Raw genomic sequence first — 115,343 nt, 5'->3', positions numbered from 1 at the left:
CGACGGAGGTGCTCCCGGCGCTCGGCCTGCTGCTGCACAGCGTGCGGGTGGCCCCGGCCGAGGGCCCGGCCCTGATCGACACCCCAGGGGCCGACGTCATACTGATCGACGGCCGCCGCGACCTGCCGCAGGTGCGGTCGCTGTGCCAGCTGCTGCGGTCCACCGGACCGGGCTGTCCGCTGGTCCTGGTGGTCACCGAGGGCGGGCTGGCCGCCGTCACCGCCGACTGGGGCGTCGACGACGTCCTGCTGGACACGGCGGGCCCCGCCGAGGTCGAGGCCCGGCTGCGGCTGGCCATGGGCCGCCAGCAGATCACCACCGACGACAGCCCGATGGAGATCCGTAACGGCGATCTGTCGGTGGACGAGGCGACCTACAGCGCGAAGCTGAAGGGCCGGGTCCTGGACCTGACGTTCAAGGAATTCGAGCTGCTGAAGTACCTCGCCCAGCACCCGGGCCGGGTCTTCACCCGCGCCCAGCTCCTCCAGGAGGTGTGGGGCTACGACTACTTCGGCGGCACCCGGACGGTCGATGTGCACGTCCGGCGGCTGCGCGCCAAGCTCGGCCCCGAGCACGAGTCGCTGATCGGCACGGTCCGTAACGTCGGCTACCGCTTCGTGACGCCGGAGAAGGTCGAGCGCGCCGCGGCCGAGGCGAAGGCGAAGGACGACGCCGCGAAGGCGGCGCAGGCGGCGAACGCGGCGAAGCTCGCCGCGGACGCCTCCCGTACCGGTGAGAAGCCCGGCAGGGGCAGCTCCGTGACCCCCGGAGCGGCGCCCTCACGGCCTGTCCGGCGATGAAGGGCGGGTGCCGGTAGTTCTCGTGGGAGAGCGGGGCCCGGTGCGCACATCTGCGGCGTTGTCGTCCTGCAGCTGAGCGCACCAGGCCCCGCTCCCTGATCCGCGCAGAACTGCCGGGCCCCCCCGAAACCACCCGCGTAGACTGCCGCGCGTGGCCAAAGTGACGCGGGATGATGTGGCAAGACTGGCGGGTACGTCGACCGCTGTCGTCAGTTACGTCATCAACAACGGTCCCAGGCCGGTCGCCCCGGCCACGCGCGAGCGGGTGCTCGCCGCCATCAAGGAGCTCGGCTACCGGCCGGACCGCGTCGCCCAGGCGATGGCGTCCCGCCGCACCGACCTCATAGGCCTGATCGTGCCGGACACCCGGCAGCCGTTCTTCGCGGAGATGGCGCACGCCGTCGAGCAGGCCGCCGCCGAGCGCGGGAAAATGGTGCTCGTCGGCAACGCCAACTACCTCGACGAGCGCGAGGTGCACTACCTCCGCGCGTTCCTCGGGATGCGGGTCTCCGGGCTGATCCTGATCAGCCAGGGCCCCAGCGAGCACGCCGCCGCCGAGATCGACGCCTGGGACGCCCGGGTGGTGCTGCTGCACCGCCGGCCGGACGCCATCGACGACGTCGCGGTCATGACGGACGACGTCTGGGGCGCGCAGCTGGCCACCCGGCATCTTCTGGAGCACGGCCACCCGTACGTCGCGTTCCTCGGCGGCACCGAGGAGACCCCGAAGTCCGGCGACCCGGTCACCGATCACGTCGAGGGCTGGCGGCGGGCCATGCAGGAGTCCGGTAAGCCGGTGGAGGGGCGCTACTTCCAGGCCCCGTACAACCGCTACGACTCCTACCAGGTCGCCCTGAAGCTGCTGGCCGGCCCGGACCGGCCGCCGGCCATCATGTGCGCGACCGACGACCAGGCCATCGGCGTGCTGCGGGCCGCCCGCGAGCTGCGCATCGACGTGCCGGAAGGGCTCGCGGTCGCCGGCTTCGACGACGTGAAGGAAGCGGGGCTGACCGATCCGCCGCTGACCACGGTCGCCTCGGACCGTACGGCGATGGCGCGGGCCGCGGTGGATCTGGTGCTGGACGACGGCCTGCGGGTGGTGGGCTCGCGCCGCGAGCGGCTGCGGCAGTTCCCGTCCCGGCTGGTCGTCCGCCGGTCCTGCGGCTGCCGGGAATAGCCGCTGCCGTGCGGATCAGGCCGGGCCCGCGGGTCTGATCCGAACGGAAAGGCCCTGAGCCCCCGCCGCCGGTTCGCGGGGGCGTGAGCCGTCCTTATACCGGGCATACCCACTTCTGTGGGGTCTCTCAGGACGTTCTCAGACCATTCTCATGGTGCGGTCGCACAGTCATAGACATGACCGACACCTACCGCCGAAGCGGCGATGAGATGCCTCAGGACCGGCCGTACGGATACGGCTACGACGCCTCACGGGGCGGCCAGGGCGCCCCGGACGGCGGTGCGGCGCGGGCCTTCCCGCCGCCGCCTCCCTACGCCCCGGTGCCGGGCGGCGGCGCGGGTCACGGTGGCGGACACGGCGAGGGCGGCGCGTACACGGGGTTCGGCGAGGCCGGTCCGCAGGCTCCCGGGCCGCACGAGCCGCGGCGTACGGTGCGCCGGCCGATCGCGCTGATCGCGGCGGTGGCGCTGGCCTCCGGCCTCATCGGCGGCGGGGGTGCGGCGCTGATCGCGGGCGCCACCCAGACCCCGCAGAGCAGCGCCGGCACCCCGCTCGTCAACGCCGGGCAGAACAGCGGCAGCGGTGTCTCGGCGGTGGCCAAGGCGGTGAGCCCGGCGATAGTGGAGATCAAGGCGCGGACGTCCGGCGGTGAATCCACCGGCTCGGGTGTGGTCATCTCCAAGAGCGGCGAGATCGTCACCAACAACCACGTGGTGTCCGGGGCGGACACCGTCACCGTCACCTTCAGCGACGGCAGCAGGAAGACCGCGAAGGTCAGCGGGACCGACCCCGACAAGGACCTGGCGCTGATCAAGGTCCAGGGTGCCAAGGACCTGACCGCTGCCTCGCTCGGCGACTCCAGCAAGATCACGGTCGGCGACCAGGTCGTGGCGATCGGCTCGCCCGAGGGCCTCACGGGCTCGGTGACCAGCGGTATCGTCTCGGCCCTCGACCGGGACGTCACCGTCCCGAAGGAGGACCAGGGGCCGCAGGGCCAGGGCGGCCAGGACGGCCAAGACGGCCGGGGACAGGGCGGCGGCGGGTGGCCGTTCGAGTTCGGCGGCAACCAGTACAACGGCGACACCGGCTCCTCGAAGACCTCGTACAAGGCCATCCAGACCGACGCCTCGCTCAACCCCGGCAACTCCGGCGGCGCCCTGATCAATATGCAGGGCCAGATCGTCGGCATCAACTCCGCGATGTACTCGCCCAGTTCGGCGACCAGCAGCACGGCCGGCAGCGTCGGCCTGGGCTTCGCCATCCCGATCAACACCGTCAAGGCCGACCTCGACGCGCTGCGCGACGGCGGCAGCGGCGGCGACAGCAACGGCGTCTGACGCCCACGCCGGCCGTGACCGAACCCGTCCCCAGGAGGCCCTTCATGACCCTCAAGCACCACCGGAGTCACCGGCGCCACCCTCACCGGAGCCACCGGATCACCGTGCCGGTGCACCGCGCGCGGCGGGCGCTCGCCACCGCCATCTGCGGGGCAGGGCCCGGGGCGCGCCGTACGCCGGGTACCGCGCAGGGGGCCCCGCCCGACGCGGGGTCGTGCAAGGCTGAACGGCACTGACGGCGGACCCCGCCGTCAGCGGTCAGCCGTTCGTCCTTCCACCCCGAGGTAGTCAGCCAGATGAGTCCCGCCGAGCACGGTGATCAGCCCGCCCGCATCCTGATCGTCGACGACGAGCCCGCGGTCCGGGAGGCCCTGCAGCGCTCGCTGTCCTTCGAGGGCTACGGCAGCGAGCAGGCCGTCGACGGTCTGGACGCGGTCGAGAAGGTCGCCGCATACGACCCCGAACTGATCGTGCTGGACGTGCTGATGCCCCGGATGGACGGGCTGACGGCGGCCCGCCGGCTGCGGGCGAGCGGGGTGACCGTACCGATCCTGATGCTGACCGCCCGCGACACCGTCGGCGACCGGGTCACCGGACTCGACGCCGGGGCCGACGACTACCTCGTCAAACCCTTCGAGCTGGACGAACTCCTGGCCCGCATCCGCGCGCTGCTGCGCCGCAGCTCGTACGCGGCGGCGGCCGGCGCCCCGCCCGAGGAGGGCGAAGCGCTGACCTTCGCCGATCTGCGGATGGACCTGGCGACCCGGGAGGTGACCCGGGGCAGCCGGCAGGTCGAGCTGACCCGTACGGAATTCACCCTGCTGGAGATGTTCCTGGCCCATCCGCGGCAGGTGCTCACCCGTGAGCAGATCCTGAAGGCCGTCTGGGGCTTCGACTTCGAACCGACCTCCAACTCCCTCGATGTGTACGTGATGTACCTGCGCCGCAAGACGGAGGCGCGCGGTGAGCCGCGCCTGGTGCACACGGTGCGGGGGGTCGGCTACGTCCTGCGGGCGGACGGCGGCGCGGAATGAGCGCCCCGTACACCCCGCCCGCCCCGGGCTCCCCCGAGGACCCGCACACCACGGGCTCCCCGCACGCACCGGGCACCGGCCTCGGCGCGCGGGCCGCCCGGCGCTACCACCAACTCCCGCTCCGCTCCCGGCTGGCGGTGCTCACCGCCGTCGCGGTCGCCATCGCCGTGGCCGCCTCGGCCGCCGCCTGCTGGCTGATCACGCGCGACCGGCTCACCGAACAGCTCGATACGACCCTGCGGTCCGTCGAGGTCGACGCCAGCTACGCACAGGCGCTCACCGCCAGCTGCTCCAGCACCAACCCGGACCGCTTCCGCTTCCCGCCCACGCCCTACACGGTGCAGCTGGTGTCGGTCTCCGGCGACGTCTGCACCTCGCCGGGCAAGGCGAGGATTCCCGCGCAGCGCACGGACGTCCTGGTCGCCGAGGGGCGGCTGACCGACTCCGTGCACACCACCAAGGCCGCCAACGGGGCCGAGATGCGGGTGTCCACGGAGCCCGCGCGGGGCCCGATGACCGACGCGCAGGGCAACCGCCTGGCGATCTCCGTGGCCGCGCCCCTGGACCAGGTCACCGAGCCCCTCAACCAGCTCGCCCTGGTGCTGCTGATCGTCGCCGGGGTCGGGGTGCTGGGTGCGGCGACCGCCGGTCTCTGGGTCGCCCGCGCGGGCCTGAAGCCCGTCGACCGCCTCACCGAGGCCGTCGAACAGGTCGCCCGCACCGAGGACCTGACGATCCGCATCCCCGCGGAGGGCGAGGACGAGATCGCCCGCCTCTCCCGCTCCTTCAACTCCATGACCGCCGCGCTGGCCGCCTCCCGCGACCTCCAGCAGCAGCTGATCGCGGACGCCGGGCATGAGCTGCGGACGCCGCTGACGTCGCTGCGTACGAACATCGATCTGCTGGTGCGCAGCGAGCGCTCCGGCCGGCAGATCCCGGCCGCCGACAAGGAAGCGCTGCTGACGTCGGTGAAGGCGCAGATGGGGGAGTTGGCGGCACTGATCGGCGACCTCCAGGAACTGTCCCGGACCCCGGAGGGCCCGGGGAGCGCCGCCGCCGTACGCGTCGTGGCGCTGCACGACATCGTCGGCACGGCCCTGGAGCGGGCCCGGCTGCGTGGCCCGACGCTGACCGTCAAGGCGGCCCTGGAGCCGTGGTACGTACGCGCCGAGCCGGCCGCGCTGGAGCGCGCGGTGGTCAACCTCCTCGACAACGCCGTGAAGTTCAGCCCCGCCGGCGGCTCCGTCACGGTCCGGCTGAACGCCGGGGAACTGCGGGTCCGTGACTTCGGCCCCGGCATCCCGCAGGACGAACTGCCGCACGTCTTCGAGCGGTTCTGGCGCTCACCGTCCGCCCGCAGCCTGCCGGGCAGCGGCCTGGGCCTGTCCATCGTGGCCCGCACGGCGGAGCAGGCGGGCGGTGGCATCCGCCTCCACTCGGCGGAGGGCGGCGGCACCGAAGCGGTCCTGACCCTCCCGGGAGCCGCGACACCCCCACCGGACCTGCCGACCCCACCGGACCGCACCACCCCACCGGCCCCGGAAGGCCCGGCCGCGGAGGGCCCCTAGGGGGCGGAGGCGGCCTCGGAAGCTGTGGGCGGAGGGGGTGGGTGCGCTGACTCCCCACCCCCTGCTGCTTCTTCCGTCCGCTGCCTACTTCTTCTTCGCGGTGTCGCCGAACGGCAGGTCGGCGCCCGTCAGGTCGGCGCGGATCCCGTCCCGTTCGACGGAGATGTTGCGCAGCCGGATGTCGCCGGGCGTCTTGGGCAGGTGGAAGGACAGCGACAGCTGGTCGGCGAGCTGAGGCTTGGTCAGGCCGGTCAGGGCGCCCAGGACCTTCGGGTCGATGCCGACCTTCTCCAGCAGCCACGGGTGGTCGACGACCACGTCGACGAGGTTGACCTTCATCAGCTTCTGGATGAAGCGCGGCGAGCCGGTCAGCTCGTGCAGCTTGTCCTCGCTGTGCAGCGCCTGCTGGATGTACGGCTTGGGGATGCCGATCCGGTCCGCGATCGCCGGAATGCCGAGCATCGCCTTGACCTTGGCGGCCTGCGCGCTGACCTGGGCCGCGGCCTTGCGGGTCAGCCGCAGGCCCTCTTCCTTGCCGGTGCCGGGGCGGTAGACGGCGACATCTCCGATATCCAGCCGCATACGGCTGATCTCGGTGGAGATGCCGCGGTCGCCCGCACGCTGAATACGCGCCTCTGCCCGGACGCGCAATTCGTGTCCGGCGATCGGCAGCCGGCCGTCCGCGCGGACCGCGTCGGGGCCCATTTCGCTGAATTTCACCTGCGAGGCGCCCAGCTCGCGATTCATGTCGTCAAAGGCGAGCAGCACACTGCCGTTCATCGTGCCGACCATGCCGCCCTTGATGGACGTGGGCAGGTCACCGTCGATACGGACATCCTTCGCGGTCGCCTCGAATTTCGCCAGCGAAACGCGGTCGGCGGCCACGTCGGGGATGGCGACCTTCACCTGGTCGAGGCGCTTGCCGGCGAGCTGGGTGAGGAACGGAAAGCCCTGGATGTCGACTTCCGGAGCGGCCGTCAGATGCAGTGCGTCCTTGAGCTTTTCCTCGGCCTTGTTCTGCGCGTAGAGCACGGCGAAGCGGTCGCCGAGGGTGAGGAACGCGGTGCACACCAGTACCGCGACCAGCACCTTCAGGGTGATCGGAACGGCGGCGAAGCGGCTGATCCCGCGTTTGTTGCGGCGGTGGTTGGGCGGCGTCCAGCCCTTGTCGTCCGACTCCTCGTCGTCCGAACGCAGCCCCAGGCCCAGCGGATCGTCGCTGTCGTCACGCTCGTTGAGGTAGGTACGGCGGGTGGCGGAGCCGGCCGGCCCGTATTCCGCGTCGTGGCCGTGCTCGGGCTCCGGCTCGGGGTCGGCGAGGGCCGCGAGGTCCGCGTAGGGGTTGACCGGGTCGAGCTCTCTGGTGTCTTCGTGCGAGGCGCCCTGCGCGCCCGGTGCGGGGAAATCCGTTGTGTGGTGAACGGGATTTACCGGACCGGGTGAGGGTATGCGTATGGGGGTTCGCATCCGCACATCTCACCATGGGCGAGACCCTTGAACGCAAGTCCTACCGGTGGTATGTGACGTACACGAAACTTGTCCTGTCGGGATGGCAAAATTTCGCCGTCTTGAAGAGTGTTCTGCGATAACGCCATATGCCCTCTTTTGGCGCTCCGTAAGTCCGCGCCGCGCGCTCAGAAGTCGACGCGGGCCCGGTCGTCGACGCGGGCGACGGATTCCTGGGCGAAGCGCCGGTTGTATACCGCGCGGATGTGCTCGATCTCGGAGTCATGAGGGCGGGCCCGGGACGTGGGATAGAGCAGGGTCAGCTCGTAGGAGCGTTCGCGTTCGATGGTTCCGTGGGCGTCCCGGTACTGGCCGTAGGTCTCCTTCACGGACAGCCCCGCCGGGAACGCGGGGGTGACGATCTCGTCGACGAATGCGTGGAACTGCCGGTCGGTGACGGCCGGGCCGCCGTCGGGCCGGGCGGTCCCGAAGTAGAGGCTGGTCTCGATGTACGGGCTGCCGTGGACGGGGTGCGGCGGCTGGGTGGCGGGTGCGGCGGCGGGTGCGGCCGGGGCGGCGGGGGCGGCGACGCCGAGCAGCGCGGTCGACACGGCCAGGACGGCGAGGCGCAGCCGGGGCGGGGGCATCGAGAGCAACGGTCTTCCCTTCGTGGTGAGGTCACCGGATAACGAGGGGAAGGGGGAAAGGGGGGCGCCGCACGGGCGCGGCCGCCGCCGTCCGGGTGACGACGGCGGCCGTGGGCTCCGGGCCCGGTCGTTACTTGACGACCGTGATGCGGTCGGCCTTCGGCGGGGTGAGGGGCTTGTCCGCCGACGAGTGGGCCGTCAGATACGCGGTGAAGGTGTCCAGGTCGGACGGGCCGACGTACTTGTTCGTGCCGTCCTTGAAGGCGGCGAAGCCGTCCCCGCCGCCGGCCAGGAACTCGTTCATGGCGACGCGGTAGGTCGCGGCCGGATCGATCGCCTTGCCGTCGAGTTCGACGGAGTTCTTGACGATCCGGTCGGCGCCGGACTTGGTCATGTCGAGGGTGTAGGTGAGGCCCTGGGAGACCTGGAGGATCTTCGGGGAGGCCTCGTTCGGGCCGCTGACCTGCTGCTGGAGTCCGGCGAGCAGCTGGGCGCCGGTGAGGTCGACGACGTTCATCATGTTGGTGAACGGCTGGACGGTGAACGCCTCGCCGTAGGTCACCACCCCGTCGCCCTCCTTGCCCGACGCCTTGAAGGCGAGGTCGGAGCGGATGCCGCCGGGGTTCATCAGGGCGAGCTGGGCGCCGCCCTTGTCGGCCGCCTTGGTGCCCTCCAGCTGGGCGTCGGAGATGACATCGCCGAGCGGCGATTCGGGCGCGTTCGCGCCGCGGCCCGCGATGTCGGCGGAGACATGACCGACGGTGCGGCCGGCGACGGGCGCGGCGAGCTTGTTCCAGCGGGCGATCAGCGACGTCATGTCCGCGGCCTTGGGCTGGGTGCGGTTCACGACGTGGTTGACCGCGCCGGGCGCCTTGACGCTGGTGCGCACGATGTCCTTGGTGCGCCGGTCGTACGTCAGCGTGGTGTCCGTGTAGAGCTTGCCGAAAGACGCGGCGGAGGTGACCGTGCGCGGGGTGCCGGACGGGTCGGGGATGGTGCAGGCGTACGCCTGGTGGGTGTGGCCGGTGACCAGCGCGTCGACCTTGGGCGTGACCTTCTTGGCGATCTCGGTGATCGGCCCGGAGATCCCGTCGCCGGGGCCGGGGCTGTCGCATGTGTAGTTGTAGGAGGTCGAGGCGGGCAGGCCGCCCTCGTGGATGAGCGCGACGATCGACTTCACGCCCTGCTTGTTGAGCTCCTTGGCGTACTTGTCGATGGTCTCGACCTCGTCGTGGAACGTCAGGCCCTTGACGCCGTTGGCGCTGACGATGTCCGGTGTGCCCTCCAGCGTCACCCCGATGAAGCCGATCTTGACGCCCTTGTGCTTCCAGACGGTGTACGGCTTGAGCAGGGTCCTGCCGGTCTTCTCGTCCGTGACGTTGGCGGTGAGGTAGGGGAAGTCGGCGCCGCGGAACGTCTTGCCGTCCTCGAAGCAGCCGTCCTTCGGGTGGCAGCCGCCCTTCTGCAGGCGCGTCAACTCCGCCCGGCCCTCGTCGAATTCATGGTTGCCGACGGAGGTGACGTCGAGGCCGAGCTTGTTCATCGCCTCGATCGTCGGCTCGTCGTGGAAGAGCCCGGACAGCAGCGGGCTGGCGCCGACCATGTCGCCGGCGGCCGCGGTCACGGAGTAGGGGTGCCCCTTGCGGGCGGTGCGCAGCGACTGGGCGAGGTATTCGACGCCGCCCGCCTCGACGGTCTTCTTGCTGCCGTCGGGCTGCGCTTCCTCGACCGTCCCGGAGGAGCCCTGCGGCGGTTCGAGATTGCCGTGGAAGTCGTTGAAGGAGAGCAGCTGCACCTCGACCGTCCGGCCGGGGCGGTGGCGGGCCGTGCCGCTGTCCGCGCCGGCCGGAACGGCGAGGGCGGTGACCCCGGCCGCGGCGGCCAGTACGGCGGCTCCGGCCGTCAATCTGCGCGCGGTGCGGCGCCGTTGAGGTGTCGCTGGCATGTGATCCCCTTCGTGGACCGGACGGACGACCGTGGTGTGTCCGAGCGGTCGGCAGCTTATTGTCGACGCGCGTAGCGCAACAGGGGTGCAGGGTGACGAGCTGGTTGCCGGGAAGGGGCGGGAGCCGGTGCGCGGCGCCCCGGGCCGGTAGTCGGCCCACGGGCCCGGCAGCGCCGTACGCTTCAGGTATGACTGACGCTGCACAGGAGATGGGCCGGACCGGCCGCAGGATTCAGGTGCTCGACGAGCTCGCGCCGGAAGGGGTCGCGGCCGTCCTCGAACTGATCGAGCGGGCCGCGCGCACGGACGGGCAGCCCGCCGTGTCCGAGCAGGGGCGGCTGCAGTTGCGCGGTGGGGGCGGGCGCCGGGAGGGCGTACGGCACTTGCTGGTGTACGCGCCGGTGGACGATGCGGAGGAACTGGTCGGCTACGCGCAGCTGGAGGACACCGACCCGGTGGAGGCGCCGGCCGCCGAGCTGGTGGTGCACCCCGGTCACCGCGGTCGCGGGCACGGCCGGGCGCTGGGCGCCGGGCTGCTCGAACAGTCCGGACGGCGGCTGCGGGTGTGGGCGCACGGCGGGCATCCGGCCGCCCGGCACCTCGCGCAGACCCTGGGGCTGACGATGTTCCGTGAGCTGCGGCAGATGCGCCGCTCGCTGACGGACCTGGAACTGGCGGAGCCGCAGCTCCCCGAGGGGGTGTCCGTACGGACCTTCCAGCCGGGCACCGATGACGCGGCCTGGCTGGAGGTGAACGCCGAGGCGTTCGCGCACCATCCGGAGCAGGGTTCGCTGACCCAGCGGGATCTGGACGACCGCAAGGCGGAGGCGTGGTTCGACCCCAAGGGGTTCTTCCTCGCGGAGAAGGACGGCCGGCTGGCCGGTTTCCACTGGACCAAGGTGCATGCCGACGAGGGGCTCGGCGAGGTCTATGTGCTCGGGGTGCGCCCCGGCGGGCAGGGCGGCGGCCTGGGCAAGGCGCTGACCGCGATCGGGCTGCGGCATCTGGCGGCTCAGGGGCTGCCGACCGCGATGCTGTACGTCGACGCGGACAACGTGCCGGCGGTCAGCGTCTACGAGCGGCTGGGTTTCGTCACCCACGAGACGGATCTGATGTACCGCTCGGAGACGTGAGCGCGGGTGCGGGGCGGTGGCGGGCGGCGCGGCCCGTCCGCCACCGCGCCGGCCGCCCGGCTTCTCATCGGGTCGCCCGCTCGGCTTCCCGGGCGCGCCATTCGCGCGCCAGCATCGCGTAGATGACCTCGTCGGACCATTCGCCGTCGAGGAATTCGTTCTCCCGCAGGTGGCCCTCGCGGCGCATCCCCAGCCGCTCCAGGACCCGTGCCGATGCGGTGTTGCGTCCGTCCAACTCCGCCTGGACGCGGTGCAGTCGCAGTTCCTCGAAGCCGATCCGCAGCAGTTCCCGGCTTGCTTCGGTGGCGTAGCCGAGGCCCGCGTGATCCGGGTGGAAGACGTAGCCGATTCCGCCCTTGCGGTGTGCGCGGCTGACCAGGAAGAAGGTGACGTCGCCCACCAGTACGCCCGTCTCGCGGACGACGACGGCGAGTTGGAGGACGTCACCGTCCTCGCGCAGCGTCGTCCGGGTCGTCTTGGTGGCGACGGAGGCGCGGGATCCCGCCTCGTCCAACGGGCCCCAGTACAGGTAGCGGCAGACGTCGGGGAGCCGTTGATAGGCGTGGATCGCGGCGAAGTCGTCGGTGCGGACGGGGCGTAGTTCCAACCGCTCGGTGTGTATCGGGCGGTCTGCGGTGTACGTCGGCGGGGGCGGCGCGGCGGGGCCGGTGGGTGGGGGCACGGCGCCAGAGTACGCAGCGGAGGTTGACAGGTGCAGCCCACTTCCCCCACCCTTTCACTACTTAATTAGTGGAATGACTGGGGGAGGGGTGACGCGGTCGATGAGCCACCTGACCGGCCGGGCCTCGGGGCGTACCGCGATCGAGGCCGTCGGCCTCGGCAAGCGCTACCGCCGCCGCTGGGTCCTGCGCGACTGCACCTTCCGGCTGCCGGCCGGCCGTATCTGCGCGCTCGCCGGACCGAACGGCGCGGGCAAGACCACGCTGCTGTCCCTCGCATCCGGGCTGCTCAGGCCGGACGCGGGGCAGGTGCGGGTCGGCGGCGCGGGCCCCGACACGGCCGCCGGACGGGCCCGCGTCGCCCATGTCACCCAGGGCAAGCCCCTCTACCCCCGGCTGACCGTCGCCGAGACCCTGCGGCTGGGCCGTGAACTCAACCCCGGTCACTGGAACCAGGCGCGGGCGGAACAGCTCATGCGGGAGGGCCGGGTGCCGCTGGACGCCCGCGTCGGCAGCCTCTCCGGCGGGCGGCGCACCCGCGTCGCCCTCGCGCTCGCCCTCGCCGCCCAGCCCGAGATCCTGCTGCTGGACGAGGCTCCCCCCTGCCCCGAACGGGCGGCGAACGGCCCCGCGTCCGACGTCGATCCGCTCCTGCGGCACGAGGTCGCCCGGCTGCTGCTGGCCGAGGCCGCCGAACGCGGCACCACCATCGTGATGTCCTCGTACGCCCTCGCCGAGCTGGACGGGGTCTGCGACTACCTGCTGGTCCTGGGCGGCGGCCGGGTGCGGCTGGCGGGCGAGGTGGACGACGTCATCGGCGCGCACGCACTGCTGGTGGGCACGCACCGGGGTGCCGGACCGCCCCCGCGGACCGGCGCGCACACCCTCGTCGACGCGACGGTGACGGGGCGTCAATTCACCGCGCTGGTACGGCGCCAGGGACCCCTCCGCGGCCCCTGGGAGGCCGTGGAACCCTCCCTGGAGGAGGTCCTGCTCGGCTACCTGCGCGCACCCGACGCACCCGAACTGATCGCGCCCAGCGCCGAACCGCTCTCGCCGCGGCTGCGCCGCACCCCCGGCAACAAGCCCGGCATCCCCGGCATGCCGCGCAACGGCCCCGGCGGCCGGCACTGCCCACCGGGCGGCGCGGAACGGGTCCGGCACCACCACGACAGCGGCGGAGTCCACGCCGGGCCGCAGGACATCGACCCGCCCATCGACGCGCAGGACATCGACCCGCAGGACATCGACCTGCACCACAGCGACAGGCATCACAGCACCAAGGGAGCAGCGGCATGAGCACCACGGCACAGCGCGGGACGGACCGGCGCGCACACCTCGCGGACCAGGGATCCGGCAGACGGACCGCCCCGCTGCGCGGCCTCGCGTGGCTCGTCGGGCGCCAGCACCGGGCGGCCTTCGCCCTCCTCCTGGCGGCGGCGATCGGCGGCGTCGTCTACTGCGCCGTGCTGCGCGCCCGGATGGCCTCCTACATCGACGCGCACCACATCGCGGGCTGCTCCGAGATGTCGCAGATCGCCCGCTGCGCCGACGTCCAGGAGGCGGTCACCGCGTTCCGCGCCGCCTACACGGCGCCCTTCCAACTCGCCGAGTGGGGAATGCTGGCGCTGCCCGCCCTGATCGGCCTGTTCATCGGCGCCCCGCTGCTGGCCCGCGAATGGGAGGCCGGCACCCACCAGCTCGTCCTGACCCAGTCGGTCGGCCCGCTGCGCTGGCTCGCCGCGAAGACCGCGCTGCCCGCGCTCGCCGTCGTCGCCACCACCACCGCACTCTCCGCCGCCTTCGGCTGGATGTGGCAGGTCGGCGGCAACGAGGTGACCGGCGCGTACTGGTACGAGCCCAGCGGCTTCCACGCGCTCGGACCGATTCCCGTCGTCCACTCCCTGCTGATGCTGGCGATCGGCATGCTGGCGGGCCTGCTGCTGCGCCGCACGGTGGCGTCGATGGGCGTCACGCTGGGCGCCACGCTTGCCGTCCAGTTTGCGTTCGGGCTGCTCCGGCCGCATCTTCTGTCGCCCGTGACGTCGAAATCCGGGTCCGGCGAGCCCGCCGCCCCGCTGGCGGACAGGGCCTGGCGGCTGGCCGAGGGGAGCTACACCCGCTCCGGCGCGAAGCTGCCGGAGGACGCATGCGACGGCTACGGCAAGGCGTACGAGGCCTGCCTGCGCCGACACGACGTGGTCGGTCACTTCGTCGAGCAGCACCCCGCGTCGCACCAGTGGCCGCTGGTGTGGACCGAGGCAGGCATCGTGCTGGCGCTGACGGCGCTCCTCACCGTGATCGCGTTCTGGGCGATGCGGCGCCGCCACGGCTGATCCGGGGCCCCGGGCGGGCGGGGGCGTGCCGCAGGGCCCACGAGCCCGCCCGGAGACGGGGGCGCCCCCCGCAAAAGCCGGGGAATCCCGCAAAACCCCCGGGGAGTAGCGCCCCGCTTGCCTGTGCGCCACATCCGCGTTACCGGCGATTCAATGTCGCTTGCGAGCATCACTGAATGCAGCCCGCTGTGCCGAACGTCCCGAACCCGAGGCTCCGTGTAGCTCCGCCTCCTCCTGACGCGCCTGGAATGCCCCGGGCGCGGAAGAATGAGGTCATGAACCAGCAGCCCAGCGCTCAGGCCCAGGCCCAGCCCGAGAAGCCGGCCCCGAAGCCGGCCCAGGCGCCGCCGGCGAGCGCCGGCCCCGCGATCCAGCCGTCGGTCGGCTCCATCGCCGCGCACCGGCCGCAGACGGTTCGCGGCACGGTGCCCGAGCTGGAGCCCGACCTGGACGCCGACCTGGACGGGTACGAGGACGAGGGCGTCCCCGGCGCGAACGGCGAGGAGCTGCCCAGCGGCCGCTTCCTGGACCGCGAGCGCAGCTGGCTGGCGTTCAACGAACGGGTGCTGGAGCTGGCCGAGGATCCGGCCACCCCGCTCCTCGAACGGGCCAACTTCCTGGCGATTTTCGCCAGCAACCTCGACGAGTTCTTCATGGTGCGGGTCGCCGGCCTCAAGCGCCGGATAGCCACCGGGGTCGCGACCCGCTCCGCGTCCGGCTTCCAGCCCCGCGAGGTGCTGGACCTGATCTGGACCCGCTCGCGCGAACTCATGGCGCGGCACGCCGCCTGCTTCCAGCAGGACATCGCCCCCGAGCTCGCCGACCAGGGCATTCACGTCATCCGCTGGCCCGAGCTGACCGAGAAGGAACAGGCCCGCCTGTTCACCCTCTTCCGCCAGCAGATCTTCCCGGTCCTCACCCCGCTGGCCGTGGACCCCGCCCACCCCTTCCCGTACATCTCCGGCCTGTCGCTGAACCTCGCCGTCGTCGTACGCAACCCCGTCAGCGGCCACGACCACTTCGCGCGGGTCAAGGTGCCGCCGCTGCTCTCCCGCCTCCTGGAGGCCTCCCCGCAGCGCTACGTCCCCATCGAGGACGTCATCGCCGCCCACCTGGAAGAGCTGTTCCCGGGGATGGAGGTACGCGCCCATCACATGTTCCGGGTCACCCGCAACGAAGACCTGGAGGTCGAGGAGGACGACGCGGAGAACCTCCTCAAGGCGCTGGAGAAGGAGCTGATGCGGCGGCGCTTCGGCCCGCCCGTCCGCCTGGAGGTCGAGGAGTCCATCGACCCGTCCGTCCTGGACCTGCTCGTCCAGGAACTCAAGATCTCCGAGGCCGAGGTCTACCCGCTGCCCGGACCGCTCGACCTGACCGGACTCTTCGGCATCGGCGCGCTGGACCGCCCCGAGCTCAAGTACCCGAAGTTCGTCGCCGGCACCCACCGCGACCTGGCAGAGGTCGAATCGGCGTCCGCCCCCGACATCTTCGCCGCGCTGCGCGCCCGCGACGTCCTGCTCCACCACCCCTACGACTCGTTCTCCACCTCCGTGCAGGCATTCCTGGAACAGGCCGCCGCCGACCCGGACGTGCTCGCCATCAAACAGACGCTCTACCGCACCTCCGGTGACTCGCCGATCGTGGACGCCCTGATAGACGCCGCCGAATCCGGCAAGCAGGTCCTCGTCCTCGTCGAGATCAAGGCCCGCTTCGACGAACAGGCCAACATCAAGTGGGCCCGGAAGCTGGAGGAGTCCGGCTGCCATGTCGTCTACGGCCTGGTGGGCCTCAAGACCCACTGCAAGCTGTCGCTCGTCGTCCGTCAGGAAGGCGAGATGCTGCGCCGCTACTCGCACGTGGGCACCGGCAACTACCACCCCAAGACGGCCCGGCTCTACGAAGACCTGGGGCTGCTGACCGCGGACCCGCAGGTCGGCGCCGACCTCTCCGACCTCTTCAACCGCCTCAGCGGCTACTCCCGGCGGGAGACCTACCGCCGGCTGCTGGTCGCCCCCAAGTCCCTGCGCGACGGCCTGCTCCAGCGCATCACCAACGAGATCGCGCACCACCGGGCGGGCCACCCCGCCTACGTCCGCATCAAGGTCAACTCCATGGTCGACGAGGCCGTCATCGACGCGCTCTACCGCGCCTCGCAGGCCGGCGTGCCGGTCGACATCTGGGTACGCGGTATCTGCGCGCTGCGGCCGGGAGTCGTCGGCCTCAGCGAGAACATCCGGGTCCGCAGCATCCTCGGCCGCTTCCTGGAGCACTCCCGGGTCTTCGCCTTCGGCAACGGCGGCGAGCCCGAGGTATGGCTGGGCAGCGCCGACATGATGCACCGGAACCTGGACCGGCGGATCGAGGCACTGGTGCGGGTCGCCGACCCGGCACACCGCGCCGCCCTCAACAGGATGCTGGAGACCGGGACATCGGACACCACGTCCTCCTGGCACCTCGGCCCGGACGGCGATTGGACCCGGCAGGCGGTGGACGCGGACGGCGCGCCGCTGCGGAACGTACAGGAAATGCTCATTGACGCCCGGAGGCGCCGGCGTGGCCCAGCGACATGACCAGCCGGCCGGGGGGCCGTCCGGTCTCATCGGCATCGGAACCGGATACGAGCTCGGCGGCGCGCCCGGAGGCCGCGCCACGGTGGTGGACGGCCCCTACGGGCCGCTCGGCCCGCACGGCCGGGCGGGCGCCTACGGGCACTACGGCCCGTACGGCCCCGACGGGTCGGAGGGGCCCACCGGATCCGGCGGCCCGCCCGGGGGAGCCGCCGGATCCGCGGGACCGGGGGGACCGGGGGGACCGGGAGGCGCGGGATCCGCCCGCCCCCTCCCCTCCGGTGCGGCCATCGACCCGGTGCTCGCCACGTACTCCGCGGCCGACGTGCTCGCCGGATATCTGCACCGGCAGTCCGCCGACTTCCTGCGCAGCCTGCGCCGGCACCGCGAGAGCGGCTCGGACGCCGAGGGCGCGGGCGAGGCCGCCCGCCAGTTGCGCTTCGCCGCCCGCCGGATCAGTGCCACCCTCTACACCTTCCGGGCGTTGACCGAGGAATCCTGGGCCGATCAACTCCGCGCGGAGTTGGGCTGGTTGTCCGGCACCCTGGCCCGCGAACAGGCCTGCGCGGCCCGCCGCGACCGGCTGATGACGGCCCTGCAACGCCTGACGGGCCGCGGCGAGCGCACCGAGCGGCCGTCCCGGGGAGACCGCCGCGACCGCGGGACCACCACGGCCGGCACGCTCCGCACGGCCACCGCGCCGCCCGCCGCACAGGCCGCCGAGCCGGACGCGGAGAGCGCCCTGTCGGCCGGGGCGGCGCGCGCCGGGGCACTCCTGGACCGCCAGCTCACCCTCGCCCGCAGCCGCGCACACTCCACCGCGCTGCAGGCGCTGGGTTCCTCCCGTTTCCACGCCGTCGCCGACTCCGTGGCCGTCCTCGCCTCCGAGGTGCCGCCGGCCCGTACGGCCGCCGAGGTGCCCGCCGCCGAGGCCCTGCCACCGCTCGTCGAACAGGCGCACCGGCAGCTGGCGGAGGCCGTCGCCGCACTCCCGCTGTCCCGCGCCGGGCACCCGTACAACGCCGACGCACTGGCCGCCGACCACCGCCAGGACGCCCCCTGGCACCAGGTGCGGCTGCTGGTCCGGCTCAGCCGCTACGCCCAGGAGACGATCGCGCCCGACCACCCCGACGCCCGGCTGGCGGAGGCCGGCCGCGCCCTGGAACGCCACCGGGACGCCGCCGAGGCCGCCGCCGCAGCAGCAGCCGCGGCCCGCACCCCGCGGATCGCGCCGGCCACCGCCTACGCGCTGGGGGTGCTGCACGCCGACCAGCGCCACGAGGTGGAGGCCGCCCGCTTCGCCTTCGGCCGCGCCTGGCTGCCGGCCCCCGCGAACGGAGCAGCGGGATGACGGTGCCAGGGTGGGGGAGGGACGAGCGCGTGACGCCGGACGACGGCGAGAGCGCGGGTGAGGAGCTGACGGTGGGACGGGAAGCGACACCGGGGCCTGCGGGGTCCGCGGGGTCTTCGGGTGGGCCCATGCGGTCATCGGAACCGATCCGGGCGGCGGGGTGCGTGCTGTGGCGCCGCGCGGCGTCCGAGGACGGGCTGCAGATCGCGTTGGTGCACCGGCCCAAGTACGACGACTGGTCGCACCCCAAGGGCAAGCTGAAGCGCGGCGAGAGCGCGCTGGCCGCTGCGGTGCGCGAAGTGGCGGAGGAGACCGGCCTGGACTGCCGGCCGGGCGCCCCGCTCCCCACCGCCCACTACCTCGCCAACGGCCGCCCCAAGACCGTCCGTTACTGGGCGGCGGAGGCCGTTGCCGGGGCCTTCGTGGTGAACGGCGAGGTCGACCGCCTGCGGTGGTGCTCACCCGCCGACGCCCGCGACCTCCTCACCCATGAACGGGACCGGCCCCTGGTCGACGCGCTGCTCGCCGCGCTCCACCTGGCCTGAGGCCGGCCCGCCGCCGGGCCGGTCGGCCCCGACCTGCCGGTTCAACGACCGGTGGGCTCAACGACCTGCCGGTTCAACGACCTGCCGGCTCAGCGCCGCCGCAGCGACGCGTCCGCCACGGCCGGCGGCACGTAGTAGCTGTCCGCCCGGTTGAGGTCGGTGCCGGGCGGCACGATCGCGTCGATCCGGTCCAGGACCTCGGCGCTCAACGTCACCTCGGAGCCGTCCAGCAGCGACGTGAGCTGGTCGTGCGTGCGCGGGCCGATGATCACGGACGTGACCGCCGGGTGCGCCCGGACGAACGCGGTCGCCAGATGCGGCAGCGACAGGCCCGCCTCGGCGGCAACCTTCGCCAGCGCGCCGACCGCCTCCGCCTTCCGCGCGTTCTCCGGGATCGACAGATCGAACTTCTGCGTTTCGAGACCGGCCCGCGAACTGGCCGACAGATCCCGCCCCGACAGCCACCCCGCACTCAGCGGACCCCAGGTCAGCACACCCATGCCGTAGCGCTGCGCGGTCGGCAGCACCGCGCCCTCCACCCCGCGCGCCAGGATCGAGTACGGCGGCTGCTCACTGCGGAAGGGCACATGGCCGCGCCGCTCGGACGTCCACTGCGCCTCGACGATCGCCTCGGCGGGGAACGTCGAGCAGCCGACCGCCCGCACCTTGCCGGACCGTACGAGGTCCGACAGCGCGGAGAGCGTCTCGTCGATGTCGGTGGCCGGGTCCGGGCGGTGCACCTGGTAGAGGTCGATGTAGTCGGTGCCGAGCCGGCGCAGGCTGTCCTCCACCGCCCGGACGATCCAACGCCGGGAATTCCCGCCGTGGTTGGCGTCCGGCCCCATCGAGTTGAAGAACTTCGTGGCCAGCACGACATCGTCGCGCCGCCCCTTGAGCGCCTTGCCGACGATCTCCTCGGACTCGCCCGCCGCGTAGACATCCGCGGTGTCGACGAAGTTGATGCCGGCGTCCAGCGCACGGTGGACGATCCGGACGCCGTCTTCGTGATCCGGGTTGCCCCAGGCTCCGAGCATCATCGTGCCCAGCGCGTACTCGCTGACCGAGATGCCGGTACCGCCGAGGATCCTGCGCTTCATGAGCTGCTCCTGTGGTGGTGAACGGGGTGATCGAGTGATCGGGGTGGTGGGGGAGGGGTGTGGTCCTGCCTGCCCCGGCCACCTTCCCGGCCACGATCCCGGCCGGGTGTGCACCAGCCTGCGGCTCCCGGACGTACGGGGCCAGGTCCGTCGCAGCCTGGGTCCGCCGGAACCACCCAACCGGCGGTGCGCCGCATACTGGACGGATGCTGCATGGCGAAGTCGAGATCAGCTCGTTCCTCAAGGCGCGCCGCGCGGCGCTCGACCCGGCCGATCTGGGCCTGCCCGGCGGGCTCAACCGCCGCCGGGTGCGCGGACTGCGGCGCGAGGAGGTCGCCCAGCTCGCCGGCATCAGCGTCGACTACTACACCCGGATCGAACAGGGCCGCGCGCACGCCATCTCCGACTCCGTCCTCGACGCCATCGCGCGGGCACTGCGGCTGACCGGCGGCGAGGTGACGTATCTGCGCAATGTCGCGCTGCCGCGCCGACGCGGCGAGGACGGCCCGGCCGCCGCCGACGGACCCGGCCAGACCGTACGCCCCGAGATCCAGCAGCTCCTGGACGCGATGGGCAGCACCGTCCCCGCCATGGTCGTCGGCCGCGGCCTGGACATCCTCGCCTGGAACACGCTGGGCGGCCGGATCGGCTTCGACCTCCCCGCGCTCGACCGCAGCCGGCGCAACTCCGCGCTGCTGGTGTTCCTCGACCCGGCGGCCCGTGCCCTGCACCCCGACTGGGAACGGATCGCCGAGGAGGTCGTCGGCAACCTGCGGGCCGAGAGCGGACGGCACCCGGAAGACCCGCGGATCTGCGAGGTCGTCAACGAACTCCTGCACCGCAGCGGCGACTTCCGGCGCGTATGGGAGGCACAGGCGGTGCACGAATGCCTGCGCGGCACCAAACACCTCGTGCACCCCCAGGTCGGCGAACTCCTGATCACCTTCGAGAGCTTCCGCCTGACCACCGACCCGGACCAGACCCTGGTGACCTACAGCGCCCCGAGCGGATCACCCACCGCACGACGCCTGGCGGACCTGGCGGAGCTGGCGGAAGTGGGGGAGCTGGGGGCGACGGGGGCGCTGGAGCCGGCCGGGTAGGTGGGGGCGTGGGCCGGGTGGGCCTGGCCCCCGCCCGGGTGGCGGGTGCTGCCTGCTCGGCTCACCCTCGCGGGGCGAGTGCCTCCCACCGGACGGTGACCTCACCCTGGCGGCGGCGGCGCGGGTCGCCGGCGAGCGGCCAGTCCGCGGCCAGCGCGCGGACGGCGGCGAGCCAGCGCTGGCGCGCGCCCAGCGCGCCCAACGGTGCGGCCGTCGCCCAGGCGCGGTCGAAGTCACGCAGGAAGGCATGGACCGGCTCGCCCGGCACATTGCGGTGGATCAGCGCCTTCGGGAGGCGTTCTGCCAGGTCGGACGGTGTGTCAAGGGAGCCGAGCCGGGTCGCGAAGGTGACCGTGCGGGGGCCTTCGGGGCCCAGCGCCACCCAGACGTGCCGCCGCCCGATCTCGTCGCAGGTGCCCTCGACCAGCATCCCGTCGGGCGCCAGCCGGGCGCACAGCCGCCGCCACACCGCGGCCACCTCGTCCTCGTCGTACTGACGCAGCACATTCGCGGCCCGGATCAGCACCGGCGACCGCCCCGGCCCGCCCGGCAGCGGCACCTCGAAGCCGCCGTGCACGAAATCCAGCCCCGGCTGCTCGTACGGCCGGGCCGCCTCGACCCGCGCCGGCTCGATCTCGATGCCGACGACCCGCGCGTCCGGCCGCACGGTCCGCAGCCGGGCCAGCAGCTCCACCGCGGTCCAGGGCGCGGCGCCGTACCCCAGGTCCACCGCTACCGGGTCGGCGGCCCGGCGCATGGCGGCGCCGTGTTCGGCGGCGATCCAGCGGTCCATGCGGCGCAGCCGGTTGGGGTTGGTGGTCCCGCGGGTCACATTTCCGACGGGGCGGCGGGACGGCGCGGACACCGGGGCGGCGGGCGCGGGAGAGCGGCGGGGCATGGCATCGAGCGTATGCGGTACCGGAACCGCGGCCGCGGCCCAGGCGGCGCCCGGCTCGTGCCCGCACCCCGGTGCGGAGACGCTCCCCCGCCGGGCGAAGCCGGGGACGGCGGGACGGCGGGGACGACGGCGGCGCGACGCGGACAACCGGGACGGACGGTGGGCGGCGGGCACGCGACCGCGGATGTCGGGGGTGCGACGCGGACACGAGGACGGACGGTGGGCGCGGGGGACCACGCAGCGGGCAACGGGGGACCGACGGCGGACGACGGGGCGCGAGCGGGAGCCTGGAGACCACGCAGCGGCGGGGCCCGCGGGTGGGCGCCGGGGGACGACAGGACGGCGCCGGGGGCAACGGGACGGCGCGCCGGAACCCGGGAGGGCGTCGGCACCGCCAGGCCCTGATCGCCCGCCGCCAGGTCACGCTTTGGTAAAATGAGAAGAGCGGGGCCCGTCCGGAAATGGATGGCGGGACTCCGTTGTTGCAGGGGGTCGGAGGCGCGTAGCCCGCCTCGCCTAGGAGGTAGCTCGCAGTGAGCCCATACGTGTCCCGGCTCCGCGGCCGTCCCCACGGTCAGTTCCCGGGGCAGTCCCGCCTGCGGATGCCCGGTGGTGCCCGGCGCCCGCGCAGAGTGGCGATGCTCAGCGTGCACACCTCGCCGCTGCACCAGCCCGGCACGGGCGACGCCGGCGGCATGAACGTCTACATCGTCGAGCTGGCCAAGAAGCTGGCCTCGATCAACATCGAGGTGGAGATCTTCACCCGCGCCACGACCGGCACCCTGCCCCCCACCGTCGAACTGGCCCCCGGCGTCCTCGTCCGGCACGTCGACGCGGGGCCCTACGAGGGGCTGGCCAAGGAAGAGCTGCCGGCCCAGCTCTGCGCCTTCACCCACGGCGTCATGCAGGCCTGGGCAGGCCATCGCCCCGGCTACTACGACCTGGTGCACTCCCACTACTGGCTTTCCGGACACGTCGGCTGGCTCGCCTCGGAACGCTGGGGCGTCCCGCTGGTCCACGCCATGCACACCATGGCCAAGGTCAAGAACGCCTCGCTCGCCCTCGGCGACACCCCCGAGCCCGCCGCCCGTGTCATCGGCGAAACCCAGGTCGTACGCGCCGCGGACCGCCTGATCGCGAACACCGCCGAGGAGTCCGAGGAACTCGTACGGCACTACGAAGCCGACCCCGCCAAGGTCGCCGTCGTCCACCCGGGCGTCAATCTCGACCGCTTCCGGCCCACCGCCGGTGGCGTCCCCGACAGCCGGGCCGCGGCACGCGCCCGCCTCGGCCTGCCACAGGACGCGATCATCCCGCTCTTCGCCGGTCGCATACAGCCGCTGAAGGCCCCGGACATTCTGCTCCGCGCGGTCGCCGTGCTCCTGGCCGAGGACCCTTCGCTGCGCTCCCGCCTGGTCGTGCCGGTGGTCGGCGGGCCCAGCGGCAGCGGCCTGGCCAAGCCGGAAGGGCTGCACAAGCTGGCCGCCCGGCTCGGCATCGCGGACATCGTGCAGTTCCGCCCGCCGGTCGGGCAGGAAAAGCTCGCCGACTGGTATCGCGCGGCATCCGTCCTGGTCATGCCCTCCTACAACGAGTCGTTCGGGCTCGTCGCCATAGAGGCCCAGGCCTGCGGGACCCCGGTCGTCGCGGCCGCCGTCGGAGGCCTGCCGGTGGCCGTACGCGACGGCACCAGCGGCTTCCTCGTCCCCGGCCACGACCCCGCCGACTACGCCCGCGCGCTCTCCCGCTTCGTGGCGGACCCGTCGCTGGCCGACAGGATGGGCACCGAGGCCGCCCGGCACGCCCAGTCCTTCGGCTGGGACACCGCCGCCTCGGCGACGGGCGAGGTCTACACCGCAGCCATGCTGGAACGACGTCGTCACCTACGATCCCTCCATGGGTGAAGTGGCTGAAACGCCTGACGCAGCGGACGGTTCCGGCACGGCACACGCCGGACCCGCCAAGGACACAACCGCGCAGCACACGACTGTGAACGAAGGGGCGGCGAGCCACGCGACCGCGAGCACCAGGCCGGCCGGCGACGACGCGACCGTCGGCAGCGACGCGGCGGCCGGCAACGCCACCGCGAACGACGTCATCGAGCGGACGCTGCGGGACGCCGACCTCGAATGGGAAACGCCGTCCGACGGCACCTACGTCATCAAGCTGCCCGGCATCCGCAAGCTCTCCACCACCTGCTCATTGATCGTGGGCAAGCACTCCCTCTCCATCAACGCCTTCGTCGTCCGCCACCCGGACGAGAACCAAGAAGCCGTGCACCGCTGGCTCCTGGAACGCAACACCCGCCTCTACGGCGTCAGTTACGCGATCGACAAGCTCGGCGACATCTATCTCGTCGGCAAACTCCCCCTCACGGCCGTCAGCCCCGACGAACTGGACCGCATCCTCGGCACCGTCCTGGAAAACGCCGACGGCAGCTTCAACACCCTCCTGGAGATGGGCTTCGCGACAGCCATCCGCAAGGAGTACGCCTGGCGCGTGTCCCGCGGCGAGTCCACCCGCAACCTCGACGCCTTCACCCACCTGACCCAGCCCCCCGCCAAGTAGACGACCCACCTGCGTCGGTCCGCGTCGGCCCGCATCAGCCCACATCTGCGCCCGGCGACCGGCGGAGAACGGAGACGGAGGGCGGACTGCGGTGGGCCGGCACGGTCAGGTGCCGGCCGACCGCAGCGGCCACCGCCCCGCCGTCAGCCGCTGAAGCGACGGACGTACCGCTTCTGCCAGGGCGTTTCGACCGCGTGGGAGTCGTAGTTCCGGCGGACAAAGGCCACCGCCTGGTCGGCCGGCACCCCGTCCAGGACGGCGATGCAGGCCAGGGCCGTACCGGTCCGGCCGCGCCCTCCGGCACAGGCGAACTCGACGCGTTCGGTGTCGGCGCGCGACCAGGCGTCGCGGAGCGCTTCCCGAGCCTGTGCGTGATTACGGGGAAGCCTGAAGTCCGGCCAGCGAACCCACTGGAACTCCCAAGGGACTTCGGGAGGCTGCTTTCCCAGCAGATAGACCGCGTAGGTAGGCAGCGGACCGTCCGGAAGCGGCTTTCGAAGCCCGCGGCCTCGTATCAGCCGCCCGGAGGGAAGCCGCAGAACCCCGGGGGCGGTTGCCTGCCATGTCTCGGTCACCCACTCATCGTAGGGATCAGGACGCGTACGGCAGCCCCCTCGCCTGCCATCCCCCCTCCCTGCCACCTGTCACCCTCCCCCTCCCCTCTCCCCCCTCCCTCCCTTCCGGCTCCCCCTGCCCGGCCCTTCGCCCCCCGGCGCTGCGTCCCCCCTCCCTTCCGGCTCCCCCTGCCCGGCCCTTCGCCCCCCCTGGCGCTGCGTCCCCCCCTCCTCTGATGGCACGCCATCCCGCCTGCGTCATGGAATGAACCTCCCGCCTGCGGTCATGGCGCGGGCCTCCCGCCTCCGGCTAGGGCACGAACCGCATGTCCGGGTAGCGGGCGGAAGGGCGGTTCAGCAGCCCGTTGTCCTGGCCGCGCAGCCATCGGTCGAAGAATGCGGAGACGTAGGCCCGCTGCGTGGCGATGGCGCGGTCCGGGGCGATCGTGCCGAGCATCTTGGTGACGGTTGCCCGGGGTATGTCCAGCTGCCGGGCGATCTGCGGTAGCAGCGACTCGGCGTCCGTGAAGCTCGCATGCTGACTGCCCGCCAGGGTCAGGTCCCGGTGCCATCCCGAGCTGTGTCGCCACACTGCGTCCCAGGAGGCGACCGTGTGATGGGTGTCGCCTTCCTTCCCCATGAGGAGCAACGGGCGGTCCACACCGTCGATTCCGACCGTCGACGGATGCGAAGGGTCGTCGTCGCGCTGGGTGTAGCCGAGCACGCCGTCCAGGTTCACCGCGGCTTTGATCCGCCGGTCGTCGTGCATGGTCTGCGCTGCCGTGAACCCACCGGCCGACTGGCCGAACATCCCTATCGCGTCCAGATCCAGCGACTCGCGGAGGTCATCCGGCAGAGCGGGTCCGGAGTCGCTGCTCTGCTTCTCCAGCTCGTCGAGTACGAAGCGGGTGTCGGCCACCCGCACCGCAGTCAGCTTCTTCAGCAACTCCGTTATACGGCCGGTCCGTTCTGCCTCGGCGGCCTCCTTCCGCAGCACGCTGTGTGCCACCCGGCCGTCGGGGAACTGCACCGCGGGAGCCTCGTAGGTGTGGTCGACCGTCACCACCACATAGCCCCGGGACGCCAGCTCGTCGCAGAGTGTGGTGCCGAGCGATCGGGGGTCGCCGGCGCCGGGGGAGTAGAGCACCACCGGCAGCTGTCCGCGATGCCGCGCTACCGGCGCACCCTCGTGGGCATGGGTGAGGGTGGCCCCCCAATTGACCTTTCCCTTCGGCACCTGTTCGGAGAAGTTGCTCTCGGCGTCGAATGCGGCGGCCTCGCTTGGCAGCATCTGCGGTGCGCGCGGATACCGCCCGGCATTCCGCGCCGGATACCTGATGCTCACCATCAGCTCGCGGTGCGCTTGTCCGGCTATCCATGGGTCATACCGCTTTCGGTCCACCAAGTGGAGTCTCGTCGTGCCGACTTGGTGCGTGCCGGTGGGGGCGGGCAGGGCCACGCGTACCCCCTGGGTGTGGGTACTCGCCTGCGTCGCCAACCTGTGTGGGTGCGGGGACAAGGACGGGGGCGGCGGCGGAGAGGGGAGCGGATGTGGGTGTGAGTGTGGGGGTGCGGTGGAGGGGGCTGCAGGGGTGGCCTCAGCTGTCGCCTGCGTGACACCTGGTGCCGCGACCAGTGACGCCGCGAGCACGAGCGTGGCGATCGCCACCGTCCTGCGTCCCACCCTTCGTGGCCTCACGTCCTCGCCGGCGTGCCCCGTCCGATTCCCCCTTGCGTCCCTGGTCGCCTTCGTCACCGCATCCCTCGCTACGCCCCCAGCCACGCTCCCCTTCGCGCTTCTCGTCACGTTCTCCGCTGTGAATCCCGGCCTGCGTGTCATCGCATCTCCCCGTTTTCGCGTCGCCCCGTTCTTCGCGTCACGATCAGGATCTCGGATCGCCAAGCCCCAATCGATCGTGGAGACACCCGTCTTGAGGGTGTGGCTGCCACGAAGAGTCCACGCCTGCCCCCTTCCGCGCGCCCCGACGGCATGGCATCCTCACGCCGTCCCTCACGTGAACAACGTTCATGTACGTGAAGTGTGAGGTCATCACACCGGACTTCACACGGGCCCTGCCCGCCCGGACCGAGTCGTACGGCCTCCCGGGAGCCGTCACCCCGCCGAACCTCTACGAGGCGCAACGCGCCCTGCGGGGCTAACCGTTGGGTGCGGCGACAGCCGGCTCCGCGTCAACCAGGGGGCCGGTTCCGCGCACCGGCGTGGCCGCCGGGGCGCTCGATGCCGGCAGTTTCCGCAGCAGCGCCCCGTATCCCACGGCCGCCACCGTGCCGATGACGGCGCAGCCGGCCCACAGCGCATCGGGTCCGTAGTGGTCGATCACCGTGCCGCCGAGCAGCGGGGCCGCCAGGGAGGCCACGGACCAGGAGAGGGCGTACATGCCCTGGTAGCGACCACGGCCGTGGACCGGCGACAGCCGCACCACCAGACCCATCTGTGTCGGCGAGTTGATGATCTCGCCGAGCGTCCAGACGGCGACGGTGAGCGCGTACACGGCGACCGAACCGGCCAGCGCGGTCAGCCCGAACCCGTAGCCGGCGAGCAGCGCCGAACCGATGAGCAGCATCGCGGGGCTGCGGTGCTGGATGAAGCGGGTGACCGGGATCTGCAGCAGCACGATGATGACGCCGTTGATCGCGATCACCGTGCCGAAGTCCGCGCTGGAGAACCCGCTCTGACTCATCGACACCGGCAGCGAGACGTACGCCTGCTGGAAGAGCAGGGCCAGCAGGAGGTTGAGGCCGACGACGGTCATGAAGCGCCCGTCGCGCAGCACCGTCGCCATGGAGACGCGTACGGGGCCCGGCACGGCGGCCGCCTTCGCACCGGACGGCTCCCGGTCCTTCGGCGCCGCCGTCCGGCTCCGCGGCTCCTGCGCGGTGTCCTGCTCGGGGCGGGTTTCCGGCAGCTTCCGGAAGACCACCAGGGCGCAGGCCAGCACCAGGGTCGATTCGCCCAGGAAGAGGATCAAGTAGCCGTGCTCGGCGATGAGTCCGGCCGCCGTCGAGGAGATGGCGAAGCCCAGGTTGATCGCCCAGTAGTTCAGGGAGAAGGCGCGCACGCGGTCCTCGGGGGCGACGATGTCCGCCATCATCGCCTGGCCCGCCGGCCGTGAGGCGTTGCTGGCCATGCCGACCAGGCAGGCCACCGCCGCGATGGCGACCGGGTCCTCCATGAAGCCGAGCAGGGCCACGGACGCCGCCGTGGAAAGCTGCGCGATCAGCATCGTGGGCCGTCGGCCGAGGCGGTCGGTGAGCACCCCCGCGCCCACCGAGGAGACCACGCCACCCAGCCCGTAGAGCGCCCCGACGAGGCCCGCGTACGAGGCCGAGTAGCCGCGCTCAACGGTCAGATAGAGGGCCAGGAAGGTGGCGACGAATCCGCCGAGCCGGTTGACGAGAGTGCTGGTCCACAGCCACCAGAACTGCCGGGGCAGGCCGGAGAAGCTCGTTACGGCGGCACGTCTCACTCTGGCTGCGGATGCGGACATGGCTGTTCCCCCCGAGGGCGCAGGCTGGCGGCGCGTGTGTGTGGCACAGGTGCTGGTGCATCGCAGACGCGGGTGGGCGGCGGACGCTGAGGTAAGAGGCGCTGCGGACTGTTGCAAGCTACATATGCGGACGGTGCCGCCACCACTCAATTGACGAGAAGCGTCAATCGTCCCGGCACGCCGCCGCCCTGCCCCGCAGGGCCCCATGGCCCCGGGGTTCCCCGGCAGGGCCACACCGGGACGTGGATTACGCTCGACGTCATGGCCGACGCACCGTACAAGCTGATCCTCCTCCGTCACGGCGAGAGCGAGTGGAACGCGAAGAACCTGTTCACCGGCTGGGTGGACGTGAATCTCAACGAGAAGGGCGAGAAGGAGGCGGTCCGCGGCGGAGAGCTGCTCACGGACGCCGGTCTGCTCCCCGACGTGCTGCACACCTCGCTCCAGAAGCGCGCCATCCGCACGGCGCAGCTGGCCCTTGAGGCCGCCGACCGCCACTGGATCCCGGTCCACCGCAGCTGGCGCCTCAACGAGCGCCACTACGGCGCGCTGCAGGGCAAGGACAAGGCGCAGACGCTCGCGGAGTTCGGCGAGGAGCAGTTCATGCTCTGGCGCCGCTCGTACGACACCCCGCCGCCCGCCCTTGAGGACGGCTCCGAGTTCTCCCAGAGCGACGACCCGCGCTACGCCGACATCCCCAGCGAGCTGCGCCCCCGTACGGAGTGCCTCAAGGACGTCGTCACCCGCATGCTGCCGTACTGGTACGACGGCATCGTCCCGGACCTCCTCGCCGGCCGTACGGTGCTGGTCGCCGCGCACGGCAACAGCCTGCGCGCCCTGGTCAAGCACCTCGACGGCGTCTCCGACGAGGACATCGCCGGCCTGAACATCCCCACCGGCATCCCGCTCGTCTACGAGCTCGACGCCGACTTCCGTCCGGTCAACCCGGGCGGCACCTACCTCGACCCGGAGGCCGCCAAGGCCGCGATCGAGGCAGTGAAGAACCAGGGCAAGAAGAAGTAAGCAGGGCACGTCTCGATCAAGCCCCCTACCAGCGGTTTTTCCGCCGGTAGGGGGCTTGACGGCTTTCCGGGGCGAACGGGTGCAGCATGGAAGGAGGAGGGGTGGGGGACCAGGGGGATCCGACCGTCCGTTGGAGGAATGAGTCCGATGGCCATTTACATGGACGTGCACCGCGGAATGAAGGGGATCACGGCCGATGAGCTGAAGGCGGCGCACCAGGCCGACCTCGCGATCGAGAGCGAGGAAGGCGTCCACTTCGAGCACGCGTGGGCCGACCCCGACTCCGGCGACATCTTCTGCCTCTCCGACGCCCCCTCGGCGGAAGCTGTCCAACGCATCCACGAGCGCACCGGCCACGCGGCGGACGAGATCCACCCCGTACCGCTCAGCATCTGACGACCGGAACACGGCAGCGATGCCGTGAGCGGCGACGGCAGCGGCCCCGCCCGGCGGAATGCCGGACGGGGCCGCTGTGATGCCGGGGCCGCGCTGGACGCGCGGCTAGCAGCTGCCTCCGCATTGGCACGATCCGCCGGACTGGCAGCCGCAGCTGCATCCGGGGCCGCAGCCGCAGGCGCCGAGAAGCGGCAGCCGGGGTCGTTCGACCGCGGACGGTTCCTTGCGGGGCGTGGGCTTGGGGGAGTCCGCCGTGAGTGCCATGAATTGCCTCCTAGGGGTCACCTGCTGCCCATTGCAAGCCCTGGTGAAGCGGCGCGTCAACGGCGCGTGGAGGCACACGACAAGGGCACACGGTGGTGCGCCCGGCTGCTACGACCCGTCCACCGCGGTCGGCGGGGCGATCTCGTCGGCGTGCTCGCCGGTCACCAGATAGACGACGCGCTTGGCCACGGAGACCGCGTGGTCGGCGAAGCGCTCGTAGTAGCGACCGAGCAGCGTGACGTCCACGGCCGTCTCGATGCCGTGCTTCCAGCGGTCGTCCATCAGGTGCTGGAAAAGGGTGCGGTGGAGCATGTCCATCGCGTCGTCGTCCTGCTCCAGCTGCAGCGCCAGATCGACGTCCTTGGTGATGACGACCTCGGCGGCCTTGGCCATCAGGCGCTGCGCGAGCTGCCCCATCTCCAGGATGGTGGCGTGCAGATCGCCCGGCACGGCCGTCTGCGGGAAGCGCAGCCGGGCCAGCTTGGCGACGTGCTGGGCGAGGTCGCCGGAGCGCTCCAGGTCGGCGCTCATCCGCAGGGAGGTGACGACGATCCGCAGGTCGGTGGCGACCGGCTGCTGCCGCGCGAGCAGGGCGATGGCGCGGGCCTCCAGGTCGTGCTGGAGATCGTCGACCTTCTCGTCGGCGGCGATCACGCTCTCGGCCAGCTTGAGGTCCGCGTCGAGTATCGCCGTGGTGGCGCGCCCGATCGCGGAGCCGACGAGCCGGGCCATCTCGACCAGGCCTTCGCCGATCGAATCCAGCTCCTCGTGGTACGCGTCCCGCATCAGTGACCTTCTTCCGCATCGAGTGAACGAGTGGTGGTGCGTGTGGTGCCGGTGGGGATGTCGGTGCTCGTGGTGGTGCGTGACGGTGGCGTGTGACGGTGGTGCCGGGTGGTCGGGCCGACGATGGCGCCGTCCTTTCCACGCTCCCACGCGCCCCGCCCGCTCGGGGGGTACTCCGGGAAGAGGGCACGTGCCCCGTCCACCGTCACCGGCGTCCACACCCGTGCGACCGCACCGGCACCGGCGCCGGTATCCGCACCGGCATCCTCACAGTGCGGCCGGATCGCGACGTGCGCTGCCACCCGGGGTGAATCATCCCTGTCATGAAGGTGAACTCTGGGCGACATGAGTGATGCCGGGGGGTCGGCAGTGCGATTCCGGCAGGGGTGACCCGGGGGCGCCCCGGGGGAGCCCGGCGGGCGCAGCGATTTCCCTTGGGGCGCCCGGCGGAGCGCCGTGAGCCCGGTTCCGCCCTCCGGAGTGAACCACCACCGACGTGGTGGTGAACTCTGGGCGACGGGTGTTCGAGCAGACGCCCGCACGGCTGGGGAAGTGTCCGACCAGGCGCATAACCTGGAGTCATGAACGTGGACGCGGCCGTCGCCGCAGTGGCAGCGATCGCCGGGTTGTGCACCGGCGTCTTCGCCATGCTGGCGTTCCGCTGGAGCGAGCGGGACCAGGCCAAGCCCACCCGGACCTCGCTGCACACCGACGCGGTGCTGCCGCCCGGCGTCGACACCGTCCTGTCCGTGCTGCGCTCCTCCGCCGTGGTCCTCGACGAGGCCGACGCCGTCGTCAAGGCCAGCTCCGCCGCGTACGCCCTCGGGCTGGTCCGCGGCGGCAAGCTCGCCGTCGAGCCGATGATGCAGATGGCCCGCGACACCCGCAGGGACGGCGAGATACGCCAGGTCGAGCTGGATCTGCCGCGCCGCGGCACCGGCCGGGGCGACGCCCTCGCGGTATCCGCCCGGGTCGCCCCGCTCGGCTCCCGGCTCGTGCTCCTGCTGGTCGAGGACCTCACCGAAGCGCGCCGGATAGAGGCGGTGCGCCGCGACTTCGTGGCCAACGTCAGCCATGAGCTCAAGACGCCCGTCGGCGCCCTCTCGCTGCTCTCCGAGGCGGTGATGGACGCCAGTGACGACCCCGAGGCCGTCACCCGCTTCGCCGGCCGGATGCAGAACGAAGCCACCCGCCTGACCAACCTCGTCCAGGAGCTGATCGACCTCTCCCGGGTCCAGAACGACGACCCGCTGGAGGACGCCGAGCCGGTCCGGGTGGACGAGCTGGTCGCCGAGGCGATCGACCGCTGCCGCCAGCAGGCCGGCACCAAGCAGATCACCATGGCCAGCTCCCTCGCCGGGCCCGAAGGCTCCGCCGCCGACCTGAGTGTGTGGGGCAATCGCGGCCAGCTCGCCGCGGCACTCGGCAACCTCGTCGAGAACGCCGTCAACTACTCCCCGGCGCGCACCCGCGTCGGGATCGCCGGCCGCCGGGTGTCCGCTCCCGGCGGCGACCTGATCGAGATCGCGGTGACCGACCAGGGCATCGGGATATCCGAGAAGGACCGGGACCGCGTCTTCGAGCGGTTCTACCGAGTGGACCCGGCGCGTTCGCGCGCCACCGGCGGGACCGGCCTCGGCCTCGCCATCGTCAAGCACGTGGCCGCCTCCCATGGCGGGGAGGTCACGGTGTGGAGCGCTGAGGGACAGGGCTCCACCTTCACCCTGCGTCTCCCGGAAGCCGGTGCCGTACGCGACCGCGAACGGCCCGCCGACCTCAGTGCGGACGGCCTCGACGAAGAGGACCGCCCGTACGAGACCTTCAACGATCCGCTTCCTGCTCACCCTGCCCCGGAGGTCCTTCCGTGACCCGAGTGCTCGTCGTCGAGGACGAAGAATCGTTCAGCGACGCACTGTCGTACATGCTCCGCAAGGAGGGATTCGAGGTCGCCATCGCGGCTACGGGCCCCGACGGACTGGACGAGTTCGAGCGCAACGGCGCCGACCTGGTCCTGCTGGACCTGATGCTGCCGGGGCTGCCCGGCACCGAGGTCTGCCGCCAACTGCGTGGCCGTTCCAATGTCCCGGTCATCATGGTGACCGCCAAGGACAGCGAGATCGACAAGGTCGTCGGCCTGGAAATAGGAGCCGATGACTACGTCACCAAGCCCTTCTCCTCCCGCGAACTGGTCGCCCGCATCCGGGCGGTGCTGCGGCGGCGCGGCGAGCCGGAAGAGGTCGCCCCGCAGGCGCTGGAGGCCGGCCCGGTCCGGATGGACGTGGACCGCCATGTCGTCACCGTCTCCGGCGGCAAGGTCGACCTGCCCCTCAAGGAGTTCGACCTCCTGGAGATGCTGCTGCGCAACGCCGGCCGCGTCCTGACCCGTATGCAGCTCATCGACCGCGTGTGGGGCGCCGACTACGTGGGCGACACCAAGACGCTCGATGTGCACGTCAAGCGGCTCCGCGCCAAGATCGAGCCGGACCCGGGCGCACCGCGCTTCCTGGTGACGGTCCGCGGCCTGGGCTACAAGTTCGAGCCGTAAACCGCCGCGTCTACGTGTGAGGGGCGCCCGTCCGACCGGACGGGCGCCCCTCACACGTAGACGTCTCCCGGGCTCAGTGGCCGGCGTGCGCCGCCTGAGAGGCCTCGCCGGACGGGGTGGCCTCACCGGACGGCGACGCGGAGCCGGAGGGCTTGGCCGAGCCGGAGGGCTTGGCGGTGCCGGAAGGGCTCGCGGAGCCGGAGGGCTTGGGCATCTCGGCCGGGCCGTAGCCCTTGAAGTAGTTGGTCGCCGGGACGACGAAGGCCTGCAGCTGCACCTTGCCGGTACCGCTGAAGTTGAACGACAGGTCCTGCGCGTTGCCATCCTGGACGGCCTCGTCGCCGCTCGGCAGGACGGCGGAGGCGTTGCCCTTGCCGCCGATCAGGACGGAACCGCCGGCGGGCACCGTGATCGGCCCCGCCGCGCCCTTGGCGGGCTTCAGCTTGGCCGACTTGCCCGACTCCACCACGGTGATGGCGGTCAGCTTCTGGTCCTTGACGCCGTTGTTGAACAGCGTGGCGGTGACCACCGCCGGGCCCTTGGCCTCCAGGTCGGGCTGGGTGACCACGGACGCGTTCTGGACCTTGATGTCGCCCACGGCGGTCGCGGCGTTGTCCGGCTTGATCTCCAGCGTCTCGGCGTCGTTCCCGGCCCCGCATGCGGAGAGCGAGGCGATCGAGAGCGAGAGGACAGTAGCGGCGAGGACGCCGCGTCGAAGGCTGCGGCTCACGGCGGCGGCATCTCCTTGACGAGCTACGGCGCGGCCGAACTTCGTGCCCGGTCGCGGATGGACGGCTGGGGCGGTCCTTGCGTACGCGTCATGACGACGGGTGCGTAAAGCCGCCCTAAGGGTGTGTCAGCGCCGCTAGGTTACCGAGCCGTCCCGACGCCGCCGCACCCGACCCGCCCCCAGCGCGATCACGCCCTCGGAGCGGCCGGCCACGGAAGTGCCGGCCGACACGCCGACCCGCACTTCAAGATCCCTTACCGGGACGGGTTTCCCGTTCCCTTCCGTGGGTTTTCCGCAGGGTGTTCGGCGCGCCTTCACCGGCGCGTCCCGAGAAGGCGGACGGATATTCAGCAAGTGGCCGTTCGGGCGGGGCCGGTCCCGTTTCCACCGGCGAAAAACGGTATTCGCAGGGAAAGCGCACAGCTCCTGGAATTGATCACGCTCACCGGCGGCCGCCCGGTGATCAATTCGGAAACCGGTCGGAGTCGCCCGCGAACAGCCGAACGGAGTAGCGGAAGTCGCTCATGCGGATCGCCGCAAAACGGGACGTTCGTCATGTCGACCAGGGCCATCCGGGTGTGTGACGGGCAGGTTTCCGCTCGCCTGCGAAGCCCCTCCGACCTGCGAATACCCGCATTCAAGGGCCCCTCGCAGCACGTTCCGGTCTCTGTTGTCAAGCCCCGAGATGCGCCCTGACCTGCGAAAACGCCATTCAGAACGGCCCGTTCACGTGTTAGCATGGATAGCCACGGAAGGGGTACCTGTCACATGACGTTCAAGGTTGGCGACACCGTGGTCTATCCCCATCACGGGGCCGCGCTGATCGAGGCCATCGAAACTCGCCAGATCAAAGGCGTGGACAAGACCTACTTGGTGCTGAAAGTCGCCCAGGGCGACTTGACTGTTCGTGTTCCAGCGGACAATGCGGAGTTCGTCGGCGTACGCGACGTGGTCGGTCAGGACGGGCTGGACCGGGTCTTCGAGGTGCTGCGTGCACCGTATGCCGAAGAGCCCACGAACTGGTCCCGTCGCTACAAGGCAAATCTTGAGAAGCTCGCTTCCGGCGACGTGATCAAGGTCGCCGAGGTAGTGCGTGACCTCTGGCGGCGTGAGCGCGAGCGCGGACTCTCCGCCGGTGAGAAGAGGATGCTCGCCAAGGCGCGCCAGATTCTGGTGAGCGAGCTTGCCCTCGCGGAGAACACCAACGAAGACAAGGCCGAGGCTCTGCTCGACGAGGTCCTCGCGTCCTGACGACGCAGTGTGTGAACGCAGTGTGCAGGCCGACGCTGCGTGCAACACAGCAATGCCGCGGTGCCCGAGTGACGATCGTTTCCCCATCGGAACGGTCTGTTGCCGGGCGCTGCGGCATATCTGGCGTCATCACCGCGACCCGTCGCCCACCCGGCACGGCAGCCGTCGTCGCCGCCGCGCCGCAAATCCACGGTGAATGTCCCGCTGAGGACGGATGCGCTCTGTGCAGATGTTCCTGTGCCTGCGCCGACGATGATGTTCCCGTCGAACCGCGAGCCGGCCGTGGAAGCGGCGGCAGCCCACTGCGCAGGCACCAGGTGTGCCGGGCTCGGGCAGCCGCCTCGACCGATGTCACGGAAGGGTCCGGTCAAGACGTCGCGCCCGGCACTCCCCCAGCTCCACGAGCAGGGGGCACCCAGGCCATACCCACCTCGGCCGAGGAAACAAACCTGTCTGCGCCAATTCCGGGGCCGCCCCGGACACCGGAGCCTTAGATGTCAGATCCCTCCCGTCCGATCCGCACCGCCGCGGTGATCCCCGCGGCCGGCCGCGGCGTCCGTCTCGGCCCCGGCGCCCCCAAGGCGCTGCGCGCGCTGGGCGGCACCCCGATGCTGGTGCACGCCGTCCGCGCGATGGCCGCGTCCCGCGCGGTCTCCCTGGTCGTCGTGGTCGCGCCGCCCGACGGCGCCCCCGAGGTCCGCCACCTCCTCGACGCCTATCCGCTCGGCGACCGCACCGACCTCGTGGTGGTCCCGGGCGGCGAAACGCGCCAGGAGTCCGTACGGCTGGGCCTGGCGGCGCTGCCGGACGCCATCGACGTGGTGCTGGTGCACGACGCGGCGCGTCCGCTGGTCCCCGTCGACACGGTCGACACGGTGATCGCCGCCGTCCGCGCCGGCGCCCCGGCCGTCGTGCCCGCGCTGCCCCTGGCGGACACCGTCAAGCAGGTCGACCCGCAGCCGCAGGGCACGCCCGAGCCGGTGGTCGGCACTCCCGAGCGGGCCCGGCTGCGCGCCGTACAGACCCCGCAGGGCTTTGACCTGCACACCTTGCTCAAGGCGCATGACACGGTCGTCGAGGGCGAGGGAGCCACCGACGACGCCGGACTGGTCGAGCGGCTCGGGGAGCCGGTCGTGGTCATGCCCGGCCACGAAGAAGCGTTCAAGGTGACCCGGCCGCTGGACCTGGTCCTGGCCGAGGCCGTACTCGCCCGTAGGAGGGCCACCGATGGCTATGTCTGAGCCGGGGCTGCCCGGTATTCCCCTGGTCGGCGTCGGCACGGACGTGCACGCCTTCGAGCAGGGGCGCGAGCTGTGGTGTGCCGGGCTGCTGTGGGACGCCGCGGAGAGCGACGGGTACGGCCTCGCCGGCCACAGCGACGGCGATGTGGCCGCGCACGCCGCGTGCGACGCGCTGTTCTCAGCGGCCGGCGTCGGCGACCTGGGTGCCCACTTCGGCACCAGCCGGCCCGAGTGGTCCGGCGCCTCGGGGGTGACGCTGCTGGCCGAGGCCGCCCGCATCGTGCGGGCCGAGGGGTTCGCGATCGGCAATGTCGCCGTGCAGGTCATCGGGGTACGCCCGAAGGTCGGCAAGCGGCGGGCCGAGGCGCAGCAGGCACTGTCGGCGGCCGTCGGGGCGCCGGTCTCGGTGTCCGGGACGACGTCGGACGGGCTGGGCCTGACCGGCCGCGCCGAGGGTCTGGCCGCAGTCGCCACGGCACTGGTGGTCCGTACGGCCTGACCGCACGCACCGGAGCGGCCTGCTGGATCCCGCCCCGACCGGCATTTCCCCGCCCCGCGCGGGAATGCCGGTCGGGGCGGGCGCGTTGGTGGAGGATCGGAGTGTCCGTGTCCACCGGTATGGCTCGCAGGAAGGATCCCTCGTGACTGCCGCACTGTCCGACGACCTCAAGAAGCTCCTCGACGGCCCGGTCTTCGTGACCGTGGCCACGATCCAGCCCGACGGCAGCCCCCAGGTGTCCCCGGTCTGGGTGAAGCGGGACGGCAACGACCTGCTGATCTCGACGACCGTCGGCCGCCGCAAGGAGACCAACCTCCGCCGCGACCCCCGGGTGACGGTCGTCGTCCAGCCCGCCGACGCTCCGTACACCTACGCCGAGGTCCGCGGCTCCGCCACCCTCACGACGGAGGGCGGGCAGCAGCTCATCGACGAGCTGTCGCACAAGTACACCGGCAAGAGCTACGCCGAATTCAACCCGTCCTCCAAGGACGACGACGAGCGGGTGATCGTCAGGGTCACGCCCCGCAAGGTGGTCGGCAGGCTGTGAGGCCCGCGCCGCGTTCCCCTAGGGGGGCCTGGCGAGTGGGGTGAGTGTCACGCTTCTGTGTCCCCGTGGCCGGTGGGTCACGGGGCACTGCCTGGTTCCGACTACCCTGGTTCCGTGACGATTCGCCTGTACGACACCAGCGCCCGGCAGATTCGCGATTTCACCCCGCTCACGCCGGGCTGTGTCTCGATCTACCTCTGTGGCGCCACGGTGCAGGCTGCCCCGCACATCGGGCACATCAGGTCGGGACTCAACTTCGACATCATGCGCCGCTGGTTCGAGTACCGCGGCTATGACGTGACGTTCGTGCGCAATGTCACGGACATCGACGACAAGATCATCAAGAAGGCGGACGAGCAGGGCCGCCCCTGGTGGTCGATCGGCTACGAGAACGAGGTCGCCTTCAACACGGCGTACGACACCCTCGGCTGCCTCCGTCCGACCTACGAACCGCGCGCCACCGGCCACATCCCCGAGATGATCGAGATGATGCGCGGCCTGATCGAGCGCGGTCACGCCTACGCCGCCGATGGCAACGTCTACTTCGACGTGCGGTCCTTCCCCGGCTATCTGCAGCTGTCCAACCAGGAGTTGGACAACCTCCTCCAGCCGTCCGGCGAGGGCGAGACCGGCAAGCGGGATCCGCGCGACTTCGCCATGTGGAAGGCCGCCAAGGAGGGCGAGCCCAGCTGGGAGACCCCCTGGGGCCGCGGCCGACCCGGCTGGCACCTGGAGTGCTCGGCGATGGCGCACAAGTACCTGGGTGCCGCCTTCGACATCCACGGCGGCGGCATCGACCTGATCTTCCCGCACCACGAGAACGAGATCGCGCAGGCCAAGGCCTACGGCGACGACTTCGCCGCGTACTGGACCCACAACGCCTGGGTGACCATGAGCGGCGAGAAGATGTCCAAGTCGCTGGGCAACTCCCTGCTGGTCTCCGAGATGGTCAAGCGCTGGCGCCCGATCGTGCTCCGCTACTACCTCGGCACCCCGCACTACCGCTCGATGATCGAGTACAGCGAGGAAGCGCTGCGCGAGGCCGAGTCGGCGTTCGCGCGGATCGAGGGCTTCGTCCAGCGCGTCGTCGAGAAGGCCGGGATCGTCGAGCCCGCCCCCGAGGTGCCGCTGGCCTTCGCCGAGGCGATGGATGACGACCTGGGCGTCCCGCAGGCGCTGGCGATCGTGCACACCACCGTCAGGCAGGGCAATTCGGCGCTGACGGCCGACGACAAGGAGTCGGCGGTCGCCCGACTCGCCGAGCTGCGTGCCATGCTCGGTGTGCTCGGTCTCGACCCGCTCGACGAGCGCTGGGCGGGGGGCGGCACGGGCCGCGGCGACGACCTGCACGGCGTGGTCGACTCCCTCGTACGGCTCGTGCTGGAGCAGCGCCAGTCGGCACGCGCACGCAAGGACTACGCGACCGCCGACGCGATCCGCGATCAGCTCCAGCAGTCCGGCCTCGCCATCGAGGACACCCCCTCCGGCCCGCGCTGGTCGCTGTCCTGACCCCCGTCGTGACCTGCGGCCGCCGCGCGGATTCGCCCTTCCCGGCGGCCGCGGGCGACACTCAATCCATACGTACGAATCCACTCCACGTCGCGAGACGTCGAGAGCAGTGAAGAAATAGGTGACCCATGGCCGGCAACAGCCAGCGCAGGAACCGCCGCACGTCCAACAAGAAGGGCCCGCAGATCGGCAGTGGCGGTAAGCGGCGCCGGGGCCTGGAGGGCAAGGGGCCGACCCCGCCCGCTTCCGAGCGGAAGGGGCACGTCAAGAACCGCGTCGCCAACGCCAAGGCGAAGCAGGCCGCCTCGCGGCGGCCCGCCCCCCGGCGCGGCGGCGCGAAGGGCACATCCGAGCTCGTCGTCGGCCGTAACCCGGTCTTCGAGGCGCTGCGCGACGGCGTGCCCGCGACGACGCTCTACGTCCAGCAGTACATCGACACCGACGAGCGGGTGCGCGAGGCGCTCCAGCTCGCCTCGCAGCGCGGCAACATCAACCTGATGGAGGCGCCGCGCCCCGAGCTGGACCGGATGACCAACGGCCTCAACCACCAGGGCATGGTCCTGCAGGTCCCGCCGTACGAGTACGCACACCCCGAGGACCTCGCGGCGGCCGCCTTCGACGAGGGCGCCGACCCGCTGATCGTCGCGCTCGACGGCGTGACCGACCCGCGCAACCTCGGTGCCGTCGTCCGTTCCGTGTGCGCCTTCGGCGGCCACGGCGTGGTCGTGCCGGAGCGCCGGGCGGCCGGGATGACGGCCGGTGCGTGGAAGACCTCGGCGGGCACCGCCGCCCGTACGCCGGTCGCCCGTGCCACGAACCTGACCCGCACGCTGGAGTCGTACCAGAAGGCCGGCCTGACGGTCGTCGGTCTGGCCGCGGACGGCGACACGGAGCTGCAGGATGTCGCGGCGCTCGCCGGTCCGGTCGTCATCGTCGTCGGCAGCGAGGGCAAGGGCCTGTCGCGGCTGGTCGGCGAGACCTGTGACGTGCGGGTGCGGATCCCGATGCCGGGCGGCGCCGAGTCGCTGAACGCCGGTGTCGCGGCCGGAGTGGTCCTGTGGGAGGCGGCGCGCCGCCGCGCGTGACCCCGGAGTGCGCGTACCGGCCGTCCTGACGGCGCCGGTACGCGCTGTGCGGGAGCCGCCGGTAGGTGCCGGCAAGGCCCGCGCGACCGGTTTTCCGGGACGGCCGGATGGCCCAGTGGGAAACGCGACGACCCGCCTGGCCCGGGGGCAAGACCTGACGCTCCGTACTTCTTCCGAGCATCCCGTGATCTTTTGACGGGTCTCGGACAGATCGACTCGGCCAAGGCAGTGTCTTTCCCGCGAGTCACTCGGTTAGATGAGCGTGGACACCAGAACACCCCGCACACCTACGGGGGGACGCTCGCCGGGCTTTGATGACGAGCCGGTCCTGAGCTCGGTCAAGGTGCCGTGCGATCCCGCGCAGGTCATCGTCAATCACGCCAGCTTCCGGGTGCGGCTCGCCGCACCCGTCGTGAGCACGGCGGAGGCGCGCATCCCCGTCATCCGGGGGGCCGGTGTCAGACGCCGGGCGCCCGTGGTGTGGAGCGGCCGCACGGACCCGGGCGGCACGGCCGGCGCCACCACCCAACTTCTGCACGCGGTACGCGACGCGGGCATTGGCCTGGACGGCGCCCCCGGCGAGGACGCGGGCACGACGACCCAGGTCCTGCCCCGGGTCCGGCTCAACGACGCGCCCCCCGCCTCGACCGTGATCGGCCAGCGCGGCCCCAGCGACTCCGACACCACCCTGCTGCGCGGCGTACGCCCCGTGGGCAGCGCCTACGGCGACCACACCTACGCGGACGGCAACGCCGGCCGCGCCGGTGACGGCTACGACGACGGCTACGACGACCGGTTCGATGCGCGGGAGGACTACGAGCCCAAGCGGCGCTCCGGCGACACCGTCCGGCACGCGTACTACCCCGGCCGCCGGATGAACCTCGGCGTCGTCCTGCTCCCGCTGCGTATCTTCCTCGGCCTGATCTCCGTCTACGCCGGCATGGGCAAGCTCTGCGACCCCGTGTACTTCGACGGCGGCGAGCGGGGCTCCATGGTCAAGTGGCTGCTGTCGCTGGACCCTTGGGCGCTGGCCGTACCGCTGCGTGACTTCGCCGTCTCGCACCCTGTCGGCGCCGGTCTGACCGTCGCGTTCCTCCAGGTCGTGGTCGGCGTGCTGACCATCTGCGGCCTGTGGCAGCGGGTCGCGGCGTCGTTCGGCGCGCTGCTCTCCGCCGCGCTGCTGGTGACCGTCACCTGGCGCACCGTCCCCGCCTACGACGCGCCCGACATCATCTACCTCGCCGCCTGGAGCCCGCTGATCATCGCGGGCGCCCCGGTCTACTCCATGGACGCCCGGCTGGCCGGCGAGGCCTGGCGGCGGCTCGGCCCGCGCGTCGAGGTCGCCGATCTGCGGCGCCGGGTGCTGCGCCGCGGCGCCGTGATGACCGCCGTGGTGGCCGGCCTGACGCTCCTCGTCGGCTCGCTGCTCGGCGGCGCCGTACGGTCCGCGACGGTCGTTCCCGTGCCGCGGCCCGGTGAGCCCGCGATCAACAACCTGCCCGGCTCACCGCTGCCCCGTCCGGGCAAGAGCGCCACCCGGCCCGGCCAGAACCGGCCCGGCGGCAGCGCACCGCAGCGGCCCGGTACGCCCTCGGCCGGCGCCTCGCAGAAGGCCCGGCAGGCGAAGCCCTCCGCCTCGGCCCCCGGTGTCGCCCCGAGCAGCAGCGGGAGCGCCAGCGGTGCCGCCCAGCAGCGCGGCGGGACCAGCAGCGGCCCGCCGCAGCAGACCACCCCGACCCGCCGTCCCGCGACGCCCCCGGCGGCGCCCACGGCCGGCGGCACCGGCGGCGGAACGACCGGAGGCAGCACAGGCGGCGGCAGCACCGGCGGCTCCGGCGGCGACTCGGGCGGCCGCGGCAGCACTCTGGGAGGCCTCCTCGGCTGACCGCTCCGGAGGGGCTCCCGTCTCCCCGACGCGCCCCTGACCCGCACACACCTGTCCCCGACCACCTTCCCCAACCCGTACGACTCGACGTCACGAGCCGGTGCGGGATACGGGGGAGGGGGCCGGGGACAGGTGTGTGCGGGGGCAGGGGCCGGGCGCGCGAGGGCAGGGCCTGGCCGCGGAGGGGCGCTGGGCGGGCACTGGGGAGCCTCGGGGCGCCCGGGGGTGCCCCCGGGCGTCGGAGCGGCTGTTCGCGGGCCTGGCGGGCTCTGGCGGCTTCCAGGCGGCTCGGGGGCCGGGCTCAACGCCCTTGCGTGCCCAGCTCCTTGGCTGCCTCGGTGAGGTCCTTGGCGGTGTCGATCGCGCGCCAGTAGGCACCGTGCGGGAGCGGATAGCCGGCCAGCCGGCGTTCGCGGGCGAGGCGCGGGAAGGTGGTGCGCTCGTGGTCGCCACGGTCGGGCAGCAGGCCGGTGAAGGCCGCGGAGAAGACGTAGACGCCCGCGTTGATCAGATACGGCGAGGGGGGCGCCTCGATGAAGTCCAGGACATGCCCGTACGCGTCGGTTTCCACGACGCCCCAGGGGATGCGCGGGCGGGCCAGCGCGAGGGTGGCCTCGGCGTCGCGCTCGGCGTGGAAGGCGGCCATCTCACGGAGCGGGAAGCGGGTCCAGATGTCGCCGTTGGTGGCGTACCAGGGCTCACCGGGGCGGGGGAGGGAGGCGGCGGCGTATTTGAGGCCGCCGCCGCGGCCCAGCGGCTCGCTCTCGACAACGGTCGTGACGCGCAACGGCAGTTGGGCCTGTGCCAGCCAGTCCTGGAGGACCGCGGCGAGATGGCCGCAGGAGACGACGGCGTCGGTGACGCCCTCTTCGGCCAGCCAGTTCAGCTGGTGGCCGATGATCGGGGTCCCGGTGCCGGGAATCTCGACCATCGGCTTGGGTCGGTCGTCGGTGTACGGACGGAGACGTGAGCCCTGGCCTCCGGCCAGGACCACGGCCTGTGTGGGGTACGGATGCGGGGCACCTGTCATGGTTCGCACCCTAAGCGGTGCGAGGCCGGGTCACTGGGCGGCGGCGACGCCGGTGGCGAACGAGGTGTCACAGACCGGCCGGGAGAAGGCCTGGGCGCGGTGTGCGGCACCGTACTTGGCGACCGCCGCGCGGCCGAGGGAGCGCGCGATGGAGACGCAGTGCTTGGCCAGCGAGGGGTGTTCGGTGGTCGCCTTCTGGAGGTGGGTCAGGGCGACGCCCGGATTCTTCTCCTGGAGTTCGACGAGGAGGCGGTCGCGGAGCACGTCCTGGGGGGCGCGGGGGCCGGCCTTGGTGGAGGCCTTCCCGGAGGACGCGGTCAGCACCTGGGACTCGGTGGCCGTCGATGTCCACGGGACGCGGGTGACCGCGAGGGTCCCGGAGAGGACGAGGACGACGGGGAGGACGAGGGCGAGAGTTCGGCCGATTCGGCGGGCTGCGGAGTTCACGGTGGTGATGGTAGCGAGGAGTGATGATTTGGCGACATTTGGTCACCTTTTCGGGGGACGGATGGCTCGTCGGTGCGGTTGCGAGGTTGACGCGGGGGTGCGAAAAGCCCGTTCTGCCGGGGTAATTGCCGCGGGTGGGGGGCGGGGCGCGAGGCGGGTGTGAGGGGGCGGTGGAGGGGTGCCCGGGGTACGTGGGGCGCGTGAGCCCGTCGGTGCTTGCGCTGGACGCGCAGCGGGGGGGGGGGGGGCGGGGGGGGGGGGGGGGGGGGGGGGGGGGGGGGGGGGGGGGGCGCCCCCCCCCCCCCCCCCCCCCCCGCCGCGCGGTCACCTGCTTACTGTCCTGCCGTCCTGCCGTCCTGCCGTCCTGCCGTCCTGCCCTGCCGTCCGCGTTCCGCTGTCAGCCTCCGCGTTCCGCGTTCCGGCGTTCCGGGGGGGCGTCAGTCGGTGAGGCGCTCGCCCGTCGACGTCGAGAAGACGTGGGTCTCGCCCGGTCGCGGCACCACGTGCAGCTGGGCGCCCTTGTCCGGAACCTCACGGCCGTTGACGCGGACGACCAGGTCCTTGACCTCGCCGCCCACCTCCGCGGTGCCGTAGACGTAACCGTCGGCGCCGAGCTCCTCGACGACATTGACCGTGACGGCCAGGCCCGCCGGCGCGTCCGCGCTCTCCTTGGTCAGCGACTTCGCGGCGGCGCCGTTCTGCTCGACGATCTCGAAGTGCTCGGGGCGTACGCCCACCGTCACCGTGGTGTCGCCCTTGGCGGAGGCCGCGGTGAGTGCGTCGCGGTTGACCGGGACGACGCTGTTGCCGAACTTCACGCCGCCATCGGTGATCGGCACCTCGACGAGGTTCATCGCGGGGGAGCCGATGAAACCGGCGACGAAGAGATTGGCGGGGCGGTCGTACATGTTGCGCGGCGAGTCGATCTGCTGCAGCAGTCCGTCCTTGAGGACGGCGACACGGTCGCCCATCGTCATGGCCTCGACCTGGTCGTGCGTGACGTAGACCGTCGTGATGCCCAGACGGCGCTGCAGGCCCGCGATCTGCGTACGGGTCTGGACGCGGAGCTTGGCGTCCAGGTTGGACAGCGGCTCGTCCATCAGGAAGACCTGCGGCTCACGGACGATCGCACGCCCCATCGCGACGCGCTGGCGCTGGCCACCGGACAGCGCCTTCGGCTTGCGCGCCAGATACTCCGTGAGGTCGAGGATCTTCGCCGCGTCCTCGACCTTCTGCCGGATCTCCGCCTTCGGCACGCCGGCGATCTTGAGCGCGAACCCCATGTTGTCGGCGACCGTCATGTGCGGGTACAGCGCGTAGTTCTGGAACACCATGGCGATGTCCCGGTCCTTGGGCGGCAGGTGGGTGACGTCGCGGTCCCCGATGCGGATGACCCCGCCGTCGACGTCCTCGAGCCCCGCGAGCATGCGCAGCGAGGTGGACTTGCCGCATCCGGAGGGGCCGACCAGGACGAGGAATTCGCCGTCCTCGATGGCGATGTCGAGCTTGTCGACGGCGGGCTTGTCGGAACCCGGGTAGATCCGGGTTGCCTGTTCGTACGTGACCGTGGCCATGACGATGTGTCCCTTCACCGGCAGGAACGTGCCGGACGATCCGAGTAAAAGGAGTGGTGTAGTCCACCGCTGTGGACCGCTCGTGACGCTACCTGCGGGGGCTCCCGGTGTCAGTAGCCGTGCGGTCACGAAATCCGGTGACCGGCATCCGACGGTCCTGGGTACACTTCTTCCCGCACGCCTCCTTAGCTCAGCTGGCCAGAGCACCGCTCTTGTAAAGCGAAGGTCGTCGGTTCGAATCCGACAGGGGGCTCTGAGAAGCCCAGGTCAGCTAGTCCCTGACCTGGGCTTTCTTTATGCACCGACCCTGCGGGACGGGAGCGCGATGATCTTCGCGCCGCCGTGTGTGGCCGACGTGTGGCCATTGTGTTCGGCCGTTGTGGTCGCGGCCGACGCGCGTTCTTGCTGCGGAGGCACGATCGTTACCGGCTGCGGCTGCTCGACCGCAGTTGCTTCGACCGGCGGGCGGCGCTCCCGGGTCGCGTCAGGTCGTGCACTCCAGCTCCGTCAACGCGTCCTTGGCTACCGCGCCACAAGCTGCCCGAAGATTTGGCCCTGCCGTGGAGGACAACGACTGGTGGCCCTTCGATGGCAAGCCCCTGGCCGTAGGGCACTTTGACGACACAGGGAGGGTTCTCGGGTCCGAAGTGATCGATGATCCCGAGATGGTCGCCGAATGTGTCGCGTGCGGGGTCTGCGCTGGGTCTCTGCTATCGGGCACTCCGCGTACGCGCTGACAGTTCCGTGAGTGACCAGGCGCAGGAGACGCGCGAGGCATTGGATGCCCGGCTGCGTGGATTCCACAGGGACGCGGGGTACGGCAGTGGTCGGACCTTCGCCGCTGCCGTAGGCCGGCGCGGATCCGAGGCCTCTCGTATCGAAAACGGCAAGCAGAAGGCGAGCGAGGAGGACATCCCCGTCCGGTGCCACTCGACGAGCCATGAGGACGAGTTCCCTGACTTTTCTGCCACAGTTCGCCACAGCGAGGAGATGTGGATGGAGTTGTGCTGGCAGCTCCAGGACGGGGCGGCCAACCGGCAGAAGAGAACTCTGTCGCTTCACCGGACGACCAAGGCGTTCGGGGTCTGGGAGCCCAATGTCATCCGGGGCGCCATTCAGACCGTTGGCCATGCCTAGGCCACCTTCGACGAGGTATCGGGATTTCACGAAACCCCACCTGACGCGGTTGCGGCAGTGGCCAGACGCCTCGAACGACGGAAGAACCTCTACGACAACAACCGGATCTTCAATGCTCTCCATGGCGAGCATGCTCCCTACTCACACCGCGGCGACTCCGAAGTCGTGAGTGCATAACTGGGCTGCCGTCTCGCCGTGTTGGCTCTCCACGGCTCAGCCTTGGCATCGTGCCGCGATCCGTAGGAGTCGGCCTTTTGCTCGGGCGCGGCTTCGCGATGTGGGACGACAAGCTTGTCATGGTGGAGTTCCTCTCCGCGGAGATTTCCGTGACGTAGTCGAGGAAAAGCGAGCTGTATTGCGAGGAATTCGCTCTTCATCCGCAGTCTGTCGTCCATGGCCAGGCCGTCAGGGACCTCATCTTGGATGCCATCGGTCACTTTCGACTGCCCGCGAAGGGGCAAACGTGACGTAAATGCCGAATTGGTGTGCCAGCGCCTACGCCAAGTCTGGCAACCGCGTCGAAGTAGCTTTTGTGGAAACACGAGTCACCGGACCCCGTCATGCGTTCAGATGGACGTAGCTGTCGAGCGGGCGAAGGCAAGCAGGCAATAAGTGAACGACCCATGAAGGCGGGAGCTGATGAGCGGCCCACGATTCGTCGACGTGTGCGCGGGGGCGGGGGGACTGGCGTTAGGGCTGGAAGGCGCCGGTTTCGAAGCCGAACTGCTGCTGGACAAGAAGGGTGTGGCCTGCGAGACGCTGCGCAGAAACCGTCCGGAGTGGCAGGTTCTGGAGACGGACCTGCTGGACTTCGCGCCTTCGCGGCACCGGGATATCTACGATGTCGATCTGCTGTCGGCCGGACTGCCCCGAGTGAAGTCCAGTGCGACCGTCGCGCGGACCGAGACCGAGGCCGAACTGCGCTTGCTGGAGGCGACCGTCTACCTGGCGCATGCCATCCAGCCGCGAGCTCTGCTCATCGAAAACGTGCCGGGGTTGGTGGGCGCGCCCGACTACGAGCCGATACGCGAGCTCATCCGCAAGGAGCTGCATCATCTCGGCTACCGATTCCGGTGGTTCCTCCTGAACGCCGCCGACTTCGGGGTTCCGCAGGACCGTCGGCAAGGCCTGCTCGTCGCGCTCAAGGATCAGTATTTCGACGCGTTCCGTCCGCCGGAGCCGACGGTGCGCGAGCATCTGTCCGTGGGTCGGGCCCTGCGCCGCTCGATGGCGATGGGCGGGTGGACGGACGCCGACCGATGGGCAGCCCAGGCGGTCAGCGTGGCACCGACCCTGGTGGGCGGGTCGGAGAGGCGAGGAGGCGCGGATCTCGGGCCAACAGGGACGAAGAGGGCCTGGACCCGGATGGGGGTCGACGGAGGCACCGTGGCCGACCATGTTCCCGGACCGGACTTCGCCTGGGCGCCGGAGACGGGACGGCACGGGATGGTCAAGATCACGACCGACCAGGCAGCGCTCCTGCAGGGCTTCCCGTCCGACTGGGAATTCGCCGGGAAGAAGACGGCCCGCTATCGCCAGATCGGGCATGCCTCCCCACCGCCGGTGGGCCGGGCGCTCGGGCTGGCGATCCGAGCGGCCTTGGCGCCCCCCGCAACCCCCGTCGCCGGCTACACTTCAGCCCTATGAACAGCCCGGGAACACAGGTGCACCCTTTCGACGGAATCCGGATCTTGGACCTCTTCGCAGGTCCTGGTGGACTCGATGTGGCCGCGCACTTCCTGGGCTTCAAGAGCATTGGGATCGAGTGGGACCGGAACGCGTGCGAGACGCGTTACGCGGCGGGCCTGCCGACGATCCACGCCGATGTGAGCGTCATGCGCGAGACCCGTTTCGACGAGATCCCCAAGTCGGTCGACGTACTCGCCGGCGGGCCGCCCTGTCAGTCTTTCTCCGTCGCGGGAAACGGCGCGGGACGGGAAGCGCTGGAGACGGTGAAGGAATTCATGCACCGTCTTGTGGACGGGGAAGACGAAGCCGAGATCGACAAGGATCTGCACGCCCGCGGCGTGGACCCGCGCACCGCTCTGGTCCTGGAGCCCCTCCGCTGGCTTCTCAAGGCGATCGATGCGGAGGACCGTGACCCCTACAGCGTGATCGTTCTGGAACAGGTGCCCGCGGTCCTGCCCCTGTGGGAGGTCTACGCGAAGCTACTGCGAGGCGGCGAAGGGCGGCTGAAGGGCGTCAAGTACGAAGCGGAATGCTGGGAGTTGAAGACCGAGCAGTTCGGGGTCCCGCAGACGCGCACGCGCGCCGTACTCGTCGCCCGGCGTCCGGGGCATGGGGCCGTTGAACCGCTGGAAGCGACTCACCTTCCCTTCGTCCTGCAGCGAGGGAAACGCAATGCCGCTCAGGCGGATCTGTTCGCCACCGATTCCGCGGTTGCCGGGACCAAGCCGCGCTGGCTCTCCATGGCGGAGGCCCTCGACGCGGCGAGCAAGCTGAAGGACTCACCCGTGGATGTGTCCCGGCTGCGGACGGGCGGAGACATAAATTTCTTCGTCGTCTCGAACTACGGCTCCGGGGGCGACCCGAAGAACCGAGGCAAGCGCCGGTCCTCCGAGCCGGCCTTCACGGTCACCGGCAAGATTTCCCGGAACAAGGTGTACAAGAGCCTTGCCGAGTACGAGTCGGGGGACTCCGACCGCTTCACCATCCCTGAGTCCGGAGTGCTGCAGACCTTCCCCCACAACTTCCCCTGGTCGGGGAACGACCAGGCGCAGCAGGTGGGCAATGCGGTACCGCCCCGCCTCGGAATGCACGTCCTCAGCAGGGCACTGCGTAGCGACAGCCCCAGGGCCGACGAGTTGGCAGCTGCGACCACGTGGCTGCCTGTTCCCAGGACCACCACGGACGAGCTGCGGGAGATCGGGTGCGGCGATCAGAGCCGGTGTCCTCCGGACGAGCACAAAGTCACTCGTGCTCGTCGGAAGTCCGCCCCCTGACCGACGCGTCCGCGAACAGCTCCTCGAAGTGGGCGACCAGTCTTTGAACCGCTTCCTTGGGGACACGCTCTTCCTCGGGGCCTTCCGGAAGGCTGTTCCGTGGGGAGGGGAGGGCTGATGCGGCGCCTGCGATCCACTCGCGCAGAGGCTCTCCGTCACTCTCCACGTCCGGGGCGATGACGTCATACATGAGCGTCGCCGCAGCGGCGTTGACCGCAGGTGTCAGGGCGTTGACCTCGCGACCGGTGCGCACAGCCCCTCTCTCCAAGAGTCCGACGAGGGCCAGAGCGGTGGGGCGATGGTCGATGATGTCCAGCCGAAGCGCGGAGTTCAGCATGTCCTGATTGCCACAGGCCACGACGACGGGCTGATAGTCCGGTCCGTCGCGGAAGAGTTCGGCCGCCCACCAGAGTCGGGCGAATGCCTGCTTGTAGTGCGCGCCGACGAACCTGTCCCGGGCCACACGGCCGCGCGAACCGTCAGCCTTCGGCTCGGACAGGTGCCGCCAGACGACGTAGTCCGGCGCCACTGCGAGAGCCACATACGTCCAGATCCGCTTCTCGGCCGCTTCCCTGCGCGTCAACCGAAGGGTCTCGTGCAGACGCGGTGCCAGCCATGCATCCGCCGCCGTGGGGCGCTCGTCGCGGAATTTGTTCAGGGTCTCGTCGATCAGATCCCGTACGCGGTGCAGCCGAAGGCGCGCGTCGTCGCCGGCCAGCGGCTCGGCAATCTTGTTCAGCGCGATGGAAGGGACGTCCTCGCGTCCCTCGAGCAGTCCTGCGGAGATGTACTCGGCGGCCTGCACATCGGAGATCAGAGCAAGCCGTTCCGGCAGGTGCTCGGGGCGGGAAGTCACGCGTGGGTCTCCTGGTCGAGTCGTTCGATGTCGCGGACGGTGGTGGCCAACGCTTTGGGGACATCGGCACGGCGTGCGGCTGCGTATTGGATACGCGGTTGCAGATCCGTCCAACCCCCCTCGCCGGTACGCCGGGTGTGTACCTCCCGAAGGGCATCTTCCACCGACCGTCCGGGAACGATGTCCGGGAGCATCTCCCTGAGCACCGCACCCCGCCAGTCGGGCGGGAGGAGCGGAGTTCCGTCGTCCTCGATCTCCAGGTCGCCGATGGCGGTGTGGAAAACAGCGGTCCACACATCGGCGCACATCTGAGCCCGGAGCACCTCGCTCACCAGGCTCTCCACCTTCGAGCCCGGGCCGTCCACGAGCGCTACGAGGCCCTCGAAGTCCGAGTTCAGGCGTACGGTGGGCATTCGCCCCGAGGTGTCCACGATCCAGGGGGCGTCCCGGAAACTCCGCAGCCACTCGGCGCCGCGGGCGAAGCTGACGGTGTTGACGTCAAGTTGGCGATCCCTGAGCGGCGCTTCGGACACCACGTCGATCATCCACTCCTGCTCGGTGGAGGCGATGATCCGACCTGCTATCCCCCCGACCGTGGCCACCACGTGCACCGCGAGGGACGCGCGGTCCAGGTGACTGTCGCGGTCGAGTTCGATCTCCCCGGTCCAATCCCTGCCCCCCTCCGCACCGGGTTCCAATCGGGCAACGGTGCGTGCGTTGGTGGTCCCCTCCGTCAGAACGGCGACAACGGCGATGTCGGACCAGTGCCCCTTCGTCTCGATCTCACGGACGGGGACGGTCGCCGTCAGGGCGAGCCGCGCAGACTGCCAGTCGTCGCGCTCGGCCTTCCCGAGGGCCACGACCTGCTCGACAACGGAGTATCTCCTGCTGTCCAACTGCTCGCGGGCGTCACCGGGCCCGCGCAGCCGCACGGCTGTGACGCGCGCCGTCACCGGGCCGGTCAGACGGGGGTACGGGTAGGCCCTCACGCGACGCTCCCCTTGCTCTCCTGGAGTTCGACAACAAGACCGGTCAGCGCGGCCCGCACCGGGTGTGTGGACACATCGGTGATGCCTCGGAAAACGGCACGGCGGGTCCCCGGCTGGAAATGAAGTACGCCATCGGTCAGCTCACAGTTGCTGACAGCGATGAGCTCGGCCCACTGGACCACCGGACGGGGGCCGGAGCGAACCTCCAGCTTGGCGACGGGGTTCATGCGCCAGGGGCCTTCCCCGGGCGACACCTTGACCTCAGCGGTGATCCGCCACGCACCGGAGGGGTCGATCACGGCCTCCAGATCGTCCAGTTTCGGGAGTGTCACTGTCCCTCTGATCCTGGGGGTGGGCTTGTTCGTGATCTTGAGTCGCTTGCTCAACCTGCTCGTGCCGCCGGGCTTCTTCTCCTTGGGGAGTGCCACGAGTTCGTGCACGGCCTTGTTGGTCTCCGACGTCAACGCTGCGATCCGCCGGTGGGCCGAGGGTGAGTAGCGCATCCTCAACTCCTCGGTCTGGCGCCACTTGTTGTGCTCCGGCGGCTCGGAAGATCGTAGGAACTCCTCGGCCTCAGCCGCGAACGGCGCATCGTCCCCTGCCGCCCGGCCCGCGAGCAGAACGGCCTGGAACGGGTTCGTCCCCACCGGGAGGCCCGGCACCCAGCTGGTCTTGACCGTCATGCGGTTGCCACGCATCGCGGTCACCTGGTTGATCCTGCCGTCGGTGTCCGTGGCCTCGGTGATGAGGAGCACCGCCCGGTGCTCACCGGCCGTGCCGGTCAGGCCGTCCCGCTCGGGAATCCTCAAGGGCACGGTGGTGAGCGCTACTTGACCCGCCTCGGTGAGACGTTCCACCGTGGTGCCGCTCAGGAAGGCCTGAAGTGCGCGCGAACGTGCGGGTTGATGCACGTGGGGTTCAACCCGCTCTTCCTCGAGGTATTCCACGCCATTGCGCACCGTCCGCACGGATGCCTCCAGCAACGGCGGACGGTCGCCTCCCGTCGTCATCGCGGCCCAGAAGTTACGACCGAGCGCGCGTACCAGTCGCTGGTGCATGCGCTCCAGGCTGTCCTCGTCGTCACCCGCATCGCCTTCGTGGTCCTGCCCGGCCTCGGCGAGGCTGGCCACATCGTGTGCGCCGACGATCAAGAAGGATGTGCCGGGGTCACCGCCCTCGCGGGTGAGGTGCAAGCTCTCGACGGTCTCTTCGTCAGCCCACCAGGAGCGCGCGATCTCTGCGTTCTCCGCCTCGGTATCCGGCTGACCCAGCCACGCCGGGCCGGCGAATCTCTTACCGGCCACCTCCCGCCAGGGCAGATCGAGCCGCCCGATCAGCCGCCGTTGGGTGTGTCCCTCGTGGGGTTCGGAGAGCGTGGAGTTCATCAGGACGAGCCCCAGCCGGCTGGTCGCCCAGAGCGTGGCCTTTCCGAGACCGTATGAACCGCCGGCCGCCACATCGGACTTACGGCTTTCGAGTTGGCGCCGGACCACGGCGGCGAATCGGCCGTCCTCGTAGTCGTCACCGGTCAGACCGTTGGCGTTGTAGTCGTCCACGCGAAGAAGGACCAGCCGATCCCGCTCGAACATCTCCCGTAGCCCGGCACTGATGACGCGTCCGACCTTCTGGTCCTGTGTCGCGGCCGCTTCGAAATGCGGGTGGAGGTCCTGCCAGCGGATCGCCGTGCGGAACCGGGCCAAGGCGTCCCCGGTCAGTTCGTGCAGGGTGTAACGGACCCTGACCGGGCGGTCGTTCCTCCTGTCGCGCTCGTCCAGGCTGTTCTGGGTCGCCTCACGGGCCAGGACCTCCAGATCGGCTTCGAAGGCGAAGGCCGCAGCGTTACCGAATTCCCGCCCGCCGTCCTCGTGTCCTGGACGGTGGTACCAAACGACCGCCGTCTCCGCTGATTCGTCCTGCCGTTCCGGACCGGCCGGGGAGCCCTGAGCGGTCCCTTCCGGGACGCCAAGGATCTCCTGTACCCCGGCCAAGTGATCAGGGCTGGGCACCGAACGGTCGTCGAGCCAGGAATCGACGAGCGCCCGTGTCACACCCAGCCGGCGCACCAGTTCGCTCTCGTCCGTCCCGTTTTCCCGCATCCGCTCGGCCAACCATCGACCGAACCCGGTCTCCTTCAAGGCCACCGTTCCCTCTCTCCCGTCGGAACTGCTCTCCGTCTCCGGCGTGCCGGCCTGGTCGAGCGGCAGTGGTTCGCCGGCAGCCGCTTCCTCTTGCTTCTCCGCACCCTCGGCGTGTCCGGATCCTTCGGCAGCCTCCTGAGCAATTTTTCGGGCGGCCTTGTGGCGACGACGCTCCGCATCGGCATCGTCAGGATCCAGGCCCATTTGGATTCTCAGGTCCTTCAGGGCCATCTTCTCGATCTGTCGAATGCGTTCCCGCGTGACCCCGAATTGCTTACCGATGTCCTCCAACGTCCAGGGTGTGCCATCGGTGAATCCGTAGCGCAGCAGAAGGACTTTCCGGGTTCTCTCCGGGAACATGCATTCATCGAAGTGCTGGAAGAGTTCCTGGCGCTCGAATTCGGACGAGAGTGCCTGTTCCGGTCCGGGTACCGGCCGAAACCCGTCGATGATCACATCTCCGAGGGTCGCGTTCTCGCCGACGGGCTGCTCGAGCGAGAGAACCGCCCGATCCCCCAACCGCAGGCACTCCGCCACCTTCGCAGGGCTGAGCTCACACGCCAGGGCAAGATCATCGACAGTGGGATTTCTGCCCTGGTCGAGGAATATCCGCTTTCGCCTCCGGACCTTCTCCACATCGGTCCACATGTGGACCGGGATCCGGATGGCTGCTCCTTCGTCGGCCACGGCTCGAGTGATGCGTTGGCGAACCCACCAGGTGGAATAGGTGGAGAACTTGTACCCCATGGAAACGTTGAACTTCTCCACGGCGCGGATGAGCCCGATCATGCCGTGTTGGGCGAGATCCTCGTACATGGGATTGCCCGGCCGTTGCCCCAAGCCGTGAAGGATCTTGTGAACGAGCCGCTGGTTGTGCGTGACCATTGCGGTTAAGGCTCGGTGCGCCTCGCTGTCCCGCGAAAGCGTCGCCGCGTAGCCGGCGGGCAATAATTCCGACGACGTTCTGTCCCCTCGGAACAAGAGACAGAGTCCTACTTCCTCCTCGGCGCTCAGCAGAGCCCCGCGGGGGTTCACTCGCCTCCGATCGGCTTCGATGAGTCGCCGAGCGGTACGACGAGCTGCTTCCATGTCGTCGACGCGCACCGTCCCGCGTAGGGAGTCGAGGTACGGGACCTCCTCCTCGGGGGGATCGAAGTCGTCGAGAGGCTCGTCAGGGCGGGCCCCCTCGTCGAGTGCCGCACTCCGCGGGTGGGTTGGCTCTTCTCCTGCGTTTCCGTCGTCCGTCTCCGCCGTCGTCACGGCTTCGTACAGGGCCTGGACCTCCTGTGGGCCGAGGCGTGCGGCCCGCATCACTTGCCCCAGGGCCGTGCGGAGTTCGACGTCCGCGGCGGTGAATCGACGTATGAGGCCGACGAGCATGTCCCGATCAGCCGCATCCATCCGTCCGGTGGATGCACCGCCCCGCTCTGTGGCCATCACGCCCCCGCGCCCTCATGTCGCCGCTGTTCCCTCGTAGTCCATCACTCATCGGGCTGCCGCTGCAGCACTTCTCACCAGGAACCGCATCCTGAGGATGCAACACTCTGTATTTTGAAGTGGTGTTGGCGTGACCAGGGGAGAGTTGATGCGGATCATCCCGAGCGAGGTTTCGGAGAGCACGAAGAGCAAGGCCGAGCGGGACGTGTTCCGGGCCCTGAAGGCGATACCGGACGACCACAGCGTCGCGTTACACACGGTCCACCTTCCCCGCCACGGCAAGAAGCGCGTCGGCGAGATCGATTTCGTCCTCATCACCCCCGAGATCCTGCTCTTCATCGAGGTCAAGGGCGGCCGTGTCCACCACCGCGACGGGAAGTGGTACTACGGGCCCCCCGGCCGCGAGGACGGCCCCAAGGAGAGCCCTTGGGAGCAGGCCAATGGGGGCATGCACGAGTTCGAGAGGGAGATCGGCGCCCTGGTCGGCGATCTGAGAGCCCAAGGCGTCGCCGGGGGGTACCTCGTGGTCACCCCGGACGTCGACATCCCACGCCTGACCCAATTCGAACCCCAGCAGTACCTCGGCGCCACCGCGTACGACGGCGGCCGCGGTCTGGCCCAGGGCATCGAACGGGCCACCCGTTTCTGGCTTGCGCGGAACAAGTGGGCCCGTACTCCCGTCTCCGCCTCGTTCCGCAAGAAGATGCTCGAAGCCATCCGCCCGGATTTCGACCTGGTACCGAATCTGCAGTCGCGGCTGACGCATCTCGACGTCGCCTTCGAGCGCCTCACGAATGAACAGCTGGACAGGCTCGATGAGTTGGAGTCGAATGAGCGACTCATCTGGACCGGCGGCGCAGGTACCGGGAAGACGTTCCTCGCCGCGGAGGCGGCCCGCCGCAAGGCCGTGCACGGCACCGTCCTGTTCACCTGCGCGAGCACCACACTGGCGGCCCATGTGAGCCGTATCCTCACCGACGACGCGATCACCGTCCTGCCGTTGGACCGTCTCGACGAGGTGCGGGGGCGCTCCTTCGATCATCTGATCGTGGACGAGGCCCAGGACCTGATGACCTTTGGGGGGCTCGACACCCTGGAGGCGCTGGTGTCGGGCGGCCTCGCCGAGGGCCGATGGATCTTCATGCTCGACCAGAACAATCAGGTACTGACCCCGGGCACCTACGATTCCGAGGCCTGGGACTATCTGCGCCCGCTGGGCTCCGTGTACGGACCCATGAAGCGCAACTGCCGCAACACCGTGCAGATCGTCAAGCAGGTCCACTCCTACACCGGAGCTGATCTGGGCGTCGCCTCCGCGGGCGAGGGCGACCCGGTGCGCTTCGCCGAGGTGCGCGATGCCCAGAACGAGGCCACCGCTCTCGATGCCTACGTGAACGAACTCGTGGGGGAGGGCGTCTCCCCCAGGGACATCACGCTGCTGTCCGCTTCCGGCGACTGGGAGACCAGCTCGGCCCGTCTGTCGCAGCGGTCCTCCAAGGTCGAGCGCTTCGCCGACGTCGTCGGGTCCGACCGTACGAAGCACCGACTGACCTGGTCCTCCATCGCTGACTTCAAGGGCCACGAGAATCACGTGGTCTGTCTGATCGACCTCGAACCCTCACTTCTGGAAGGGCGACTTGACGCGATCTATGTCGCCTGGACCAGAGCCCGCGCCCAGCTCTGGGTCGGATGCCGCCCCGGCACTCGCGAGACGCTGAAGGACCTGGGCATTTCCGTGCTGAAGCGGCAGGGGCGTCTCGGGTGACCGGCGCGCAGCAGCTGGTCTCCGAGCACCGCGCCGACTTCGTGGCGTACCTCCGCAAGCAATTGGTCGGCCCGGCCGGCGCCGAGGACGAGACCCTTGTCGACCCGCCCGACCGGCGATACCTGATGGGCACGTTGTATCCGCGCGGAGCCTCCCTGCTGGAGCACTCACAGGAAGACGGCGAGCAGGAAGTCAACGAGAACCAAGCCGGGAACGGAGAGGAGGACAGCTTCGCCGACGACCCGGTGGCCGAGGCGAATGCATGGCTTCCGTCGTCCCTCGGTTTCTCCTTCTACACCAACGCCCGCCGCATCAAGGTGACCTGTGAGGCGTCCCGCTATGTGACGTCCCGCGAAGGCGGGCGTCGTAGCTGGCGACGACAGCCTCGACTCTCCACAACGGAGACCGTCGCCCTGGAAGATACGACACCGATCCGGGTACTGGACGGTCACGGCCGTCTCCATGTCCGTTGGCGCCCTTTCGGGGCCGGACATCTCATCACGTGCGTACTGGCCAACGCGCACAGCGAAGAGGAGAGCACCCACAAGGACCGGGATCTGATGCTCTTCCAAGCCGGTCTGCAGGCGACCACGCTCGAGGAATCCATCCTCGAATATCCGAGCACCCGCCTCACCAGCCGCGATGAGGAGGAGCAGGAGCTTCGTGTCCAGTACCGGGACATCGTGACGCGAGCGGTGGGCCACGGATGCGCCGTTGAATGGGAAGACGAATCCGACCGGGTCACCACAGTGCGCGCGCAGGTCATGCCTCAGCAGGTGGTCGAGCACATCAAGCCCGACGGCCCCAAGAATCTGCCGGTACTCAACCTTGCGCACCTGTCCCGTCCCGGGCTCGCTGTGGAGGACCTCCGGGCCGAGCTGCACTCCTTCGTCCAGGGCTATCGCACGTGGTTCGTCGCCCAGCTGTCGAATGCGAAATCCTTGCCGGAATGGGCAGCCGCACCCGCCGAGCGCATCCTCGATCGCATCCGCACCGCGGTCGACCGCATGGAAACGGGTGTGGAGGCCCTCACCGCGTCGACGCCGGCAGGAGCCAAGGCACGCGAGGCGTTTCGGCTGGCAAATCGGGCCATGGCGCTCCAAATGCTGCACAGTCTGCCGGAATTGGCAGGCAGTCGACGTCGCAGGGACAGCGACGTGGTCGAGTTGGCCGAACCGGATGACACCTATGCGTGGCACCCGTTCCAACTTGCCTATTTCCTGCTCGTGGTCGAGGGCCTGATGAACCCGGAGCACGAGGAGCGCAAGACGGTCGACCTCATCTGGTTCCCCACAGGTGGCGGCAAGACGGAGGCGTATCTCCTCACCGCCTGTTTCGAGATCCTGTGGCGCCGACTGCGGTTCGGCGCAGCCGGGGGCGGCACCGCGGTTCTGAGTCGGTACACGCTGAGCCTGCTCACCACACAGCAATTCCAACGCACGGCGACGGCTGTCTGTGCCCTCGAATTCATCAGGAAGGGAGGCGACGGGCCGCTTCCCCACGACCTGGGCGAGGAGTCCATCACCATCGGTCTCTGGGTGGGCAAGGACACGACCCCGAACAAGATCGCGCACGCGCAGGACGCACTCGATGTCCTGAAGCAGATGAACCAACCCGATGACCGATTCCTGCTGGAGCGCTGCCCGTGGTGCGGCACCGAGATCGTCCCGGAACGACAGGGCCAGGAACGGGACTTCGGCATCATCGCGGACGGCATCACGACCGCGTTCTTCTGCCCGCGCAAGACCTGCTATTTCCACAAGTGGCTTCCGGTCTCCGTGGTGGACGAACAGATCTACAAGAGGCCGCCGACCTTCGTACTCGGAACGGTGGACAAATTCGCCCGGCTGGCATGGGAAACAGAGGCCGGCAACCTCTTCGGGGGGAACGAGAAGCGCGCCCCGTCGTTGGTGATTCAGGACGAACTGCATCTGCTGGCAGGCCCGTTGGGGACTACGGTCGGTCTCTATGAGTCGGCCATCCTCGAACTGTGCGCCTGGGGTGGCGCCATACCGAAGGTCATCGCGTCGACAGCGACCATCCGACGCTCGCAGGACCAGATCCGCAGTCTCTACGGCCGCCCAGCGCAACTCTTCCCCCCGCCGGGGATCATGGCCGGTCACTCCTATTTCGCCTCACCGGACAAGGACAAACCGGGGCGCCTGTATGTGGGCGTCATGGCTCAGGGGCACACCGCCTCGACCTCGACCGTTCACGTGGGCGCCGCCGCATTGCAGGCCCCGAAAGAGATCTGTGACGACGACAGCCTGCGCGACGCCTACTGGACCGCGGTTGCGTACCACAACAGCCTGAGAGAACTCGGTCGAACCGTCACGATCGCACGGGATGACATTCCCGCGCGTCTCGAGCACCTGACGAAGGACGACGCTCGACGCCGCCGGCTGAACGACGACTCGGTTGTCGAGCTCACCAGTAATATCCCGCGGGCCGCTCAACCGCGGCTTCTGGAGCGACTGGGCAAGGGTTTCAAGGAGTCCGGCTGCATCTCCTTCCTCGCCACGACCAACATGCTCTCCGTCGGGGTCGACGTCCCTCGGCTCGGCCTCATGATCATGAATGGCCAGCCCAAGACGACGTCGGAGTACATCCAGGCCACCAGTCGCGTCGGCCGACGCCATGTGCCCGGTCTGGTCGTCACCCTCTTCCGCTCGACCAAGCCCCGCGACCGGTCCCACTACGAGTCGTTCGGCGCCTACCACCGCTCGCTCTACCGGCACGTCGAGCCCACCAGCGTCACACCGTGGTCCCTGCCCTCCCGCAACCGCGCCCTGCACGCGGTGCTCACCATTCTCGTACGCCACGGGATCGGCCTGAACGCGGAGAACAAGGCGGGAGACATCCTCGATCATGCGGACGAAGTCGCCCGGATTCGAAACCTCGTCGTGGATCACGTGCGACGAGCCGACCCGGAGGAAGCTCGTGCCGCCACCGAACAGCTCGACTCGCTGATCGAGGAGTGGCGGCAGGAGGCCGTGACGGTGCGAGGTGAGGGCGGCCGTCTCTACTACCAACCTCAAGGGCGCTCACACGCATCGCTCCTGACCGACTTCGGTAAGCGAGGCGGCCTGTGGGAGACGGCGCAGTCTATGCGCAACGTCGACCGCGAATGCTTTGTCCACGTGAGAGGAACGTGAGGGCCGTGAAGGACATTCGCCGCAAGGTCCGCAGGGCCCAGACCATCGTTCCGTTCGGCGTCGGTGGGATCATCGATCTGCGAGGTGAGTCGTTCGTAGCGGCCGATATCCGCAGCTGGGCGGCGAACGCCGAGCAGGTGGACGCACCACGGCTCGCAAAGAAATTGAGAGTCGAGGGCCTTCGCTCAGCCCCCGTCATCCCCTCCGGAAAGGCCGCCTTCGCGAGCCGTATCGGCCCCGTCTACGTACGATTCCCCAAATGGCTGTTCTGCCCACAGTGCAGGGACATGCATCTCTGGACCCCGGATCGCGAGGTACGGGACAAGCAACCGGCCTGCGGGCGTTGCCCCGGAAAGTCACAGCTGGCCCCGATGCGTTTCATCCAGGTGTGTCGGGCAGGGCATATGGCCGATATCGACTGGCGACGATGGGCTCACTCCAAGGGCGAAGGGCATGACCAACGCCAGTGCCAGGTTCGCCGGCTGCGGTTCGTCGCCACGCCCGAATCCTCGGGGTTGGAAGCCCTGCGCGTCATTTGCCTCGCGTGCCGGGCCGAACGCAGTCTGGCGGGAGTCAGTCAGAAGAACATCCTCAAGCAGATGGGACTGGCGTGCTCGGGGACCCATCCCTGGCAGCCCGAGAGCGATGAGCCGGACCCTTGCGAGGAGACACCACAAGCGGTACAGCGTGGCGCCTCCAACGTGTACTTTCCGATCACGCACTCGGCAATCGACATCCCCGCGCCCACAGGTTTGCCCGAGGACGACGAGTTGACGCAGAAGGTTGTCAATCACGCCCTTTGGCCGGAATTCAAGAGTTCGGACGGGAGTCCGATGTCCGATGTCCTCAGAGGAGCCCTCGCGAACCTCTGTGAGGTGCCGGAAGAATTCGTCGATACGCTGCGACGTCGTTACGCGGACGAGGCTGCCGCGATTCCTCCGACGGTCGAGGAGGACGATGATCTGAGCATCGATGAATGGGCGGCCTTCTCCGCGCCGGAATCAGTCGCCGGATCGAAGACGTTCTCCGTGCGCCGTACGCACCTCGGAGTGCGGCCCGACGCCCCCGGGTCCCTCCAGGAACTGGCCGTAGGGATCTCGTCCGTCGTCGTGGCGGACCGAGTGCGCGAGGTCCGTGCCCTCGAAGGGTTCTCGCGGTACGAGCCCAGCTCCGGTGACAGCGACGACGGCGAGGGCGGGCGCGTCGTTTCGGTCAACACAAAGACCCGGGCCCAATGGCTGCCTGCCATGGAAACCTACGGTGAAGGAGTCTTCGTAGCAGTTGACGAAGCGCGCCTGAGCGCCTGGGAGAGGCTCGCGCCGGTGCGTGACTGGACGCTCCGTATCGAGCGCGACATGAATGCTTCCTTCAAGGCTGACCGTCTGAGAGGAAAGTCGGGTCCGGAGCTCCTCCCGCGATTTGTGATGCTGCATACCCTGGCCCATCACTTCATCCGTCAACTCTCCTATGACAGCGGGTACAACGCGGCCTCTCTGCGTGAGCGGGTCTATGCCCGAAGCCATGCCCCCGGGAGTGAACTCCCGCCCCAGGCGGGCGTCTTCATCTACACAGCTGCCGGGGATGCAGAAGGGACACTCGGTGGGCTCGTCCGTCAAGGGCAGCCACCGCACCTCGCGGAGACGCTGATCCGACTGCTCGAATCAGCGCAATGGTGCTCGCAGGACCCCCTGTGTGCCGACTCGACGGGCAGGTCTCTGGCCAATCTCAACCGGGCTGCCTGTCATGCGTGCACCCTTCTTCCCGAGACATGCTGTGAGATCGAGAACTCCCTCCTGGACAGGACACTGTTGATCGGTGACGGCGAGGTGCCGGGATTCTTCCGAGGAGTGGTCCAGGCCGCACTCGAGGAATCGGCCGGAGCTGTAGATCCGGCATGACAATCCCCTCTCTCCTCGATCTCAAGACCGAGCAACAGGCGATCGTCGACCTTCCCTTCCACGGGCGTCACGTCATCACCGGAGCGCCCGGGGCCGGCAAGACCGTGATGGCGGTCTACCGGGCGTGGGCGCTCGCGACCGCCGGGCGTGACGTCATTCTCCTCACACGCTCCAATTTGCTGCATCAACACATTGCCCAAATGGCCCCGGACCTCACGAAGGCTCTCCGCATCACGACTTACCACCGGTGGCTCAGAGAATTCTGGGGTGCACGTTTTCAGACCGGACCTCCAGTACTCGATGAGGACGGCTGGATCTACAACTGGACCGAGATGCAGCGGATCTGTGTGCTGCAGCAGGTCACGTCCGCGGCTCATCTGGTGATCGACGAGGGACAGAACCTGCCCGTCGGCTTCTACCAGTTGTGCCGCCTCCTGGGTGTAGGCGTCTCGGTTTTCGCAGATGAGGAGCAGCGGATCGGCGACGAGCAGAGCACCGTTTCCGAGATAGGTCGGGCGCTCACCACCCGAGTGGATCCACTCGTGCTGTGCGAGAACCACCGGAACAGTCGAGAGATCGCCATGTTGGCGTCGCAGTTCCGCAAGGGGCTCGGGGACGACATCCTTTTGCCGGCGCGCGGAGGTCGCACACCCAGCGTCCTGCGGGTGCCTTCCATGGGGAATCTGCTCATGGGGATCTACCAGTACTTCAATGCCCATCCGGAGCGAAGTATCGGGATCATCTGCAGGTCAACCCGCCTTCTACGAGAGATGCAGAGCGGACTCACCCACCTCGGGCTCGCGAAGCACACGCAGGCCTATGCCCATGACGATCGGCATCGGAGCACCATCGACTTTTCGGCGGGTCCCATCCGGATCGTGAGCGCTGCCAGCATGAAGGGCTTGGAGTTCGACAGCGTCTTCGTGCCCGACCTGGACGCTTACACAGAGGACCCGACCGGCGTCGAGGCGCGTCTTCAATTCTTCGTGCTGTGTACTCGCGCCCGTGAGGACCTTCACTTCGCTCACCGTGGCTCCCAAGAGCCGGCCATTCTGTCGACCATCCCGGAATCCCTGTTGGTCCGACACGCCGGTTGATCTTCCAGCGTCGTCATTGCCTCCAGGGCAGCAGCAGATCCGCGTCGCCTGTGTTCCATCTGAAGTTGCCGTGCCGGCACCGCCGTTCAGCGGTGCCGGCACGCAGGCCGGTGAGGTGTCGGCCGGTCGGAGTCGGGGGCGGAGTCGGCAACGGGATCGGAGCCGGCGCCGGAGTGGGAGTCCGAGCCCGCGCGCCGGAGTGGAGGTCCGAGTCCGCCCCCATGGCGTCAGGTCACACGGGCCATCGGAGCACGGTCGTCCTGCGGCGTGATCGCGTGTGAAGGGCGGCCGCAGTCTTCGGCGGAGTTCAGCCAGTCGTTGAGGTCGGCGCGGGCGCGGGCTACGCGGGAGCGGACCGTGCCGATCGGGCAGCCGACGGCTGCCGCGGCCTCCGCGTAGGGCAGGCCGACGAGTTGGGTGAGGATGAAGGCTTCGCGGCGTTCGCCGTCGAGGGTGTTGAGCAGTTCGTTCAGGGCCAGTCCGTCGTCGAATCCGGGCAGGCCTTTCGGCTGCCGGTGTTCGGCGACCGCCTGCCAGTTGTTGACGTCGGCGATGCGCGGGCGGGCGGCGGCGGATCGGTAGCGGTCGATCACCACCCGGCGGGCGATGGACAGCAGCCAGGTGCGGGCGCTGGAGCGGCCGGCGAATCCCGGCAGGCTGGTGAGGGCACGCAGGAAGGTCTCCTGGGCCAGGTCGTCGGCGCTGTGCGTGTCGCCGCTCAGGTGGGCCACGAATCTCCAGACGTCCCGGTGGGTGGCGCGGATGAAGCGTTCGACGGCGTCGGGATCGCCGCCTCGCGCGGCCAGCGCCCAGCGGGTCAGTTGCTCATCGTCCAGTGGGGTCGGCTTGCCGCGCCCCGGACCGGCGAGGGCAGGAATCATTGCGATATGTCCTTAGGTCCCTAGGCCCTTAGGTTCTGAGGCCCTTGTGTTCTTCGGGGGCGGGGCGCGCCGAGGCGTGGCGCGTCCCCGCCGGAGCGGCGGTCCGGGTAGCCCGCGGGCGGCGACGGTCGATGGGGGCGCCGACGGCGTAGGTCGACGCGTACCTCACAACGGGCGCGCATCAACGGCCACGCCTCGGCAGGCACGCCTCAGCAGCCACGCCTCAGCAGCAACGCATCAACGGCCGTAGCTCAGCAGCCGCGCCTCAATAGCCGTACGTCCACGGGCAGGTCGGAGCGCCGCATGACCAGGGCGGCGGTCTCGGCGGCGGCGCTCACGGAGTACGGAGAGGTGAGCGAGGTGGCCGCGCGGGCACGCCGGAATTCCGCCCGTCACCGATTCCACGCGCCGTGCAGAGGGGAGCAGAGGGGGCAGAGGGGGGAGTGGAAGGAAGGGGAAGGGAGGGGAGACGCCTGGACGGTGTGGGGAATCCGGCGTGATGCCGGGAGGTCTCAGGACGGGCGGTCAGCAGCAGGGGGAGAGGCTCGGCGGGCCTCGGCGTGAGACGACGTACTGCAGGAGCACACCGCGCAGGCGCACGACGTGGCCGGTGCCGGTCACCGGGCGGGCGGATGGTTTCGGAGCGGTCCGGCCCAGCGTCGTCAGGACCAGGAGGAGGGGCGCGAACAGCACCACGGCCAGGCTGCGGGCGAGCCGGAACGCGGCCGTCTCGCCGCGCCACAGCCACACCCCGCACACCACCGCGGCCAGCGCGTGGGCGAGGAGCATGCCGAGGCCTCCGTGGCCGGAATGCATCATCTGCATCGGGCCCATGTCGCCGTGCGCCGCGCCGAGATGGCCGAGATGGCCGAGATGGTCGACTTGGCCTGTGGGCAGGGTGTGAGCGGGGGGCGGGGCGCCCATGCCCGCCGTCTCGCCCATGCCCCGCATGACGCCCATCGGCGGTGGCGGGGACGCGTGGGTGAGCTCCGGGCCCAGGCCGGCATGACGCAGCAGTCGGATCGCCGGCACCTGCGTTTCCGGTGAAGCGCCGGTTCTGTACGCATCGCACAACATTCGGGCCGCCCATTGCCTTGCGGGCGAGCCGTCACCTGCACTGGTGCGCGTGGACACCTGTGCCAGGCCGAACAGTGAGTGCAGTCCGAGCTGGGCGACGACCGTGGAACCGGTGACGGCGATCGCTCCGCGTTCCCGTCCGGCAAGCCACCAGGCGGCCGTGCCCGTGGCGCAGAACGCGGCGGCCGGGGCCCACCACGGCAGGGGCTGTGCGGACATCAGGGCGTGGCCCAGGGCCGCCGTCGTCACGCACACAGCCGCGAAGACCGCGGCCCGTGCGGCGCGGGAGACCGGCCCTGTCGTCATGGCGGACATGGTGCCATTCCGTTCGCGGCCGCCGGGAGGGCGGGTGCGGGGCGTCTCCCGGCAGCCTGCCGTATGGGCCACCTCACACCAGGCCGCGGGAACTCACGCCGCTGTCCGTCCGACTGTCTGAAGCGGCACGGCACGGCATGGCACAGGACCGGGCCACATCACCTTTCGAGCTGGGAGCATCCGCGTGTCCACTGAACAACGTCTCGCGTCGCGCGATACCGGCGATGTCCCGGACGGCGCCGGATCCGGCGGGCGAGGGGCGGCGGTACGACGTCATGGGTGGTCCGCCCTTCGCCCGCTGGTACGGCGGCTGCACTTCTACGCGGGTGTGCTCGTCGCGCCCTTCCTGCTCGTCACCGCGGTCACCGGACTGCTGTACGCCGGCTCGTTCCAGGCGGAAAAGCTGGTCTACGCGCACGAGTTGAGGGTCCCGGCGGGTGGGCGCGCAGTGCCGCTGTCGCAGCAGGTCGCCGATGCCCGCAAGGCGCACCCGGAGGGCAGGGTCGCTGCCGTGCGGCCCGCGCCGCGCCCGGGGGACACCACGCGCGTGCTGCTCGCTGACGTGCCGGGGGTGTCCGCCGAGCACCAGCTCGCGGTCTTCGTCGACCCGCACACCGGCAGCGTCCGGGGAGCGCTGGAGACGTACGGGTCCACGGGCGCGCTGCCGCTGCGCACCTGGCTCGACGATCTCCACCGCAATCTGCACCTGGGCGAGAACGGCCGTCTCTACAGCGAACTGGCCGCCAGCTGGCTGTGGGTGGTCGCCGGCGGCGGGCTGGTGCTGTGGATCGGACGCAAGCGCGCGAACCGCAAGCTGCGGGCCCTCGCCCTGCCGGATCGCACCGCCACCGGACGGCGCCGGACGCTGTCGTGGCACGGCGCGGTGGGGGTGTGGGCGGCGGTCGGCCTGGTGTGCCTGTCCGCGACCGGTCTGACCTGGTCCGCCTACGCCGGGGCGAACATCGACGCATTCCGCCAGTCCCTCGGGCAGGCGACGCCGACCGTCTCGACGGCCGTGACCGGGGAGCACGCCCACCACGGCGGCTCGGCGGGGATGGCGGACATGCCGGGGATGGACGGGAAGAAGGAGGGCGCGCCGGGCGGGTCGGCGTCTGCGGACGTGGGCGTCGACGCGGTGCTTGCGGCGGCGCGTGCCGAGGGGCTGTCCAACCCGGTGGAGGTCGACCTGCCGGCGGAGCCGGGTACCGCCTATGTCGTCAAGCAGGTCCAGCGCAGCTGGCCCGAGAAGCAGGACGCCGTCGCCGTGGACGGGGGCACGGGCAAGGTCACCGACGTCTCGCGCTTCGCCGACTATCCCGTACTGGCGAAACTCAGCCGCTACGGCATCGATCTGCACACCGGCACCCTCTTCGGCATCGTCAACCAGCTCGCGCTGGCCGCACTGGCGCTGGCGCTGATCTTCCTGATCGTCTGGGGCTACCGGATGTGGTGGCAGCGCCGCCCCACCCGCGACCGCGCCCTGTCCTTCGGCCGTCCGGTGCGGCGCGGGGCATGGCGGCAGGTGCCGCTGCCGCTGCTGATTCCGCTCGCTCTGGTCGTGGGCGTGGTGGGGTGGGCGGTGCCCCTGCTCGGCATGTCGCTGGTGGCGTTCCTGGCCCTGGACATCGTTCTCGGCCAGGTGGCGCGCCGGCGCGCGACTGATGCCGCGGGCTGACGGAGTGTCCCGGACCGGTGGATCCGCCGTCCGGGGCTTCGCTGTCAGCCGACGTGTACGCGGGGCCGCTGTTCCAGGTCGGGTTCGGCGCGGCGGAGGACCTCGCGGGTGACGGGGGCGACCTCTCCGTCGCCGAAGACGAGGAAGCGCAGGAGGTGGCTGACCGGGTTGCCCTCGGTCCAGTTGAAGTAGGCGTGCGGGACCTGGCCGGTGCGGTCGCGCAGTTCCATCAGGACGGCCGCGATGGTGTTGGCCACGCCCGCGCCGTCCGCGCGCAGGATGTGGGCGCCGTACCGCTCTTCGCCGTGGACGTGCAGTTCGGCGGTGAAGTCGGAGGAGTCCTTGAGGATGACTTCGAGGAAGAGGACCGGTCGTCCGTCGGGGATGTGGGTCTGCTCGCGCTGGCTGTATTCCTTCTCGCGGTATTCGGCCTCGCTGTGCTCGTTGGGTTCGTTGGCGATGACCCGCAGCGGCCCGGCCGCCATGGCCGTTTCGATCAGCCGTTGGGCGGTTTCGTCGAAGCGGACGTCGACGGCGCGCAGTTCGAAGGCGCGGTGCACGCGGGAGGCGAACGAGGTCAGCAGGATGCCGAGGATGAACAGTGATGCGATCTTCAGTCCGTCGGGGCGTTCGATGACGTTGGTGACCAGGGTGTAGCCGAAGACCAGGGTGATGACGGCGAAGCCGGCCGTGGCCGCCCGGTGGCGGCGGTGCCGCGCCGCGACGGTGGAGGCGAAGGCCGCCGAGAGCATGAGTACCAGCACGCCCGTGGCGTAGGCCCCGCTCTGCTTGTCGACGTCGGCGTCGAAGAAGAAGGTGATGCCGAAGGCGATGGCCAGGAAGATCAGGACGAGGGGGCGCACGGCGCGGGTCCACTCCGGGGCCATGCCGTAGCGGGGGAGGTAGCGCGGTACGAGGTTGAGCAGCCCGGCCATCGCCGAGGCGCCGGCGAACCAGAGGATGGCGATGGTCGAGACGTCGTACACCGTCCCGAACGCCTCGCCCAGGTGCTGGTGTGCCAGGTAGGCGAGGGCGCGGCCGTTGGCGGAGCCGCCGCTCTCGAATTCCTTCTGCGGGATGAGGAGGGTGGTGGCCAGGCTGGACAGGAGCAGGAAGCCGCTCATGATCAGGGCGGCGGTGGTGAGCAGCTTGCGGGTGTCGCGGATCCGGCCGGCCGGTTCGGCGTGGGTGTCGGTGACGTCGCCGCGTACCTGTGGCATGACGGCGACGCCCGTCTCGAAGCCGGACATGCCCAGCGCCAGCTTGGGGAAGACCAGCAGTGCCACGCCGACTATCGCGAGCGGTGAGGAGTGCTGGGCGGTCATCGCCTCCCACCAGTTGCCGATCACCACCGGCTCGGACAGCACCTGCCAGGCGGAGGTGCCGAGGACGACCAGGTTGAGTGCCAGGTAGCTGCCGACGAGCGGTACGGCGATGCCGATCGCCTCGCGGAAGCCCTTGAGGAACACCGCGCCCAGGGCGGCGAGCAGCACCAGCGTGATCCACAGGTTCGCGCCGTGCAGCAGCGGCGGGGCGAAGGGATTCTCGACGACGTGTGCGGAGGCGTCGGCGGCCGACAGGGTCATGGTGATGACGAAGTCGGTGGCGGCGAAGCCCAGCAGCACCAGGACCAGCAACTTCCCGGCCCACCAGGGCAGCAGGCGCTCCAGCATGGCGATCGAGCCCTCGCCGTGCGGGCTTTCCTTGGCGACCCTGCGGTAGACGGGCAGCGCGCCGAGGAGGGTCAGGGCGATCAGCACGAGGGTGGCGAACGGGGAGAGCAGCCCGGCTGCCAGCGCGGCGATGCCCGGTTGGTAGCCGAGGGTGGAGAAGTAGTCGACGCCCGTCAGGCACATCACCCGCCACCAGGTGTGGCCCTTGTGCTCGTCCGGCGTCGTGCGGTGCGGGCCGGGGTGGCGGGCGGACTGCTCGCTCAGCCCTTCCAGCAGCCAGCCCCGCCACCGTCGGGAGGCAGACGTGCGGGGGGCGGGATCCGCCTGGGTGCCGGTCATACGGGAATGTCCTGCCGATCGTGGTCTGTGCTCGGTGCTGGGTCGGGCGACGGCGGAAACCGGGCGGGCGGTCACCGCGGAATACGTGGTGACGGACCTTGCCGACCGGCCTCCCGGCACACAAGGCACGACGCTACGACAGGAAAGCGCCGGTGAACCGTTAAGAAGTCGTCAGAATCTCCGCCATCGCCGGCGAAGAGGGGGCGCGGCGTGCGGGAGGCGTGGGCCAGGTGAGGGGACGTCGCCGCGAGGGTCCTGGCGAAGAACCACGCATGGCGATTCCGCCCGGAACCGGGAGCCCCAACTTCCGGGTGACGGCGGGGCCAGGAGCGTAAATTCGGCGGCATGGTGACCTTGATGACGCGGGATGACTACGCGGTGCGGATGGAGCGGGCGGGGCGGGCGGCCGCCGACGCGGGGCTGGCGGGGCTGGTGGTGACGCCGGGGCCGGATCTGGAGTGGCTGTGCGGCTACCGGCCGACCGCGGTCACCGAGCGGCTGACGGCCCTGGTGATCGAGGCGGGGCAGCGGCCGCGGCTGCTGGTGCCCGTACTGGAGCGGCCGGACGCCGAGCGGGCGGTCGGGGCCGGTGCGGTGGAGGTGGCGGGGTGGACGGACGGCTCGGACCCGTACGCGGAGATCGCCAAGTCCCTTGACCCGCAAGGGCGCTACGGAATGTCGGACTCCACCTGGGCGATGCATCTGCTGGGGTTGCAGCGGTCGGCGCCGGGGAGCGCGTACGGCGCGCTGACGGAGGTGCTGCCGATGCTGCGCGCCGTCAAGGACGCGCACGAGGTGGCGCGGCTGGCGGCTGCGGGCGCGGCAGCGGACGCGACGTACCAGGAGATCCTGGGCGCGCCTTTCGCCGGCCGGCGGGAGGCCGACGTGGCGGCGGACCTCGCGCGGCTGCTGACCGAGCACGGGCACAGCCAGGTGGACTTCACGGTCGTCGGGTCGGGGCCCAACGGCGCCAACCCCCACCACGAGGCCGGGGAGCGGGTCATCGAGGACGGCGACATGGTCGTGCTGGACTTCGGCGGGCTGAAGGACGGCTACGGCTCGGACACCTCGCGGACCGTGCATGTCGGCGAGCCGGGAGCCGAGGAGCGCAAGGTGCACGACATCGTCCGGGAGGCGCAGCAGGCGGCGTTCGAGGCGGTGCGGCCCGGGGTCGCGTGCCAGGACATCGACCGGGTGGCCAGGAAGGTGATCAAGGCAGCCGGGTACGGCGAGTACTTCATCCACCGGACCGGGCACGGCATCGGCGTGACCACGCACGAGCCGCCGTACATGGTCGAGGGCGAGCATCTGCCGCTGGTGCCGGGGATGTGCTTCTCGATCGAGCCGGGCATCTACCTGCCGGGCCGGTTCGGGGTCCGCATCGAGGACATCGTGACGTGTACGGAGTCGGGCGGGCGGCGGCTGAATGAGACGCCGCGGGAGCTGGCGGTGGTGCGGTAGGGCACGGGCCGGCGCGGGGCTTCCGGCAGCCGGCTGCCTCGTCCCGATGAGGGCGGCCGCTGATCGGCGGGACGCCGGGCCCCGCCGGTCAGCCCCGCCGGTCAGCCCCGCCGGACCGGACGCCTACGGCCTCCGGCGGAGAACGTCATCGTGTGCGCGGCGGGGCGGGCGCGCGCAGCCGGCTGTCCCCGGTGGTCGCCGCCCGGCCCAGGGCGAGTGAGACCGCCTCGATGGCGCTGCTGAAGGACACCTCGCTGAGCACACCGGGCGCCGCAACCTGATCGCCCGCCAGGTAGACGTCGTATCCGCGGTCGATGGCCGGGCGGTCGCGCCAGGTGGTGCCGGGCAGATCCACCGCGCCCGTACGGCCGGTGGCCAGCGACTCACGGCGCCAGGTGGTGCGTGCGCGCCATCCCGGGAAGCCCGCGTCCAGGAGGCGTTCGGCGCGGGCGATGCCGTCCGCGCGCCGTTCGTCCGGCGCGATGCCGATCTGCCCCTGGAGCAGCTGCTCGCCGCGCGGTGCGAGGCCCGGGTCCTGGGCGGTGAAACGCTCGATCCAGCCGGAGAAGTCCAGGCCCGAGAGGGCGAACGGATCGCTCCGCCGGGTGCGCACGGCAACATCGAGCAGCGCCGTCCGCGTGCCGCTCCAGGTGAGGCCGTCGTCCTTGAGGAGGACGCGGGCCGCGTCGAGGTGCGTGGCGACGATGACCGGGTGCCGCTCGGGCAGCGTCTCGACGCGGGCGCCCGTCTCGATGCGGACGCCGAGGCCGCGGGCATGGTCCGCCATCCGCGCGATCAGCGTGCCCCAGCCGCCCCGGAGGAAGTGCGCCTCGGGCGGCAGGCTGGTGGCGCGGCGCAGGCGTTCCTGGACGAACGCGGCGGAGAGCGTGCCCGGGTCGTGGTGGAACGTGGCGACGCCCGCGTAATGGGCCGCGGCCTCCGCGACCGGCCCGCCGGCCTGCGCACTCGCCCAGGTACGGAAGTCCTGGTCGACGGGGGCATGGGTGCGGCGGCGCAGCTTCAGGATGCCGAGCGGGGGAAGCCGGTGCAGGCTGCCGCGGTGGAAGAAGCGCAGGCGGGCGGCCTCCCGGAGGGGCAGCGGGGCGAGCGGAGCGAGCAGCCCGCGCTGCTGGAGCCAGGCCCAGTGCGGGCCCTTGCTGTAGAGGGCGTGCGGGCCGTCATTGGCGAGGTACGGGCCGTCGGTGGTCCGGGCGCGGCCCCCGAGGGTGCGGTGCGCCTCGTAGAGGGTCACGGCCGCGCCGGCCTCGGCGGCCGAGACGGCCGCGGTCAGACCTGCGAAGCCGGCTCCGATGACGGTGATCTGCTGGGGCATGGTGCGTGCTCCTCGGGTGGTCGCGGAGTGTGCGCGGGCGGGGGGGGCCGGTGGTCGGCGCTTCGTGAACTTGGACGGGTGGTGGGGTGCGCGATGTGACACGCGGCCCGGCGAGCGGGGTGTCTGCGCAGGTCGGAGGGCAACTGCGCGGCGTTGTCAGTGGGGTGGTCCACGATGGGGTGTGCGGGTCGGTGATCGGCTGCGGTGACCCTGTGGACGACTCGTGGGTGACTTGGTGGTGACGACCGGGCTCGTGACGGGCACGGGTACGGAGCGGGGCGGAAGGCGGTGATCGCGTGGCGGCGCGCGGTAAGGACACGGTGCGGGCGGTGCGGCGGCCGGAGGTGCGGCTGCCGGAGCTGGCCCCGCATGACGGCCGGGAGCTGGAGCCCGAAGGGGATTACGACGGGCTGGAGTTCGCGGACGCGGACTGGGCGGGTCAGGATGCGCGCGGCGCCCGCTTCATGGACTGCGCGGTGCGGCGGTGCGCGCTGGACGAGACGGTGCTGAGCCGGTCACGGATCATCGACAGCGTGCTGAGCGGTGTGCGCGGTGTCGGTACGGACCTGTCGCAGTCGTCGCTGCGGGACGTGGAGGTCTCCGGCGCCCGGCTCGGCGGGACGCAGCTGCACGGCGCGGTGCTGGAGCGGGTCGTGGTGCGGGGCGGGAAGATCGACTTCCCGAATCTGCGCAAGGCGAAGCTGCGGGACGTCGCCTTCGAGGGATGTGTGCTGGTCGAGGCGGACTTCTCGGGGGCGGAGCTGGAGCGGGTGACGTTCGAGGACTGCACTCTCGCGCGGGCGGACTTCTCGGCGGCGCGGATGAAGGACGTCGATCTGCGCGGCGCGGCCGCAGTGGACATCGCCCGGGGGATCGACCGGCTGGCGGGCGCGGTGATCAGCGCGTCCCAACTGCTGGATATGGCACCGGCGTTCGCGGCGCAGATAGGCGTCAGGGTCGAGTGACGACGGCCCGCACGGCCGGGCTCGCCGTGCGGGGCGGTCCGGGCGGTCCGGGCGGCCGGGTCAGACGCGGGGGAAGCGGGCCTGGAGGTCCCAGACGACCGGGTTGTCGCCGAGACCGTCGTGCAGGTCGGTGAGGTCGGCGATCAGGTCGTGCAGAAAGTCGCGGGCCTCGCGGCGCAGCGCGGAGTGGTTGAAGGTGAGCGGCTCCTCGTCGGCCGGCATCCAGTCGGCGTCGACGTCCACCCACCCGAAGCGCCGCTCGAAGAGCATCCGGTCGCTGGATTCGGTGAAGTCCAGCTCGGCGTGGAGGGGGCGGGCGGAGCGGTTGCCGCGCGGATCGGTGTCGAGCTGCTCGACGATGTCGCACAGCGCCCAGGCGAAGTCGAGCACCGGCACCCATCCCCAGGCGGTGGACAGCTCGCGGTCCGTCTTCGTATCGGCGATATAGACATCGCCGCAGAAGAGGTCGTGGCGCAGCGTGCGCACGTCCGCGGTCCGGTAGTCCATCGACGTGGGGTCCGGAAAGCGGCGGGAGAGGGAGTAGCCGAGGTCGATCACGTCCTAGATGGTGTCACGGCGCCCGCGGCGACCGCCCTGACGGTCAGGACAGCGACCGGTCAGCCGCCCGCGCATGCCCGTCAGCCCGCGGTGACCGGGCAGCCGCACCCGGCGCTGCGCTGCTCAGGCCCGTACGTCCCGGCGGCCGCCCCGGCCACGCCCCGGCCGCCCGCCCGGCAGCCCGCCGCCCGTCCGCGGCCCGTCCGCGGTCCCCTGCCGCTCGGCGGCCGAGTCACGGCCGCAGCGCCCGCGGGCGCGCACCGAAGCCGGCCCCCACCGCACCGAAGCCGCCCCCAAGGAACCGAAGCCGCCCCAACGCACCGAAGCCGCCCCCCAACGCGCCGAGGGCCGGCCCCAGGGGAGCCGGCCCTCCGATGCACGCGGAACTCAGACGTTGACGCCGAAGTCCTGGGCGATGCCGACGAGGCCCGAGGCGTAGCCCTGGCCGACGGCGCGGAACTTCCACTCCGCGCCGTTGCGGTAGAGCTCGCCGAAGACCATGGCGGTCTCGGTCGCCGCGTCCTCGCTGAGGTCGTAGCGCGCGATCTCCGCGTTGCCGGCCTGGTTGATGATGCGGATGAAGGCGTTCCGCACCTGGCCGAAGTTCTGGCTGCGGTTCTCGGCGTCGTAGATCGAGACCGGGAAGACGATCTTCTCGACGTCGGCCGGCAGGCCCGCCAGATTGACCTTGATCTGCTCGTCGTCGCCCTCGCCCTGGCCGGTGACGTTGTCGCCGGTGTGCTCGATGGACTGGTCCGGCGTCACCTTGTTGTTGAAGAACACAAAGTGCTGGTCGGAGTAGACCTTGCCGCTCGGGTTGACCGCGATGGCGCTCGCGTCGAGGTCGAAGTCCGTGCCGGTGGTGGTGCGGACGTCCCAGCCGAGGCCGACCGTGACGGCGGTCAGGCCCGGTGCCTCCTTGGTGAGGGAGACGTTGCCGCCCTTGGACAGGCTTACAGCCATGGGGATGTCCCTTTCCTTCGTCGATTCGTCGGGCTTCGTGCTGCTGACGAAGCTACCGTCACCCTCCTCAACGCCATGAGGGGACCGCCAGGTTCCATCACCCTTTACTTTCTTTGCCGAATCCTGATGCCCAGGCGCGGCCCGTGGACCGGGCGCCGGACCGTGCGCGGCGGCGATGTCCCACGAAAAGTGGGTGACGGGAACCCCGCGGAGGCGGGATCATGGGACACATGTCCGGGCCCTATGTCATCCGCGGTTCGGTCGTCCTTCCAGAGGCCGAGCTCGTGTGGCGTTTCTCGCGGTCCTCCGGTCCGGGCGGCCAGCACGTCAACACCAGCGACAGCCAGGTCGAGCTGCGCTTCGACCTCGTCAAGACGCAGGCGCTGCCGCCTGTGTGGCAGGAGCGCGCCCTGGAGCGGCTGGCGGGCCGGCTGGTCGACGGCGTGCTGTCCGTACGCGCCTCCGACCACCGCTCCCAATGGCGTAACCGCGAGACCGCTGCCGTGCGGCTGGCCGCCCTGCTCGCGCAGGCCACCGCGCCGCCGCCCAAGGCGCGCCGTAAATCGCGGATTCCGCGCGGCATCAACGAGCGGCGGCTGCGGGAGAAGAAGCAGCGCGGCGACACCAAGCGGGGCCGCTCGGGCCGCGGCTGGGACTGAGCCCCGGACGCCCGCCGAGCCCCGGACGCAGCCTCCGCCCCGGACGCCCGCCGAGCCCCGGACGCAGGCTCCGCCCCGGGGCGCTCCGTCAGCTTCAGCCCAGATGCCGGTACTTCCCCCGGAAGTACGTCAGCGGTCCACCGTCCTCGCCCGGGGCCGAGGCGGTCAGTACGCGGCCGATGACGAGGGTGTGATCGCCGGCGACGACGCGCTGTTCGGTCCGGCATTCCAGGGTTGCGAGCGCGCCGCCGATCAGCAGCGCACCGGACGCTTCGCCTCTTTCATGAGGAATGCCTTCGAAGAGCAGTCGGTCGCTGATGCGGTTTTTCATTGCGAATCGTCCGGCAATATGACTTTGACTCTCCGACAGCACCGAAACCGACCAGAGGGGCTGATGCTCCAGCAGGTCGTCCATGCGCGAGTCGTTGCGAACGCTCACCATCACCAGCGGCGGTTCGAGCGAGACGGACAAAAACGCGGTGGCGGTCATGCCGACGTCTTCGCCGCGTGGCCCGTCCTCCGCGTCGTGTGCGGTGATCAGGACCACGCCGGCGGCGAGGCGGGACAGGGCGGCACGGAATTCTTCGTCACTCACCCCCACAGAATGGGGGATCGCCGCTCCGCCCGGCACGGATACCGGCGTGACGACGGGTGTGGTGGTGGCGGCGGCAGGGCCGCTACCGGGGGCGGTGGCAGGAATTTTCGCGAACACGCCATGAACGCTAACTGCGCCGCACCGTGGCGCACATCGGGCCCGGGGACCAATCGCGTCCTAGGTCTGACGGCGGAGGTGAGGTGTGTCCGAATTTGCGTTCAGGAAGTATAGGAGCGCTCCCATAATGGTGTGCTTGCAGATGAGGGGAAGGGCGCCAACACTCCTTCATCATCTGTGACTTGAGTCACAGCATGCGGGAATTGTTGACCCTGTGTACCGGGTGAACAGCTCACTGTGATTCAGTGAGCGTGGAATCGGACGACAAAGAATTCTGGAGTTGCTGTCGAGGTCTCAGGGAGAGCGAGCGATGGAGACCGAGTCGGAGCCATACGTCCGTCTTGCGACCCTGCGGCAGCTGCACCAAGTGGTCGCCGAGCTGAACACCGCACGCAGCCTCGCGGACACCCTGCAGACGGTCGCCGACGGCGCGATCGCCGGCCTCGGCTTTGAGCTTGCCGCCGTCAATCTCGTCCGCCCCGACGGCGATCTCGTCGTCGCCGCGGTCGCGGGCAGCGCGGGCGCCGAGGCGCTGATGGCCGGGCGGGTCGGTTCCCGCTCCTCCTGGGACCGCAGGCTGGCCATGGGCGAGCAGTGGGGCGAGCTGCGCTTCATCCCGTACACCGAGGGCTGGGTGCTGGACGACGACGACGTCCCGCAATGGCACACGGCGGGCCCGGCGCCCCGGTTCCCCGACGAGTGGCATCCGATGGACCGCCTCCTGGCGCCGATGTACGCGGCGTCCAACGGCGGCGGTGAGCTGCTGGGCGTGATCTCCGTGGACCGGCCGCGCAACGGCCGGCGACCCGGCGCCTGGGGCCAGGAAGCCCTGCAGATGTACGCCTTCCAGGCCGCCATCGCGATCAGCAATGCCCGGCTGCGCGCCAATATGCAGCGGGCGCTGGTCCGCCTGGAGCGGGAGCAGCAGGCGCTGCGCGCCAGCGAGGAAAGCTTCCGGCAGGCCTTCGAGTACGCGCCGAGCGGGATGGCCGTGGCCGAGATGGGCGGCGACCAGCACGGTCGGCTGCTGCGCACCAATGACGCGCTGTGCCGGCTGCTGGGCCGTCCGGCCTCCGCGATGCGCCGCTACTCCTTCTCCGATCTCGTCCACCCCGAGGACATCGGCACCCTGCTGCGCACCTCCGCCGAAGGCGGCCGGGCCGAGCTGCGGCTGGCCCGCAGGGACGGCACGTACGTCTGGGTCTCGCTCCGTAACTCCGTGGTCGCCGACGCCGCCGACGGCCCCCGGTTCCTGCTCACGCACGTCGAGGACATCGAGGAGCGCAAGCGGCACGAGCTGCAGCTCGCGCACCGCGCCAGCCATGACTCGCTGACCGGCCTGCCCAACAGCGCCGAGCTGCGGGCCCGGCTGGGCGCCCGGCTCTGCTCCCGGCCCCCGGGCTCGCCGGCCGATGCCTACGCCTCCTCGGCGACCGTCTATGCCGACCCGCGTGACCTGCACGGTTTCCGCTCCCAGGAGGGGAAGGCGTTCGACGGCGCGGAGGGGGCCGAGGCCTTCGAGGGCCAAAATCCGGTGGCGTTCGACCACCATGTGCACACGATCGCGCCGCCGGACGGCCCGACGGACGACGGTTCCAAGGGGCTGGCGGTCCTCTTCTGCGACCTCGACGGCTTCAAGTCGATCAATGACCGCTTCGGGCACCACACCGGCGACGCCGTGCTGATCGAGGTCGCCCGCCGGCTGACCAGCGGTGTCCGGGACGGCGATACGGTCGCGCGGCTCGGCGGCGACGAGTTCGTGGTGCTCGCCGACGGTCTCGGTACGGCCGATGCGCAGGATCTGGCGGTGCGGCTGCGGAACGCCATCATCCCGCCGATCCGGGTCGACGGCCGGGCGGTGCGGGTGGGCGCCAGTTTCGGGATCGGCTGGGCGAGCTGCGGGATGACGGCCGAGGAGGTCCTGGCCTCCGCTGACCAGCGGATGTACGTCGAGAAGCGGTCCCGGTCGAAGGCGAACCGCCGGGCGGGCTGAGACGGCCGGACCGGGCGGGCGCCGGGCGGCCCGTCGGGCGGGTGCCCGAGGGCGTGCGCCTGAGGCGATGGTCACAGTCGGGTGCGCGGTGCGGGCCGTCGTGGGGCGCCGCGAGGGACGGGGGCCGTCACGCGGTTCTCCCTCGTCACACCCGTCCCGTTCCGTCCGCGCGCACCGTCCGTTCACCGATCCGTAGTGATCTTGTGGCTCCGCGGGCGGGGTCCGGCAAGGCCCGAAGAAGGTAGGCTGCGCCGATGCGGCGCGCTGCCGCCGGGGGCCCGAAAGAGACAGTTCGCGCAGTCTGCGCGAACGCGTACAGACGAGTACAGATCGCTTGGGAGTGACACGGAATGACGGCCGGCAATAACGGCGCGGACACGCCGGAGAACGACGACCCGTTCGCCTATCTCTACCGCTCGGAAGGCGGCGAGGGTGGCGCGGTGGGACAGTCGGGCGACGGCGGGGCGGCGCGGCAGCCGGGGGTTCCGCGTACCTCCTACAACCAGGTGCGCGCGGTCGGCCAGCGGCAGTACGGCGGCCAGCAGTCCCAGCAGGTGACGTACGGGCAGCAGAACGCCCACTACGCCGCCCCGGAGACGCTCCCCGGCGGCGACCGCCCGCGCCAGGCCCAGGGCGGCCAGGGGCACGGCGGCGGCCAGGAGCCGCGCCGGCACCGCAACGGCCTGCTGATCGGCGCGGTGTCCGTGGTCGCGGTGGTCTGCATAGGGATCGGCGTCGCCATGCTCACCAACGGCAAGGACGACGCGGAGGACACCGCGGGCAGTGCGGGTCCGACGGCCGGCGAGAGCGTCAAGCCGAGCGACAAGCCCAGCAGCTCCGACGCCCCGGTCGACCTCCCCCAGCAGGATGCGGCGACGCTGAAGCTCAGCCCTGAGGCGACCACCGACAAGGCCGTCGCCGGCGCGAAGGCCTCCAGCGGCGCCTATGTGGTGCTCAACAAGGTCGGCGCCTCGGTCACCTGGAACGTCGATGTGCCCAAGAGCGGCGACTACACCCTCTTCATCGACTACGGCGTCCCCGGCAAGGACGCCAAGACCACGCTGTCGGTGAACGGCGACCCGGCCTCCCAGAAGATCAACATGTCGAACTTCGCGCATGCCGAGGAAGGCGCCTGGGACAAGGGCTGGACGTACACCTACCGCTGGATCCACCTGAACAAGGGCACCAACACGGTCGCGGTCTCCTGCGCTGAGGGCGACCAGTGCGAGGCCAATCTCGATCAGCTCTCGCTGACGGCCGGGCACGTCAAGAAGAAGTAGCGTTCCGGGCCCGCCCCTGCGGCCGGGCCCCGCACCCTCCCCGTGGGGCGCCTTCGCTCACGCCCCGGCAGGACGTTCCGTCACCACGATGCGCGGCAGCAGTTCTTCGTATGCCGACGCGTCGAACTCGCCTGCTGCCGGGGCCCGTACGGTCGCCGCGGACAGGGCGACCGCGCGGGTCAGCCGGTCCGGCCACGGCAGCTCCTCGACAAGTCCCGACAGCAGACCGGCCACCGCCGAATCGCCGGCGCCGGTCGGGTTTCCCGCGATCCGCTGCGGCGGCGCGGCCTGCCAGGCGCCGTCGGAGGTGACGGCGAGCATCCCTTCCGCGCCCAGCGAGGCGGCGACGGCGTGGGCGCCGCGGCGGCGGGCGTCGCGGGCGGCGCGCAGCGGTTCGGTGCTGCCGGTGAGGGCGGCGAGTTCGTCGGCGTTGGGCTTGGCGAGGTCGGGGCGGGCGGCGAGCCCGCGGCGCAGCGGTTCGCCGCTGGTGTCCAGCAGGACCGGGACGCCGGCGCTGCGCGCGGCGCGGGTCAGGCGGGCATAGACGTCGACCGGGACGCCCGGGGGCAGGCTGCCGCAGAGCGCCACCGCCCGTGCGTCGCCCAGCAGTTCGCGGTACGTACCGAGGAAGGTCTCCCATTCGGCGGGGGAGACGGTGGGGCCCGGTTCGTTGAGCTGGGTGGTGTCGCCGGAGGTCTCGTCGACGACGGCGACGGTGCGGCGGGTGGCGCCGCCGACCGGGACCAGGGCGTCGGTGACGTCGGTCTCGGCGAGCAGGGCGCGCAGCGCGTCGCCGGTGCCGCCGCCCGCGAAGCCGGTGGCGATCGTGCGGTGGCCGAGCGCGGCGAGCACGCGGGAGACGTTCAGGCCTTTGCCGCCGGGGCGTTCGGCGACGTCGGTGACCCGGTGCGTGGTGTGCGGTTGCAGCCGCGTCACGTGGTGGGTGATGTCCAGGGCGGCGTTCAGCGTGACTGTGAGGATCACCGTTCCCCCTCCGGTCAGTCGTGGCCGGACGGCCGTGGTCGGGCGGGCGCGCGAGGCGGTGGCATGCGGACAAGTGCGCGAGCGATCATGCCATCGCCGACGGTGGTTGGCCCAGACCCGGGCCAACCACCGTGTGGTGCACGGCCGTCCTGACGGCCGGCTCGCGCACGCCCGACCGGGGACTCAGATGCCCGGCGGGCGCACCAGCCACTCGCCCCGGCGCATCACGCCCACCAGGTCGTATGCGGCGTCCAGTACGACCAGGTCGGCGTCCTTGCCGCTCTCCAGGGAACCGGTCCGGTCGTCGATGCCGAGCAGTCGGGCGGGATTGGCCGAAAGGGCCGCCACGGTCTGCTCGACCGTCAGATGGTCGACGGTGACGGCGCGTTTGAAGGCGCGGTCCAGGGTGAGCGTGGAGCCGGCGATCGAGCCCGCGGTGGGGCCCTCGCTGATCCGTGCGACACCGTCCTTGACCTCGACCCGCATCGGGCCGAGCGGATACATCCCGTCGGTCATCCCGGCCGCGCCCATCGCGTCCGTGATGAAGGCGACGCGGTCGGCGCCGGTGTCGCGGAAGGCCATCTGGAGGATCGCGGGGTGCAGATGGGTGCCGTCGTTGATCAGCTCGACGGTGATGCGCTCGTCCTCCAGGAGGGCGGCGATCGGTCCGGGAGTGCGGTGGCCGAGCGGCGGCATCGCGTTGAAGAGGTGCGTGGCGACGGTGGCGCCCGCGTCGATGGCCTCGCGGGTGGCGTCGTAGCCGGCGTCGGTGTGGCCGATGGCCGCGACGACCCCGGCGTCGGCGAGCAGCCGTACGGACTCCAGGCCGCCGGGCAGTTCGGGGGCGAGGGTCAGCATCCGGGCGGTGCCGTGGGTGGCGTCGATGAGCTTGCGGACGTCCGCCGGGTCGGGGTCGCGCAGCAGCTCGGGCTGGTGCGCGCCGCAGCGGTGCGCGGAGATGAACGGGCCCTCGAAGTGGATGCCGGCCAGCTCGCCCTGCTGGACGAGCTCGGCGAGCACGGCGGCCTGGCGTGCGAGGGAGTCCAGGTCGCCGGTGACGGTCGAGGCGACCATCGAGGTGGTGCCGTGCCGGCGGTGGGTGGCGGCGACGGTCAGGCATTCCTCGGGGTCGGCGGAGGAGAAGGAGCCGCCGCCTCCGCCGTGCACATGCATGTCGACGAAGCCGGGGACGATGAGGTGGCCGGTCAGGTCGATGGCGCGCTCGCCGCGTCGCCGCCCGTCCGCGCCCGTGTCGGCGCCCCTGCTGCGGAGGTCGGCGATCCGGGTGCCCTCGACCGCGAGCCGGCCGTTCTCGACGACGCCGGAGGGGCGTGCGATCCGGGCGCCGGTCAGGAGGGTGCGCCGGGGGTCCGAGGGGCGTCCCGCGGATTGTTGCTGTGCCATCAGGCGGTTACCTCCGTGGAGAGAAGATCCCAGGCGAGCAGTCCTGCGCCCAGGCACCCGGCGGCGTCCCCGAGGGCCGCCGGAACGATCGAGGGGAGCCGCTGGAAGGTAACGCGGCGGCTGACCGCTTCCCGCAGAGGCGTGAACAGCGTGTCGCCCGCCTCGGCCAGTCCGCCGCCGATGATCAGCGTCTGAGGGTCGAGCAGGGTGATGCCGGTGACCAGGCCGTCGGCGAGTGCGTCGATGGCGGCCTGCCAGACGACGCGCGCGCGGGCGTCGCCGGACTCCACGGCCTTGGCGGCGTCCGCGGCACCGGCCTGCGGGTCGCCGCAGACCGCGGCCCAGTCGCGGCCGATCGCGGCGGCCGAGGCCAGCGTCTCCAGGCAGCCGCGCTGACCGCAGCCGCACTCCCGGCCGCCGGGCCGTACGACGATGTGGCCGACCTCGCCGGCGCTGCCGTGCGCGCCGCCCTCGATGCGGCCGGCGATGCCGATGGCGCCCGCGATGCCGGTGCCCAGCGGGACGAAGAGGAAGCGGCCGGTGTCCTTGCCGGCGCCGATCCGGCCTTCGGCGAGACCGCCGGTGCGCACGTCGTGGCCGAGGGCGACGGGGATGCCGCCGAGCCGTTCGGACAGCAGTGCCCGCATCGGGACGTCGCGCCAGCCGAGGTTGGAGGCGTAGACGGCGATGCCGGCGGCCTCGTCGACGATGCCGGGGACGGCGACGCCGGCGGCGGCCGCGGCGGTGCCGAAGCGTCTGAGTCCGATGTCGCGGAGCTCGGCGGCGAAGCCGAGAATCGTCTCGACGACCTCGTCGGGGCCGCGCTCGCGGCCGGTGGGGCGCCGTGCCTCGTAGAGCAGCGTGCCGTCCGCCCCGGCGAGGGCGGCCTTCATTCCGGTGCCGCCCACATCAAGGGCGATGACGTGTCTCACGGGAACAGTTTCGCGCGAGGTGACCAGAAAGGTCTAGTCCACTCACCGTTCGACTCCGATGTGCCGGCCGCCCGGTCCGGTGCGATCGTGCCGCCTTCCGGCCGCGTCACCGCCCTGAGCAGGCCTTGTTCCGGCGTGGAGCGTACGCGGCGGGAAGGTGGCGGCGGAGGGAAACAGGGGGTGGTGTAGACCTTGTGGAGGGCCTCGGGAGACACTTGCCGTTCATGCCGGTGGAAGGCGACCCCTGAAACCACGGGGCATACCCGGCAAAACACGGAATTTCGGGACAGAGGGCGGTAGTGGCAGTGCAGCGGCGGTACTTGAGCCTGGCAGCGGCGGCGATCGCCACAGCCATGACACTGACCCTCACCGGCTGCGGCGGCGGCTCGGACGAGGGCGGCAAAACCCTCAAGCTCATCGCGGCCGACTACGGCTCCCACGAGTCCAACAGCACCCAGCACTACTGGGACGACCTGAGCGCCGCCTTCGAGAAGAAGACCGGCATCAAGGTCGACGTCGAGGTCTACAGCTGGACCGAGGTCGACAAGAAAGTCGCCGACCTCGTCAAGGACGGTCACGCCCCCGACCTCGCGCAGATCGGCGCGTACGCCGACTACGCCGCCAAGGGCCAGCTCTACAGCGCCGACAAGCTGCTCAACGTCTCCACCCAGGCCGACTTCACCCCGGCCCTCGCCGAGGCCGGCGAATACGAGCGCACCCAGTACGGCATGCCCTTCGGTGCCAGCACCCGGCGGCTCTTCTACAACAAGAAGCTGTTCGCCGAGGCCGGCATCACCGACCCGCCGAAGTCCTGGGACGACATAGCCCGCGATGCCGGGCTGCTGAAGGCGCACGGCGTCCGGATCCCGTTCGCGCTGCCACTCGGCCGGGAGGAGACCCAGGCCGAGACACTGATGTGGATGCTCAGCGGCGGCGGCAGCTACACCGACAGCATCGGCAAGTACACGATCGATTCGCCGGAGAACGTCAAGACCTTCGAGTGGCTTCAGAAGAACCTCGTCGGCAAGGGCCTGACCGGTATGGACCCCGCCGACCTGAACCGCAAGGAAGCCTTCCAGGGCTTCGCCGACGGCGATGTCGGCATGCTCAACGGCCACCCCACCCTGATGAAGCAGGCCGCGGCCAAGGGCGTCGACTACGGCACCGTCGAACTCCCCGGCGCCCACGGCAAGGCCAAGGCCACCATGGGCGTCGCCGACTGGATGATGGCCTTCAAGCAGAACGGCCACCGCGAACAGGCCGGCAAGTTCCTGGACTTCGTCTACAGCACGAAGAACGTGATGAAGTTCTCCGGCGAGTACGGCCTGCTGCCGGTCACCAGCTCCGGCTCCCAGGCGATGCTCGACGACGACAAGTACGTTGCGCTGCACAGCTTCCTCAAGCAGCTCGGCAGCGCCGAGTTCTACCCGTCGAACAAGACCTCCTGGCCGCTGGTCTCCAAGACCGTCAAGGCCAAGATGGGCGCCGCGGTGGGCCCGCGCGGCAACCCCGCCGGTGTGCTCACCGACATCCAGAACACCGCGGACGCGGCCGACAACACCGGCGAGTGAGGGTGCGTACGAGCCCGCAGCGGACCGGTCCGGCGTTGTCCGACCGTGGGCTTATCGTGGAATCGTGATGACGAGCGGCACGGCGGGCGGGGGCGGCGAGGACAGCGCCGCGGTGGCCGCGCTCTCCTCCCGGGACGAAGCGGTGCTCGCGGTCGAGCGCCGCTCCTGGCCCGGACCGGGCGCCAAGGAGCGGGTCATCCGCGAGCGCCTGGGCATCTCCCCGACCCGCTACTACCAACTCCTCAACGCCCTGCTGGACGACCCGCGCGCGCTCGCCCACGACCCGGTCACCGTCAACCGCCTCCGCCGTGTCCGCGACGCCCGCCGTTCCCGCCGCTAGGGTCGACGCCATGGGCAGCTCCCCGAACGCCGCGCCGGATTCCGCACCGACACCGCCTTCCCTGCCGACACCGCACACCGCGGCCGGCCGCGACGGCCTCGCCGCACTCCTGGCCCACCCCGAACGCACCGTCGTCGCCCTCGACTTCGACGGCACCCTCGCCGACATCGTCCCCGACCCGGAACAGGCCCGCGCCCACCCCGAGGCCGCCGCCGCCCTCGGCCGCCTCGCGCCCCGGCTGCGCGCCGCCGCGGTCATCACCGGCCGCCCGGCCGCCGTCGCCGTCCGCCTCGGCGGCGTCACCGGCGCCCCCGGACTGGAGCAGCTCGTCGTCCTCGGCCACTACGGCGCCGAACGCTGGGACGCGGCGACCGGCGCCATTCAGGCACCCGCCCCGCACCCGGGGGTCGCCGCCGCAGCGGCCGAACTCCCCGGCGTGCTCGAAGAGTCCGGCGTCTGGCACGGCAGCCGGACCGACACGGCGATCGAGACCAAGGGCGGCCGCGCCGTCGCCGTCCACACCCGCCGCGCCGCCGACCCGCAGGCCGCCTTCGACGGGCTGCGCGCCCCGCTCACCGCCCTCGCCGAACGCCACGGCCTGATCGTCGAACCGGGCCGGCTGGTCCTCGAACTGCGCCCCCCGGGCATGGACAAGGGCGTCGCCCTCACCGACTGGATCCGTGAGACCGACGCCACCACCGTCCTCTACGCCGGCGACGACCTCGGCGACCTCGCCGCCTTCGCCGCCGTCGACCGGCTCCGCTCCGAGGGCCGCACCGGCCTCCTGGTCTGCAGCGGCAGCAACGAGGTCGCCGAACTCGCCGCCCGCGCCGACCTGGTGGTCGACGGCCCGACCGGCGTCGTCGCCCTGCTGGGGGCGCTGGCGGACCGGCTGGAATCCGACGACACCTGAGCAGCCGCCGCGGACCGCGCCAGGGCCTGTCGTCGAACTCCCGTCGTGTGCCCGCAAAGCTGGGGGCACCTCCCGGCGTTAGCCGGGGGAGGCAGTTTGACGACAGGGCCTAGGCGCGCAGCGCCTCCAGCTGGTCCAGGAACCACTGCGCCGGCGGCAGCGCGGTCGCCGCGGCGGCCAGCCGTCCGGTGCGCTCGGCGCGCTCACCCGGATCCATCGACAGCGCCTCGTGCAGGGCGTCGGCGGTGGCGTTGACGTCGTAGGGATTGATCACCAGGGCGTCCTCGCCCAGCTCCTCGCAGGCGCCGGCCTCGCGGGACAGGACCAGGGCGCAGCCGTTGTCCGAGACCACCGGGATCTCCTTGGCGACCAGGTTCATCCCGTCCCGGATGGGGTTGACCAGGGCCACGTCGGCGAGGCGGTAGGCGGCCAGGGAGCGGGCGAAGTCGTCCTTGACGTGCAGGATGACGGGCAGCCAAGTCGGCGTGCCGTACTCGGCGTTGATGGCCTCGGCGACGCGTTCCACCTCGTCGGTGTAGTCGCGGTAGACGGCCAGGTCCTGGCGCGAGGGGTAGGCGAAGGCGATATGCGCGACCCGCTCGTGCCATTCGGGGTGGTCGGCGAGCAGCCGGCGAAAGGCGTGCAGGCCGCGCACGATGTTCTTGGAGAGCTCGGTGCGGTCGACGCGGACGATGGTCCTGCGGTCCGCGCCGCCGATCTGCTCGCGCAGCGCCGCCAGCCGCTCGTCGACGTCCGGGCGGTGCGCGCGTTCGTGCAGGAACGCGGCGTCCGCGCCCAGGCCGTGCACGCCGATGCGGGTCGTGTGCGGCTTGCGGTCCGGCGGCGACGACACGAGCTCGGGCGGCCCGTCCTCCGGGCGCCGGAGCGCGCAGTCGGACCCGAGCGCGGTACCGGCGCAGTCCAGGAACCGTTCGGACCAGCGCCGGGTGAGGAAATTGGCCCGGTCCGCACCCAGGATTCCCAGGGCCAGCTGCCGCTGGATGTCGTCGGGCAGTATCGCGAAGTACTCCGCGGGCGCCCACGGGGTGTGCGAGAAGTGCGCGATACGCAGGTCGGGGCGGCGCTCCCGGAGCATGCCCGGCACCAGCGCCAGGTGGTAGTCCTGCACGAGGACGGCGGCGCCGGGCGCCGCGCCGTCGGCCAGCGCGTCGGCGAAAGCGGCGTTGTAGGCCTCGTACGACGCCCACTGCGCGCGGAAGTCCGTATCGAAGGCCGGTTCCAGCGGGGTCTGGTAGAGCATGTGGTGGACGAACCACAGCACGGAGTTCGCGATGCCGTTGTAGGCCGCGAAGTGGACGTCCTCGGGGATGTCCAGCATCCGGACGCGCTGTCCACCGGTGTCCTCCCGGTCCAGGTCACCCCCGGTGCGCCGGACCGCCTCCCGGTCGCCGTCACCGAGCGCCGCACACACCCACACCGCGTCGGTGTCCGGCCCGATGGCCGACAGGCCCGAGACCAGCCCACCGCCGCCCCGCTTGGCGCTCAGCGTGCCGTCGCCACCCAGCGAATAGGAGACCGGACCACGATTGGACGCGACGAGCACCTCGGCACCACTGCGTTCGGAGACCATGCGGCGACACTAGCCCGCGGGGTGGCCGCGCAAACGTCCACAGCGCCGCGCGCCGCGCTTCACGCCGCCCGCCGCGCCGCGTACTCCGGTATTTCGGCCATCGGGGGGCGCTCCTCGGTGTCCACGTCCGTGGTGCGTGCGACGAAGCCGTCCGCGCCGCGGTCGAACTGGGTGAGCCGGGGGCGTACCAAATGGCCGCGGGTCAGCCGCAATTGGGCCGTGCGGTAGATCGCCGCCGCCATTCGGCCGAGCGCCTGGCCGTCCTGATGGCGGTGTTTGCGCACGCCCACGTCGACCTGGGCGAGGGCGTCCAGGCCGACGGTGTGCAGCGCGTCGACGAGCAGGCCCAGCTCGACGCCGTAGCCGACGGGGAAGGGCAGCCGCTCCAGGAGGGAGCGGCGGGCCGCGTACTCGCCGCCCAGGGGCTGCACGAAGCCCGCCAGCTGCGGCCAGTGCAGATTCAGCAGCGGGCGGGCGACCAGCTCGGTGACCCGGCCGCCCTGGCCGGGGGAGCCCGCGGCGGACCCGTCGAAGCCGGGCTCCAGCGGCCGGTCGTACATCGCCTTCACGAACTGGATGTCCGGATCCGTCAGCAGCGGGCCGACGATGCCGGACACGAAGGAGGGCGAGAATTCGCGGAGATCGGCGTCGATGAAGCAGACGATGTCGCCGGTGGTCGCCAGGAGGGAGCGCCACAGGACCTCGCCCTTGCCCGGTACGGCGGGCAGCCTCGGCAGTACGGCATCCCGGTGGACGACCCGTGCGCCGGCCGCCGCCGCGACCTCGGCCGTGCGGTCCGTGGAGCCCGAATCCAGCACCACCAGCTCGTCGACCAGCGGGGCCGCGGAGGTCATCAGCCCGGCACGGATCGCCGTGACGATCGCGCCGACGGTCGCCTCCTCGTCGAGGGCGGGCAGCACTACACTGACCGTCCGGCCGGTTTGCCGCTTGGCGTCCAGGAGCCGGTCCAGCGGGCGGTCGGCAGCGGACCAGGAGCGGCTGCTCAGCCAGCGCTCCACCTCTTCCAGCACGTCTACGACTCCTCGGTGACCGCCGTATCAGCGGCCGTGTGATCCATCTCGCGGTTCGGACGACTATCTCAACCATCAGGGCCTTCGGTTACAGTCTTGAACAACGCGGATGGCCGTCGCATGTCGGGGTCACCGCCACAAACGCCTGGGTTTCGATCCAGCGCCATACCGCTCATCCAGAGGGGCAGAGGGAAACGGCCCGTTGAAGCCCCGGCAACCCTCCAGCCGGTCTTGCCGCCAGGACGCAGACGTCCCGCGCGCGTGAGGCTCCCGGCTAGGGAAGGTGCCAAATCCGTCTCGTGGCGAGATGCGCTGCGAGGAAGATGAGGAGAAAGGGCCTCCCTCTCATGGCTGTGCAGCACACCGAAACCACCGAAAACGCCCCCACCGTCGCGTTGGGACCCGCCGTCGCGCTCTCCTGCCGCGAGTGCGGGCAGCGTTTCGACCTCGGCCCGATCTTCGCGTGCCAGGAGTGTTTCGGACCGCTCGAAGTCGCCTATGAGCTGCCGAGCGGCGACCCCGAGGTCCTTCGCAAGCAGATCGAGGCCGGCCCCGACAACATCTGGCGCTACGCCCCGCTGCTGCCCGTCCCCGCCGACGTGGCCGACAAGCCCAACATCAACCCCGGCTTCACCAAGCTCGTCAAGGCCGACAACCTCGCCCGCGAGCTGGGCGTCAGCGGCGGCCTGTACGTCAAGGACGACTCCGGCAACCCGACGCACTCCTTCAAGGACCGCGTCGTCGCGATCGCCGTCGAGGCGGCCCGCGTCTTCGGCTTCACCACCCTGTCCTGCTCCTCCACCGGCAACCTCGCCGGCGCGGTCGGCGCCGCGGCGCGCCGGGCGGGCTTCAAGTCCTGCGTGTTCATCCCGCACGACCTGGAGGCCGGCAAGGTCGTCATGGCCGCGGTCTACGGCGGCGACCTGGTCGGCATCGAGGGCAACTACGACGACGTCAACCGCTTCTGCTCGGAGCTCATCGGCGACCCGCTCGGCGAGGGCTGGGGCTTCGTCAACGTCAACCTGCGCCCCTACTACGGCGAGGGCTCCAAGACGCTGGCGTACGAGATCTGCGAGCAGCTGGGCTGGAAGCTGCCGGACCAGATCGTCATTCCGATCGCTTCCGGCTCGCAGCTCACGAAGATCGACAAGGGCCTCAAGGAGCTGATCCAGCTCGGTCTCGTCGAGGACAAGCCGTACAAGATCTTCGGTGCCCAGGCCGAGGGCTGCTCGCCGGTCTCGACGGCCTTCAAGGCCGGTCACGACGTGGTGCGCCCGCAGAAGCCGAACACCATCGCCAAGTCGCTGGCCATCGGCAACCCGGCCGACGGGCCGTACGTCCTCGACATCGCGCGCCGTACGGGCGGTGCGGTGGAGGATGTGAACGACGAGCAGGTCGTGGACGCGATCAAGCTGCTGGCCCGGACGGAAGGGATCTTCGCGGAGACCGCGGGCGGCGTGACCGTCGGCGTGACCAAGAAGCTCATCGAGGACGGCCTGCTCGACCCGTCCCTGACCACCGTCATCCTGAACACCGGCGACGGCCTCAAGACGCTTGACGCCGTCGCCCCGACCACCGGGCCCACGGCCACCATCCGCCCGAGCCTGGACGCGTTCCGCGCGGCCGGCCTGGGCTGAGCCGCGGCGCAGCCGTACGCGGCGCCCGGCGTACGCCCTCCGTACGCCGCCCCCGAACCCGCAGTCGTATTCCGTAGTCGCTGGAAGGCAGAACCCATGAGCGTCAAGGTCCGGATCCCCACCATCCTCCGCACGTACACCGGCGGCGAGGCCGAGGTCGTCGCCGAGGGCGCGACCCTTTCCGAGGTGATCGGTGACCTGGAGAAGAACCACCAGGGCATCGCGGCCCGTGTGCTCGACGACGCGGGCAAGCTGCGCCGCTTCGTGAACGTGTACGTCAATGACGACGACGTCCGCTTCGAGCAGGGTCTGGAGACGCCGACGCCGGACGGCGCGGGCATCTCGATCATTCCCGCGGTTGCCGGAGGGTGCTGATTCGCGCCATCTCGTCTCTCGTCTGACTGGAATTACCCCGTCCACGGCAAAGCGGACGGGGTAATTCCATGTTGCGAAAGGCGCTACCATCGTCTTGATCCCACTCCGCCTCGCGGCCAACTCCTCTGAGACTGCGGTCAGTTGTGCCCAAAATGTGTGCGGTTTTTGTCACCTAAGCACCCTATGCCCGGCCCGACTTGCCCTGGAAAAGCGGCAGTTCGCGGGATAAGGGCGGATTCCCCGGTCCCGGATTTCTCGTCCGATTGACCTGTTGCGCTGGGCAGTGGTGCAGATACATTCAGCGGCGGTCGACGCGTTCCGGCGCACACCCCGCGGGCCTCCTGGGGGGTGAGGTCTGACCCGGGTCCGCGGAGTGCGGTCCTGTGCAAGGGCCAGTAATAGGGGAGTTAGGCATGGCTCAGGGCACCGTCAAGTGGTTCAACGCGGAGAAGGGGTACGGCTTCATCGCGGTCGACGGTGGTGCGGATGTTTTCGTCCACTACAGCGCGATCCAGATGGACGGTTACCGCACCCTTGAGGAGGGCCAGCGAGTCGAATTCGAGATCTCGCAGGGCCAGAAGGGGCCGCAGGCGGACATGGTCCGGGTGGCGGCCGGCTGAGCGCCGACCGACTGCAGCGTTTGTGAGGACCCGCACCCTTCCGGGGTGCGGGTCCTTCGCTGTCCCGAGGGCATCCGGTGGGGATCCGGTGGGTAGTGGTCACCGGGGTGAGGCGCTTGCACTCGACGGGGTCGAGTGCTAATCATTGCGTTAGCACTCTCCCAGTGAGAGTGACAGAACTTGGACCGGGCCGGTGAGGCCCGCGGGCCGCGTGGGGCAAGGAACCACACGGTGTGCAGGCCGTCCGTCGCGGGCGCCTCTCGGTCCGATCCACCCTCCCCCAGACTCTGTCCGGGGGTACCCCAGTCCGTGGAGGACACTTCACATGGCAAAGATCATCGCGTTCGACGAGGAGGCACGGCGCGGTCTCGAGCGCGGGATGAACCAGCTCGCCGACGCCGTCAAGGTCACCCTCGGCCCGAAGGGCCGTAACGTCGTCCTCGAGAAGAAGTGGGGCGCCCCCACGATCACCAACGATGGTGTTTCCATCGCCAAGGAGATCGAGCTCGAGGACCCGTACGAGAAGATCGGTGCCGAGCTGGTCAAGGAGGTCGCGAAGAAGACGGACGACGTCGCCGGTGACGGCACGACGACCGCGACCGTCCTGGCGCAGGCGCTGGTCCGCGAGGGCCTGCGCAACGTCGCCGCCGGCGCCAACCCGATGGCCCTCAAGCGCGGCATCGAGAAGGCCGTCGAGGCCGTCTCCGCCGCCCTGCTGGAGCAGGCCAAGGATGTGGAGACCAAGGAGCAGATCGCCTCCACCGCCTCCATCTCCGCCGCTGACACCCAGATCGGCGAGCTCATCGCCGAGGCGATGGACAAGGTCGGCAAGGAAGGCGTCATCACTGTCGAGGAGTCCCAGACCTTCGGTCTGGAGCTGGAACTCACCGAGGGTATGCGCTTCGACAAGGGCTACATCTCGGCGTACTTCGCCACCGACATGGAGCGCATGGAGTCGTCGCTCGACGACCCGTACATCCTGATCGTCAACTCCAAGATCGGCAACGTCAAGGACCTGCTGCCGCTCCTGGAGAAGGTCATGCAGTCCGGCAAGCCGCTGCTGATCATCGCCGAGGACGTCGAGGGCGAGGCCCTGTCGACCCTGGTCGTCAACAAGATCCGTGGCACCTTCAAGTCCGTCGCCGTCAAGGCCCCGGGCTTCGGTGACCGCCGCAAGGCCATGCTCGGCGACATCGCCATCCTCACCGGTGGCACCGTCATCTCCGAGGAGGTCGGCCTCAAGCTGGAGAACGCCGGCGTCGACCTGCTGGGCCGTGCCCGCAAGGTCGTCATCACCAAGGACGAGACCACCATCGTCGACGGTGCCGGTGACAGCGAGCAGGTTCAGGGCCGGGTCAACCAGATCCGCGCCGAGATCGAGAACAGCGACTCGGACTACGACCGCGAGAAGCTCCAGGAGCGTCTGGCGAAGCTGGCCGGCGGCGTGGCCGTCATCAAGGCCGGTGCCGCCACCGAGGTCGAGCTCAAGGAGCGCAAGCACCGCATCGAGGACGCCGTTCGCAACGCGAAGGCGGCCGTCGAGGAGGGCATCGTCGCCGGCGGCGGCGTGGCCCTGCTCCAGGCTTCCTCGGTCTTCGAGAAGCTCGACCTCGAGGGCGACGAGGCGACCGGCGCCAACGCTGTGAAGCTGGCCCTGGAGGCCCCGCTGAAGCAGATCTCCGTCAACGGCGGCCTTGAGGGTGGCGTCGTGGTGGAGAAGGTGCGCAACCTGACCGTCGGCCACGGCCTGAACGCCGCGACCGGTGAGTACGTCGACATGATCGCCGAAGGCATCATCGACCCGGCCAAGGTCACGCGCTCCGCGCTGCAGAACGCCGCCTCCATCGCGGCGCTCTTCCTCACCACCGAGGCCGTCATCGCCGACAAGCCGGAGAAGGCGGGCGCTGCCCCGGCCGGCGGCGGCATGCCCGGCGGTGACATGGACTTCTGATCCTCCTGAGGATCGGCAGGCCATAGCGCCCCAGCAGTACGCAGTACGTATCGAAGGCGGTACCCCTTCCAGGGGTGCCGCCTTCGGGCGTTGGGCGGGCCGGTGTGGGTGAGCCGGTGGGCGGCCGCGTGGTCGTGGTGTCGCACCGGCCACCCAGGCCCGACGGCCGGCATGTCGAGGCGTCGTACCGCTTCGTCGACGGCGTGGCCGAGGTGATCGCGCAGGCCGAGGAAATCGCGGGAGGGCGCACCGTCGCCGTGGCGGCGGGCGAGGTGGGCGGGCAGGCATGCGCCCTCGGTGGGGGCCTGGGGCGGGGCCGAGGCGAAGGACGGGGCCGCCCTCGTCGGCGCACCCTTGTCGACGGTGATGCGATCCGGCCAGCTTTAAGCGGAATGTAGCCATCCGGTTATTTGGGGTGATCTCTGTGGGTAGTTTCCCCCTCGATCGCCGCAAAGGTGCCGATTTCGTGGGTCTTGTGCCCCGCAACTGGCTTGCTTCGTGCGTGCGTTCGCGAGTTTCCGTGCGGCCGCGATCAGGCGGCCCACGAAGGTTCCCTCGAAGGGTCAGAGATGGCACAGCAAGCCCGCATCGATGTCGACACCAGCCTGGTGGAGGGCGCCACCGCCGCCTCCACCGAGCAGCTGGCGGAAATCGCCCAGGCCGTCCCCCCGCGTGTCTGGTTCGCCGACGCGCCCGCCGCCCCGGCGGCCGCCGGGACGGCACGGCAGCCGGACGTGGAGTGGGTACTGTCCGGCACGTCGCCCCACCGGGGCGAGCAGGCCACCGGAACGGCTGCCGTCTACTACGGGGCCGGCCACCGAGGCCTCCAGCGGCCTTTCATCTTCGCCGACGGCTTCAACTACGGCCCGAGCGATCTGCCGGGCCTCTGGAGCCACTTCAACGCACCCTACGAGCCCGGCAAGGAGGGCTTCCTCGACCAGCTGCTCGCCGCCGGTCAGGACGTCATCCTGCTCGGCTTCGACAAGCGGCACACCTACATCCAGGCCAACGCCGGAGTGGCCACGAGCTGTGTCCTGCGCGCCATCGAGGAGCGGCAGGGCAACGAACCGCTGACCGTCGGCGGGGTGAGCATGGGCGGCCTGGTCACCCGCTACGCCCTGGCCTCGATGGAGCGGGAGGGCATCGACCACCAGACCGCGACCTACGTCTCCTGGGACTCGCCGCACCAGGGTGCCTGGATCCCGCTCGTCCTCCAGCAGATGGCGTACTTCTTCGAGGCGCTGACGCCGTCCAAGCCCGACCAGCCCAAGCAGGCCGAGCTGATCCGCAGCCCCGCCGCCCAGCAGCTGCTGTGGGGCTGGGTGGAGAACGCCAAGTACTCGGGCCCGGTGGCCACCGCCAGCCCGCTGCGCGAGGAGTTCCTGAGGGAGCTGGCGGACCTCGGGCACTGGCCGCAGCGGCCCCTCAAGATCGGCGTCGCCAACGGCAACGGGCAGGGGACCGGCCGGAAGCTGCCCCCGGGCGAGGTGGCCTTCGACTGGAAGGCGATCGTGGCGAGTGCCACGGCCCGCTTCCAGCCCGCCGGTGACCAGCAGCGTATCGGCGGTATGCACCTGGGCCTTGAGGTGCGCCGCTCCACCACCACGAACGTGCCGCCTTTCGACGGCGCGCCCGGCGGCACCCTCGCCTCGTACGGTCTGGTCGCGGATGCTCTCAAGGTCAAGATCAGTGACGACTTCCGGGACGCCTGCTTCGTCCCGACGGTCAGCGCGGTCGCCCTCGACTACGACCCGGTCGCGTGGTCCATCGACCTGAACACGGACATCTCCGAGCTCCCGCCCGAGCGGAGCGCCCTCGACCAGTTCCAGACCGACTCGGAGAACACCCCGCACAGCAATGTCTCCCCGACGCTCGCCAACTGGCTGCTGGAGCGCCTGGTGCGCTGAGCCGCCGCGAGCCGACCGGCCGTCGGCCCCGGGTGCTGGGATCCGGGGCCGACGGCTCGGTCGGAGAAGCGGGGGGGGGGAGGGGGGACTGCCCCGGCGGCGGCTTCAGGGGACCACGGTGTTGGGGCTGGGGCTGGGGCTGGGGCTGGGGCTGGTGTTGGGGCTGTCGGCTTCGGTCAGTGGGCGTAGTCCTTGAGCTTCTCCGTCCTCAGGGTGATACCGAGAGGGCCGGGGATGTCGATGACGCGCGCCGTGCGGGTCCCTGCCCCGTGCGAGCGCGGTGATCGGGCCGCCGGTGAGGTCGGGGCGGCGCAATCCCGGTACGGCCCGGTAGTTGGCCGATGCGTCGGCCCCGGCCGCCCATGGGTGGGGTGGCGCGCAGGGGACCCTACGGCCGGCCGGACCTTGCGACGCGCTGTGGGACGGGGCGGCGGAAGGGAGTCAGGCCGGCAGGTTGCCGGGAGGGGCGTTACGGCTGGAATGCCGTCCGGGGGACATCTGGCGGAGGGCGGTGCGGAGGAGAGCGTTGACCTGGGCGGGGCGTTCCTGGTGCGGCATGTGGCCGGTGTTCTCCAGGAGGTGGAACTCGCCCTGCGGGGCGAGGTTGGCGAGAGCGCGGGAGACCTCGGCGGGAATGTGGTCGAGGTCGCCGTGGAGGAAGAGCGCGGGGACGGTGAGGCCGCCCAGGGTGTGGCGGGGGTCGGGCAGGGCGCCCTCCGCGAACAACGCGTCGATGTGGGTCCCCGAGGCGAGGGTCTGCCGGATGGTGCCGTCGATCAGCTCGGGGGAGGCGGCGGGGCCGAACCAGGTGGGCACCCAGGCGGCCAGTGTCGCGGCGCGGTCGGTGGCGAGGCGCGTACGCAGCTCGGCGAGTTGGCCGGCCATGCCTTCCAGCGGCCAGTAGCCGGAGCCGTCGACCGACACCACGCCGGCGATGCGGTCAGGGGCCTGGAGTGCGGCTTCGAGGGCGAAGGTGGCGCCCATCGAACTGCCCACGAGGACCGGGCGGTCCAGCGACAGGGCGTCGATCAGGGCGAGGATGTCGGCGACGTTGTCGGCGACGGTGTTTCCGGTGGCGGGGTGGGCGGAACGGCCGCAGCCGCGCCAGTCGACGGTGACCACGCGGAAGTCGGGGGCGAGGCCGGCCGTCTGGGCGTCCCAGGCGTGGGCGCTGGTGCCCCAGCCGTGCAGGAACAGGGCGGTGGGGGCGGGAGAGTGGGGAGGGGCAGGGGAGTTGGCGGGGGCCGGTGAGCCGGTGGGGGTGGCGGGAGGGGTTCCGTGGTCCTCGTAGTACAGCTCGGTTCCGTTGATCTGGGCGTACGGCATGGTGGGCGCTCCTTGACGCGGCTGCCTCCGGGAGAGGCGCTGGCTGGGACCAGTTCACCGGGTGAGGGGCGCGCGACCAACAGGCAGTGTGCGAAGGCTCCGATCGCGCATCGTGATGGGTGAGGGCGGTAGCGGGCACGGGCGGTGGGGGGAGTCCGGTGGGCGCCCCCCCACCGCCGGTGGGGTCAGGCGTCGGTGGATTGCTTGGTGGCGGTGGATGGATCGGTGGCGGGAACGGGCCGGCCGGCGCCGGGGGTGAGGCCGGGGGCCGCCGGGTCGGTCGGGGCCGTGGCGGGGGCGGTGGCCGGAGCTGTGGCGTCCGGAGCTGTGGTGTCCGGTGCGGAGTTGAGCTCGGTGAGCATCTGCTTGCTGAAGCCGAAGAAGTACGTGGCGAGGAAGCCGGCCAGATAGCCGACGGCGAGGCCGAGGGCGTAGATGACGAGGGTGGTGCCGATCCCCTGATTGCCCTTGACCAGCGGGAACAGGGCCCAGCCGGACGGGCCGATGGTGGTGGAGCCGACGGAGTTGCCGAGCTGGTTGAACAGGCCCACGAAGCCGCCGCCGAAGGCGCCACCGATGCACGCGGTGATGAACGGGCGGCCGAGGGGCAGCGAGACGCCGTAGATCAGTGGCTCGCCGACGCCCAGGAACCCGGCGGGAAGCGCGGACTTGATCGTCGTACGGATCGAGCCGTTGCGAGGGAGGCGGAGGTACACGGCGATGGCCGCGCCGACCTGGCCGGCGCCCGCCATGGCGAGGATGGGGAGCAGGACGGTGTAGCCCTGCTGCTCGATGAGGGTGGTGTGGATGGGGATCAGGGCCTGGTGCAGGCCCAGCATCACCAGGGGCAGGAAGAGTCCACCGAGGACGAAGCCGGCGAACGCGCCGCCATGGGCGAGCAGCCAGTTGGCGGCCGTACCGATCGCGGTGGAGACCTCGCCCGCGGCGTACATCAGGCCGAAGAGGGTGACCAGGCCCGTGACGAGGATCGTGAGGGTCGGGGTGACGAGGACGTCCAGCGCCTCGGGCACCCGCTTTCGGCACCATCTCTCCACCTGGACGGCGAGGAGCGCGGCGGCCAGCGCACCGAGAACGCCGCCCTGGCCGGGCGCGAGCTTCTGGCCGAAGGCGGTGATGTTCGCGACGCCCGGAAAGACGATGATCGCGGCGACCGCGCCGCCGAGGATCGGGGTACCGCCGAACTCCTTGGCGGTGTTGTAGCCGACGAAGACGGCGATCAGCGACATGAAGCCGGAGGCCATCGCGGCGAGCGCCGGGACGAGGGACGGCAGCCAGCCGAGGTTGGTCAGCAGGCCGTTGATGCCCGCGATGATGCCGCAGCCGATCAGGGCGGGAATCAGCGGAACGAAGATGTTGGCGATCCGGCGCAGGAACAGCTTGACCGGGGTGGCGTTCTTCGCCTTGCGGCCGGCCTTGAGGGCGGCACCCTGGGCCGCCAGCTCCTCGGCGGTGGTCGGACCGGCAGGGCCTTCCGGGGCGGGCGGGGCGGCGTCCGGTTCGTCGGCCGCGCCGGTCACGGGAGTCGGCGTCGGTGCGGGGGCCGCCGGTGCGGGGGACGCCGCGCGCGCTTCCTCGACGAGGCGCTCGAACTCGGGGGTGATCCGGGCGACCGCCCCGGGGCCCAGCACGATTTGGTAGGTGTCGTCCTCGACGACGCCCATGACGGCCGGCAGTGCCTTGAGCGCCTCGTCGTCGACCAGGGAGCGGTCCCTGATGCCGAGGCGGAGCCGGGTCATGCAGTGGGCGATGGAGGTGAGGTTCCCGGCGCCGCCGACGAGGGGGAGGATCGCGGCGGCGGTGGCGCGGTTCTTGTCTTCGGACATGTGCGGTGCCTTGCTGTGCGGGCGACGAGGACAACAGAAGCGGAACGGAGCAGAGAGGCCGGAGCAGAGGAAGCCGGAGGAGTCGGGTCAGGTGGTGCGGACGGCCTGGAGGGCGGACCGGAGGTGGCCCCGGGAGTCGTCGAGGAGGCGGGCGGCGGTCGGGCCGTCGACACCACCGAGGAGGGTGAGGATGGCGTGCTTCACCTCGCCGTCCGTGGCGGCGAGGGCGGCCTCGATCTCCTCGTCGCCGGCGCCGGTGGCGAGCGCGACGATCCGGCGCGAGCGGGCCCGAAGCTTTTCGTTGGAGGCGCGCACGTCGACCATGAGGTTTCCGTAGGTCTTGCCCAGCCGGATCATGGTGATCGTCGAAAGCATGTTGAGCACGAGCTTCTGCGCCGTACCGGCCTTCAGCCGGGTGGAGCCTGTCAGCAGCTCGGGGCCGACGACGACCTCGATGCCGTGTTCGGCGGCGGCGGCCAAGGCGGAGCCGGCGTTGCAGGACAGGCCGATGGTCAGCGCGCCCTGCGCGCGGGCATGCTCGACGGCACCGATCGCGTACGGAGTGCGGCCGGAGGCGGAGATGCCGACGACGGTGTCCCGCGCGGTCAGGCCGATGGCTGCCAGGTCCTCGGCGGCGAACTCCTTGCTGTCCTCGGCGCCCTCGACGGCGGTGACCATCGCGGACGGGCCGCCCGCGATCAGGCCGAGCACCTCGGACGGATCGGTGTTGAACGTCGGCGGGCATTCGCTGGCGTCCAGCACCCCGAGCCGGCCGGCCGTCCCGGCGCCGGTGTAGATCAGCCGGCCGCCGCGGGCCATCCGCTCGGCGGTGCCGTCGATGGCGGCGGCGATCTGCGGGAGTTGCGCGGTGACGGCGGCGGGGACGGTGGCGTCCTCGTCGTTCATCGTGCGGGCGATCTCCAGGGTGGAGCGCCGGTCGATGTCGGCGAGCTCGGGCCGGAACGCCTCGGTGGTGAGGGTGTCCAGCTGGGCGCGGAGGTGGGCGGGGTCGGCGGTGGAAGTCATGGCGTGGCGGCTCTTTCCGGGCTCGTACGGCTCAGTACGACGTGTCTGGTGCGGGTGCGGGTGCGGGTGCGGGTGCGGGTGCGGGTGCGGGTGCGATGCGGTGCCGATGGCGGGGCCGGCCCAGGGGTGCGGCAGGGTCAGCGCTGGCTGCGGGGGGAGTGGCGGTGTGCCAGCGCCTCGTAGGAAGCGGACAGGGCGGGCGCCGCGGTCTCGTAGGTGCGCTGGGCGACGCCTATGAACAGGCAGTCCACCACGAGGAGCTGGCTCGTCCGGGACGACATCGCGGCGGGGCGCAGCTCGCTCTCGCGTGCGGTGGACGTGGTGAGGATGTGGTCGGCGTACGAAGCGATGTCGCCGTCCGGGCGGCCGGTGATCGCGATCGTGGTCGCGCCGTGGTCGAAGGCGACCCGCAGGGGCTCGATGACATCCGTGGTGCGGCCGGAGTGGGTGATCGCGAGGGCGACGTCACCGGCGCGCATCTGCACGGCGTTGGTCACCGCGAGGTGCGGGTCGGCGTGTGCATGGGCGATGAGGCCGATGCGCAGCAGCTTCTGGACGAGGTCCTGGCCGACGAGGCTGGAGGCGCCGATGCCGTACACATCGATGCGGCGGGCGGTGGAGAGCGCGGTGACGGCCGCTTCGAGCTGGGTGACATCCAGTCCGGCGGCGGTGTCGGCCAGACACTGCTGCTCCTCCTGCGCGAGCTTCGCGATGACGTCGGTGAGGGAGTCGTCGACCGCTATGTCGGCGGTCACCGCGGGCGCGCCGCCGGCTGCCTGCTGCGCGGCGAGGGCGGCGAGCGCCAGGCGCAGATCGCGGTAGCCGGGATAGCCGAGCAGCCGGGAGGTGCGCACGACGGTGGCTTCGCTGGTGCCGGTGCGCTCCGCGAGGCCGGTGACGGTCAGGGCGGCGCAGCCGGCCGGGTCTCCCGCGACGGCCTCGGCGACCCGCTGCATGGAGCGGGTCATCGTCGGACCGAGGGTGCGGACCTTGGCTGCCAGCGCCGCGGGGGCGGGTGGGGTCGGGGCCGGTCGGGCTTCGACGGCCACATCCTTGAAAGTTTCCTTCAGGCTGCTGCTCACTCCTGAAAAGTAATTTCAGCCGCTCTCGGCGTCAATACCTCCGCGGGAAGCTGTGGACAAGCCGGACCGTCGCGAGCGGCCTGTGGAAAACGTGGGGCTCGACGTGGCCGGACCGCGAGACAATGGACGGCATGGAGCTGGAACAGGCATTGCATGCCGCGCGGGCGCTGGTGCTCGCCGACCTGATGGCGGACGAGGTCGCCGACGCCGACATCGTCTCGCTCGTCGAGGACGCGGTGGTTCACCGTCGATGGTGGGTGGAGCAGTGGCCTGAAGGCGTGACCTTCGTCGCGGGGCTGATAGCCCAGGACGTGCAGGACGCCCTGCTGGAGCGCTACGGCCGCTGGCCGCTGTGCCCCGTCTGCACCCAGACCGGCGACCCCCACGCGCTCGACGTCGAACCGGAGTTGGGGCCCGACCCGCACTGGGTCTGCCCCAAGACGGCGGTCGCGGTGGCACCCGTCGGCCGGCTGCGTGCCCCGATGGACAGCTGATGCGGGCCGGCGCGAAGCGGGAAGGGCGCCCGACCCGGGCGGCAGGCCCGGCGCGGTCAGGCCCGGAAGGGGCAGGCCCGGCGGACGGCGCCAGGGGCTGACGTGGCCATCTACATCGATCCGCCCACCTGGCCGGGGCACGGCCGTATGTGGTCGCATCTGGTCAGCGACGACTCCTTCGACGAGCTGCACCGTTTCGCGGGCCGGATCGGCGCGCCCCGGCGGGCGTTCGAGCGTGACCACTACGACCTGCCCGCGGAGCGCTACGCCGATGCGGTGCGCGCCGGGGCGGTGGAGGTCGGCAGCAAGGAACTCCTGCGCCGGCTGACTGCTGCCGGGCTGCGGCGGCCCAAGAACCGCCCGGCGCCCCAGGCGTGAATCCGGCCCGCACCTCCCGGGGCCGGGTGAGGCCGCGCTTCCTGGACGGATGAGGCCGCACCTCCCGGGCCCGGATGAGGCCGCGCCGTCAGGCCCGTAGCGGCGCGTCGGCGCCTGTGCCAAGGTGCGCGCCAGCACGATGGGCGCGCGCCTTTTGTCGCACGGGGGCGCCGCACCGAGATTCGCCGCTCCGAGAGGGGACAGTCATGCCGGCCAACGAACCCGCCACCACACTCGGCGAGGACTACAGCAGTGAGGGTGCCGCCCCGACCACGTGGTCGGCGGCCGTCGGCGGGATGACGGAGGCGGAGATCTTCTGGCTCAGCACCGTCCGCCCCGAGGGCCGCCCGCATGTCACCCCGGTGCTCGCGGTCTGGGCGGACGGCGCCCTGCACTTCTGCACCGGTCCCGGTGAGCGCAAGGCCAAGAACATCGAGGGCAACGCGTACTGCGTGCTGACCACGTCCACGGCCGGCGGCAACGACCTGCACGCGGGCCTGGACGTGGTGGTCGAGGGCGAGGCGGTACGGGTCGAGGACGAGCCCACGCTGCTCGGTCTCGCCGAGGCCTTCGAGGCCAAGTACGGCAGCGAATGGCACTTCGACGTCCTCGACGGCGCCTTCAAGGGCGCGGCGGGCAGCCGGGCGCTGGTCTTCCGCGTCGTGCCCGTCACGGCCTTCGGCTTCGGCCGGGGCGAGACCTACAGCCAGACCCGCTGGCGCTTCGACGGCGAGGGGTGAGCGGCAGAGGGATGAGCGGCAGCGGTGGCCCGCCCCGGTCGGGACGGGCCGCCGCCGCGCTTCAGTGCCGCTCCGCGCTCTGCGGGAGGGTGCTCTCCGAGAGGGCGTGCTCCGGAACGGCGTCTTCCAAGGTGGCGCCGTCCGCGGCGGGCGAGAGCGCCTTCACCGTGGACGAGGCGATGAGCCGGGAGTGGCTTGTCGAGCGGTGCAGCCGGTGGGCGACGACGGTGGTGCCGACCGCCGCGGCCGCGAGTGCCGCTCCGGTCCACGCCACGGCGGGGTAGCCCCAGTGGGCGGCGATGACCAGGCCGCCCAGCCACGGGCCGACGGTGTTGCCGATGTTGAAGGCCGCCGTGGTGGTCGCGCCCGCCAGGGTCGGCGCGGCGTTGGCCACGTTGAACATCCGGGCGTTGAGCGCGGGGGCCGTGGTGAAGGCCGTGACGCCGAGCATCAGGGAGAGCGCGACGGCGGCGACGGGGCTGTGCGCGGTCAGTGCCAGGACCGCCAGCACCACGGTGGAGGCGGAGATGCCCACGAACAGCGTGCCGAAGAGGTGCGCGTCCGCGATCCGGCCGCCGATGAACGTACCGATCAGCGCGCCGACACCGAACAGCGCCAGCACTGTCGGCACCCAGCTCTCGGCGAGCCCGGCGGTGTCCGTGAGCAGCGGCGACAGGTAGGAGAAGAGCGCGAACACGGCCGCGCCGTTCAGGGCCGTCGCGGTCAGTGCCAGCCAGACCTGCTTGTCCCTGTAGATGGTCAGCTCACGGCGCAGCTGCGGACGGTCCTCGCCCGTCGGCACGGCCGTACGCGGCACCGCGGCGACCACCCCGACCAGCCCGATCGCGGCCAGCCCGGCCACCGCCCAGAACGCCGACCGCCAGCCCGCGTGCTGCCCGAGCAGTGCGCCCGCCGGGACCCCGGCGATGTTCGCGATGCTCAGCCCGCCGACCATCACGGCCATCGCACGGGCGCGCGCGGTGACCGGCACCAGCGAGACGGCGACCGCCGCGCCGACCGCCCAGAATCCGGCGCAGGCCAGCGCGCTCACCACACGGGAGGCGAACAGCACGCCGTACGAGGGCGCCAGCGCGCCCGCCACCTGGCCGAGGCCGAAGATCGCGAGGAGCGTGATCAGTGTCGTGCGGCGCGGCAGGCGCAGGGTCGCCGCAGCCAGGACGGGGGCGCCGACGACCATGCCGATGGCGAAGGCGGAGACCAGCAGACCGGCCTGCGGGATGGAAACGCCCAGGTCACGGGCGAGTGGCTGGAGGATGCCGGAGAGCATGAATTCGCTCGTGCCAAGGGCGAATACGGAGAGACCGAGGACGTAAACGGCTAGGGGCATACGGGCGCGTTCGGGAGGAGCGGGCATGTCAGCAACTAACCACGATAGGACTCCGGGCATTCCCGGCCGCCGGCGCCGGAGCACGTGATTCCGAGCACGGTTCTCGCTCCTTACGGCGCGGGGACCGCCCTGGTATCCGCCCGGCCGGCCCCGGTGGCCCATGGTCGCTCTCCGCCCGGCCGGTCCGCTCAGCCGCCCAGCAGGTCCAGTTCCGTGGCGAGGTTGCGGCGGGCGGTGTGCTCCCACCGGTCGTAGCCCTGCGGGGTCCTGAACAGGCGTGGCAGGGCGAGGAGTTGGCGGAGCACGGCGGACCGACCGGCGGTGAAGTCGGGGTCGGGGACGAACGCGTACTCCTCGCGGACGGCGGCGGCATAGGCCGCGTACCGGTCGGGCGATCCGGCCAGCACGGCCAGATCGGCGTCGCACAGCACCTCGCCGTCGCGGTCGTCGGGTCCCGGGTCGTGGGTGACGGTCAGCCGTACGAGGCGGGCGACGTCGGCCGTACGGGGCGCGCCGACGCCCAGCTCGGGCAGCGCGAGCTCGGCGAGGGCCGCGCTGCGCTCCTCGTTCTCGGAGCGGTCCGGGCGGTAGACCGCGTCGTGGAACCAGGCCGCCAACTGGACGGCCGCCAAGTCATCGGCGTGGTGGCCCAGTTCGTCGATGCGCTCCAATACGGCGGTCAGGTGCTCGACCGTGTGATAGCGGCGTTGCGGCTCGCTCCATCTGGCGAGGAGGTTGTCCGCGTACGGGGCGGGATCGGGTCCGTTCGCGCCGCGGGCGGTGGTGACGGTCACGGCCCAGCGCCGGTGCAGCTCCGGTGCCGGGTCGGTGGTGTGCGCCGTACGGGACTCGGACGTCATGGGGGCCATTGTGCCTCGCGGACGGCCACCGGTGTGCGGGTGGACGCCGGTGGGATTGCTGCGGAATCCCGGCGCGATTCGGTCCGTGTCCCGTGCCGAGGTGGCCCCCGGATCGGCGGCCAGCCCTTACGCTGGATATTGGACTAGACCTGTAGGGGCTGTTCTGCTCGACTCCGCGGAGGGGCCGGTCGGATCCGGTCTCGTCGCGTCACCTCGTGATATCCCACATCGTCTCTCGTCTTCGCTCGTCATCTCTCGTCTTCTTCTCACGTCGCCGTCAAGGATTGGGGTCAGGTCACATGAGCAAGCGCGCACTCCTGGAGGTGATCGCGCTCGACCCGGAGGACGCGGTCGCCGCCCAGGCCGGCGGGGCCGACCGTCTTGAGCTGGTCACCGACATGGCGGCCGACGGGCTCACCCCGCCCCGGGCCGTCTTCGCGGCGATCCGGGCCACCGTCGACATCCCGCTACGGGTGATGCTGCGGCACGCCGACGGCTTCGCGGCCGGCGATGTGGACGCCCTGCGTGCGGACGCCGCGGCGCTCCGGGCGGAGGGCGCCGACGAGTTCGTCCTCGGCTTCCTGGCCCCCGACGGGCGCCCGGATCTCGACGCCGTACAAGCGGTCGCCGAGGTCATCGACGGCTGCCGCTGGACCTTCCACCGGGCGATCGACCGGGCCGCCGACCGGGACGCGCTCCGCAAGGAACTGGCCGGACTGACCGCGGCGGACGGCCCTCCCGGTGCGGCCGGCCTTGACACCATCCTCACCGCCGGTGCCGCCCAGGGCGTCGACGACGGACTGGCGACGCTGCTGGCCGAGCAGTCCCGTACGGCGGCGGCCGAGCCCGGTTACGCGCCGCGGATCCTGGTCGGCGGCGGTCTCGGGCTCGGCCACCTCCCGGCGCTGCGCGCGGCCGGCCTCGACGCCTTCCACATCGGCGGCGCGGCCCGCCCCGCCGGCTGGTCCGCACCGGTGGACGCGGAAGCCGTACGGGAGTGGCGCCGCGCGCTGGACTGAGGAAGCGAAGGGAAGGGAAGGGGCCGGGCCGGGCCGGGCCGGGCCGGGCCTGAGGAGCGTCGGGCCGCTCGATGCTCAGCCTGCGGTCTCAGCCTGCCGCCGGCCGCCCCGGCCGCCCCGGCCGCCCCGGCTGTCCCAACTGCTCCGGCAGGTCCGCCGAGTGGACCACCGTCAGGCCCGAGACCGGGCGGGTCAGGCAGACGTACAGCCGTCGCAGGCCGGTCCGATCGTCCGGTTCGCCGTCGACGATCGCGGCCGGCTCGTCGAGCACCACGTAGTCGTACTCCAGGCCCTTGGCGAGGGTGGCCGGTACCAGCGTCAGCCGGGACGCGGCCGAGGTCTCCTCGCCGGGCGCCAGCCAGCTGATGCCCGCCGCCTCAAGCGCCGCACGCAGCAACGGAATACGGGCCTCGGCCGCGATCAGGCCGATCGACCCCTCCTTCGTCAGCGCGTCCTGGCAGGCGGCGAGGACCGAGGCGTCCAGATCGTCCGCCGCGACCGCGCGGATCTCGAAGTCGCCCGCGGACTCCCGGATCGAGGTGGCCTCCGCCAGGTCGGGGGCGATGGCGGGCAGCAGCCGGGACGCGTACGCGATGACCTCCCGCGGCACACGGAAGCCCTGCGTCAGTTCCTCGACGGTCGAGCCCGGCTTGCCCAGGTGGGCCAGGGCCTCCTCCCAGGTGTTGGTCGCCCACGGGGTGGTGCCCTGCGCGATGTCGCCGAGCACGGTCGCCGAACCCGTGCTGCAGCGGCGGCCCACCGCGCGGTACTGCATGGGGGAGAGGTCCTGCGCCTCGTCCAGGACCACATGGCCCAGCGAGGGCGTACGCGCCACCAGGTCCATCGCCTCGTCGATCAGCACCGCGTCGGCGGACGACCACTTGGCGCTCTTCGCGCTCCTGGCGGGCTTGGCCCACAGGATCGTCTTCTGCTCCTCGGGCGTCAGGATTCCGGCCGCCTGCGCGGCGAGGAAGTCGGCGTCACCCAGCAGGCGCAGCACCAGCTTCGCCGGATCGACCGGCGGCCAGACCGCTTTGACCGTGGCCTTCACCGCGGGATTGCGCGCCACCGCGTCCTGCACCCGGTCGTCCGGGGCCTCGCCCGCCTGTTCCATGCGGACGAGGACGGCGTGCGCGATCCGCTGCGGCAGCGCGTCGTGCGCCGCGCCGTAGCGGATCTCACGGTCCATCAACTCCTGGACGATCTCTTCGAGTTCATACGCGGGCACGCGCCACCGGCGGGAGCCGCGGACCACCACGCAGGGTTCCTCGGGCATCGTGATGTGCGAACGGATGGCCCGCCGCAGCACCTGAGCCATCCGGGCGTCGCCCTTGACCGTCGCCGCGGCGGCGTCGTCCGCCCCGCGGACCTCCACATGCCCGACCAGGGTGTCGACCGTCGCCTGTTTGACCTCCAGCTCGCCGAGCGCGGGCAGCACCTGCTCGATGTAGTGCAGGAAGGAGTCGTTCGGGCCGATGACGAGGGTGCCGGAACGGGCCAGCCGCTCGCGGTGCGCATACAGCAGATAGGCGACACGGTGCAGGCCCACGGCTGTCTTCCCGGTGCCCGGCGCTCCCTGGACGCAGACCGAGCCGCCGATCCCGGCGCGCACGATCTCGTCCTGCTCCGGCTGGATCGTCGCGACGATGTCCCGCATCGGGCCGACGCGCGGCCGCTCGATCTCCGACTGGAGGAGCCGGCTGGTCTGTTCGGCCTCCGCCGGGTCCGTGAGGTGCTCGTCCTCGTACGCGGTCAGCTCGCCGCCCGTGTAGCCGAACCTGCGGCGCAGCCTGAGATCCATCGGGGCCTTCTTGGAGGCCCGGTAGAACGGCTGGGAGACGGGCGCGCGCCAGTCGATGACCATCGGGTCGCCGTCCGCGTCGTGGACGTGGCGGCGCCCGATGTAGAAGTTCTCGCCGGACGCGCCCTCGGCGACGGCGAGGCCGGGGGCGTGGAGGTAGTCGAGGCGGCCGAAGAAGAGCGGGGTGTGCGAGAGATCGGCGAGGGCCTTGATGCGGGCGTCGATCTCGCCCTGGAGGACCTCGGCGTTGACCCAGTTCGCGGTGACGTCGCGGATGTTCAGCGCTTCGGCGTCGGCGCGCATGGCGCGCAGCGCGGAACGGGAGGAGACGAGGTGGGCGCGTTCGCGCTGGAGGGGGTCGTCCCCGGGGTGCTGTGGTTCGTGGGCGTGCGAGGGCACGGCGTTGCCTCCGGTGAGATGTGCTGCGGCGGGCACGCGACGCACGGAGCGGCACGGCGGGCCGGCGTCGGTGCGTCGGGCGGGTCATCGGCAATGCGAAGGACCGGCCGGTTTCCGTCCGGTCGGCGGCACTCCTCGACGGGAGGCAGGGCAGACGCGCGATTGTAGTCAGCAGCTATCACGCGCGCCAACGGATATTTCGGTGGCCGGGGCGGCAGGGCGGGCCGTGCGCCGCGCGGATGCCGCAGGGCGCGGCGGACAGCCGTCTTCGGGCATGCGCCCCTGAGAGCGCCCCCAGCTGCGCCGTCGCGGCGCGTCCCTCTCCCGTAGGGGCCGGGTGGGTCCGGAGACGGACGTACGGCCCATGCGAGATGGACCCATGGACCGATGTGCGGCAATCGCGTGAAATTCATGATGGAGACATGAGCAGCGCAATGATGACTCCCGCCACCGCACACCCACCCTCACTGCATCCGGTCAGGGGCGCCACCGCCCTCGGCCCCGACCCCGCCCGCGGCGCGCAGCACGCCCACGCGAACCGCCACTGGGTCGGCAACTCCCTCCGCGCCGTCAAGGTCTTCGTCACCTCCGCCTTCAGCGTCGTGATCCTCGGCGAGTACGCCGACGGCTGACGCCGCACCCCCGCCCCTTGTCCACGCCCGCCCACGCCAGCCCCCGCCCGCCCGCACCCCGCCCACCCTCCAAGCCCCGCAGGCCTGCGCCCTACGACCGCATTCGTGCACACCACGCACACTCGCGAGCAGGAATCCGATCCCGTGCCGACATCCGGATGACCGGAAACCGTTACGGACGGTCGCCCTCGATCCACTAGCGTCGCCGCAAAGAGCTCGCTCAGGGCGACGAGGAGGGGACAACGGGTGTCTGCCGCCGACGGCACACAGGCGTGGACGTGGAGGCGGACCTGGGCGCTGAGCGTCGCCAGCCCCCGCCGATTGGTGCTCACCGCGGCGCTGCTCGCGGCATCGTTCGCCGGACTCTGGGCGCTCTACGAGGTCCAGCCGCTCCCGATGTCCGACATAGCGGTCTACCGCGCGGAGGGCGAAGCCGCCGCTTCCGGCGGCGATCTCTACGGCTTCGCCGTCACCAAGTGGTCACTTCCGGCCACCTACCCGCCGTTCGCCGCGCTGCTCTTCATCCCCACGAGCTGGGTCGAGCTCAGCACCCTCAAAGTCACCTGCGTGCTGGTCAACGCCGCGCTGCTCGCCCTCCTGGTCCACCTGTCCTGCAAGGCCGCCGGCCTGCGCAAGGCCGCCCACACCGCGCCGGTCCTCCTCGCCGCCACCGCCCTCGGCCTGTGGCTCGAACCGGTCTTCCAGACCTTCGTCTTCGGCCAGATCAACCTCGCCCTGACCTGCCTGGTCCTGTGGGACCTCTCCCGCCCGGACGGCGCCCGCTTCAAGGGCTTCGCCACCGGCCTCGCGGCAGGCATCAAACTCACCCCCGCGATCTTCGCCGTCTATCTCCTCGTCACCGGCCGGGTGAAGGCCGCCTTCACCGCGCTCGCCGGATTCGTCGTCTCCGTGCTCATCGGTCTGCTGGTCCTGCCCGGCGCGAGCCTGGAATTCTGGACCCGGCGGATGTTCGAGACGGACCGGGTCGGCAAGGTCTGGGTCGTCGACAACCAGTCCCTGCAAGGCCTGATCGCCCGGGTCCTGCACACCCCCGCCCCCGGCCTCCTCTGGATGGCGGCCGCGGCCCTCACCGCCGCGGCCGGGCTCTACACCGCCCGTCGCGTCTACCTACGGCGCGGCCTGGACAGCTGGGGCGTGCTCTGCACGTCCGTCACCGCGCTGCTGATCTCGCCGATCAGCTGGTCCCACCACTGGGTCTGGTGCGTGCCGCTGCTCGCCGCGCTCGCCGCCCGCACCCGGGGCGTCCGCCGGCGCCGCGTGCTGCTGGCCGCCGTCACCCTCGTCTTCACGGCCCGCACGCTGTGGATAGTGCCGCACAGCGGTGACCTCGACCTGCACTACGCGTGGTGGCAGCAGCCGCTCGCCGCGCCGTATCCGCTGCTCGGCCTGGCCGTGCTGGCCGCGCTGCTGTGGTGGACCCGCACCACCCCCGGCCGTCCCGACGGATCCGGCCGGATCCCGCTGCTGCGCACCGACCACGAACTGAGCACCCGGGCGGGCGGGAGCTGAGCCGCGCGGGCCGGGCCCCGCGGGGCCCGGCACGGACCGGGCGCCCCGCGGGGCCGCCGCCTCCGCGCGGCCCCGCACTCCCTCAGACGTCCTCGCCGGCCGACAGCAGATCGTGCGAGTCGACGATGCGGTAGGCGTACCCCTGCTCGGCCAGGAAGCGCTGGCGGTGCGCCGCGAAGTCCTGGTCGATGGTGTCGCGGGCGACGACCGAATAGAACCGCGCCTCGTGCCCGTCCGCCTTCGGACGCAGCACCCGGCCCAGCCGCTGCGCCTCCTCCTGGCGGGATCCGAACGTGCCGGACACCTGGATGGCGACCGTCGCCTCCGGCAGGTCGATGGAGAAGTTCGCGACCTTGGAGACGACCAGCACCGAGATCTCCCCCTCGCGGAACGCCCCGAAGAGCTTCTCCCGCTGCGCGTTCGTCGTCTCGCCCTTGATCACCGGAGCGTTCAGATGCTCGCCCAGCTCGTCCAGCTGGTCGATGTACTGCCCGATGACCAGCGTCTGCTCGCCCTGATGCTTACGGACCAGCGCCTCGGTGACCCGCTGCTTGCTGGCCGTCGTCGCACAGAAGCGGTACTTCTCCTCCGTCTCGGCCGTCGCGTACGCCAGCCGCTCGGAGTCGGTCAGATTGACCCGCACCTCGACGCAGTCGGCGGGCGCGATGTACCCCTGCGCCTCGATCTCCTTCCACGGAGCGTCGAACCGCTTCGGGCCGATCAGCGAGAACACATCCGACTCGCGGCCGTCCTCGCGCACCAGCGTCGCGGTCAGGCCCAGCCGCCGCCGCGCCTGCAGATCGGCGGTGAACTTGAAGACGGGGGCCGGCAGCAGATGCACCTCGTCGTAGATGACCAGGCCCCAGTCCCGCGAATCGAAGAGTTCCAGGTGCGGATAGACACCCTTCCGCTTCGTCGTCAGCACCTGATAGGTGGCGATGGTGACCGGCCGGATCTCCTTCTTCGTGCCGCTGTACTCGCCGATCTCGTCCTCGGTCAGCGACGTCCGCTTCACCAGCTCGTGCTTCCACTGCCGCGCCGAGACCGTGTTCGTCACCAGGATCAGCGTGGTGGCCTTCGCCTGGGCCATCGCCCCGGCCCCCACCAGCGTCTTTCCCGCGCCGCACGGCAGCACGACGACACCCGAACCGCCGTGCCAGAACCCCTCCACGGCCTGCTGCTGATAGGGCCGCAGCGCCCAGCCGTCCTCGGCCAGCTCGATCTGATGCGCCTCACCGTCGACATAACCGGCGAGGTCCTCGGCCGGCCAGCCCAGCTTGAGCAGCGTCTGCTTGATCTGCCCGCGCTCGGAGGGATGGACGACCACCGAATCCGGGTCGAGCCGCGCGCCGACCAGCGGCGCCACCTTCTTCGACCGCAGGATCTCCTCCAGCACCGGGCGGTCGGTGGTGGTCAGCACCAGGCCGTGCGTCGGGTGCTTGCTGAGGGTGAGCCGGCCGTAACGGGACATCGTCTCGGCGATGTCCACCAGCAGCGCGTGCGGCACGGGATACCGCGAGAACTGCACCAGCGCGTCCACGACCTGCTCCGCGTCGTGTCCGGCGGCCCGCGCGTTCCACAGCCCCAGCGGGGTGACGCGGTAGGTATGGATGTGCTCCGGGGCTCGCTCCAGCTCGGCGAAGGGCGCGATGGATCGCCGGCAGGCGTCCGCCAGCTCGTGGTCCACCTCCAGGAGCAGCGTTTTGTCGCTCTGGACGATGAGAGGTCCGTTCACGCGCCTCGCCTTTCGCTTCCCGGCCATCGACCCGACCGCATGTCCGGCCGTGGATACGACCAAACGTCCAGTGTGCCGCATCGCGGTGACAGGACGCCCCGGCTCCGATCATCCCGGCCCCCGGCCTCGGGGGAACGGGCGCGCTCGGGCCGCGCCGCCCCGGTGAGCGCCCTCGCCCTCAGGCCGAGTCGTCCGCCAGTTCCGCCACGCCGGTGATCCGGTGCAGGGGGTAGGTGCGGACCTCGTCGGAGGTGTGGTCGTAGGCGGTGACGAAGCCGCCCTCGACGCGTACGGGGGCGATGACGCGCTGGCTGGCCGCGCCGTCGGCGTTGACGTAGCCGATCCAGACGGCGGAGTTGGTGAGGACGGCGGCCTGCATGGTGGCGAGGGTCTCGGCCGAGGTGGTGCGGGGGAGGGCGCCGGAGGACGGGGCGGGGGCGGCGTGCAGGGGCTTGCGCTCGGCGGTGGCGGCGAGGTCGCCGGCCCGGATGGCGCGTACGGCCGCTTCGAGGAGGCCGGGGTCGGGGGACGGCGGGCCGTCGGGGACCGGGGCGGGCGCGGTGCGCGGCGGGGTGCGGTAGGAGTCGGCGCGGGCGATCAGGACGTCACCCTCGGCGGATTCGGCGGCCGGGGCGTAGCCCATCGCCCGCAGGCCGTCGAGGAGTTGGTCCGGGGAGGTCTGCGCGGCGAGCACCGTCGGGGCGAGCCGGCGCAGGCGCAGGGCGGCGGCGCGGCGGTCGGCGAGGATCTCGGAGAGCAGTGCGTCGTCGTCGCAGCGGACGTAGGCGGAGGCGGCGCCGATCCTCAACTGGCCGTGTTTGCGGGCCACATCGTCGATGAGGTAGGCGAGCGGCTGCGGGACCGGGGTGCGGGAGTGGGTGGTGAGGAATTCCTGGAGTTCGGCGGCGGAGCGGCCGGTGTCCAGGGCGCGGCGTACGGAGGCGGGGGTGAAGCGGTAGACCGTGGCGCCGCCCTTGGACTCGACGTCGGCGAGCACGCCGAGTGCCTCGGCGAGCGGGCGCAGCAGCGGGCCGGGGGCAACCGCGGTCAGGTCCGCCTGGAGGAGGACGTGGTCGAGCGGTTCGGGCAGGTGCGGCGCGAGCAGGTCGGCGGCACGGGTCGCCGCGGTCGCGGTCTCGGCGGAGGTGGGGACGTCCGACGCGGGTGCGGAGTCGAGCAGCGCGCGGCCGTGGGCGGCGAGCGCGCCGCGGCCGGTCACCCCGAGCAACTCGGCCTCGGTGAGGGCCCATTGGGCGAGGCGGGAGCGGAGGTCGTCGGCCGGGGGAAGGGTGCCGGCGGGGGAGGCGGCGTAGCTCGGGCCCCCGGTGGCCTGCCCGGCGCCCGGTGCGGCGGGGCCGGGGACCGCGCCCGCCGAGGGTGATCCGCCGCGCAGCGGGCGCTCCCAGCGGAGGCGGGCGAGGACCGCCGTGGCGGGTACGGAGGCGCCCGGCGGCAGGTCGGCGAGGAGGGCGAGGGCGCGGCGGCGTACCTCGGGGGCCGGGGAGCGGTCGAGGTGCGGGCCGAGGGCGGCGAGGGCGCGGCCCTTGGCGTCGGCGGTGCCGACGACTCCCGGGGTGCGGGTCGCGGACAGCCAGCCCGCGGCGAGCGCGGCCCAGCGCGCGTGGTCGGGGAGCTGCAGCCAGTCCTCGGCCGCCGGGGTGGCGGCGTACCGTTCGTCCGCCTCGCCGTCCGAGGCCACCAGGCCCGCCGCGTAGGCGAGTTCGAGCCAGAAGGCGGCGAGCTGCTCGGTGGTGTCCAGGGCGGTGGCGGTGCGCTTGAGGTCGCGGACGCTCAGCCCGCCGGCGCGCAGCACGGCGGGGCCGCCGAGGTCCCACTCCTTGAGGAGTTCCTCGACGGTCGCCAGCGCCGTGAACGCCTGGCCGGCCGCGGCGTTGTCCACAAGCTGTGGATCACGTTCCTTGACGGGCGCGAGGGCCGGCGGCACCGGCTCCGGGGTGTGATGCGCGCGCCCCGCGCGCAGATGGAGCGCCACCTCCCTGGGCAGTACGACATTGCGGGCACCCGCCGGGATCAGCAGACCGCGGTCCAGCAGCCACTGGAGGTGCGGGGCCGGCCGGTCGGTGACGCCGCCGTACGGCGGGCCCCACAGCAGCTTGTCCAGGACGGCGACGGATTCCGCGGGCGCGGTGTCGAGCAGCGCCGCCATCCGGCCGCGGTCGCCGAAGAGCGCGGACAGGGCGGCGACCGCGGTGACCGGGTCGTGCGTGCCGGGCAGCCCGGCCGCCGCGATGATGTCCTGCAGCCGCCCCGGCGACATTCCGGACGTGGCCTCGGCGACGGTCGGCCCGAGGCCCGTCGGGGAGGGGTGGGTGACGCTCGGCGTCAGCAGCTCACGGGCCGTCCGCACCAGCCGCAGCCGGTCGTCCGGGCCCCAGATCAGCGCCTGCGCACGCAGCGCGGCCACCGCACGGGGCAGCTCGGCGCTGATCGCCGCGTCACCGGCGTCCCCGGTCATCAGCGCGCCGAGGGTGTCGAAGGGGCACGGGTCGGGCGCCACCGCCAGCGCCTCGGCGGTCTGCAGCGCGAAGCGGTCGAGCCGCTCCACGGCGCGGATCACGGACGCCCGCGTCCCGGCCCGGGTCGCGAGCTGGGTGACATCGCCGGGCACCGGATTGAGCAGATCGGGCCGGGCCCGCAGCAGGCCGACGAGCCCGCTGTCGGTGCGGGTTCTGAGCTCCTCGGCGAGGGTGCGGGGTGTACTGGTCATTCGTCCTACGTTAGCGGTGCCGGGGATGCCGGGTCACCGGTCCGGCGCGGCGCCGCCTCCGGGACGGGCGTACGGGCCGTCCACCGGCGGCCACGGGGCGGGGCGGACGCGGGCCCGACGGTTGCGTCGGCGGGCGCGGCGGACTGCGGATGCCCCACGGGGGAGGGAGGACGGCGCGGCGCTCTCCTTCCCGGGGCACACGCTGCGGTCCGTGGCGGTCGGGTCCGGCGGACCGCGGTCCGGGTGGCGGTCGAAGGGGTACCGTCGAGGCAGCAACCAGCGCACGCCGCAGGGGATTTCGTGGGGATCGAGAGCGATCAGCTCGTCTTTGACTATTTGAGCCGGGTGGGCGACCTGGCCCAGCAGCGTGGCCTGCCCTCCGGCAGCCGGATGCGGCTGGTGGCCGGGCTGCGGTCCGAGATCGATGCGCAGAAGGCCGACACGGTGTCCGGCGTGAAGCGGATCCTGTCGCGGCTGGGCACGCCGGAGGCGGTGGTGACGGCCGCCGGGCAGGGCGACGGGCCCGCGTCCGGGCAGCCCGGGCCGTCCACGGCCCCGCCCCGCGCCGTGCCCCTGACGCCGCGGGGGCCCGAAGCCCCCGACGGCCGGGCGGACGCACCGGAGAAGGGCGGCGGGACGGGCCGGCGCGGCGGCCTCGGCAGCGGCCTGACCGGGGGACTGGTGAGCGGGCTGATGGGCGGCCTGACCGGCAAGCTGCCGTCGCCGCGGGACACCGGCAAGCCGGAGGAGCCGCCCGCGCCCCGCACGGGTGCCTCGCCGCCGCATCTCGCGGGACCGGACGAACTGGGCGACGGGGACGACAGGCCGGACTGGTGGCGGGTGGACCCGGCGCCCTTCGGGCCGGGCGAGACGGTCCCCGGGTTCGTCGGCGGCATCGAGATCCCGGAGATGTGGGAACAGCCGGAGGGCGAGGGACCGAAGGGCAAGGGGTCGAAGGGCAAGGGCCCGCTGTCCGTGGAGAAGGGCGGCGTCGGCGGCCCCGAGGCGGCCGCGACGGGCCCCGACGATGCGGACGGGGACGACGAGGAGGACGAGGCGGCGCGGCCGCTTCCCGGACTCCTGCGGCGGACCCTGACCCGGCGCCGTGCCGCGCCGGTCGAGGACGTGGCCGAGCCGGCGGCGGAGGCGGAGGCCGTCGGGCCGGTGCCGCTCCGGGCGTGGCTGAGCCCGGTGCTGGGGCTGGCTGTGCTGCTGCTGGCGGCCGGTGCGCTGATGGGCTCGTGGATCGCACTGGGCGCGGGCTGGGTGCTGGCGTATGTGTCGCGGCGGCTGACCCGGACGGAGGCCAAGTTCGCGGCGCTGGGGGTGCCGGGGATCGTCGTCGCGGGCCTCCTCGTCTGGCTGTGGGGGCGCATGGACGGCCGCTGGGGTGAGCCGATCGCCCAGGGGAAGCTCGGGCCGGAGCTGATGGACGGGCTGCCGGGGATGGCCCGGGTCGCGGCCGTCGCCTCCGCGCTGTTCCTGGTGTGGCGGATGCGGCGCACGGCGAGGTGAGGGGCGGGCCGGGGGCCGAGCGGGCGTCCGGTCCGCTCGGCTTCCGGCAGGCCGCCTGTCGGGCTCGCTCATTCCTGGCGCTGCGTCACTTCTTCGCCAGGCGCTGCTGGATCTCGTCCAGGATGTCGCCGGCCGCGGTGTAGCCGATGCCCTGGATCCACAGCTGGTCGTCGACGCGGAAGGACCTGCCGCCCTGGACGGCCGTCATGTTCTTCCACAGCGGGCCGCCGGTGACCTGGGCCTCCTTGGATTTCTCCGGGCTGCCGTAACCGGCGTAGAAGACGGCGTCCGCGTCGGCCTTGGTCATCTGCTCGGCGCTGACCTCCACCATCAGACCGTCCTTGGCGCCGTCGACGACGTCGGTGGGGCCGGTGCCGATGTCCGCGAGAACGGTGCCGATGTAGCTCTGGCAGCCGTAGATACGGGTGTCGGCGCCCTCGACGAAGCGGACGATGTTCGTCCGGATCTTCCGGGCCTTCGCGGCACCCCCCAGCGCCTTGGTGACCCTCCCGGCGTGCGCGTCGTACGCGGCGACGGTCTTCCTCGCCTCGGGGATCCTGCCGAGCGCGTCGGCGTGCGTGGCGAAGTTCTGCTTCCAGGGGTAGCCGGTGGTCTCGGTCATCACCGTCGGGGCGATCTTCGTGAGCTGGTCGTAGCGCCCGCCGTCGCGGACCTTGCTGGTCAGGATCAGATCGGGCCGCAGCGCCGCGACCGCCTCCAGGTTCGGGGCGCCGATCTTGCCGACGTCCTTGATGCCGGCGACCTTGTCCCTGGGGAGGTAGTCCAGGAATCCCGAGGCGACGTCCGAGCGGGTCGCGCCGACCGGCTGCACGCCGAGCGTGACGGCGGAGTCCAGCTCGGCGGTGTCCAGGACGACCACCCGCTTCGGGGTGTTCGGCACCTTCACCCCGCCCATCGCCGTCCGCACCGTGTGCGTGCCGGCGCCGGACACCGGGCGGGCCCAGCCGGTCGTGGGCTGCTTCGGGCAGTCGGCGGCCTTGAAGGAACCGCCGGACCCGGACCCGGAACCGCCGCCGGAACCGCAGGCGGACAGGGCCAGGGCGGCGGCGAGCGCGGTGCCGGCGGCGACGGCGGCACGGCGCCGCGCGGCCTGCGCGCAGGTGCGCCCGTGGACGATCGGGGGGACTCGCTTGGCAGCTGCGGAGCGGGACATCACAGGCCCTTTCGGCTCGACGGGGGCGGACAG

Annotated in this window: 94 protein-coding genes, 1 tRNA gene and 1 riboswitch (1 of these 96 cut by a window edge); of the genes, 56 read left to right on the top strand and 39 right to left on the bottom strand. The window is 71.1% G+C overall.

What is annotated here, in order from left to right:
- From ACIRQ7_RS05375 to ACIRQ7_RS05355, 5 genes are all read left to right on the top strand, one after another.
- A protein-coding gene (locus ACIRQ7_RS05375; RefSeq protein WP_404259972.1) for a response regulator transcription factor crosses the window boundary here: on the top strand, positions 1-800 show its 3' portion. The gene continues 40 nt to the left of window position 1, outside the view; 800 of the gene's 840 nt are visible here — the last part of the coding sequence; its start codon lies off the left edge, out of view; it ends in the stop codon at positions 798-800.
- Between the two features lie 151 nt (positions 801-951).
- On the top strand, positions 952-1,977 hold the full coding sequence (locus ACIRQ7_RS05370) for a LacI family DNA-binding transcriptional regulator (protein WP_401461529.1): 1,026 nt from the start codon (positions 952-954) through the stop codon (positions 1,975-1,977).
- 176 nt (positions 1,978-2,153) lie between these two features.
- Complete coding sequence (locus ACIRQ7_RS05365) at positions 2,154-3,314, top strand: S1C family serine protease (protein ID WP_404259971.1); 1,161 nt, start codon at positions 2,154-2,156, stop codon at positions 3,312-3,314.
- Positions 3,315-3,610: 296 nt separating this feature from the next.
- Positions 3,611-4,348: a response regulator transcription factor gene (locus ACIRQ7_RS05360; protein ID WP_403675377.1), complete on the top strand. Its 738-nt coding sequence runs from the start codon at positions 3,611-3,613 to the stop codon at positions 4,346-4,348.
- Positions 4,345-5,916, top strand: coding sequence for a sensor histidine kinase (locus ACIRQ7_RS05355; RefSeq protein ID WP_404259969.1), 1,572 nt, complete (start codon positions 4,345-4,347; stop codon positions 5,914-5,916). Before ACIRQ7_RS05360 ends, ACIRQ7_RS05355 begins: the two co-directional genes overlap by 4 nt.
- An 84-nt stretch (positions 5,917-6,000) precedes the next feature.
- Here the strand turns inward: ACIRQ7_RS05355 and ACIRQ7_RS05350 are convergent, their stop codons facing one another.
- From ACIRQ7_RS05350 to ACIRQ7_RS05340, 3 genes are all read right to left on the bottom strand, one after another.
- Complete coding sequence (locus ACIRQ7_RS05350; RefSeq protein WP_404259968.1) at positions 6,001-7,383, bottom strand: DUF2993 domain-containing protein; 1,383 nt, start codon at positions 7,381-7,383, stop codon at positions 6,001-6,003.
- Positions 7,384-7,550: 167 nt separating this feature from the next.
- On the bottom strand, positions 7,551-8,009 hold the full coding sequence (locus ACIRQ7_RS05345) for a DUF3574 domain-containing protein (RefSeq protein WP_404260134.1): 459 nt from the start codon (positions 8,007-8,009) through the stop codon (positions 7,551-7,553).
- Between the two features lie 130 nt (positions 8,010-8,139).
- Positions 8,140-9,954 (bottom strand): bifunctional metallophosphatase/5'-nucleotidase, encoded by a 1,815-nt coding sequence (locus tag ACIRQ7_RS05340; RefSeq protein WP_404259967.1) that lies wholly within the window; start codon positions 9,952-9,954, stop codon positions 8,140-8,142.
- Between the two features lie 188 nt (positions 9,955-10,142).
- Between ACIRQ7_RS05340 and mshD the strand changes: the two genes are divergently transcribed.
- Positions 10,143-11,087 (top strand): mycothiol synthase, encoded by a 945-nt coding sequence (mshD, locus tag ACIRQ7_RS05335; RefSeq protein WP_404259965.1) that lies wholly within the window; start codon positions 10,143-10,145, stop codon positions 11,085-11,087.
- Positions 11,088-11,151: 64 nt separating this feature from the next.
- On the opposite strand, the gene ACIRQ7_RS05330 is transcribed toward mshD, so the two are convergent.
- Positions 11,152-11,769 carry a GNAT family N-acetyltransferase gene (locus tag ACIRQ7_RS05330; RefSeq protein WP_404259963.1) on the bottom strand — a complete coding sequence of 206 codons (618 nt, stop codon included), beginning with the start codon at positions 11,767-11,769 and terminating at the stop codon, positions 11,152-11,154.
- 100 nt (positions 11,770-11,869) lie between these two features.
- On the opposite strand from ACIRQ7_RS05330, the gene ACIRQ7_RS05325 reads away from it, so the two are divergent.
- The 5 genes from ACIRQ7_RS05325 to ACIRQ7_RS05305 all read left to right on the top strand — a co-directional run bounded on the left by ACIRQ7_RS05325 (position 11,870) and on the right by ACIRQ7_RS05305 (position 18,566).
- A complete protein-coding gene (locus ACIRQ7_RS05325) occupies positions 11,870-13,066 on the top strand; it encodes an ABC transporter ATP-binding protein (RefSeq protein WP_404259961.1) in 1,197 nt (398 codons plus the stop codon).
- Complete coding sequence (locus ACIRQ7_RS05320) at positions 13,063-14,103, top strand: ABC transporter permease (protein WP_404259959.1); 1,041 nt, start codon at positions 13,063-13,065, stop codon at positions 14,101-14,103. Before ACIRQ7_RS05325 ends, ACIRQ7_RS05320 begins: the two co-directional genes overlap by 4 nt.
- A gap of 275 nt (positions 14,104-14,378) precedes the next feature.
- Positions 14,379-16,673, top strand: coding sequence for an RNA degradosome polyphosphate kinase (locus ACIRQ7_RS05315; RefSeq protein ID WP_404259957.1), 2,295 nt, complete (start codon positions 14,379-14,381; stop codon positions 16,671-16,673).
- Positions 16,636-18,021: a CHAD domain-containing protein gene (locus tag ACIRQ7_RS05310; RefSeq protein WP_404259955.1), complete on the top strand. Its 1,386-nt coding sequence runs from the start codon at positions 16,636-16,638 to the stop codon at positions 18,019-18,021. The genes ACIRQ7_RS05315 and ACIRQ7_RS05310 overlap by 38 nt, the downstream gene beginning before the upstream one ends.
- Positions 18,022-18,149: 128 nt before the next feature.
- Positions 18,150-18,566, top strand: a complete 417-nt coding sequence (locus ACIRQ7_RS05305) for an NUDIX hydrolase (RefSeq protein ID WP_404259953.1) — start codon at positions 18,150-18,152, stop codon at positions 18,564-18,566.
- Between the two features lie 89 nt (positions 18,567-18,655).
- Here ACIRQ7_RS05305 and ACIRQ7_RS05300 read toward each other — a convergent pair whose 3' ends face one another.
- Positions 18,656-19,663 (bottom strand): aldo/keto reductase, encoded by a 1,008-nt coding sequence (locus tag ACIRQ7_RS05300; RefSeq protein ID WP_401461553.1) that lies wholly within the window; start codon positions 19,661-19,663, stop codon positions 18,656-18,658.
- 206 nt (positions 19,664-19,869) lie between these two features.
- Here ACIRQ7_RS05300 and ACIRQ7_RS05295 point away from each other — a divergent pair, with 206 nt between their 5' ends.
- Positions 19,870-20,763: a helix-turn-helix domain-containing protein gene (locus ACIRQ7_RS05295; RefSeq protein ID WP_404259951.1), complete on the top strand. Its 894-nt coding sequence runs from the start codon at positions 19,870-19,872 to the stop codon at positions 20,761-20,763.
- Positions 20,764-20,824: 61 nt separating this feature from the next.
- Here ACIRQ7_RS05295 and ACIRQ7_RS05290 read toward each other — a convergent pair whose 3' ends face one another.
- Entirely contained in the window at positions 20,825-21,661 is an 837-nt protein-coding gene (locus ACIRQ7_RS05290) for a class I SAM-dependent methyltransferase (RefSeq protein WP_404259949.1), read from the bottom strand.
- A gap of 533 nt (positions 21,662-22,194) precedes the next feature.
- Between ACIRQ7_RS05290 and mshA the strand changes: the two genes are divergently transcribed.
- Positions 22,195-23,565: a D-inositol-3-phosphate glycosyltransferase gene (gene mshA, locus ACIRQ7_RS05285; protein WP_404259947.1), complete on the top strand. Its 1,371-nt coding sequence runs from the start codon at positions 22,195-22,197 to the stop codon at positions 23,563-23,565.
- Positions 23,566-23,758: 193 nt separating this feature from the next.
- A complete protein-coding gene (locus tag ACIRQ7_RS05280; RefSeq protein WP_404260132.1) occupies positions 23,759-24,229 on the top strand; it encodes a YbjN domain-containing protein in 471 nt (156 codons plus the stop codon).
- A 143-nt stretch (positions 24,230-24,372) separates the two neighbouring features.
- Here ACIRQ7_RS05280 and ACIRQ7_RS05275 read toward each other — a convergent pair whose 3' ends face one another.
- Positions 24,373-24,804, bottom strand: coding sequence for a protein-tyrosine phosphatase family protein (locus ACIRQ7_RS05275; RefSeq protein WP_404259946.1), 432 nt, complete (start codon positions 24,802-24,804; stop codon positions 24,373-24,375).
- A 289-nt stretch (positions 24,805-25,093) separates the two neighbouring features.
- Positions 25,094-26,302 carry an alpha/beta hydrolase family protein gene (locus ACIRQ7_RS05270; protein WP_404259944.1) on the bottom strand — a complete coding sequence of 403 codons (1,209 nt, stop codon included), beginning with the start codon at positions 26,300-26,302 and terminating at the stop codon, positions 25,094-25,096.
- Positions 26,303-26,811: 509 nt separating this feature from the next.
- Here ACIRQ7_RS05270 and ACIRQ7_RS05265 point away from each other — a divergent pair.
- A complete protein-coding gene (locus ACIRQ7_RS05265; RefSeq protein WP_404259943.1) occupies positions 26,812-26,943 on the top strand; it encodes a hypothetical protein in 132 nt (43 codons plus the stop codon).
- On the opposite strand, the gene ACIRQ7_RS05260 is transcribed toward ACIRQ7_RS05265, so the two are convergent.
- Positions 26,940-28,292 carry an MDR family MFS transporter gene (locus ACIRQ7_RS05260; RefSeq protein ID WP_404259941.1) on the bottom strand — a complete coding sequence of 451 codons (1,353 nt, stop codon included), beginning with the start codon at positions 28,290-28,292 and terminating at the stop codon, positions 26,940-26,942. The two genes, ACIRQ7_RS05265 and ACIRQ7_RS05260, sit on opposite strands and share 4 nt — an antisense overlap.
- Before the next feature lie 261 nt (positions 28,293-28,553).
- On the opposite strand from ACIRQ7_RS05260, the gene ACIRQ7_RS05255 reads away from it, so the two are divergent.
- Positions 28,554-29,315, top strand: coding sequence for a phosphoglyceromutase (locus ACIRQ7_RS05255; protein ID WP_403675343.1), 762 nt, complete (start codon positions 28,554-28,556; stop codon positions 29,313-29,315).
- 147 nt (positions 29,316-29,462) lie between these two features.
- On the top strand, positions 29,463-29,711 hold the full coding sequence (locus ACIRQ7_RS05250; protein WP_404259940.1) for an SCO4226 family nickel-binding protein: 249 nt from the start codon (positions 29,463-29,465) through the stop codon (positions 29,709-29,711).
- Positions 29,712-30,083: 372 nt separating this feature from the next.
- On the opposite strand, the gene phoU is transcribed toward ACIRQ7_RS05250, so the two are convergent.
- On the bottom strand, positions 30,084-30,761 hold the full coding sequence (gene phoU / locus ACIRQ7_RS05245; protein ID WP_404259938.1) for a phosphate signaling complex protein PhoU: 678 nt from the start codon (positions 30,759-30,761) through the stop codon (positions 30,084-30,086).
- A gap of 581 nt (positions 30,762-31,342) precedes the next feature.
- Here phoU and ACIRQ7_RS05240 point away from each other — a divergent pair.
- Both ACIRQ7_RS05240 and ACIRQ7_RS05235 read left to right on the top strand, forming a co-directional pair.
- On the top strand, positions 31,343-32,629 hold the full coding sequence (locus tag ACIRQ7_RS05240) for a sensor histidine kinase (RefSeq protein WP_404259936.1): 1,287 nt from the start codon (positions 31,343-31,345) through the stop codon (positions 32,627-32,629).
- Positions 32,626-33,306 carry a response regulator transcription factor gene (locus tag ACIRQ7_RS05235; RefSeq protein ID WP_362701542.1) on the top strand — a complete coding sequence of 227 codons (681 nt, stop codon included), beginning with the start codon at positions 32,626-32,628 and terminating at the stop codon, positions 33,304-33,306. The genes ACIRQ7_RS05240 and ACIRQ7_RS05235 overlap by 4 nt, the downstream gene beginning before the upstream one ends.
- A 73-nt stretch (positions 33,307-33,379) precedes the next feature.
- Here ACIRQ7_RS05235 and ACIRQ7_RS05230 read toward each other — a convergent pair whose 3' ends face one another.
- Complete coding sequence (locus tag ACIRQ7_RS05230; protein WP_403675338.1) at positions 33,380-34,036, bottom strand: DUF461 domain-containing protein; 657 nt, start codon at positions 34,034-34,036, stop codon at positions 33,380-33,382.
- Between the two features lie 768 nt (positions 34,037-34,804).
- Between ACIRQ7_RS05230 and ACIRQ7_RS05225 the strand changes: the two genes are divergently transcribed.
- The 7 genes from ACIRQ7_RS05225 to ACIRQ7_RS05195 all read left to right on the top strand — a co-directional run bounded on the left by ACIRQ7_RS05225 (position 34,805) and on the right by ACIRQ7_RS05195 (position 42,053).
- On the top strand, positions 34,805-35,287 hold the full coding sequence (locus ACIRQ7_RS05225; RefSeq protein WP_003953493.1) for a CarD family transcriptional regulator: 483 nt from the start codon (positions 34,805-34,807) through the stop codon (positions 35,285-35,287).
- A gap of 494 nt (positions 35,288-35,781) precedes the next feature.
- The gene (gene ispD / locus ACIRQ7_RS05220) at positions 35,782-36,528 is read left to right on the top strand and encodes a 2-C-methyl-D-erythritol 4-phosphate cytidylyltransferase (protein ID WP_404259935.1); all 747 of its coding nucleotides are present in this window, start codon (positions 35,782-35,784) and stop codon (positions 36,526-36,528) included.
- On the top strand, positions 36,515-37,027 hold the full coding sequence (gene ispF, locus ACIRQ7_RS05215) for a 2-C-methyl-D-erythritol 2,4-cyclodiphosphate synthase (protein WP_401461578.1): 513 nt from the start codon (positions 36,515-36,517) through the stop codon (positions 37,025-37,027). Before ispD ends, ispF begins: the two co-directional genes overlap by 14 nt.
- Before the next feature lie 142 nt (positions 37,028-37,169).
- Positions 37,170-37,574: a PPOX class F420-dependent oxidoreductase gene (locus ACIRQ7_RS05210; protein WP_404259934.1), complete on the top strand. Its 405-nt coding sequence runs from the start codon at positions 37,170-37,172 to the stop codon at positions 37,572-37,574.
- A 114-nt stretch (positions 37,575-37,688) separates the two neighbouring features.
- Positions 37,689-39,083 (top strand): cysteine--tRNA ligase, encoded by a 1,395-nt coding sequence (gene cysS, locus ACIRQ7_RS05205; RefSeq protein ID WP_401461582.1) that lies wholly within the window; start codon positions 37,689-37,691, stop codon positions 39,081-39,083.
- A gap of 128 nt (positions 39,084-39,211) precedes the next feature.
- Positions 39,212-40,168, top strand: a complete 957-nt coding sequence (gene rlmB, locus ACIRQ7_RS05200; protein WP_401461583.1) for a 23S rRNA (guanosine(2251)-2'-O)-methyltransferase RlmB — start codon at positions 39,212-39,214, stop codon at positions 40,166-40,168.
- Positions 40,169-40,424: 256 nt separating this feature from the next.
- Positions 40,425-42,053: a DoxX family protein gene (locus ACIRQ7_RS05195; protein WP_404259932.1), complete on the top strand. Its 1,629-nt coding sequence runs from the start codon at positions 40,425-40,427 to the stop codon at positions 42,051-42,053.
- A gap of 301 nt (positions 42,054-42,354) precedes the next feature.
- Here the strand turns inward: ACIRQ7_RS05195 and ACIRQ7_RS05190 are convergent, their stop codons facing one another.
- The 3 genes from ACIRQ7_RS05190 to ACIRQ7_RS05180 all read right to left on the bottom strand — a co-directional run bounded on the left by ACIRQ7_RS05190 (position 42,355) and on the right by ACIRQ7_RS05180 (position 45,122).
- Positions 42,355-43,083 (bottom strand): NDP-sugar synthase, encoded by a 729-nt coding sequence (locus ACIRQ7_RS05190; protein ID WP_401461586.1) that lies wholly within the window; start codon positions 43,081-43,083, stop codon positions 42,355-42,357.
- Between the two features lie 30 nt (positions 43,084-43,113).
- The gene (locus tag ACIRQ7_RS05185) at positions 43,114-43,530 is read right to left on the bottom strand and encodes a hypothetical protein (RefSeq protein WP_401461588.1); all 417 of its coding nucleotides are present in this window, start codon (positions 43,528-43,530) and stop codon (positions 43,114-43,116) included.
- Between the two features lie 437 nt (positions 43,531-43,967).
- Positions 43,968-45,122, bottom strand: coding sequence for an ABC transporter ATP-binding protein (locus tag ACIRQ7_RS05180; RefSeq protein ID WP_401461589.1), 1,155 nt, complete (start codon positions 45,120-45,122; stop codon positions 43,968-43,970).
- Positions 45,123-45,283: 161 nt separating this feature from the next.
- Between ACIRQ7_RS05180 and ACIRQ7_RS05175 the strand changes: the two genes are divergently transcribed.
- From ACIRQ7_RS05175 to ACIRQ7_RS05155, 5 genes are all read left to right on the top strand, one after another.
- Positions 45,284-45,357, top strand: a tRNA-Thr gene (locus tag ACIRQ7_RS05175).
- Positions 45,358-45,448: 91 nt separating this feature from the next.
- Positions 45,449-45,841 (top strand): DUF6879 family protein, encoded by a 393-nt coding sequence (locus ACIRQ7_RS05170; RefSeq protein WP_404259930.1) that lies wholly within the window; start codon positions 45,449-45,451, stop codon positions 45,839-45,841.
- 7 nt (positions 45,842-45,848) lie between these two features.
- Positions 45,849-46,241, top strand: a complete 393-nt coding sequence (locus ACIRQ7_RS05165; protein WP_404259928.1) for a hypothetical protein — start codon at positions 45,849-45,851, stop codon at positions 46,239-46,241.
- 639 nt (positions 46,242-46,880) lie between these two features.
- Positions 46,881-47,888 (top strand): DNA cytosine methyltransferase, encoded by a 1,008-nt coding sequence (locus ACIRQ7_RS05160; protein ID WP_404259926.1) that lies wholly within the window; start codon positions 46,881-46,883, stop codon positions 47,886-47,888.
- 77 nt (positions 47,889-47,965) lie between these two features.
- Entirely contained in the window at positions 47,966-49,204 is a 1,239-nt protein-coding gene (locus ACIRQ7_RS05155; protein ID WP_404259925.1) for a DNA cytosine methyltransferase, read from the top strand.
- On the opposite strand, the gene ACIRQ7_RS05150 is transcribed toward ACIRQ7_RS05155, so the two are convergent.
- The 3 genes from ACIRQ7_RS05150 to ACIRQ7_RS05140 are packed head-to-tail and all read right to left on the bottom strand — an operon-like array spanning position 49,173 to position 54,624.
- Positions 49,173-50,060, bottom strand: a complete 888-nt coding sequence (locus ACIRQ7_RS05150) for a DUF6339 family protein (protein ID WP_404259924.1) — start codon at positions 50,058-50,060, stop codon at positions 49,173-49,175. The two genes, ACIRQ7_RS05155 and ACIRQ7_RS05150, sit on opposite strands and share 32 nt — an antisense overlap.
- Positions 50,057-51,049 carry a hypothetical protein gene (locus ACIRQ7_RS05145; protein WP_404259922.1) on the bottom strand — a complete coding sequence of 331 codons (993 nt, stop codon included), beginning with the start codon at positions 51,047-51,049 and terminating at the stop codon, positions 50,057-50,059. The genes ACIRQ7_RS05150 and ACIRQ7_RS05145 overlap by 4 nt, the downstream gene beginning before the upstream one ends.
- Positions 51,046-54,624 carry a sigma-70 family RNA polymerase sigma factor gene (locus ACIRQ7_RS05140; protein WP_404260130.1) on the bottom strand — a complete coding sequence of 1,193 codons (3,579 nt, stop codon included), beginning with the start codon at positions 54,622-54,624 and terminating at the stop codon, positions 51,046-51,048. The genes ACIRQ7_RS05145 and ACIRQ7_RS05140 overlap by 4 nt, the downstream gene beginning before the upstream one ends.
- Positions 54,625-54,754: 130 nt before the next feature.
- Here ACIRQ7_RS05140 and ACIRQ7_RS05135 point away from each other — a divergent pair, with 130 nt between their 5' ends.
- From ACIRQ7_RS05135 to ACIRQ7_RS05120, 4 genes are read left to right on the top strand one after another with little or no spacing between them, the layout of a single operon-like run.
- Positions 54,755-56,389, top strand: a complete 1,635-nt coding sequence (locus tag ACIRQ7_RS05135) for an NERD domain-containing protein (protein WP_404259920.1) — start codon at positions 54,755-54,757, stop codon at positions 56,387-56,389.
- The gene (locus ACIRQ7_RS05130) at positions 56,386-59,544 is read left to right on the top strand and encodes a helicase-related protein (protein WP_404259918.1); all 3,159 of its coding nucleotides are present in this window, start codon (positions 56,386-56,388) and stop codon (positions 59,542-59,544) included. Before ACIRQ7_RS05135 ends, ACIRQ7_RS05130 begins: the two co-directional genes overlap by 4 nt.
- A 5-nt stretch (positions 59,545-59,549) precedes the next feature.
- Positions 59,550-61,442: a DrmB family protein gene (gene drmB / locus ACIRQ7_RS05125; protein ID WP_404259916.1), complete on the top strand. Its 1,893-nt coding sequence runs from the start codon at positions 59,550-59,552 to the stop codon at positions 61,440-61,442.
- Positions 61,439-62,539, top strand: coding sequence for an AAA family ATPase (locus ACIRQ7_RS05120; protein ID WP_404259914.1), 1,101 nt, complete (start codon positions 61,439-61,441; stop codon positions 62,537-62,539). Before drmB ends, ACIRQ7_RS05120 begins: the two co-directional genes overlap by 4 nt.
- 227 nt (positions 62,540-62,766) lie before the next feature.
- Here the strand turns inward: ACIRQ7_RS05120 and ACIRQ7_RS05115 are convergent, their stop codons facing one another.
- Positions 62,767-63,420 (bottom strand): sigma-70 family RNA polymerase sigma factor, encoded by a 654-nt coding sequence (locus ACIRQ7_RS05115; protein ID WP_404259912.1) that lies wholly within the window; start codon positions 63,418-63,420, stop codon positions 62,767-62,769.
- Positions 63,421-63,945: 525 nt separating this feature from the next.
- Positions 63,946-64,803, bottom strand: coding sequence for a hypothetical protein (locus ACIRQ7_RS05110; protein ID WP_404259911.1), 858 nt, complete (start codon positions 64,801-64,803; stop codon positions 63,946-63,948).
- A gap of 193 nt (positions 64,804-64,996) precedes the next feature.
- Between ACIRQ7_RS05110 and ACIRQ7_RS05105 the strand changes: the two genes are divergently transcribed.
- Positions 64,997-66,487 (top strand): PepSY-associated TM helix domain-containing protein, encoded by a 1,491-nt coding sequence (locus tag ACIRQ7_RS05105; RefSeq protein WP_404259910.1) that lies wholly within the window; start codon positions 64,997-64,999, stop codon positions 66,485-66,487.
- A 44-nt stretch (positions 66,488-66,531) separates the two neighbouring features.
- On the opposite strand, the gene ACIRQ7_RS05100 is transcribed toward ACIRQ7_RS05105, so the two are convergent.
- Positions 66,532-68,499: an amino acid transporter gene (locus ACIRQ7_RS05100; RefSeq protein ID WP_404259908.1), complete on the bottom strand. Its 1,968-nt coding sequence runs from the start codon at positions 68,497-68,499 to the stop codon at positions 66,532-66,534.
- A 357-nt stretch (positions 68,500-68,856) separates the two neighbouring features.
- Here ACIRQ7_RS05100 and ACIRQ7_RS05095 point away from each other — a divergent pair, with 357 nt between their 5' ends.
- Positions 68,857-69,960: a M24 family metallopeptidase gene (locus ACIRQ7_RS05095; protein WP_401463677.1), complete on the top strand. Its 1,104-nt coding sequence runs from the start codon at positions 68,857-68,859 to the stop codon at positions 69,958-69,960.
- A gap of 145 nt (positions 69,961-70,105) precedes the next feature.
- Here ACIRQ7_RS05095 and ACIRQ7_RS05090 read toward each other — a convergent pair whose 3' ends face one another.
- Positions 70,106-71,293: an NAD(P)-binding protein gene (locus ACIRQ7_RS05090; RefSeq protein WP_404259906.1), complete on the bottom strand. Its 1,188-nt coding sequence runs from the start codon at positions 71,291-71,293 to the stop codon at positions 70,106-70,108.
- Positions 71,294-71,613: 320 nt separating this feature from the next.
- Here ACIRQ7_RS05090 and ACIRQ7_RS05085 point away from each other — a divergent pair, with 320 nt between their 5' ends.
- Positions 71,614-72,258 (top strand): pentapeptide repeat-containing protein, encoded by a 645-nt coding sequence (locus ACIRQ7_RS05085; RefSeq protein ID WP_404260128.1) that lies wholly within the window; start codon positions 71,614-71,616, stop codon positions 72,256-72,258.
- Positions 72,259-72,318: 60 nt separating this feature from the next.
- Here ACIRQ7_RS05085 and ACIRQ7_RS05080 read toward each other — a convergent pair whose 3' ends face one another.
- Positions 72,319-72,816 carry a hypothetical protein gene (locus tag ACIRQ7_RS05080; protein ID WP_404259904.1) on the bottom strand — a complete coding sequence of 166 codons (498 nt, stop codon included), beginning with the start codon at positions 72,814-72,816 and terminating at the stop codon, positions 72,319-72,321.
- Positions 72,817-73,203: 387 nt separating this feature from the next.
- Positions 73,204-73,779 carry a TerD family protein gene (locus ACIRQ7_RS05075; RefSeq protein ID WP_401461603.1) on the bottom strand — a complete coding sequence of 192 codons (576 nt, stop codon included), beginning with the start codon at positions 73,777-73,779 and terminating at the stop codon, positions 73,204-73,206.
- Positions 73,780-74,009: 230 nt separating this feature from the next.
- Here ACIRQ7_RS05075 and arfB point away from each other — a divergent pair, with 230 nt between their 5' ends.
- Positions 74,010-74,438, top strand: coding sequence for an alternative ribosome rescue aminoacyl-tRNA hydrolase ArfB (gene arfB, locus ACIRQ7_RS05070; protein WP_401461605.1), 429 nt, complete (start codon positions 74,010-74,012; stop codon positions 74,436-74,438).
- 94 nt (positions 74,439-74,532) lie between these two features.
- On the opposite strand, the gene ACIRQ7_RS05065 is transcribed toward arfB, so the two are convergent.
- On the bottom strand, positions 74,533-75,150 hold the full coding sequence (locus ACIRQ7_RS05065) for a flavin reductase family protein (RefSeq protein WP_404259902.1): 618 nt from the start codon (positions 75,148-75,150) through the stop codon (positions 74,533-74,535).
- Positions 75,151-75,460: 310 nt separating this feature from the next.
- On the opposite strand from ACIRQ7_RS05065, the gene cdgB reads away from it, so the two are divergent.
- Both cdgB and ACIRQ7_RS05055 read left to right on the top strand, forming a co-directional pair.
- Positions 75,461-77,143, top strand: coding sequence for a diguanylate cyclase CdgB (cdgB, locus tag ACIRQ7_RS05060; protein ID WP_404259900.1), 1,683 nt, complete (start codon positions 75,461-75,463; stop codon positions 77,141-77,143).
- A 350-nt stretch (positions 77,144-77,493) separates the two neighbouring features.
- Positions 77,494-78,423 (top strand): CBM35 domain-containing protein, encoded by a 930-nt coding sequence (locus ACIRQ7_RS05055; protein ID WP_404259898.1) that lies wholly within the window; start codon positions 77,494-77,496, stop codon positions 78,421-78,423.
- A gap of 57 nt (positions 78,424-78,480) precedes the next feature.
- Here ACIRQ7_RS05055 and pfkB read toward each other — a convergent pair whose 3' ends face one another.
- The 3 genes from pfkB to ACIRQ7_RS05040 all read right to left on the bottom strand — a co-directional run bounded on the left by pfkB (position 78,481) and on the right by ACIRQ7_RS05040 (position 81,743).
- Positions 78,481-79,407 carry a 1-phosphofructokinase gene (gene pfkB / locus ACIRQ7_RS05050; RefSeq protein ID WP_404259896.1) on the bottom strand — a complete coding sequence of 309 codons (927 nt, stop codon included), beginning with the start codon at positions 79,405-79,407 and terminating at the stop codon, positions 78,481-78,483.
- Between the two features lie 183 nt (positions 79,408-79,590).
- Positions 79,591-80,811, bottom strand: a complete 1,221-nt coding sequence (gene nagA, locus ACIRQ7_RS05045) for an N-acetylglucosamine-6-phosphate deacetylase (RefSeq protein ID WP_404259894.1) — start codon at positions 80,809-80,811, stop codon at positions 79,591-79,593.
- Complete coding sequence (locus ACIRQ7_RS05040) at positions 80,811-81,743, bottom strand: ROK family protein (RefSeq protein WP_404259892.1); 933 nt, start codon at positions 81,741-81,743, stop codon at positions 80,811-80,813. The genes nagA and ACIRQ7_RS05040 overlap by 1 nt, the downstream gene beginning before the upstream one ends.
- Positions 81,744-82,096: 353 nt before the next feature.
- Here ACIRQ7_RS05040 and ACIRQ7_RS05035 point away from each other — a divergent pair, with 353 nt between their 5' ends.
- From ACIRQ7_RS05035 to otsB, 3 genes are all read left to right on the top strand, one after another.
- The gene (locus tag ACIRQ7_RS05035; RefSeq protein WP_404259890.1) at positions 82,097-83,314 is read left to right on the top strand and encodes an extracellular solute-binding protein; all 1,218 of its coding nucleotides are present in this window, start codon (positions 82,097-82,099) and stop codon (positions 83,312-83,314) included.
- Between the two features lie 67 nt (positions 83,315-83,381).
- Positions 83,382-83,654, top strand: a complete 273-nt coding sequence (locus tag ACIRQ7_RS05030; RefSeq protein WP_401463679.1) for a DUF3263 domain-containing protein — start codon at positions 83,382-83,384, stop codon at positions 83,652-83,654.
- A gap of 10 nt (positions 83,655-83,664) precedes the next feature.
- The gene (gene otsB, locus ACIRQ7_RS05025; protein WP_404259888.1) at positions 83,665-84,567 is read left to right on the top strand and encodes a trehalose-phosphatase; all 903 of its coding nucleotides are present in this window, start codon (positions 83,665-83,667) and stop codon (positions 84,565-84,567) included.
- A gap of 109 nt (positions 84,568-84,676) precedes the next feature.
- Here otsB and ACIRQ7_RS05020 read toward each other — a convergent pair whose 3' ends face one another.
- Positions 84,677-86,158, bottom strand: a complete 1,482-nt coding sequence (locus ACIRQ7_RS05020) for a trehalose-6-phosphate synthase (protein WP_404259886.1) — start codon at positions 86,156-86,158, stop codon at positions 84,677-84,679.
- A gap of 59 nt (positions 86,159-86,217) precedes the next feature.
- Complete coding sequence (locus ACIRQ7_RS05015; RefSeq protein WP_404259885.1) at positions 86,218-87,189, bottom strand: glucosyl-3-phosphoglycerate synthase; 972 nt, start codon at positions 87,187-87,189, stop codon at positions 86,218-86,220.
- A gap of 169 nt (positions 87,190-87,358) precedes the next feature.
- Positions 87,359-87,519, top strand: a riboswitch (SAM riboswitch).
- 17 nt (positions 87,520-87,536) lie between these two features.
- Here ACIRQ7_RS05015 and thrC point away from each other — a divergent pair.
- From thrC to ACIRQ7_RS04990, 5 genes are all read left to right on the top strand, one after another.
- Positions 87,537-88,826 (top strand): threonine synthase, encoded by a 1,290-nt coding sequence (gene thrC / locus ACIRQ7_RS05010; RefSeq protein WP_403675297.1) that lies wholly within the window; start codon positions 87,537-87,539, stop codon positions 88,824-88,826.
- Positions 88,827-88,922: 96 nt separating this feature from the next.
- Entirely contained in the window at positions 88,923-89,201 is a 279-nt protein-coding gene (locus ACIRQ7_RS05005; RefSeq protein ID WP_401461630.1) for a MoaD/ThiS family protein, read from the top strand.
- 413 nt (positions 89,202-89,614) lie between these two features.
- The gene (locus ACIRQ7_RS05000) at positions 89,615-89,821 is read left to right on the top strand and encodes a cold-shock protein (protein ID WP_030576453.1); all 207 of its coding nucleotides are present in this window, start codon (positions 89,615-89,617) and stop codon (positions 89,819-89,821) included.
- A gap of 325 nt (positions 89,822-90,146) precedes the next feature.
- On the top strand, positions 90,147-91,772 hold the full coding sequence (groL, locus tag ACIRQ7_RS04995; RefSeq protein WP_401461633.1) for a chaperonin GroEL: 1,626 nt from the start codon (positions 90,147-90,149) through the stop codon (positions 91,770-91,772).
- 569 nt (positions 91,773-92,341) lie between these two features.
- Positions 92,342-93,679: a hypothetical protein gene (locus tag ACIRQ7_RS04990; RefSeq protein WP_404259882.1), complete on the top strand. Its 1,338-nt coding sequence runs from the start codon at positions 92,342-92,344 to the stop codon at positions 93,677-93,679.
- Between the two features lie 441 nt (positions 93,680-94,120).
- Here ACIRQ7_RS04990 and ACIRQ7_RS04985 read toward each other — a convergent pair whose 3' ends face one another.
- From ACIRQ7_RS04985 to ACIRQ7_RS04970, 4 genes are all read right to left on the bottom strand, one after another.
- Positions 94,121-95,005 (bottom strand): alpha/beta fold hydrolase, encoded by an 885-nt coding sequence (locus ACIRQ7_RS04985; protein WP_404259881.1) that lies wholly within the window; start codon positions 95,003-95,005, stop codon positions 94,121-94,123.
- A gap of 185 nt (positions 95,006-95,190) precedes the next feature.
- On the bottom strand, positions 95,191-96,849 hold the full coding sequence (locus ACIRQ7_RS04980) for a PTS transporter subunit EIIC (protein WP_404259879.1): 1,659 nt from the start codon (positions 96,847-96,849) through the stop codon (positions 95,191-95,193).
- Between the two features lie 87 nt (positions 96,850-96,936).
- Positions 96,937-97,875: an N-acetylmuramic acid 6-phosphate etherase gene (gene murQ / locus ACIRQ7_RS04975; RefSeq protein ID WP_401461640.1), complete on the bottom strand. Its 939-nt coding sequence runs from the start codon at positions 97,873-97,875 to the stop codon at positions 96,937-96,939.
- A gap of 137 nt (positions 97,876-98,012) precedes the next feature.
- Positions 98,013-98,957, bottom strand: coding sequence for a MurR/RpiR family transcriptional regulator (locus ACIRQ7_RS04970; protein ID WP_404259878.1), 945 nt, complete (start codon positions 98,955-98,957; stop codon positions 98,013-98,015).
- 131 nt (positions 98,958-99,088) lie between these two features.
- Between ACIRQ7_RS04970 and ACIRQ7_RS04965 the strand changes: the two genes are divergently transcribed.
- The 3 genes from ACIRQ7_RS04965 (at position 99,089) to ACIRQ7_RS04955 (ending at position 100,569) form a co-directional block, all read left to right on the top strand.
- Positions 99,089-99,451, top strand: coding sequence for a hypothetical protein (locus ACIRQ7_RS04965; protein WP_401461644.1), 363 nt, complete (start codon positions 99,089-99,091; stop codon positions 99,449-99,451).
- Positions 99,452-99,553: 102 nt separating this feature from the next.
- Positions 99,554-99,829, top strand: a complete 276-nt coding sequence (locus tag ACIRQ7_RS04960) for a DUF4031 domain-containing protein (RefSeq protein ID WP_401461646.1) — start codon at positions 99,554-99,556, stop codon at positions 99,827-99,829.
- Positions 99,830-100,035: 206 nt separating this feature from the next.
- Positions 100,036-100,569, top strand: a complete 534-nt coding sequence (locus ACIRQ7_RS04955) for a pyridoxamine 5'-phosphate oxidase family protein (protein WP_404259876.1) — start codon at positions 100,036-100,038, stop codon at positions 100,567-100,569.
- 61 nt (positions 100,570-100,630) lie between these two features.
- On the opposite strand, the gene ACIRQ7_RS04950 is transcribed toward ACIRQ7_RS04955, so the two are convergent.
- Both ACIRQ7_RS04950 and ACIRQ7_RS04945 read right to left on the bottom strand, forming a co-directional pair.
- Positions 100,631-101,917 (bottom strand): Cmx/CmrA family chloramphenicol efflux MFS transporter, encoded by a 1,287-nt coding sequence (locus ACIRQ7_RS04950; RefSeq protein ID WP_404259874.1) that lies wholly within the window; start codon positions 101,915-101,917, stop codon positions 100,631-100,633.
- 188 nt (positions 101,918-102,105) lie between these two features.
- Positions 102,106-102,777: a hypothetical protein gene (locus ACIRQ7_RS04945; protein ID WP_404259872.1), complete on the bottom strand. Its 672-nt coding sequence runs from the start codon at positions 102,775-102,777 to the stop codon at positions 102,106-102,108.
- 299 nt (positions 102,778-103,076) lie between these two features.
- Here ACIRQ7_RS04945 and ACIRQ7_RS04940 point away from each other — a divergent pair, with 299 nt between their 5' ends.
- Positions 103,077-103,796: a copper homeostasis protein CutC gene (locus tag ACIRQ7_RS04940; protein WP_404259870.1), complete on the top strand. Its 720-nt coding sequence runs from the start codon at positions 103,077-103,079 to the stop codon at positions 103,794-103,796.
- Positions 103,797-103,884: 88 nt separating this feature from the next.
- Here the strand turns inward: ACIRQ7_RS04940 and ACIRQ7_RS04935 are convergent, their stop codons facing one another.
- The gene (locus tag ACIRQ7_RS04935; protein WP_404260127.1) at positions 103,885-105,996 is read right to left on the bottom strand and encodes a HelD family protein; all 2,112 of its coding nucleotides are present in this window, start codon (positions 105,994-105,996) and stop codon (positions 103,885-103,887) included.
- 422 nt (positions 105,997-106,418) lie between these two features.
- Here ACIRQ7_RS04935 and ACIRQ7_RS04930 point away from each other — a divergent pair, with 422 nt between their 5' ends.
- Both ACIRQ7_RS04930 and ACIRQ7_RS04925 read left to right on the top strand, forming a co-directional pair.
- Positions 106,419-106,628 (top strand): hypothetical protein, encoded by a 210-nt coding sequence (locus tag ACIRQ7_RS04930; RefSeq protein ID WP_404259868.1) that lies wholly within the window; start codon positions 106,419-106,421, stop codon positions 106,626-106,628.
- Positions 106,629-106,874: 246 nt separating this feature from the next.
- The gene (locus tag ACIRQ7_RS04925; RefSeq protein WP_404259867.1) at positions 106,875-108,158 is read left to right on the top strand and encodes a glycosyltransferase 87 family protein; all 1,284 of its coding nucleotides are present in this window, start codon (positions 106,875-106,877) and stop codon (positions 108,156-108,158) included.
- Between the two features lie 82 nt (positions 108,159-108,240).
- On the opposite strand, the gene ACIRQ7_RS04920 is transcribed toward ACIRQ7_RS04925, so the two are convergent.
- Together ACIRQ7_RS04920 and ACIRQ7_RS04915 are read right to left on the bottom strand one after the other, a co-directional pair.
- Positions 108,241-109,893 carry a DNA repair helicase XPB gene (locus ACIRQ7_RS04920; protein ID WP_404259866.1) on the bottom strand — a complete coding sequence of 551 codons (1,653 nt, stop codon included), beginning with the start codon at positions 109,891-109,893 and terminating at the stop codon, positions 108,241-108,243.
- A 178-nt stretch (positions 109,894-110,071) separates the two neighbouring features.
- The gene (locus ACIRQ7_RS04915) at positions 110,072-112,621 is read right to left on the bottom strand and encodes a helicase-associated domain-containing protein (RefSeq protein WP_404259865.1); all 2,550 of its coding nucleotides are present in this window, start codon (positions 112,619-112,621) and stop codon (positions 110,072-110,074) included.
- A gap of 300 nt (positions 112,622-112,921) precedes the next feature.
- Between ACIRQ7_RS04915 and ACIRQ7_RS04910 the strand changes: the two genes are divergently transcribed.
- Positions 112,922-114,136: a hypothetical protein gene (locus ACIRQ7_RS04910; RefSeq protein ID WP_404259863.1), complete on the top strand. Its 1,215-nt coding sequence runs from the start codon at positions 112,922-112,924 to the stop codon at positions 114,134-114,136.
- Positions 114,137-114,221: 85 nt separating this feature from the next.
- Here the strand turns inward: ACIRQ7_RS04910 and ACIRQ7_RS04905 are convergent, their stop codons facing one another.
- Entirely contained in the window at positions 114,222-115,310 is a 1,089-nt protein-coding gene (locus tag ACIRQ7_RS04905; protein WP_404259862.1) for an ABC transporter substrate-binding protein, read from the bottom strand.
- Positions 115,311-115,343: the final 33 nt, after the last annotated feature.

This window comes from Streptomyces sp. NPDC101393 (genome assembly GCF_044767385.1).
GTDB lineage: Bacteria > Actinomycetota > Actinomycetes > Streptomycetales > Streptomycetaceae > Streptomyces.
This window is presented reverse-complemented; position numbering and strand designations above follow the sequence as displayed.

Excerpts from the sequence above, each read along its gene's own strand:
- ACIRQ7_RS05100 (WP_404259908.1), bottom strand. The coding sequence starts at position 68,499 with ATGACCGGCACCCAGGCGGATCCCGCCCCCCGCACGTCTGCCTCCCGA.
- rlmB (WP_401461583.1), top strand. The coding sequence starts at position 39,212 with ATGGCCGGCAACAGCCAGCGCAGGAACCGCCGCACGTCCAACAAGAAG.
- ACIRQ7_RS05290 (WP_404259949.1), bottom strand. The coding sequence starts at position 21,661 with ATGCCCCGCCGCTCTCCCGCGCCCGCCGCCCCGGTGTCCGCGCCGTCC.
- ACIRQ7_RS05265 (WP_404259943.1), top strand. The coding sequence starts at position 26,812 with ATGTACGTGAAGTGTGAGGTCATCACACCGGACTTCACACGGGCCCTG.
- ACIRQ7_RS05140 (WP_404260130.1), bottom strand. The coding sequence starts at position 54,624 with ATGGCCACAGAGCGGGGCGGTGCATCCACCGGACGGATGGATGCGGCT.
- ACIRQ7_RS04980 (WP_404259879.1), bottom strand. The coding sequence starts at position 96,849 with ATGTCCGAAGACAAGAACCGCGCCACCGCCGCCGCGATCCTCCCCCTC.
- ACIRQ7_RS05110 (WP_404259911.1), bottom strand. The coding sequence starts at position 64,803 with ATGACGACAGGGCCGGTCTCCCGCGCCGCACGGGCCGCGGTCTTCGCG.
- otsB (WP_404259888.1), top strand. The coding sequence starts at position 83,665 with ATGGGCAGCTCCCCGAACGCCGCGCCGGATTCCGCACCGACACCGCCT.
- ACIRQ7_RS05320 (WP_404259959.1), top strand. The coding sequence starts at position 13,063 with ATGAGCACCACGGCACAGCGCGGGACGGACCGGCGCGCACACCTCGCG.
- mshD (WP_404259965.1), top strand. The coding sequence starts at position 10,143 with ATGACTGACGCTGCACAGGAGATGGGCCGGACCGGCCGCAGGATTCAG.
- murQ (WP_401461640.1), bottom strand. The coding sequence starts at position 97,875 with ATGACTTCCACCGCCGACCCCGCCCACCTCCGCGCCCAGCTGGACACC.
- ACIRQ7_RS05305 (WP_404259953.1), top strand. The coding sequence starts at position 18,150 with ATGCGGTCATCGGAACCGATCCGGGCGGCGGGGTGCGTGCTGTGGCGC.
- ACIRQ7_RS04945 (WP_404259872.1), bottom strand. The coding sequence starts at position 102,777 with ATGACGTCCGAGTCCCGTACGGCGCACACCACCGACCCGGCACCGGAG.
- ACIRQ7_RS05350 (WP_404259968.1), bottom strand. The coding sequence starts at position 7,383 with ATGCGAACCCCCATACGCATACCCTCACCCGGTCCGGTAAATCCCGTT.
- ACIRQ7_RS05250 (WP_404259940.1), top strand. The coding sequence starts at position 29,463 with ATGGCCATTTACATGGACGTGCACCGCGGAATGAAGGGGATCACGGCC.
- ACIRQ7_RS05035 (WP_404259890.1), top strand. The coding sequence starts at position 82,097 with ATGACACTGACCCTCACCGGCTGCGGCGGCGGCTCGGACGAGGGCGGC.
- ispD (WP_404259935.1), top strand. The coding sequence starts at position 35,782 with ATGTCAGATCCCTCCCGTCCGATCCGCACCGCCGCGGTGATCCCCGCG.
- ACIRQ7_RS05095 (WP_401463677.1), top strand. The coding sequence starts at position 68,857 with ATGACGCGGGATGACTACGCGGTGCGGATGGAGCGGGCGGGGCGGGCG.
- ACIRQ7_RS05240 (WP_404259936.1), top strand. The coding sequence starts at position 31,343 with ATGAACGTGGACGCGGCCGTCGCCGCAGTGGCAGCGATCGCCGGGTTG.
- ACIRQ7_RS04965 (WP_401461644.1), top strand. The coding sequence starts at position 99,089 with ATGGAGCTGGAACAGGCATTGCATGCCGCGCGGGCGCTGGTGCTCGCC.
- ACIRQ7_RS05000 (WP_030576453.1), top strand. The coding sequence starts at position 89,615 with ATGGCTCAGGGCACCGTCAAGTGGTTCAACGCGGAGAAGGGGTACGGC.
- ACIRQ7_RS05090 (WP_404259906.1), bottom strand. The coding sequence starts at position 71,293 with ATGCCCCAGCAGATCACCGTCATCGGAGCCGGCTTCGCAGGTCTGACC.
- ACIRQ7_RS05020 (WP_404259886.1), bottom strand. The coding sequence starts at position 86,158 with ATGGTCTCCGAACGCAGTGGTGCCGAGGTGCTCGTCGCGTCCAATCGT.
- ACIRQ7_RS05075 (WP_401461603.1), bottom strand. The coding sequence starts at position 73,779 with ATGGCTGTAAGCCTGTCCAAGGGCGGCAACGTCTCCCTCACCAAGGAG.
- nagA (WP_404259894.1), bottom strand. The coding sequence starts at position 80,811 with ATGGCACAGCAACAATCCGCGGGACGCCCCTCGGACCCCCGGCGCACC.
- thrC (WP_403675297.1), top strand. The coding sequence starts at position 87,537 with ATGGCTGTGCAGCACACCGAAACCACCGAAAACGCCCCCACCGTCGCG.
- ACIRQ7_RS05295 (WP_404259951.1), top strand. The coding sequence starts at position 19,870 with ATGCTGCATGGCGAAGTCGAGATCAGCTCGTTCCTCAAGGCGCGCCGC.
- ACIRQ7_RS04950 (WP_404259874.1), bottom strand. The coding sequence starts at position 101,917 with ATGCCCCTAGCCGTTTACGTCCTCGGTCTCTCCGTATTCGCCCTTGGC.
- ACIRQ7_RS05195 (WP_404259932.1), top strand. The coding sequence starts at position 40,425 with ATGAGCGTGGACACCAGAACACCCCGCACACCTACGGGGGGACGCTCG.
- ACIRQ7_RS05160 (WP_404259926.1), top strand. The coding sequence starts at position 46,881 with ATGAGCGGCCCACGATTCGTCGACGTGTGCGCGGGGGCGGGGGGACTG.
- ACIRQ7_RS05325 (WP_404259961.1), top strand. The coding sequence starts at position 11,870 with ATGAGCCACCTGACCGGCCGGGCCTCGGGGCGTACCGCGATCGAGGCC.
- ACIRQ7_RS05255 (WP_403675343.1), top strand. The coding sequence starts at position 28,554 with ATGGCCGACGCACCGTACAAGCTGATCCTCCTCCGTCACGGCGAGAGC.
- ACIRQ7_RS05225 (WP_003953493.1), top strand. The coding sequence starts at position 34,805 with ATGACGTTCAAGGTTGGCGACACCGTGGTCTATCCCCATCACGGGGCC.
- phoU (WP_404259938.1), bottom strand. The coding sequence starts at position 30,761 with ATGCGGGACGCGTACCACGAGGAGCTGGATTCGATCGGCGAAGGCCTG.
- ACIRQ7_RS04985 (WP_404259881.1), bottom strand. The coding sequence starts at position 95,005 with ATGCCGTACGCCCAGATCAACGGAACCGAGCTGTACTACGAGGACCAC.
- ACIRQ7_RS05005 (WP_401461630.1), top strand. The coding sequence starts at position 88,923 with ATGAGCGTCAAGGTCCGGATCCCCACCATCCTCCGCACGTACACCGGC.
- ACIRQ7_RS04915 (WP_404259865.1), bottom strand. The coding sequence starts at position 112,621 with ATGACCAGTACACCCCGCACCCTCGCCGAGGAGCTCAGAACCCGCACC.
- ACIRQ7_RS05365 (WP_404259971.1), top strand. The coding sequence starts at position 2,154 with ATGACCGACACCTACCGCCGAAGCGGCGATGAGATGCCTCAGGACCGG.
- ACIRQ7_RS04955 (WP_404259876.1), top strand. The coding sequence starts at position 100,036 with ATGCCGGCCAACGAACCCGCCACCACACTCGGCGAGGACTACAGCAGT.
- ACIRQ7_RS05260 (WP_404259941.1), bottom strand. The coding sequence starts at position 28,292 with ATGTCCGCATCCGCAGCCAGAGTGAGACGTGCCGCCGTAACGAGCTTC.
- ACIRQ7_RS04905 (WP_404259862.1), bottom strand. The coding sequence starts at position 115,310 with ATGTCCCGCTCCGCAGCTGCCAAGCGAGTCCCCCCGATCGTCCACGGG.
- ACIRQ7_RS05115 (WP_404259912.1), bottom strand. The coding sequence starts at position 63,420 with ATGATTCCTGCCCTCGCCGGTCCGGGGCGCGGCAAGCCGACCCCACTG.
- ACIRQ7_RS04990 (WP_404259882.1), top strand. The coding sequence starts at position 92,342 with ATGGCACAGCAAGCCCGCATCGATGTCGACACCAGCCTGGTGGAGGGC.
- ACIRQ7_RS05345 (WP_404260134.1), bottom strand. The coding sequence starts at position 8,009 with ATGCCCCCGCCCCGGCTGCGCCTCGCCGTCCTGGCCGTGTCGACCGCG.
- cdgB (WP_404259900.1), top strand. The coding sequence starts at position 75,461 with ATGGAGACCGAGTCGGAGCCATACGTCCGTCTTGCGACCCTGCGGCAG.
- ACIRQ7_RS05300 (WP_401461553.1), bottom strand. The coding sequence starts at position 19,663 with ATGAAGCGCAGGATCCTCGGCGGTACCGGCATCTCGGTCAGCGAGTAC.
- ACIRQ7_RS05340 (WP_404259967.1), bottom strand. The coding sequence starts at position 9,954 with ATGCCAGCGACACCTCAACGGCGCCGCACCGCGCGCAGATTGACGGCC.
- arfB (WP_401461605.1), top strand. The coding sequence starts at position 74,010 with ATGTCCGGGCCCTATGTCATCCGCGGTTCGGTCGTCCTTCCAGAGGCC.
- ACIRQ7_RS05315 (WP_404259957.1), top strand. The coding sequence starts at position 14,379 with ATGAACCAGCAGCCCAGCGCTCAGGCCCAGGCCCAGCCCGAGAAGCCG.
- ACIRQ7_RS05030 (WP_401463679.1), top strand. The coding sequence starts at position 83,382 with ATGACGAGCGGCACGGCGGGCGGGGGCGGCGAGGACAGCGCCGCGGTG.
- ACIRQ7_RS05355 (WP_404259969.1), top strand. The coding sequence starts at position 4,345 with ATGAGCGCCCCGTACACCCCGCCCGCCCCGGGCTCCCCCGAGGACCCG.
- ispF (WP_401461578.1), top strand. The coding sequence starts at position 36,515 with ATGGCTATGTCTGAGCCGGGGCTGCCCGGTATTCCCCTGGTCGGCGTC.
- ACIRQ7_RS05120 (WP_404259914.1), top strand. The coding sequence starts at position 61,439 with ATGACAATCCCCTCTCTCCTCGATCTCAAGACCGAGCAACAGGCGATC.
- ACIRQ7_RS05190 (WP_401461586.1), bottom strand. The coding sequence starts at position 43,083 with ATGACAGGTGCCCCGCATCCGTACCCCACACAGGCCGTGGTCCTGGCC.
- groL (WP_401461633.1), top strand. The coding sequence starts at position 90,147 with ATGGCAAAGATCATCGCGTTCGACGAGGAGGCACGGCGCGGTCTCGAG.
- ACIRQ7_RS04930 (WP_404259868.1), top strand. The coding sequence starts at position 106,419 with ATGAGCAGCGCAATGATGACTCCCGCCACCGCACACCCACCCTCACTG.
- ACIRQ7_RS05055 (WP_404259898.1), top strand. The coding sequence starts at position 77,494 with ATGACGGCCGGCAATAACGGCGCGGACACGCCGGAGAACGACGACCCG.
- ACIRQ7_RS04940 (WP_404259870.1), top strand. The coding sequence starts at position 103,077 with ATGAGCAAGCGCGCACTCCTGGAGGTGATCGCGCTCGACCCGGAGGAC.
- ACIRQ7_RS05360 (WP_403675377.1), top strand. The coding sequence starts at position 3,611 with ATGAGTCCCGCCGAGCACGGTGATCAGCCCGCCCGCATCCTGATCGTC.